The sequence below is a fragment of the Streptomyces ficellus genome (assembly GCF_030406405.1).
Taxonomy (GTDB): domain Bacteria; phylum Actinomycetota; class Actinomycetes; order Streptomycetales; family Streptomycetaceae; genus Streptomyces; species Streptomyces ficellus_B.
Genome location: NZ_JAUEPL010000018.1, coordinates 1 through 107,282 on the forward strand (window position 1 = coordinate 1; position 107,282 = coordinate 107,282).

The window sequence follows — 107,282 nt, forward strand, 5'->3', positions numbered from 1 at the left end:
GGGCGGTGCCGGGCAGGTTGGTGACCGGTATCGGCGGGGCGATGGATCTGGTGCATGGTGCCCGGCGGGTGATCGTGACGATGACCCATACCGCGAAGGACGGCAGTGCGAAGATCGTGGAGGAGTGCGGTCTGCCGCTGACCGGCCGGGCCTGTGTCCACCGGATCATCACCGACCTCGGGGTCCTGGACGTCACCGACGACGGCCTGCTCCTGGTGGAAACCGCCCCCGGCGTCACCGCCGAGGAGATCCAGCACAAAACCGCCGCCAAGGTCCGTACCACCGTGACCGCCGTGACCGCCGAAGGGAGCCTCCGATGACCCGGCAGCTGCGCGAGGTCTACATCGTCGACGCCGTCCGCACCCCTGTCGGCAAGTACGGCGGCGCGCTGTCCGGCGTACGCCCCGACGACCTCGCCGCCCATGTCCTGCGGGCCCTGCTCGACCGTACGCCCGACCTCGACCCCGCCCGCGTCGGCGACGTCTTCTTCGGCAACGCCAACGGCGCCGGCGAGGAGAACCGCAACGTCGGCCGCATGGCCGCCCTGCTCGCGGGGCTCCCCGTCACGGTCCCCGGGGTCACGGTCAACCGCCTCTGCGCATCCGGCCTGGAGGCGGTCGTTCAGGCCGCCAGGGCCATCGCGCTCGGGGACATCTCCATCGCCCTGGCGGGCGGCGTGGAGTCGATGAGCCGCGCCCCTTGGGTCCTGCCCAAGCCGGAGCGGCCCTTCCCGGCCGGGCATCAGGAGCTGTACTCCACCACGCTCGGCTGGCGCATGACCAATCCGGGGCTGCCGTCCCAGTGGACCGTCCCGCTGGGCGAGAGCGCCGAACTGATCGCCGAGAAGCACGGCATCACGCGCGAACAGCAGGACGCCTTCGCGCTGGCCAGCCACGAGAAGGCCTCCCGCGCCTGGAAGGACGGGCTGTACGACGCGGAGGTCGTCCCGGTCGAGGTCCCGCGGCGCAAGGGTGAGCCGGAGCTGGTCGCACGCGACGAGTGCGTCCGTGGCAACGCCTCCCCGCAGGCGATGGCACAGCTGAAGCCCTCGTTCCGCAAGCAGGACGGCACGGTCACTCCGGGGAACGCCTCCCCGCTCAACGACGGGGCAGCCGCCCTGCTCCTCGTGGACGAGGAGGGCCTGAAGGCCATCGGCCGTGAGCCGCTGGCCCGTGTCCGGGCATCGGCCGTCACGGCGGTCGAGCCGCACTACTTCGGTCTGGGCCCGGTCGAGGCCGTGAACCGGGCGCTCGCCACGGCGGGCAGGACCTTCGCCGACCTCACCACCCTCGAACTCAACGAGGCCTTTGCCGCACAGGTCCTCGGCTGCGTCGCCGAGTGGCCCGCGTTCGACCCCGCCATCCTCAACCCGCGCGGGGGAGCCATCGCCATCGGCCACCCACTCGGCGCATCCGGGGCACGCCTCGCCGGCGCCGTGGCGCACCAGCTCAAGGCCGCCGGTTCGGGCGTCGGCGTGGCCACCCTCTGCATCGGTGTCGGTCAGGGCCTCGCACTCGTCCTCGAACGCTGACGGCGCCCCCGCTGCCCCTTGCGCCCAGCCTCGTATCCTCACCGCCATAGGAGCCACCGTGCTGCCCGCCCGATTGCCGCACCACCACGTCTCAGGCCCGCCGGACGCGCCGCTGCTCGTCCTCGGCCCCTCCCTGGGCACGTCGATGACCGTGTGGGACGCACAACTCCCCGCTCTGGCCCCGGCTTTCCGTGTCCTGCGCTTCGACCTGCCGGGCCACGGCGGCACCCCGACCGGTGTGCTTCGCGATCCGGAGCCGGGCGGCACCACGGTGGAGGACCTCGCGGCACTGGTGCTCGCCCTTGCCGATCATTACGGAACCCACCGGTTCCACTACGCGGGCATCTCCCTCGGCGGAGCCATCGGCGCCCACCTCGCGGCCCACCACCGCGAACGCGTCGCCTCACTGGCCCTGATCTGCTCCTCCGCCCATTTCGGGCCGGCGGACCCGTGGCGGGAGCGCGCCGCCCTCGTACGGCTCAAGGGCACCGCGCCGCTGCTCGCCACCAGCCCCGCCCGATGGTTCGCCGACCCCAGCACCGCCCTCACCCCCCATGGCCGAGCCCTGGTGCGGAACCTCGCCGATACGGCACCCGCCGGTTACGCGGCCTGCTGCGACGCCCTCGCGGCCTACGACCTCCTCCCGGACCTGACCCGGATCACCGCCCCCACCCTGGTCATCGGCGGTTCCCACGATGTCGCCACCCCCCTGCACCACGCCCGGCAACTCGCGCACGGCATCCCGCACGCCACCTTGCGGGTCGTGGACGCAGGGCACCTCGCCGTGGAGCAGCCCGAGGCCCTGGAAACCGCCCTGATCGCCCACCTCCGCGCACACGTCTGACCCCTCTCGGGGCCCGGAGCCGTCGCAGCGATTTCCCGGTCCGCGTACGACCTGATGTCTCCGCTCAGTGGGCGTCGTCGCCCAGGTGGCCTTCCGGGGTATGGGCGAGCGCGCAGCTGGCGCAGGCGCGCCTGGGGCCCGTTGCCGGAGAAGGCGGCCGCGCACCGGTGGCGGGAGCGGCGGCCAGGAAGGGGCCGAGGTGGACCACCCGCCTCGGCCCGGCTGTCCCCTCGGCCTCACTCCGACGGCGGCCGGGTGATCCGCTTCTCGAACCAGTGGTGGGCGTACGGCTCGTCGTTGAAGGCGGCGACCTCCTGGAAGCCGTAGGAGTGGTACAGCGCGATCGCGGCGGTGAGCGCCTTGTTGGTGTCCAGGCGCAGTACGTCGCGGCCGTGCTCGGCGGCCCGCGCCTCCAGCTCGGCCAGGAGCCGGCGGGCCACGCCGAGACCCCGGGCGTGCGGAGCCACCCACATGCGTTTGATCTCGGGCGGGGCGCCGGCCGGCAGTTTCAGCCCGGCGCACCCGATGGGCTCGCCGTGGAGCCGGGCGACCAGGAACAGGCCGTGCGGCGGCCGGAGGTCGCCCGCGTTGGGCAGCAGGCTCCGCGCGGGATCGAAGCCGGTCTCGAAGCGCTCCTGCAACTCGGTGAAGTAGGCCCGTAGGCAGTGCTGGGCGTCGGGATGGCCGGGATCGACGGCGTCCAGCGTGACCGTCGCGGCGGTCAGCAGCCGGTCGACCTCCGCCATGGCGGCGACCAGCCGGGCGCGCTGGACGGTGTTGAGCGGCGCCAGCAGCGAGCCGGCCAGCTCGTCGCTGCGACGGTCGAGCGTGGCGCGTTCCGCGCGGCCCGCCTCGGTGAGCTTGACGGTGCGCACCCGCCGGTCCTGGGGCCGCGGCTCCACCGTCACCAGGCCGTCGCGCTCCAGGGAGCGCAGCAGTCGGCTGACGTACCCCGAGTCGAGCCCGAGCCGCTCGCGCAACCGCCGTACGTCCTGCCCCCGCTCGCCGATCTCCCAGAGCAGCCGCGCCTCTCCGACAGGCCGTTCGCGGCCCAGGTAGTGCTCATGGAGCACACCCACGCGTTCGGTGACGGTGCGGGTGAACCGTCGTACGTGATCGATCTGCGTCGCATCCATTCTCTGACTCTAGTCAGATAATCTGGTGCGGGGCCAGAGGGCAGGCCACTGCATGGACCCGGGCTCCGCTGCCGGGCTACATGCCCCCGGCCACCCGCAGCACTGCTCCCGTCGCGTAGGAGGCGTCGTCGGACAGCAGCCACGACACCGCCCCCGCGATCTCGGCCGGCTGCCCGGCCACGGCCAGGGCCCGGCGTCCGGTGTCCCGCACCGCCGCGGCCACGCCCTGCGCCGCCTCCCGGTCGGAGCGGTAGCCGATCACCACGTCATGTCCGTCAGCCGCCAGCCTGAGACAGATCGCGGCGCCGATGCCGCGGCTCCCCCCGGTGACGACCGTGACTTTGTGCTGCTTCTCCATGGCCGACACCCTAGGTGCGCGGCGACAACCGGTGGTGGCCGCGGGTCGCGAAGGCCCCGGCCGGTCGAACCGGCCGGGGCCTTCGCAAGCGGATGGGGTGTCAGTCCGTGGACAGCGCCTGCAGGAGATCGCCGGTCTTGGGGGCCGGCAGCGCGCGGGCGACGTCGGCCTGGGCGACCATGCCGACGAGCTTGTGTCCGTCGATGACCGGCAGGCGGCGCACCTTGTGCTCGACCATCGTGCGCAGGATTTCCTCCGCCTCGTCGTCGGCGCCGATCGTGACGGCTTCGCCCTGCGCCAGCTCCCCGGCCTTGCACGTGGACGGATCCTTGCCGGCGCCGAGGACCTTCACCACGATGTCGCGGTCGGTGAGCATGCCCTTGAGCTTGTCGTCCGTTCCGCAGATCGGCAGTGCGCCGACGCCGAGCCGCGTCATCTTCTTCGCGGCGTCCAGCACGCTCTCCTCGGCTCCGACGCACTCCGCGCCGCTGGTCATGATCTGTCGTGCCGTCGTCATCGTGTGACGTGTCCCTCCTGTGAGCTCTGGGCCCGGTGGTGACCTGGGGTCATGTCACTCCGGGCGTTGACGCGTTACGGGTTCCCGCAGCCCAGCTCCACTAACGTGCCTCACCGCGGTCATCGGTCCGTGCTGTCCCCCGCGCGGCCGCGAGCCAGGTGATGGCGCGGTTGATGTCGGAGTGCGAGACGATGCCGAGCAGGCGGCCGCCCGCCGGGTCCAGGACCAGGACACGGCGTTCACCGGCCGCTTCCAGGCGCGGCAGGACGTCGCTGACGGGCTCGTCGGGGGATGCGGTGGCGGCCTCGCCGATGGGGCACATCACCTCGCCGAGCGTGGTCGTCGCCCGCTGCGGCGAAGGGGTCCGGTCGATTCTGGCGGCCGTCACCAGACCCACCGGCGTCCCGTCGGGTCCGACCACGGGGAACGCCGTGTGGCGGTAGTGGCCGAACGGGGCGGCGGCGAGGAACTGCTCGACGGTCGTCGCGGCGGGCACGGTCACCGGGTCGGGCGTCATGACCTGGCGCACCGTGATCCCGGCGAGCGTGCCGCGCAGCTGCGCCTGCTGGCCCTCCGCGGTGGCCGCCGCGATCATGAACCCGCCGATCAGGGCCGTCCACAGCCCCGAGAAGTCGCCCGTGACCAGCATGGAGGCGAAGCCGTAGATCACCAGCAGCCACCCGAAGCCGCGCCCGGCGGCCGCCGCGATCACGGCCGCCCGCAGGGGGTTGCCGGTGAACTTCCACAGCGCCGCGCGCAGCAGCCTGCCCCCGTCGAGGGGAGCGGCGGGGATGCTGTTGAACAGCGCCAGCAGGATGTTGATCCCCGCCAGCCACGCCACGGCCTCCACCACCGGTCCGGGTACCGCCAGCACCCCCAGCCAGCCGGCGAGCAGGCCGAAGAGGATCCCGAGCAGGACACTGGTCAGCGGGCCCACCCCGGCGATGCGGAGCTCCGCGCCCGGGGTGCGGGCCTCACTCTTCAGCCGGGCGACGCCGCCGAGCATCCACAGCGTCATGTCCTCGACCTCGATGCCGTTGCGCCGGGCGACGACCGCGTGCGCCAGCTCATGCGCCAGGATCGACGCGACGAACACCACGGCCACCGCGAACCCGAGCCCCCAGTAGGTCGCCGTGGAGTAACCGGGGTAGGCATGGGCGAGCCGTCCCTCAGCGAGACTGACGGTCACGAGCCAGAAGATGACGACGACGCTCCAGTTGACCGCCACCCGTACCCCGGCGATCCGACCCAGCGTGAACGTTGCCTTCACGTGTGCCTCCGCTGCTTGCCTACGGTGACCGGGCGGAACCTGCCCCCCTCGGGCGGGAGCCGGACTCCTGGGATACGCCTACCCCGGCCTCAGCCCACGGCAACAAACCGGCCTACGACGACCTCGGCGAGGGCGCCGATCACCGCGAACGCCGCCGGGCCCTCACCCGGTGAGCAGCCGCAGCAAGTCCGCGCAGGCCTCCGCCTCGTCGGATCGGTGCGTGACCGCTTCCCATACCCCGCGTTCGTACGCTCCCGCCTCCCACACGCCGGGAGCGTGCGGCGCGCGGCGTACGTACAGGAAGTCCGGCGGAAGGGGCCGGGGCTCGTGGACCCCTTCGATGAAGTAATGGCCGTCCGCCACGCCCCGGGCGCGCAGCGCGGCATGCAGGGCGCGGCGGTTCACAGCCGGGACTACCGCGACGACCGCGTCGCCGGGGCGAGATAGCCCTCGGCCAGCAGCCACTTGACGTTCAGGCGCTCGCCCTGCCCCGGGTTCAGCAGCGCGGCGTCCAGCTTGATCTGCCGGCCGCCGCCGGGCTGCGCGAACCAGGGGGCGATGCCGCCCTCCCACACCGGGAACGGCCGCTTGACGGTGTACCGGCGGTAGTCGCAGGGGAACGCCGGCTCGCGCGTGTTGAGGTTCTGCGGCGGCAGCGCCCGCTTGGCGTACGCGTCCCCGGCCGGGGCGAGGTAGGAACCGTACTCGGAACCGAACCGGTCGAGAACCTCGCCCGGTTGGAGGATCTCCACGTGCTTGTCGACCCTGCCGTTGACCTCGGCGAACCCGTCGTTGGGCGGGTACTTCCAGCCGGCCGGACCGCCGGGCCCCTCCTCCTTCCAGTACGTGGCCAGAAATGCCTTCGGCGACAGGCCGCCGGTGCGCTTGTACCCCTTGAGCAGCGGCCCCACCGGATGCTCCGACGGGCGCGGCAGGTACTTCGGGCCCAGCCGGGCATCGCCCTGGAACTCACCGCTGCACACGGCGGGACGCTGCCGCCGGGTGTCGTCGGCGGGAGCGGCGACGGCTGGGGTGGGCGCTGACAGTGCGGCGACGGTCAGGGCCAGTGCGGACAGGACGGCGCGAAGACGGTTCACGTCGCGTTGCTCCTCGGATGCCGAGCCAATAGTGTTGACGCAGCGTAGTGAACCGTGTACGCCTCTGCGGCCCGATCAGGGAGCGGTTTCCGGCCGACCTGCCCGCCCGGGCCGTCCGGTCACAGGCGCGCCCCGATCGACGTGCCGGCACGCGGGACGAGGAAGGACGGAGCGGACGGCAGGGAGCCGTCCGGGCGGCGGGGACTCGTGATCGTGCTCGTGTCCGTGCTCAGCACGGAGGACTCGCCCCACGTACCGCCCAGGTTCCAGGAGTTGCCGCTGGAGACGGTGGACGAGCCGAGGGCGACGGCCCGCCCGTCCACCACCGACAGGTTCCCGGTGAGCACGGCACGCGATCCCGGGCCATCGGCGTCGAACCCCGTGCGGGCATTGCGGAAGGTGGTGTTCCGGGTCAGGGCGAGGGCACCCGGGTTGCCGTTGTCGGTGATGCCGTGTGCCGCGTTCTTGAACGCGACGCTGTTGCGTACGGTGTGCGCCACGGCCGGGGCGGGGCTGCCGCCGCCGAGCTTGAAGCCGTTGCCGTCGCCCGCGAAGTCGGGGAAGTCCCAGCGGTTGACGCCATTGCCGTACACGACGGTGTTCTCGATCAGGACCGGTGAGGCGAACTTCCAGGCGTCGAAGCCGTCGTCGACGTTGTTCCACAGCCGGGCGCCCCTGACCACGTTGCCCGTCCCGCTGCCCTCCTTGATGGCCAGGCCGTCCGCGCTCTCACCGTTCTTGCGCGGGTCGCGGTTGCCGTAGCTGTCGAGGTCGAGGATCAGGTTGCGGCTGGAAGCGCCCTGGAGCTGGAAACCCGACTCGTAGTTGTCGTGCGTGACGAGCCGCGCGAAGACGTTGTCGTCGCAGCCGTCGCAGTAGTAGCCGTACGGGCCGTTGACGATCTCCAGGTCGGACACCCGCCAGTGCGAGGCCTCCTGGTGGACGGCCCCGCGCTCGGCGCGCGGAATGCTGCCGCCGACCGGGGTGTGGCTGGCGGGCAGCCTCTCGCCGTCGATGACCACCCGCTCACCCGGGTAGGCGCCCAGCGAGATCGGCTGGGACGCGGTGCCGGACGTGGTGATGGTGATGTTGTCCGCGAGGGCGTACCGGCCGCCCCGTACCGCGATGACGTCACCCGGCCTCGCCCGGTCCACGGCCGCCTGAATGGTCCGCAGCGGACGCGCGAGCGTCCCGGGCGCCGCGTCGTCGCCGGTCACCGCCACCACGAGGGTCGGCGTGGCGGCCACCGCCCCGTCCGGCACGGCCACCACGACCGCCGCCGCCGTCACGACGGTGCCCAGCACCGCTCCCGCCCACACGCCTGACCGGCGCATACGCCCTCCCGCTGTCCGTTCCGTTCCACCATGGCCGTCACCGGTAAGTGACCGCCCGGACGGGGAAGGTTGCCGCCCGCGCGCCGTGCGTAAAGGGGGGACTCCACCCGGGCCGCACCCGGGCCGCACCCGGGTGGGTCCGGGCAGGCCCCCCCGCACCACGCTCAGCGGTGGCCGCCCAGCCAGTTCGCCGCCGGGAGAAGCCGGTCGCCGTAGTCGAACAGGGCCTGGTTCTCCCAGCCGTTGCCGGAGGAGGGATCAGTCGGGTCCCAGCCGTTGCCCGTGACGGCCGTCCAGGTGGGGTCCCAGTAGATGACGCCCAGGCCGCGGCGGTTCGGTACGGCTTCGACGACGGTCATCACATCGCGCAGCCACGCCGCCTGCCCGGCCGGGCTCGCCGGATAGCCGGGGACGAGCTCACCGGGAAGGTCGATGATGTTCTCGTGGCTGTCCTCGCTGTCCAGCCGGAAGGGGTACGCCGTCTCCGCGACCACGACCGGCTTGCCGTAACGGGCCGAGATGTCGTCCAGGTTGGTCTGGAGGTCGGACAGCGCGCCGTGCCAGTACCCGTAGAAGGACAGGGCGATGACGTCGAAGGTCACGCCCTGCGCGGTGGCGTTGTCGAACCACCAGCGGTAGAGGCCGTTGTCACCGCCGTGCGCGAGGTGCAGGGCGATCCGCGTGGAGGAGGAGACGGCCTTGGCCGCGGAGATACCGGACTTCAGGAGCCCGGCGGTCTGCTGCCAGTTGTCGGTCGAGCCCTCGGGCCACAGCAGGCCGGTGTTGATCTCGTTGCCGATCTGCACCATGTCGGCGGTGGTGCCCTGGGCCTTGAGGGCGTTCAGCACGTCGTACGTGTGGTCGTACACATCCGTACGGAGCTGGCTGTAGGAGTGGGACGCCCAGGCGGCGGGCTTGGTCTGGGCGCCCGGGTCCGCCCAGATGTCGGAGTAGTGGAAGTCGACCAGCAGCTTCATGCCCTGGCTTTTGATGCGCTGCGCCATCTGCAGGACGCGCGGCTTGTCGCTGTAGCCGTCGGCCGGGTCCACCCAGACCTTGAGCCGTCCGTAGTTGGTCCCCGCGGACTTCAGGATCGCCAGTGCGTCACCGGCGGTGCCCGCGCTGGTGCGGTAGACCCCGCCGAGGTCCTCGCTCTTCTTCAGCATCGAGACGTCGGCGCCCCTGACGCTGAGCCCGGTCGAACCGGGGGAGAAGGTCAGATCGTCGACGTTGATCCAGTTCCCGGCCCTGGCGTCCGAGTTGATGCTGACGGTGCACTGACCGCCGGTCACCGTGACGGAGGTGACCACGCGTATCCACTTCCCGTTGGGGGTCGGGGGCAGATCGGTGCGCTGTTCGGCCGAGCCGCAGTTGCGCAGGGCCAGGTACGCGGCGTTCTGGCCGCCGCTGGAGCGGACCCAGGCGCTGAGCGTGTAGCTGCCGTTGGCCAGCCCCGACAGGTACTGGTACGTCTCCACCTTGTACGCGGTGGACGACCAGTGGGCGAGGCGGCTCGCGCCGCTGTGTCCGCCCGCCTCGACGTACGAGGCGGCGTTCTGGCCGGCGGCGGAGTAGGTCGACCAGCCGGACGTACCCGACTCGAAACCGCTGTTGGTGAGGGTGGCGGCGGCGGTGGCCTGCCGGGCGGGCAGCGCGGTGATCAGCAAGGCGGCGAGCGCGGGCAGGCAGGCGGCTCGCAGGAGGCCGCGCAGGCGGTGGTGACGGGGTGGTGCGTGCATCGTCGATGTCCCTTCGACGGGGGCGGGCGGGGGAGGGCGGTGCGGTGCGCCCGGGGACGGCCGGCGGTGCGGCCGCCCCCGGAAGCGATGAGGGGGTCGGGCATCAAGCGGGGGCCAGGCATCTGAGAGCCGGGGTCGGGCCGGATCACACACTCAGAGAGGCGTCAGGCATCAAGCCGTACGACCCTGACGCCGCCCGCCGGGACGGTGAGGTGTCCGGCGGCGTGTTCACCGGCGAGCAGCTCGGTTCCCGGCCCGGGCAGCGGCACCTTGGCGTCGTCCGTGGTGTGGTTGATGGCGAAGAGGTACTCGCCGCCGTCGCCGCAGCGGCGTACCACCTCGACATCCGTGGGCAGTTCGGTACGGGGCTCGATGCCGGCGTCCTCGCAGGCGGTGTCGATCACCGTGTCCAGCGCCTTGGCACCCAGGCGGGTCGAGACGTACCAGGCGGTGCCCCGGCCCAGGCGGTGACGGGTGACGGCGGGGCCACCGGCGGCAGGCCCGTTGGCGTACGTCCACACGGTCTGCGCCCCGCGCGGCACCACGAACTCGGTCCACACGTCCGCCTCCAGCGAAGCGCCGCCCGGGCCGGTGATCCGGACGGCCTCGCCCTCGCCCAGCGGCGACCACTCCTCGACGGTCAGGCCGAGCACGTCGCGCAGCGCGCCCGGGTAGGCGCCGGGGTGCACGGCGTCGTGTTCGTCGACGATGCCGGAGAAGCAGGAGACGACCAGGGTGCCGCCACCCTCGACGTATCGGCGCAGATTGCGTCCCGCCTCTTCGGTGGCGAGGTACAGCGCCGGCACGACGACCAGCGGGTAGCCCGACAGATCGGCCTCGGGGTGCGCGAAGTCGACGGTCAGGTGCCGGTCGTAGAGCGTCTCGTAGAAGCTGTCCGCGCGCTCACGGGCGTCGAGGTCCCGGCTGGGACGCCACTCCAGGCTCTGCGCCCACCACGAGTGCCAGTCCCACACCATGGCCACGTCGGCGACGGTACGCGTCCCCCGCAGCGCGGCCAGTGAGCCGATGTCGGCACCCAGCCGCACCACCTCGCGCCAGACGCGGGAATCGGTGCCCGCGTGCGGCAGCATCGAGGAGTGGAACTTCTCGGCGCCGCGCCGGGACTGGCGCCACTGGAAGAACATGGCCCCCTCCGAGCCGCGGGCCACGTGGGCGAGGGAGTTGCGGGCCATCTCGCCCGGGCGCTTGGCGGGGTTGTGCGGCTGCCAGTTGACGCCGCTGGTGGAGTGCTCCAGGAGGAGCCAGGGCGCGCCGCCCGCGACGGAGCGGGTGAGGTCGGCGGCCATGGCCAGGTTGACGTGCGTACGGCGGCCGTCGGTGATCAGGTAGTGGTCGTTGGTGACCAGGTCGACCTCGCGGCCCCAGGCCCAGTAGTCCACCGAGTCGCACTGGCTGAGCGCGGTCATGAAGTTGGTGGTGACGGGCACGCCGGGGGCGAGCCGGTGCAGGATGTCGCGCTCCATGCGGAAGTTCTCGCGCATGGTGGCGTCCGCGAAGCGGCGGTAGTCCAGCTGGTGCGCCGGGTTGCCGGCGGTCGGGGTCAGCCGGGGCGGGTCGATCTGGTCGTACGAGGTGTAGTGCTGGCCCCAGAACGCCGTTCCCCACGCCTCGTTGAGCGCGTCCACGGAGCCGTAGCGGTCCGCCAGCCAGCGGCGGAAGTGCGCGGCGCAGTGGTCGCAGTAGCAGGCGCTGACGGGCACCCCGTACTCGTTGTGGACGTGCCACAGGGCGAGTGCCGGGTGCCGGGCGTAGCGCCGGGCGAGCGCGGTGGTGACGGCGGCCGCGGCCTCGCGGTAGGCGGGGTTGCTGTGACAGATGGCCGCGCGTGAGCCGAAGGCGTACCGCACCCCCTCGCGGTTGACGGGCAGCGCGTCGGGGTGGGCCCGGTAGAACCAGGCGGGCGGCGCCACCGTGGGCGTACCGAGGTCGACGCGGACGCCGTGCTTGTGCAACAGGTCCAGGACCCTGTCCAGCCACCCGAAGTCGTAGGCGCCGGGCTCCGGTTCGAGGAGCGCCCAGGAGAAGATGCCGACGCTCACCATCGTGACGCCGGCCTCGCGCATCAGCCGGACGTCCTCCTGCCAGACGGACTCGGGCCACTGCTCGGGGTTGTAGTCCCCGCCGAAGGCGAGCCGGGGCTTGCCCGGCGAAGTGGTCTCCGGGGTATCCGGCATGAATCTCTCCTGAAGCGTCTCAGTGGGGCGTTGTGGGAACGTGCACACACCCAGATCGATGCGGCAACGCAACATAACCGCACACGAACAAGCATTGACAAGTGTCTGGAACGTTTCTCTACTGTGAACGCTCACAGATGCATGGCTGGCCTCCGCGTCGGAACGGAAGGCCCCTTCGGTCAGGGAGAAGCACCCATGTCCCACCTGCTCCACCGCCGCCTCGCGGCCACCGCGACCGCTGTCGCCCTCGGCGCCTCGGCGCTCACCGCCTGCGGCTCGTCCGGCGGCGACCGTGCGGCGGATTCCGGCCCCGTCTCCCTGACCTACTGGGCCTGGGCGCCCGGCATGGACAAGGTGGCCGACCTCTGGAACAAGAAGAACCCGGACATCAAGGTCACCGTCCGCAAGCAGGCGTCAGGCGACGACCTCGTCACCAAGATCATCACTGCGGCCAAGGCGCACCAGGCCCCCGACCTCGTACAGGCCGAGTACCAGGCGCTGCCCACACTGGTGACCAATGACGTCCTCGCCGATATATCGGGCGAAGTCGGCGACGCCAAGGGCAAGTTCGCCCCCGGCGTCTGGCAGCAGACCACGCTGGGGACCGACGCCGTCTACGCGGTGCCCCAGGACTCCGGACCGATGATGTTCTACTACCGCGCCGACCTGTTCACGCAGTACGGACTGACCGTCCCCACCACCTGGGACGAGTTCGCCCGGACCGCCCGCGCGCTGAAGAAGAAGGCGCCCGACAAGGCGCTGACCACGTTCTCCTCCAATGACGCCGGCCTGTTCGCCGGTCTCGCCCAGCAGGCCGGTGCCAGGTGGTGGGCCATCGACGGCGAGAAGTGGAAGGTCGCCATCGACGACCCCGCCACCCGCAAGGTCGCCGACTTCTGGGGCGGCCTGGTCGCGGAAGGCGCCGTCGACAACCAGCCGATGTACACCCCCGCGTGGAACAAGGCCCTGAACACCGGCAAGCAGATCGCGTGGGTGAGCGCCGTCTGGGCGCCGGGCACGCTGACCACCGCCGCACCCGACACCAAGGGCAAGTGGGCCATGGCCCCGCTCCCGCAGTGGACCAAGGGGCAGAACGCCACCGGCAGCTGGGGCGGCTCCAGCACCGCCGTCACCAACGACTCCGACCACAAGGCCGCCGCGGCCACGTTCGCCACCTGGCTGAACACCGACCCCGAGGCCCTGAACGCCCTCGTGAGGGAAGGAGGCATCTACCCCGCCGCCACCACCGCCCAGACCGGTGACGCGCTCGCCAAGGCCCCCGACTTCTTCGCCAACCAGCCGGACTTCTACACCCGTGCGGCCGAGATCGCCAAGACGACCGCCCCCTCCTCCTGGGGCCCCAACGTCAATGTCGCCTACGCCGCCTTCAAGGACCGGTTCGGCGCGGCCGCCAAGGCCAGGTCCGGCTTCGGCGCGGCCCTCACCGGGATGCAGGACGCCACCGTGGCGGACCTGAAGAAGCAGGGCTTCGAGGTCGCTCCGTGACCACGAACCACCGCGCGGCGCGCAGGCGCGGCACGGCGTACGGGGTCAAAGCCGCCCCGTACGGCTTCCTCGCCCCGGCCGTCGTCCTCTTCGCCCTCTTCTTCGCCCTCCCCATCGGGTACGCGCTCTGGCTCAGCCTCCGCAAGATCGAGATCAGCGGCCTGGGCCTCGGCAAGGGAGCCCGCCAGGAGGTGTGGGCGGGCCTGGAGAACTACACCGCCACCCTCACGGACGCCGAACTCGGCCACGGAGCCCTGCGCGTCCTTGGCTACGGCGCCATCGTGGTGCCCGTCATGCTCGGCCTCGCGCTGCTGTTCGCCCTGCTCCTGGACAGCGAACGGGTCCGCGCCCGCTCCTTCTCCAGGCTCGCGATCTTCCTTCCGTACGCGATCCCCGGAGTCATCGCCGCCCTGTTGTGGGGCTTCCTCTACCTGCCCGACGTCAGCCCCTTCCACTACGCCCTCGACCGGCTGGGGCTGCCCGGGCCCGACCTCCTCGACGGCGGCCCGCTCTTCCTGTCCCTCGCCAACATCGCTGTCTGGGGCGGCACCGGCTTCAACATGATCGTCATCTACACCTCGCTGCGGTCCATCCCGGCCGAGGTGTACGAGGCGGCGAAACTGGACGGCGCCTCACCGCTGCAGATCGCCCTGCGCGTCAAGATCCCGATGGTGGCGCCCTCACTGGTGCTGACCTTCTTCTTCTCGGTCATCGCCACCCTCCAGGTCTTCAGCGAACCCACCACGCTCAAGCCCCTCACCAACGGCGTCTCCACCACCTGGAGCCCGCTGATGAAGGTCTACAACGACGCCTTCGTCAACGGGAACATCCACGCGGCCTCCGCCACCGCGGTGGTCCTGGCCGCCGCCACCTTCGTCCTCTCCTTCGGCCTGCTGAGGCTCGCCAACTCCCGTACCGCACAAGGAGAAACCCGATGACCACGCTCGCCGCGCCCCCGTCGGCGCGCAAGCGGCCACCGGCCGCCGGCACCACACCGGGCACCGCCCAGGGGCCGCCGCGCCCCCGCCGCACCGCTCTGCTGCCGACCGCGGTCCTCGCCCTCGGCGCGCTGTACTGCCTGCTGCCGGTCGCCTGGGTCCTCGTGGCGTCCACCAAGTCCGGTACGGAGCTGTTCTCCACCTTCAGCTTCCTGCCCGGCACCGGATTCACCGGCAACGTCACGGACCTGAGCGCCCACCGCGACGGCGTCTACTGGCAGTGGATGGCCAACTCCCTGCTGTACGCCGGCCTGGGCGCCGTCCTGTCCACGGCCGTCTCGGCGTGCGCGGGCTACGCCCTGGCCATGTACCGCTTCAGGGGCCGCGAGACCGTCTTCCACGTGATCCTCGCGGGCGTGCTCGTGCCGCCCGTCATCCTCGCCATCCCGCAGTACCTGCTGATGGCGGAGGCGGGCATGGCGGACACCCGTCTGTCCGTGCTGTTGCCGCTGATCCTCTCCCCGTACGGCGTCTACCTCGGCCGGATCTACGCGCGGGCCGCCATCCCCGCGGAGCTCATCGAGGCGGGCCGGATGGACGGCGCCGGCGAAGGACGGATCTTCCTGCGGATCGCCGTCCCGATGATGGCTCCCGGCCTGGTGACCATCTTCCTGTTCCAGTTCGTGGCGATCTGGAACAACTTCCTCCTGCCGTACATCATGCTCGGCGACGACACCAAGTTCCCGATGACGGTCGGCCTGTTCACCCTGCTTGCCCAGGGCTCCAACACACCCGCCCTCTACACACTGGTGATCACCGGCGCCCTGCTGGCGATCGCGCCGCTCATCGCCCTCTTCCTCGTCATCCAACGGTTCTGGAGCCTCGACCTGCTCTCCGGGGCCGTAAAGTCCTGACGGCAGGGGAAGAGGAGACAGACAGTCATGAACCGCGGTACGGACGGCAAACGGCGCTCGGTGACCATCCACGACGTGGCGCGCGAGGCGGGCGTCTCACGCGGCACCGTCTCACGGGTGCTGAACGGCGGGCACTACGTCAGCCCTTCGGCACAGGCCGCCGTCAACGCCGCGATCCGCAGGACCGGTTACGTCGTCAACCGGCACGCCCGCTCCCTGATCACCGGCAAGTCCGACTCGGTCGCCTTCCTGCTGACCGAGCCGCAGGAGCGGTTCTTCGAGGACCCCAACTTCAATGTGCTGCTGCGCGCCTGCACCCAGGCGCTGGCCGCCCAGGACATTCCGCTGCTGCTCATGATCGCGGGCACCGAGGCCGAACGGCGGCGCAACCTCCGCTACATCCGCGCCGGGCACGTCGACGGCGTCCTGCTCGTCTCCAGCCACTCCGGCGACCCGGTCGGCAGCGAGCTGGACGCGGCCGGGGTCCCCGTCGTCGCCTGCGGCAAGCCGCTCGGGCAGAAGGCGAAGGTCGGCTATGTCGCGGCGGACGACCGGGACGGGGCACGGTCGATGGTGCGCCACCTGTACGAGTCCGGGCGCCGCCGCATCGCCACGGTGACCGGCCCGCCGGACACCCCCGGCGGGATCGACCGCCTCGCCGGGTACCGCGATGTGCTGGCCGAGTGCGGGCTGCCCGTCGACGAGTCGCTCATCGTGGCGGGCGACTACAGCCGGGCCAGCGGCGAGACGGCGGCCGATCTGCTGCTGGAGCGGGCACCCGACGTCGACGCGGTGTTCGTGGCGTCCGACCTCATGGCCCACGGCGTCCTCAACGCCCTGACCCGCGCGGGGCGGCGGGTGCCGGACGACGTGGCCGTCGGCGGGTTCGACGACTCGCCGGCGGCGCTGTCCACCCGGCCCGCGCTCACCACGGTCCGCCAGCCGTGGGAGCGGATCAGCAGCGAGATGGTCCGGATGCTGCTCGGCCGCATCAAGGGGGACGACCCGGCCGCCGTCATCCTCCCCACCGAACTGGTGCGCAGGGAATCCGCCTGACCGGCCGGCCGGACGAAGTACTGTGCACCGAGCGCTTGTTGAGCGAGCGGCGATGACGGCGAGGGAATGGGGACGACACATGGCAGGCGGCGGCGAGCGCACCGGTACCCGGCTGGAGCGATGGCTCCGGCTCGGCACTCTGCCCGTCACCGCGACGGTGCTGACGGGCACCGTCGCGCTCTACATGACCCTGGTGGCGTTCGGCAACGTGACGGACTTCGGCACCAACCAGCAGTTCGTCCAGCACGTCCTGGCGATGGACACCACCTTCAAGGACCCGGACCTGATGTGGCGGGCGATCGAGTCGACCGCCGTGCAGAACGCCGTCTACCTCGCCATCATCCTCTGGGAGATCCTGACCGCCGGTGTCCTCCTGCTCGCCACATGGCTCTGGGTGGCGGGGCTGCGCCGTGGGACCCATGTCCGTGCCCGCCGGGCGAGCACGATCGGGCTGGTGATGGTGCTGCTGCTGTTCGGGCTGGGGTTCATCGCCATCGGCGGGGAGTGGTTCGCCATGTGGCAGTCCTCGGACTGGAACGGTCTGGACGCCGCCGCCCGCAACGTCATGCTGGCCGCGTTCACGCTCGTGGTGGTGCACCTTCCGTCCCGCTCCCGGCCCGAGGGCGACGCCGACGGGTGACGGCTGACGGGCCTGGTGGGCGGAGCGCTCCGCCCGCCAGGCCCGTCACCAGGGCCGCGGCGAGCCTGATACGCGGCGGCTCACGCGGACTCCCCCCGCGAGGGCGCGGGACGCGCAGCCGGGCGGCCTCGCGGTGCGAACGCAGCGGAAGCCACCAGTTCCACTGCCCAGCGAGGGTCATCGCCGAGGGCACCAGCAGGCACCGGACGACGGTGGCGTCGACGAGGACGCCGATCACCAGCAGTGGCGCCGCTCGCCGTCCCGCCGAGCCAGGCGGCCAGGTGCCCGTCCTGGAAGAGGAACACCATCGCGCCGAAACCCGCTGTCAGACACAGCAGGTCGGTCACCAGCGCTTTGACGGGGATGAACAGACTCCGGGTGAACCAGGCCGGCAGCGCCGCTCGACTTCGGCGTCGGAGCCACGCAGGCGTACGAGTACCAGCGTGGCGCGGCCATCCGCGACACCAGCCGCTGATCCCCGGTCGCCACCAGGACTGGGCGTACACCAGCCAGGGCCACCAACGGCCACGGCGGCCCAACGGGCGGGCGGCAGCGGGGGTTTCGCGCTGGCGGTCGTCACGGCACCGGGACGCTGCACATGTGGAGTCTGTTGCTCAAAGTGACATATCGTATGCATATAGTGTTTGGCGTTTCGGTGCCATTGGGTCATTCTTCTCCGGTGACCGTTCTGCTCACCGGCGCGACCGGGTTCCTGGGTTCACGCCTCCTCCTCAGTCTCCTGACCACCCGCGAACGGGTGGTCGTCGTGCTGGGCCGGGGCGCCGACTTACGCGCGCGGGTGCTTGCGGCCCTGGAAGCGGCGGCGGGGCGCGGCATCGACGCACCGGCGCGAAGCCGGCTGCGCTGTGTGCGCGGTGACATCACGCAGCCCTGGCTGGGGCTCGCCCCGTCCGTCTACGGGCGGCTGGCGGAGGAGACCGGCGCCGTATGGCACTGCGCGGGGGACATCGCCCTCACCGGCGAGCGGGAACGTCTCTTCCGCGCGAATGTGCGGGGCACCGCGAACATCCTGGAACTGGCCGCGCTCACACCCCCGTACACCCCCCTCGTCCACATGAGCACCGTCGCGGTCGCGGGCGGACGCAGGACCGGGGTGGTCGCGGAGGACGACCTGAGCGACGCCCACGGCTTCGAGACCCACTACGACGCCTCCAAGTACCAGGCGGAGCTGCTGGTCAGGGACTGGGCGCGCCGGTTCGGCCGCACGGCCCTCGTCCTGCGGCCCAGCATCGTGGCCACCGGCGAGCCTCTCCCCGAGGGCGCGCCGGGGCATCCGCTCAAGGTACTGGGGGACATGATCGACGCCGTGGCCCACGGCGGGGCGCCGGGCATCCCCGCCGAGCGCCGGGCCGGTGACACGCTGCGGCTGCGCCTGCCGGTGCCGCCCGGCGCGACGTTCAACATCGTGCAGGACACCTACGCGACCCAGGCCATGCTGTGCGTCGCCCACGACAGCCGGTACGACCACGACAGCGGCGTACACACCTTCCACATCGTGCACCCCGTGAACACCACCATGAGCACGATCACCCGGGCGATCGAGGCCCGCTACCCCGGACTGCGCCTCGCATGCGTCGAGCGGTTGCCCGACCCCACCCCGGCCGAGCGGTTCATCGAGGCCCACCTCCCCGGCTTCCTGAGCTACTGCCACCACACCCGTGGCTACGACCGCTCCGCGACCCTCGCCCTCACCCGGCACCTCGCACCCCCGCCGCCCATCGACGGCGACTACCTCCGCGGCGCCCTGGGCTTTCGTGCCGCCGCCGGCCCCGTACCGGCGACCGGGATAGTGAGCGGCTGATCCGACGGCGCGCGTCCCTGCGCTTCCCTGCCCGACCGAGCACACACCATCGCGGAGAAACACCTTGTCGGCATCCCCCACCTCCCCGTCCTGCGAGCCCATCGCCGTCGTCGGAGCCGCCTGCCGCCTGCCCGGTGGCATCCACGGGCCGGAGGACCTGTGGGCGGTACTGCTCGTCGGTCGTGACGTGGTCACCGAGGTCCCGGCGGACCGGTTCCACACGGCCGACCTGGTCGACGGACGCAGGCCGCGGCCCGGTACGAGCTACACGGCGGCCGGCGGCTTCCTCGACGACATCACCGGATTCGACACCTCCTACTTCAGCGGCATCTCGCCGCGCGAAGCCTCCCGGATGGACCCCCAGCAACGGCTCCTGCTGGAGCTGGCGGCCGAGACCCTCGACGACGCGGGCATCGACCACGGCCTGGTCCGCGGCTCCGACACCGCCGTGTTCATCGGCTGCTCCAGCCGCGACTACGGCGAACTCCAGGCGTGTGCACCCCAGACCGGAAACGCCTACACGGTCACCGGCATGGCGGGCGCCATCGCGGCGAACCGTATCTCCCACTTCTTCGACTGGCACGGACAGAGCGTCACCGTGGACACCGCCTGCTCCTCGGCGCTCACCGCCGTGCACCAGGCGTGCGAGCACCTGCGGTCGGGGGCGTCGCGGGCCGCGCTCGCCGGCGGCGTCAACATCCTGATCAACCCGCAGGGCTACGCCGGGTTCTCCAGCGCCTCCATGCTGTCGCCCACCGGCCGGTGCCGCGCCTTCTCCGCGGACGCGGACGGCTTCGTCCGCGCCGAGGGAGGCGGCCTCGTCCTGCTCAAACGCCTGGCCGACGCCCGCGCCGACGGCGACCCCGTCCACGGGGTGATCCTCGCGAGCGGCACCAACAACGACGGCCGTACGCCCGGGCTGGCCCTGCCCAGCACCACGGCCCAGTACCGGCTGCTGCGGGAGGTGTACGCCCGCGCCGGGCTGACCCCCGACGACCTGGCGTACCTGGAGGCCCACGGGACCGGCACCCGCGCCGGTGACCCCGTCGAGTGCGAGGCCATCGGCCGGGCACTGGGCACCGGCCGTACCACCGGGGCGCTGCCCATCGGCTCCGTCAAGAGCAACATCGGGCACCTCGAAGCCGCCTCCGGAATCGCCGGACTGCTCAAGGCCCTGCTGGTGCTGCGGCACCGCAGGATCCCGGCCACCCTGCACGCCCAACCCCTCAACCCGGACATCGACTTCACCGGCTGGGGCATCAGGCCCGTGCTGCGTACGGAGGCGCTGGCGGGGACCGGCCGGCCGCTCGCCGGGGTGAACTCCTTCGGTTTCGGCGGTGCCAACGCCCACATCGTTCTCGCCGGTCCCCCCGACGACACCCCGAGCCGCCCCCCGCGCACCGGACCACTGCCGGTCGTGGTCTCCGCCCGCACGCCCGAAGCCCTCCGCGAGGCCGCCGGCCGCATGGCGCAGCGTCTCGAATTCGCCGACCCCCAGGAGTTCTACGACCTGTCCTGGACCGCCACCGTACGCAGGCGACGGCACGAGCACCGCGCCGCGGTCCTCGCTGACAGCCCCTCCGACGCCGCCGACGCCCTGCACGCCGTCGCCGGCGGCACGGAGCCGGACTCGGGCGTCGCGGCCGTCACCGGCCATCCGGGCAAGGTGGCGTTCGTGTTCTCCGGCAACGGCTCCCCATGGCCCGGCATGGGCGCCGACCTGCTGCGCGAGGAACCCGTCTTCCGGGCGGCCGTGGAGGAGGCCGACGCCGAACTGCGCCCCCGGCTCGGCTGGTCGGTCGTCGGGGAACTCACCGCCGACCAGCCGCGCCTGGCCCTCACCGAGGTCGCCCAGCCCCTGCTGTTCGCCGTCCAGGCGGGGCTGGTCCGGCTGCTCGCGGCGTACGGAGTCGAACCGGACGCGACGGTCGGTCACAGCGTCGGGGAGATCGCCGCCGCGTACGTCAGCGGCGCGCTCGACCTGCGGACGGCCTGTCATGTGGTGGCCGAACGCAGCCGCGCCCAGGCCCTCACCGCGGGCCGAGGCCGGATGGCGGCCGTGGGCCTGTCCCGCCGGGAGGCCGAGAAGGAACTCGCCGCCCACCAGGGCCGCCTGGAACTGGCCGGCGTCAACAGCGACACCGACGTCACCATCGCCGGACACCCGGCCGCCCTGGCGGACCTGGGACGCCGGCTCTTCCTGCGGGACGTCTTCTTCCGCGAGCTGGACCTCGACTACGCCTTCCACAGCACCGCGATGGACGGCATCGAACAGGACCTGCGCGCCGCGCTCACCCGTCTCGCGCCGCGCCCCCACCGCCGTACCTTCGCCTCCACCGTCACCGGCGGGCTCCTCGACGCGGAGCGGCTCGACGCCGACCACTGGTGGCGCAACGTACGCCAACCGGTCCTCTTCGCCGACGCCGTACGCGCCCTGGCCGACGAAGGGTGCACCCTCTTCGTCGAGATCGGCCCGCACGCCGTCCTCACCCCCTACCTGCGCCGCCTCCTGCCGGCCGGAGCCGTGGTGCCCACCTGCCGGCGCGGCCGCAGCGGCCCGCAGTCCGTACGCCGCGCGGTCGCGCACCTCGTGGCGGCCGGAACCGACGCGGTCACCGGCCGCTTCCCACGGCCCGGCCGGGTCGTGCCGCTGCCCGCGTACCCCTGGCAGCGGGAGCGGCACTGGAACGGCTCCCCCGACTGGTGGGCCCACCTGCCGCAGGACAAGACCCCCGTCCACCCCACCCTCGGCCGCCGGGCCCCCGTCGCCGGACCCGCCTGGCACCAGAGCGTCACCACCGGGCGCTTCCCCTGGCTGTACGACCACCAGGTCGACGGAGCGGTCGTCCTGCCCGGCACCGCCTACGCGGAAGCCGCCCTGGCCGCGGGCCGCCACACCTTCGCCGCACCCGCCGAAGTCACCGACCTCGACATCGTCCGCCCCCTCGTCCTGCCCCGCGACGACGAGACCGAGGAGGTGGTCCTGCAGACCTCCCTCTCGCCGGAGGACGGGATCGTGCACATCGCCTCCCGCACGGGCGACACCGCCCCATGGCGGACACACGCCCGCGGCCGGGCCCGCCGGCTGTTCGCCCCGGTGCCCGAGCCCCTCGACGTCGCCGCCGTCCGCTCCCGGCTGACCGGGCCGCGGATCGCGGCCGAACGCCACTACCAGCAGGCCGCCGAGGCCGGTCTCGGCTACGGCCCCCGCTTCCAGGTCCTCACCGAGCTGTACGTCGGCGAGGGGGAGGTGCTGGCGTCCTACACCGCCCCCGCCCCGCCCGGGGAAGGGCCCTACGAAGCGCACCCGGCCCTCCTCGACGGCGCCGTGCAGGCCGCGTCCCCCCTGCTGGCGGCCGCCTCCCGCGCCGGCCGCGTCTACCTGCCGACCGCGCTCGGCTCCGTACGCGTATGGGGACAGCCCGCCGAGAACGGGCTCGTCCATGTGCGCCTGCTCGACCTCGACGAGCGGCACGCCATCCTCGACATCACCCTCACCGACGACGACGGCACCGTCCGCGCCCGCATCGGCGGCTGCCGGCTGCGGGGCGTCGTCACCCGGCGGCAGCGCACGCCCCAGCAGCTGACCCCGGTCCTGCGCGCCGCGCCACGAACCGGCCGCCCGGCGGCGGACCCCGCGCCGCTGCCCGCTCCCGGCGCGCTCGCCGCCGCGACCGCCACCGCGCGGGCCGCCCTCGAAGAGGACCACGGCACCCGCTACGCCTCCTTCGCCCCCCGGCTCAAGCTCACCGTCGGCCACTGGGCCGCCCAGTCGTTCGCCGACCTGCTCCCGCACGCCGAGTCCTTCACCACCGAGGACCTCATCACGGCGGGCGTGCGGCGCAAGCACACCGCGTACCTGCGGCTGCTCGCCCACCTCGCCGAGGACGCGGGCCTGCTCCGGCGCGCGACCGCCACCGGGCACGAGCCGCCCGAGCGGTGGGTCCGCACCGGCACCCCGCGCCCGCTGGAGCTGACCCGCGCGTGCGTGGCACGGTTCCCCGAATGGATCTCCGCCATCGCCGTCTACAACCGGTGCGGCCTGCACCTGACGCAGGTCCTGCGCGGCGAGACGGACCCGACCGAGCTGCTGTTCTCCGAGGCCGACCGCCACCACGTCGAAGCCTTCTACACGGACACCCCCCAGGCACGGCTCCAAGGCCGGTACGCCCGCTGCCTCCTGGCGGCGGCGATCGAGTCGTGGCCCGCCGACCGGCCGCTGCGCGTGCTGGAAGTCGGCGCCGGCACCGGGGGCGTCACCGGCGCCCTGCTGCCCGTCCTCCCGGCAGCCGTCACCCGGTACGTCTACACCGACGTCTCCCCGGCGTTCTTCCCCCGCGCCCAGGCCCGCTTCGCGGCGCACGACTTCATCGAGTACCGCACACTCGACCTGGAGCGCGACCCGGCCGAACAGGGCCTGGACCACGGCGGCTTCGATGTCGTCGTGGCGGCCAACGTCCTGCACGCCACCAGCGACCTGCGGGCCACCCTGCGCCGCGTCGGAGCGCTCCTGGCCGACGGCGGACACCTCCTCGCGGTCGAGAGCCACGACGTGGAGATCCTCGGCCCGTGCTTCGGGCTCCTCGACGGCTTCTGGGCCTTCCGCGACACCGACCTGCGCAGCAGTCCGCTGCTGCCCCGGGAACGGTGGACGCCCCTGCTCAAGGAGTGCGGCTTCGACGACGTCGCCGACGTGAGCAGCTCCGTGGCGGAGTACCGGGACGACTACTCGGTCCTCGTCGCGCGCCGCCCCGCACCCGCACCCGCGCCCGCCCCCCTATCGGGCCGCCCGGCGCCCACCCTGCCCGGCGGCAGGTGGCACATCGTCACCGAGCGCCCCGGCAGCGCGCTCGGACAGGCGCTGGCATCCGCGCTGACCGGGGCGGGCGCCACCGAGGCCGTCACCACCAGCGCCGACGACGGTGCACCCCGCGGTCCACAGCCGGACGGTGTGGTCGTCCTCTGCGAAAGCGCCGACGCGGCCGGACCGCAGGAACTGACCGCCCGGGCCGTACGCCGGGCCGCGACCGTCAAGGCCGCGGCCGGCGCCTGCAAGGCAGCCGAGGGCGAGCCGGCACGACCCCTGTGGCTGGTCACCGGACCGACCGGCCTGTTCCCGGCGCCGGAGCGCACCGGCGCGCCGGAGGACGCCGCCGTGTGGGGCATCGGCCGCGTCCTGGCCAACGAACACCCGAGCCTACCCGTACGCCGCGTGTCCCTGCACCGGTCGGCGGACCCCGGGCGTGACGCCGCGCGGCTGGTGGCGGAACTGCTCGACCCGACCGGGGAGGACGAGATCGTCCTGACGGGCCGGGGCCGCTTCGTGCCCCGCCTGGCCGACTGCCCGCCCCGCACGGCGCGGGCCACCACCGACCGTCCGTACGCCCTGGAACTGCGCGACCCCGGGCTCGCGCCCCGCCCGGTGTGGGTCGCGGCCGAGCCGCCGACCCCGCGGCCCGGCGAGGTCGTCGTCGCCGTACGCGCGGCCGCGCTGAACTACCGTGACGTGATGCTGGCCGCCGGGCTGCTGCCGCCGGACGCCGAGCCCCCGGTGCCGGGCGGCCCCGCGCTGGGCCTGGAGTGCGCGGGCGACGTCGTCGCGGTGGGCCCGGGCGTGACCGGCCTCGCGGCCGGAGACCGGGTCTTCGCCTTCGGACACGGCACCCTCGCCTCCCACGTACGCGTACGCACCGAGCAGACCGGGCGCATGCCCGACGGCATGCGCTACAGCGAGGCGGCCACCCTGCCCGCGGTCCATCTGACGGTGCAGCACAGCCTGGAGACGCTGGCCCGCCTGGCACCCGGCGAGACCCTGCTGGTGCACGGCGGAGCCGGCGGGATCGGCCTGGCCGCCCTGCGCTGCGCCGAACGGCTCGGCGCCCATGTCATCGCCACGGCCGGCACCCCCGCCAAACGCGACCTGCTGCGCATGCTCGGCGCCCGGCACGTACTCGACTCACGCGGCCTGTCCTTCGCCGACCAGGTGAAGGAGCTGACGAACGGCCGCGGCGTCGATGTCGTCCTCAACTCCCTCGCCGGAGAGGCCATCGCGCGCGGCCTCGAATGCCTGCGCCCCGGCGGCCGTTTCGTGGAGCTCGGGAAGCGCGACATCTACGCCAACCAGCCGCTGCTGCTGCGCCCGTTCCGCAACAACCTCGCCTACTTCGGGGTGGACATCACCCGGCTGGTGACCGAGGCACCGCAGGAGGCGGCAGCAGCGTTCCAGCAGGTCTCCGAGCGGGTGGCCGCGGGCGTCCACCGCCCGCTGCCCCACCAGACCTACCCGGCCTCCCGCATCGAGGAAGCCCTCGCGAGCCTGCGGCACTCCCGGCACCTCGGGAAGGTCGTCGTCACCATGGACGGCACCGAGCCGGTACGGATCGAAGAGCCGGACGCCCCCCTGCGTCTCGATCCCCGGGCGACCTACCTCGTCACCGGCGGCCTCAGTGGCCTCGGCGCCGCCACCGCCCGCCACCTGGCCCGGCGCGGAGCGCGGTCCCTCGCCCTCCTCGGCCGCCGTGGCGCGGCGTCCCCCGAGGCCCCCGCACTGATCGCCGAACTCGGCCGGCAGGGCGTACACGCCGTGCCGCACGCCGTCGACGTGACCGACGCGGACGCGGTCCGGGCCGTCTTCGAGCGGGCGGAGGCCGAGGGGCGGCCCGTACGGGGAGTGGTGCACGCCGCCATGCACCTGGACGACACCCCGCTGGAGGAGCTGACGGCACAGCGGTTCGAGGCCGTCCACGCCGCCAAGGCCACCGGGGCGGCGGTGCTGGACGAGCTGACCCGCGACCGGCCGCTGGACTTCTTCGTCGTCCACTCCTCCCTCGCCGCCCACGTCGGCAACCTGCACCAGGCTCCGTACGCGGCCGCCAACCTCGTCCTGGAGTCGCTCGTACGGGCCCGCCGCGCGGCCGGCCTGCCCGGGCTCGCGCTCGCCTGGGGCGGCATCGGCCAGACCGGTTACGTGGCGCGGAGCTTCCTGTCGGACACCATCGAGCGGTCGGGCCTCGGCCTGATCAGCCCCGACGCCGCGTGCGCGGCGCTGGACCGCTTCCTGGGCCGCTCGGCGGAGTCGGCCGTCGTCGGCCTCGTGGACTGGCGGCGCCTGGCCCAGGTGCTGCCCAGCCTGCGAAGCCCCCGCTTCGAGCGGCAACGTGACGACACGGACGGCTCGACGGGGCCGGGCGGCGACGCGGAGGACTTCCGGCGGCGGCTGGCGGAGGCGGGCGGCGACGCCGAACGCCACGCCCTGATCGGCGACGCTCTCGCCGAACTCGCGGCGGCCGTCCTCCAGACCACGCCCGACCGCGTCGACCGAAAGGCCAACCTGGCGGACCTCGGGCTGGACTCCCTGATGGGTACGCAGCTGAAGGCGTCCCTGCACCGCGCCTTCGGCTGCGAGCTGCCCGTGATGGAACTGATGGCCGCGGGCAGCGTCAACGGCCTGACCGACCGCGTCGACCGCGCCCTGAGCCGCGCCACGAACCCCTGCGACAGCCCCGGGAAACAGGACGACCGATGACCCCGGACGCCGCCACCGCCGCCTGGACCTGAAGGTCCCCGCCGTCCCGGTGGCCCGCGCGGTACCCCACGGGACGCCGCACGCCTTCCGCGACCGCTTGCGGACGAGCGTGCGGTGCCTGTAGGAGAGGTGAGACCCGGCAGGCCGTGGTGCGGGCGGTGGTCAGGGGGCGGGCGGCGGAGGCGTCATGGCCCACCGGATCGTCCTGGTCATCGCGTGCCCGGTCAGCCGTACGAGGGTGTCCTCCACACCCGGCACGTGCGGCAGCCCCAGGGGTTCGCGCGCCCAGCCCGGGAGCGTGGACACCGCGTTCGCGGCGAGCACGGCGTACGGGGCGCGGGCGACCAGCGGCAGGGGCGGCCGCAGCAGGATGAAGCGCGCGGCCTCCCGGGCCTCGCGCGTGGCCCGCAGTTCCGGCCGGTACGCGGCCAGCCGCTCGGCCAGCTCGGCCTGGTCGCGCGGCGGTTCCGGCACGCCGAGCGCGGCCGCCACGCGCGCGGTGTCGGCGACGTAGGCGTCGTAACCCTCGTCGTCCAGGGGGCGCGCGCCGAAGAGCCGGTGGGCGCACAGGAAACTGTCGACCTCGGCGACATGCACCCAGCCGAGCAGGTGCGGATCGGCGGCGTGGTAGCTCTCTCCCTCGGCCGTGGTGCCCCGCACGCGGTCGTGCACCGCGCGCACGTGGTCGACCGCCCGCTGCGCGTCGTCGGCCATGCCGTAGGTCGTCACCGCGAGGAAGGTGCTGGTGCGCTGGAGCCGCCCCCAGGGGTCGCCGCGGTAGCCGGAATGAGCCGCCACGGCCGCCATGGCCAGCGGGTGCAGGGACTGGAGCAACAGCGCCCTCAGCCCGCCGATGAACATGGACGCGTCGCCGTGGACGGTACGGATGGGGCGGCCGGGAGGGAACCAGCGAGGCCCCGGTGTGCCGTGGATGCGGGCGCGGTTGACCGGGCCGGCGGGACCCGCCACGCGGGTGAACAGGCTGTGGCCGAGTCGCTCCCGCAACCGGGGGAGCCCTGGCGCGAGGTCCATGCGACCAGTATCCGCCGTCCGCGCCGCGTTCCTCCGGGTGTGGTCATTGCAGCGCGCGCACGGCCGCCGTGAAGACCAGCGGCATGCGGGCGGCCGCCGGAACGACCAGGCGGGCCGTCTCGCGACGGCAACCGACCCGGACCAGTGCCTCCGTCAGCAGCCGGTGCCGGCGCGACAGCCGCCGCCAGGCACGCTCGTACGCCTCCGGCCGCCCCGCCCGCAGGCACCCCACCGCCGCCTCGGCCGACGCCAGCGCGAGCGCGATGCCCTCGCCGGTGAGCGCGTCGACGTAACCCGCCGCGTCACCGACGAGCAGCACCCGGCCGGCCACCCGGCCGCGCACCCGCTGCCGCATGGGCCCGGCGCCGCGTACGGCGTTCACGGCCGTACCGTCACGGAGGCGGCCGGCCAGCTCGGGGAAGTGGTCCAGGCACGTGTCGTAGGCGCGTCGGGCGGTGCTCAGCACGGCCACCCCGACCAGGCCGTCGCCGACCGGGGTCACATACGCCTCGCCACCGCGCGACCAGTGCACTTCGACGAAGTCCGACCACGGCGCGATGCGGTAGTGCCGCCGCAGGCCGTAGCGCCGCGGCCGCGGACCGGGCAGGTCCAGGCCGAGCGCGCGGCGGACGGGGGAGTGCAGGCCGTCCGCGGCGACGAGCCACCGGGCCCGCAGCCCCGCCGCGCTCACCGCGTCCGGCCCCTGCGACACTTCACCGACCCGGCCGGGCAGCACCTGAACGCCGAGTTCCGCGGCGCGCCGGGCCAGTGCCGCGCTCAGTTCCGTGCGGCGTACGCCCAGGCCGGTGGCGTCACGGAAGTCGGCCTGCGCGCGGTGCCGGCCGTCCACGTACCGGATGCCGCGCAGCCGGTGGCCGGGCGGGTCCACGCCCAGCGCGCGCAGGGACCGCACGCCGCCCGGCATGACCCCCTCGCCGCACGCCTTGTCCACCGGGCCGGGGCGCGGCTCGATCACCACCGCTTCCATCCCGGCCAGCGCGGCGTGGATCGCCGTGGCCAGGCCGGCGGGCCCGCCGCCCGCCACGAGCAGGTCGATCACCCCGCCCCGCCCCCGGCCGCCGCCCGCACCGGAGCGGCCGCACCACCCGCCCCCAGCGCCGCGTCCTCGCAGCGGACGCGTACGGTGAGCAGCGCGGCGTTGAACACCGTGAAGAGCGTGGCGGTCAGCCAGGCCCCGTGGACCAGGGGCAGCGCGACGCCCTCCGCCACCACCGCCACGTAATTCGGGTGGCGCAGCCACCGGTACGGCCCGGCCGACACCAGCGGCAGTCCCGGCACCACGAGGACGCGGGTGTTCCAGCGCGGCCCCAGCGTCCGTACGCACCACCACCGCAGGCCCTGCGCCGCGACGACGACCGCCAGCATGGTCCAGCCGAGACCGGGGTGGAACGGCCGTCGCGCCGCCCACACCTCGGCCAGACAGCCGACGAGGAGCGCCGTGTGCAGGGTCACCATCGCGGGGTAGTGCCGCCGGCCGAACTCGACGGCACCACGAGCCAGGCTCCAGCGCGCGTGGCGACGGGCGACCACGAGTTCGGCGACGCGCTCCGCGCCGACCGCCAGCACCAGCACCGTGTACCAGATCACCAGGCTCAGCTCCCTACCAGCGCACCAGGACGAGTTCGGTGCAGAAACCCGGCCCCATGGCGAGCAGCAGACCGGGGGTGCCCGAAGGCGGCTTGCGCCCCGCCGTCAGCGTGTCGCGCAGGACGTGCAGGACGGACGCCGACGACAGGTTGCCCGTCTCGGCGAGCGAGCGCCGGCTGACGTCGAGGGCGTCGTCCGGCAGGTCGAGCGCCTCCTCGACCGCGTCGAGGACTTTGGGCCCGCCGGCGTGGCTCACCCAGGCCGTCACATCGCGCCGGTCGAGTCCGTGGTCGGACAGGAAGCCGTCGACGTCGGCGGCGAGGTTCTTGCGCACCACGTCCGGGACCGCGGGATCGAGGACGACGCGGAAGCCGGAAGCGGTGATGTCCCAGCCCAGCAACCGCTCGGTGTCCGGATACAGATGGCTGCGGCTCGCCACCACGGTCGGTCCGGTGGCGCCCGCCGCCGTATGCCTGCGGGCGCCGCAGGCGACGACGGCGGCGGCTCCGTCGCCGAAGAGGGCCGTCGCGATCAGGTTGGCCGCGGAGGTGTCGGCCCGCTGGAAGGTCAGGGAGCACAGTTCGACGGAGAGCAGCACGGCCACGTGGTCCGGCCGCCCCAGCAGGTAGTCGTGCAGACGGGCGATCCCGGCCGCCCCGGCGACGCACCCCAGCCCGAAGACCGGCAGGCGTCTGACGTCCGGCCGCAGACCCAGCCGCCCGGCGAGCCGGGCGTCCACGGAGGGTGCGGCGATGCCGGTCACGGAGGTGAACATCAGCAGGTCCACGTCGCGCGCGGAGAGCCCCGCCGCACACAGCGCGCCGGTGATCGCCTCGGCACCGAGGTCCACGGCTGTGGCGATGAAGACGTCGTTGACCGCGCCGAAGTCGTCCAGGCCGCCGTACCGGTCCAGCGGCAGCGCCGTATGGCGTGAGCGCACCGCCGCGCTGTGGTGCAGGCGGTCGAGGACGCGCCGGTCGGCGCCGGCGGGCAGGCAGTCGCGGGCCACCATGTCGGTGATCTCGCGCTGGGCGTGCCGGTGCGGCGCCAGGACTCCGTGGACGGCTGCGATCCGGGTCATCAGGGCTCCATGTCTGGGGCATCGTGCCCCCATGTGTGCCCTCCCGCCGCGCGGTCGTACCGGTTGTCCGCCCGTTGATCGCCCGTTGAGCGCCTACGATCGGCGCGTGGACGGGACGCGCGATGGGGTACGCCTCCGGGGGCTGCCGGCAGGGCTGGTGATGGCCTGTCACCCCGGCCCGGCGGTGGCCGTCACGCTGCTGATGACGGCGCTGGCGGCGTCGGCCGGGCAGGACGGGCGCGGCTGTCTGCTGGTCGGCGCGGCGGTGCTGTCGGGTCAGCTGTCGGTGGGCTGGTGCAATGACGCCGTCGACGCCCGGCGCGACCGGGCGGCCGACCGGTACGGCAAACCGGTGGTGTCCGGCGCGGTCGGCGCCACGACCGTATGGGCGGCGAGCCTCGTGGCGCTGGTGCTCAGCGTGCCGCTGTCCCTGGCCTGCGGCGCACTCGCCGGAGGCGTGCATCTCCTCGGGATCGGCGCCGCGTGGGCGTACAACCTGGGGCTGAAGGCCACGGCACTGTCCTGGCTTCCGTACGCGGTGGGGTTCGCGGCCCTGCCCGCGTTCGTCGCGCTCGGCCTGCCGGGCAGCCCGTGGCCGGCCTGGTGGGTCGTGGTGTCCGGCGCGCTGCTGGGCGTGGGCGCGCATCTGGGCAACGTCCTGCCGGACATCCGGTCCGACCTGGTCACGGGCGTGCGCGGCTGGCCGCAGCGGCTCGGCCCGGCACGGACGCGGCTGCTGATGCCGCTCCCGCTGGTCGCGGCGTCCGCGCTCCTGGTCCTCGGCGGGCCCGGCCACCGCGGCCCCGTCGGCTGGGCCGCGCTGTCGGTGGCCGCGCTGACGGCCGTGGCCGGCGCGGCCCTCGGCCGCCACCGCACGGAGGCCCCGTTCGCCGCCTCGGTGGCCGTGGCCGGCATCGACGTGGCTCTCCTGGTCTGGCGCGGCGCCGCGCTGACGTAACCGCGAAACGGCTCGGCCCCGCCCGGCGTCTCAGCCGACGAAGGACTTGACCTGGCTGTAGACGGTGGCGTCGGTGCGCAGGTCGCTGTGGCTCAGGCAGGCCGTCCGGGTGTTGGTGGCGCCGGACAGGGCCACGCTGCTGTCGGGGTTGATGACGCTGTCGCAGGGCGACCACCATGTGGCGTACCTCGATACGCCGGGGGTCTCGTCGCCGGAGTTGAGGGCGGTCAGGAAGCTGGAGCCGGGGCGCATCTCCGTACAGGACGCGCCGCCGCAGAAGTACGCGGTGTCGGTGCCGTGGTTGGGCCCGCCGAGGGACACCCAGGCGTCCACCTTGCTGTCACCGCCGAGGTTCTTCGTGTAGTAGCGCGAGGAGAGGCCGCCCATGGAGTGGGTGACGACGTCCACCTTGGTCGCGCCGGTGGCCGCGAGGACGCGGTTGATCTCCTGGGCGAGCTGGGAGGCGGTGGTGGCGTTGGACTGGCCGGTGTTGTACGTCCATGTGTCGAGGTGACTGGCGGGCCAGCCATCGGCGGCGAACCGGGCGGCCATGGTGTCCCAGGCGGATCCGCTGGAGTTCCAGCCGTGGACGAACACGATCGGGTGGGGGGCGGCCGCGGCCGGCTGGGCGCCGGCCACCGGCGCCTGGACCGTGAGGGTGGCGAGAGCTCCGGCGGCGAGGGTGCCGACGGTGCGGTATGGAATGCGCATGACAAGTCTCCAGATCGTGGGGGATGCCGGGACGGCTCGTCGGCACGGACAGCGGACACGCCCCGTCGACGGGAGGCCGGGTGCGGCCTTCGGGGCGTGGAGGAGTGGCGCGTCGGAAGGGGAAACGCGTACGGATGCTGGTTGCGGCTGGTCTGAGAATTCGATGCCCGCGCGCAGCAGTTGGAAAACGCTTTCGCGGAAGCCGGGCAAGCGTCGGCGCCAACCAGCGGGCCACAAGCCACGGTTGGGGCCAAGTCGTCCGGAGCGACGCCGCACCCGCCTGTGCGCGGCCGTCAACAGGCCTGCCGCCGGGCCTGTTTTGAGACGTCAGCGAGGTGCCTGCCCTGGTCCGCCGCACGAGCCCACCGGCGCGCATGCCGCCCTCGCCCGGGAGGGGCGCGGTGCCCGCGCGCACGCCCGTTCGCCCCGCGGGCGACCCGCGTGGCGGCCCCCAGGTGTGCCCGGCCGGCGTTTCCGGCGCACCCTGGAGGTATGGCCCGAGCAAACGAGGAGGTCGAAGCGCTGCTCCAGGAGTACGCCGACCTCATCGCGATCACCGGGGGCGACGCCTTCAAGGCGCGCGCCTACGAGAAGGCCGCCCGTGCCATCGGCGGCTACCACGCCGACATCTCCACGCTCGACGCCAAGGGCCTCAGGGAGATCCCCAACGTCGGCAAGTCGATCGCCGACAAGGTCATCGAGTACCTGCGCTCCGGCCGGGTCTCCACGGTCGAGGAGACCCGGGCGACGATCCCCGCCGGGGTCCGCGAGCTGATCACCATCCCCACCCTCGGGCCCAAGAAGGCCATGGTCCTCCATGAGGAGCTGGGCATCACCTCCGTGGACCAGTTGCTCGACGCCATCCACCAGCAGCAGCTCCGCGACCTCAAGGGCTTCGGCGAGAAGACCGAGGCGAACATCCTCCACGGCATCGCGCTCATGCAGAAGGCGGGCGGCGGCCGGATCCTCATCAACGCCGCCATGGACGTCGCCGAGCAGATCGTCGCCGAGCTGTCCCGGATCCCGGGCTGCGAGCGGTGCGCCTACGCCGGGTCGCTGCGCCGTATGCGGGAGACCATCGGGGACATCGACGTCCTGGTGGCCGCCGAGCGGTCGGCGCCGTTCATGGAGGCGCTCGGCGGCCTTCCGGCCACGGCCGAGGTCATCGCGGGGGGCGAGAAGAAGATGTCCATCCGTACCACCAAGGGCCTCCAGGTGGACCTACGGGTCCTTCCGCCGTCCTCCTGGGGTGCGGGGCTGCAGTACTTCACCGGATCCAAGGCGCACAACATCCGCACCCGCGAGATCGCCGTGCGGCACAAGCTCAAACTCTCCGAGTACGGACTGTTCGACGCCGAGAGCGGCGACGTGATCACCTCGGAGACCGAGGAGGAGATCTACGCCCGGCTCGGCCTGCCCTGGATCCCGCCACCGCTGCGCGAGGACCGGGGCGAGATCGCGGCCGGACTGCGGGACGAACTCCCCGACCTCGTCACCGACGGCGACATCAAGGGCGACCTGCACACCCACACCGACCTCACCGACGGCCTCGCCCCACTGGAGGACATGGTCGCCGCCGCGGCCGCCCGTGGCTACGCGTACTACGCCATCACCGACCACGCGCCCAACCTCTTCATGCAGCGCATGACCGAGGAGAAGATCCTGGCGCAGCGCGAGCGCGTACGCGGACTCGACCGCAGGCATCACGGGATGAGACTGCTGCACGGCACGGAACTCAACATCGGCCCGGACGGGGACGTCGACTGGCCCGAGGAGTTCCTCAACGGGTTCGACCTGTGCGTGGCATCCGTCCATTCGTACTTCAACCAGAGCCGGCAGGACCTGACCCGCCGGCTCGTCCGTGCCTGTGAGCACCCGAACGTCACGGTGATCGGGCATCCGACCACCCGCCTGATCGGCAAACGGCCGGGCGTGGAGGCCGACTTCGACGCGGTCTTCGAGGCCTGCGCGAGAACGGGCACCGCACTGGAGGTCAACTCCCATCCGGAGCGGCTCGACCTGCGCGACGAGGACATCCTGCGCGCGAAACGGTACGGCGTGAAGTTCGCGGTCAACTCCGATGCGCACGCCATCACTCATCTGCCGTATATGCGGTACGGAGTCGGAACGGCCCAGCGCGGCTGGCTGACGAAGGACGACGTCATCAACACCTGGCCGCTGGCGAAGCTGCGCCGCTTCCTGCGCAAGGGCAGGCCCTGAGCAACGGTCCGGCCGCTGCGGGCGGGTTCGGGGGTCTACGCCACGACTCCGTCGATCTGGAACGTCTGCACGGACGCCGCCGCGAAGGGCACGCTCAGCCGCTTGCCGTTCAGACGCGTGTCCGTGTGCTCCGCGTACAGGTCTCCGCCGCCGGAAGTGTGCGTGTTCCAGCGCCGTACGAGCCCGCCGGTGCCGCCGCTCACCTGGGTGAACCGGGACAGGTCGAAGGTCAGGGTCTGTGCGGCCCCGGTGTTGACCGCCACGAGGACCAGCCGCTTCCCCGCCGCGTCGTAGGCCGCGGTCGCGTATCCCACGCCGGTGTCCAGGATGGTCATCCCCGGGCGGATGTGCCGGCTGAACTGGGCCATCACGTAGAACTTGGTCTGCACGGCGCCCGGCTTCAGGGTGGCGGCGTCGTAGTGGATCAGCGCCCAGCCCGCGGAGGGGTCCATCACCTGCCAGTAGCACCAGGCGGTGGGATGCAGCCAGCGCAGGTCCAGGCAGAGGTTGGACGCCATGGTCAGGCCGGTGCCGTCCCTGTCGCCGTACTCCGAGTTCCACAGCCGCTTGCGCGCCGTGGTGACGACGTCCGTATGGAGCAGGTCGCGCCGCCCGCCGGAGCCCTGGTAGCCGTGCACGTTCACCTGGTCCACCAGTGCCTTGGTCGACGTGCCGAAGGAGTTCCACGTGGTGCGGGCGAGGTCGTAGCTGGTTTCGTCGGACGCGGAGACCAGGGTGCCGGTCAGGCCGCGCTTGTCGAGTTCGGTGCGCAGGTGCGGCAGTACGGCGGCCTGGACGGAGGCGTCCATGTGACAGCCCTCCTGTGTGCCGGTCGCCGTCCACCAGCTGGACGCCGGTTCGTTGAAGGGCTCCACGGAGGCGAAGTTCACACCCCACCTGTTCTTCGCGTGCAGCGCCACCGTGGCCAGGTGGGCGGCGTGCCGCTGGTGGTTCCAGGGCTGGAGGTTGTTGCCGCCGTCGCCCGCGCCGGACGGATTGTGGTTGAGGCACATCCACCACATCGGCGAGTTCGCGAACAGCTCGGTGACCGCGCCCCGCTGGACCGCCTTGACCAGCGCGGCGCGCTGTGCGGCGTCCGCCGACCAGTTCCAGGCGGAGGAGGCGGGGTCCTCGTTGCGCCAGTCCTGCCAGAAGCCCTCGATCTGCTTGAAGCGGGGGATGTTGGGGGAGGCGACCATGCGCGCCCCGTCCACGCTGTTCCAGCCGCACGCGCCGAGGTTGTACCGGGCGATGTTCAGGCCGAGGCCGGGCAGCGTCCTGCCGTTGTAGGCGACCGGCTTGGTGGTGAAGAAGGCGTCGGCGAAGTCGTCGCGGTCCCCGAACACAGTGGCCCACCAGGCGAGCGAGGTGCCCCAGCCCTCCCATCGTCCGTAGGTGGCGCGCGGGTCGACCGCGATGGTCGCATCGGCCCGGGCGGAACCCGCCGTCAGCGCGCTGCCCAGTAGCGTGCCGCCGGCGGCGGTCAGTAAGGTCCTGCGCCTCATGGGAAACTCCTGTCGCGTCCATGCCATGTCGCCCCATTGCCCATGAAGGATGGGGTCGGGCCCGGGGGCTTGTCGAGAGGTGTGACAGCGCTTTCTACCGGCCGGGTGGCACGGCATTGGCAATCGTCCACATGTTCCGTTTAGGCTTCCGCGGTCAGCGCCGCACCTGTCGGCCGGGAACGAAAGGTGGAGGGCCGATGCCCCAGCAGGTCTCGGTACCCGACGAGGAAGCGGGGCCGGAGTACAAAGGGTCACCGCGAGTGGTGCCCGATCCGGATGTGGAGGCCGCACGGATAGCGGCCGTGCGTCGCTACGACATCCTCGACACCCCACCCGACGGCGCGTTCGACCGCGTCGCCTCGCTGGCCGCTCGTCTCTTCGACGTTCCCGTGGCGACCGTGACCATCGTCGACACCGACCGGATCTGGTTCAAGGCCGCCCACGGGCTCCACGACATGGCCGAACTCGGCCGCGATCCGGGCCTGTGCGGCTCGGCGGTCCTGCGCGACGAGGCGCTGGTGATCCCCGACACCCTGCTGGACGACGTGGCGCAGAGCAACCCGCTCGTCACGGGTCCGATGGGGGTGCGCTTCTACGCCGCCGCTCCCATCGTCACCACGGATGGGCACCGTCTGGGCACGGTGAACATCCTCGACACCAAGCCGCGCTCCATCACCGAGGACGACGCCGCCACCCTCGCCGACCTGGCGGCGATCGTGATGGACGAGATGGAGCTGCGCCTGGCGGCGCTGGCCATGGTGCGCCATGAGCAGGAGCGCCGGGCGGCGGAGTCCTGGCACGCCGAGATCGAGCACGAGCGCGCCGAGGCCGAGCGCAGGGCGCGCGAGCAGGCGGAGAAGGACAAGGCCGCCATCGCCGCGTTCGCCTCGACCCTTCAGCGCACCCTGCTGCCGCCGGCCCTGCCGGTGGTGCCCGGCCTCGAGCTGGCCTGCCACTACCGCACCGCGTCCGTCCATGACGTCGGCGGCGACTTCTACGACGTCTTCCCGCTGGACGGCGGCCGGTGGGCCTTCTTCCTCGGTGACGTGTGCGGCAAGGGCGCCGAAGCCGCCGCCGTCACCTCACTGACCCGCTACACCCTGCGCGCCGCCGCGCAGATCGACCCCGACCCGAGGACCGTCCTGGGCGCACTGAACAACGCCCTGCTGGCCGATGTGTCGGCCGGCAGCCGCTTCTGCACGGCGATCTTCGGCCTGCTCACCCCCGACGACACGGGCGGCTTCCATGTGGCGGTGGCCACCGGAGGCCATCCCCCGGCCTACCACCTGCGCCCCGACGAGACGGGGCAGGTCGAGGTGGTGGCGGTACGGCCCAAGGGCGGCATGCTCATCGGCGCCCTCCCCGAAGCGCAGTTCGCCCAGGTCACCTTCCACATGGCGCCCGGGGAGGGGCTGCTGCTGTACACCGACGGGCTGACCGAGGCCCGTACCAGTGACGGCGCCATGCTCGGCGAGGAGGGCCTGACCGCCTTCCTCCGCCGGCGGACCGCACCCGTCAGCGCCACGACGCTGGTGGACGACACCGTCGTCCTGCTCGAATCCCTGCCGGACGGGGCCGGAGACGACGTCGCCCTGCTGGCACTGTCCGTCCCGAGATGCGAGACCGTCCCGGACCAGGCCGTGAGCGCCACCGCCCACACCTCTGCCGCACCCGAGCCGACCGGTCAGGAGCGATAACCGACGTGACCGACGCACTGCACCTCACCCTTCAACACACCGACGGCCCCTACGCCGTCGCCACCGTCACCGGCGACGTGGACCTGCACACCGCGCCCACGCTGCGCAGCGGTGCCCTGGACCTGATCCAGCAGGGACACCGTCACTTGATCCTGGACATGCGGGGCGTGCAGTTCTGTGACTCCGCCGGTCTGAGCGCCCTCATCCGGATCTGGCACGGGGCGAAGGACGCCGGTGGAAGCCTGGCCCTCGCCGCGGTCTCGGGCCGCCTGATGCGCATGCTCAACCTGACCGGGATGGACTCCCTGCTGCCGGTCCATCCCACCGCCGACGACGCGCTGAGCGGCTCCCGGCCCACCGCGGACGCCTGACGGCGCGGGACGACGCCTGGCATCGGCGTACGGGCAGGGGGCTCGGCGTACGGACGCGGGAGGGCGAGGTCAGACCCGGGCCGCGGCCTTCCGGTAGGCGTGCGGGGCGAGCCCGGTGACCTTGCGGAAGACGCGGCTGAAGTACGCGCGGTCGTGGAAGCCGACAGCACGGGCCACCGACTGCACGCTCTCGTCGCTCCGCCGCAGCCGCTCCTTGGCCCGCTGGACCCGCAGCCGGGTCAGGTAGTCCCACAGGGGCAGGCCGAGCCGGCGGTGGAAGAGCCGGCTGAGATGGTCCTCGCTCACGCCGGCCGCCTCGGCGACCTGCCGGCGGGTGATCCGGTGCCGGTAGTGCTGTTCGAGATAGACCAGCGCCGCGTGGACCGGGGCGTCGGAGTGCGGTGAGCCCTGCCCCGTGCCGCGTGTCATGGCGCGGAGCAGCCGCGCCGTCTCCTCGTCGCCGAGGATGTCGCGGCCCAGCAGGACCAGCCCCGGGTACGGCTCGGCGCGCCGCGCATCGGCCGGGGTGAAGGCCCGGTCGCCGAGCACCAGGGCCGGGACCCTGTCGTGCCCCTTGGTCCGCATCCGCTCCACCACGTCGAAACCGCCCATGTCCGGCAGCGTGTGGGCCACGATGAGGAGGCAGGGCGCCGACTCGGCCAGCACGGCCAGCGCCGTCGTACCGTCAGCGGCCGTACGGACCGCGCGGCCCGGCATGCCATCGGCCACGATCCGCCGCAGGCGTTCCCGAAACCGGGCGGACCGGTCCACGATCAGTACCGGCTCGGTCGGCCCCGAGGGGCGCAACGCCCGTACCGCCTGCGCCAGATCGTCACCGGCGACCTGCCCGTACAGCACGAACGGCGTGCGGCGCAGCGCCGGATGGTCGTGCAGCCGCTGGAGCACCGTCCAGTCCTGCGGCCCGGCGGCGGCCGCGTCCCAGCCGACAGCCAGTGGCGGGTCTTGTGCGGCCAGGGCGGTGAGGTCATCGTCGGGACTCAGCCGGCGCACCCGCAGGGCATGCCCCCGCACCATGCGGGCCATCTCGCGCGGCGGGGGCCCCGCCCCGGCCAGGAGCAGCGTCCGGGACGTCGCCGCGCGAGGGTGCGGGGGCTCGGCCGGGGTCGGCAGGGGCAGGTCCAGGCGGAAGCCCCGGTGGCCCTGGCCGTGGTCGACGCCGACCGACCCGCCGTGCAGGGCGGCGAGCCGCCGGGCGATGGCCGGGCCCAGCCGCGTGCCGGGCTCGCCGGCGGCGAAGGGCTCCAGGAGCCGCTCGGCGTCCACGGCGTGCACGGGAGGGACGCCCTGGACGGGGCCGCGGACGCGGATCCGCAACAGCGTCGGATGCGGCTCGACCGTGAGGTGCACCCGGCCCGGTGTACCCGGGGGCGGGGCAGCGGCGGTGAGCAGGTTGTGCACGATCTGCCGCAGCCGCTCGCCGTCCGCGTACACGGCGGGCAGCCGCCGCGGCAGGCGCAGCCCCCGGGCGTCCGAGCCGCCGCCCGCGCCCGCCGCGTCATGGAACGCCCGCACCAGCACGGGACGTGGGTCGAGCAGCCGCGGCGACAGGGCGAGGCCGTCGGACTCGGCGCGGGAGAGGTCCAGCAGATCGTCGATGAGCCGCAGCAGCCGGGCCGCCTCGCCGTGGGCCCGGCGCAGGGCGGCACCGGCACGGGGGTCGGCATCGCCGGCGGCACCGGCATCGGCATCGGCACGGGCATCGGCATCGGCACGGGGATCGGCATCGGCACGGGGATCGGCATCGGCACCGCCAGCATCGCCGGCGGCACCGGCGGCACCGGCGGCACCGGCGGCACCGGCGGCACCGGTGGCGTCCGGTCGCGGCGGCGCGGTGAGCTTCAGGAGCGTCTCCACCGGACTGCGCAACTCGTCGGTCGCGTTGTCCAGCAGCCGCGTCTTGAAGCGGCTGGCCAGCTCGGCGGCATCCCGGGCCCGGCGTACCTCGTCGAACAGGCGGATGCCTTTCAGTGCCGCGCTGATCTGGTCGCCCAGCGCCGCGTACACGGCGCCCCGCCGTGCGGCGTCCGGCAGGGCGCCTGCGTCGAAGACGGCGAAGCCGAGGTGCGCCTCGCCGACGTGGAGCGGTTCGAGGACGAGCGTGAAACGCCGCCCGTGCGGCAGCAGTTCGCCGGGCAGCAGCAGCCGTACGGGATAGGGCGTGCCGAGCGCGCCCGCGTCACGGGCCGCGCCCGCGCGCTCCTCGCGGGAGAGCACCGGCCGGGCGGTGCCCGCGCCCCCGGCCGGGCCACGCTCGTCGTCCTCGTACAGCACCAGCCGGTGGCCCGGCACCCCGGCGGGCAGGCCGCGCGCGAGGGCGTCCGTGAGCGCGTCGAGGTCCGTGACGGTCGTCAGCGTCGTACCGAGTTCCCGCAGCCGTACGGAGTCCCGTTCCGCCTGCCAGCGCTCGTACTCCAGCAGCCGGTGCGACTTGTCGGCCACCATGAGGCGCGCCTGGCCCACGAGCCGTTCCGCTGCGGCGCGGGCACCGGCGGGCAGGCGCGGGAGCAGCAGTGTGCGGGCCCGCAGCAGGGCGCGGTCCCAGGGCGCCGCGTCGTCGCAGGAGCGCACCTGTGTGCCGATGAGGTCTTCGAGCAGTTCCAGGAAGCCGGAACGTTCCTCCGCCCCCGCTTCCCCCGTCCCCACCCCGTCGCCCAGCTCGCCCGCCTCGCCCAGCTCGCCCCCCTCGCCCAACTCGGCGAGCAAGGCCGCCCGCAGCGCGTCACCGCCCGCCGGCAGGGTCGCGAAGACCTCCTCCGGCGCCCCCGCCCCCACCCCGGTCGCCGCGCCCGCCGCCGCCCTGCCGTCACCGGCCGGCGGTTCGTCGGGCTCCCCCTGGACGACCAGTGGTGAAGGACAGCCGCAGGAGCGGCGTACGACAAGCGCCCCCGGCACCGCCGTGCGCGCGGGCGGACGGGTGCCGCGGAGCCGGGCGACCAGCGTGTCGACGGCCAGTTCCCCCAGTTCCGCGAAGGGCAGCGCGACGGACGTCAGAGGCGGGTCCGACAGCCGGGCCTCCGGCGAGTCGTTGAAGCTGACCACCGCGACGTCCTCCGGCACCCGGACACCCCTCCCGCCCAGGAACCGCAGGACATCGGCGGCCAGCACGTCGCTGCACGCCACCACCGCGTCGAAGTCGTGGCCGGGCCGCAGCCCACGGGCGTCCAGCAGGACACGCATCGCGGCCGCGCCCGCACCGTCGCCGAAGCCCGTGGCACCGCCGACCAGACCGTGGTCGTACGGGAGGCGGTGCCGGGCCAGGGCTTCGGTGTAGGCGCGGAAGCGGCTCTCGGAGACGGGGTTGGCGAGCGGTCCGCGGATGCAGGCCAGGCGCCGCCGGCCGTGCCGGGTGACGAGGTGGCCCACGGCCTCCCGCATGCCCGCGTCGGAGTCCAGGGACAGCACCTCGTGCCCGGCCAGCGCGCGGTTGAGGCTCACGACCGGGAGCGTCGCGAGCCGTCCGAGCAGCCTCTCGGCCCGCTCGCCCCGGGCCGGCAGGCCCAGCGTCGAGGTCCAGCAGATGACGCCGTGCAGCCGGTCCGGGCCGACCAGGTCGTACAGCCCGCCGCGGGGTGCTTCACCCGGCCACAGGGCGCCGCCGGGGAAGCACACCACGTTCACGTCGTTGCGTTCGGCCGCTCGCAGCACGCCCGACCACAGCGTGGCGCCCACTCCCAGATGGACGTTCGCCGTCAGCAGTCCCAGCGTGAGCCGATCAGCCATGCGCGACGTGAGCCCGGCTCAGATCTTGCCCACTCCGGCCCCGGCGGTCACGGCCGCCTTGACGGTGGACGCGGCGGCGGGTGAGTAGCTGTAGGGGATGGCCGCCACGCTGCCGCCGCTCTGGCCGGGGCCGGAGTTGACGAAGTGGTTGTTCCTGGCCACGAGGGAACCGGGGTCGGACGAACCCTCGCCGAGGTGGAACGGGTCCTCGGTGTTCTCGAAGTAGTTGCCCTCCACCAGCACTCCGGCCTTCTCGGTGGAGGCGACGCCGTAATCGCCGACGTTGCTGAAGTAGTTGTTCAGGACGTGGACCGGATTGCCGAAGCGGACCCGCGGATTGCGCTGTGTGGTGCCGTCGAACCAGTTGTGGTCGTAGGTGACCTTCAACTTGCCCGTGTCCTCGCTCGCGTTGTCGTCGGAGTGCCCGAGCAGCATGTTCTTGTTCTGGTGGTGGGACCGGTTCCAGGACACGGTGATGCCGGTGGAGGCCCGCTTGATGTCGACGCCGCCGTCATAGGCGCCGGAGATGTCGTTGTGGTCGATCCAGACCTTGGTGGCGTACTCGACGTTGATCGCGTCGTCGTTCGAGCCGGTGAACGTGAGGTTCTGGATGATGACGTTGTTCACCTTGCTGATGTTGAGCCCGCTGCCGGTGATCCGGCCCGAAGTGCCCACACCGATGACCGACTTGTTCGACGCCACCTTGGTCATGCTGCTCAGCGCGATGGTGCCGTTGACGCGCACCACCAGCGGCTCGGTGCGCTGCACGGCCTGGATGAACTGGGAGGCGCTGGAGACGGTGACCGTGCCGCCTCCCGCGCCGCCCGTGGTGCCGGCACCGAACCCGACGGGCCCGGCGGCTGCCACCGCGCTGTCGTCGGCGGCGGGTGCGGCGGGAGCGGCGGCGCTGCTGCCGGCCGGCCCGACGAGGGCCATCGCGGCGGCGGTGGCCGCGGCGGTGGTGAGGAGGGTGATGCGTGCGCTCGTCCTGCGCATGGCGTTCTCCGTCCGTGGGGGTCTGGAGATCTGAGGTATGTGGCATGTCCCTGCCACATAGCGGCTACGTCCTCGAGGCTAGGGCGGGAGCTGTGGCCGATGGCGGGCTCCGTGTGGACTTTGGCGCGCTGCCGCCCGGGAAGAGGGCGGGTTGATTCCGGTCCATCGGTGCCGCATGCGGATGCCTTCCTGCCGGGGCTTCCTGCCGGGGACTTCCCGACGCGGGCCCTACCGCGCCGGGCCCAATCGCGCCGGCCCTACCGCGCCGGGCCCAATCGCGCCGGAGCCTTCCCGCCGGGGCCTTCCTTCCGGCGCTGCCTCCTTGTCGCCGCCGCACCCGGGAAGGTTGCCGGCCCGCCGCCCGCCCGCGGGCGGGCCGGCTTCAGCGGCGCCGTGACAGGGAGGACTCGCGCACCACCAGTTCGGGCTGGAGGACGATCCGCTGGTGCTGGTGCCCCTCCGCGCCGTCACCCGTCTCCTCGATGAGGAGGTCGGCGGCCATCCGCCCCATCTGGAAGGCGGGCTGGCGTACGGAGGTCAGCGGCACCGTGGCCGCCGAGGCGAACTCGATGTCGTCGTAGCCGACCAGGGCGACGTCACCGGGCACGCCGACCCCCGCCCCGTACAGCGCCTGGAGCACCCCCAGCGCCAGCAGGTCATTGGCGCAGAACACCGCGGTCGGGCGCGACGGCATGCCCAGCAGCCGCGCACCGGAGTCACGCCCCGCCGCCACATCCAGCCGCTCCGCCTCGATCACCCGCAGCCGCTCGCCCGGCAGCCCCGCCTCGGCCAGCGCCTGGAGCGCTCCGGCCCGCCGGTCCTGGCACTGCGCGAGGCGCAGCGGCCCCGTGACGTACGCGATCTCCGTATGGCCCTGGGCGATGAGGTGCCGCACGGCCAGCGCCCCGCCCGTGACGTCGTCCACGGACACCGAGCAGCCCTCGGTGCCGGCCGCCACCCGGTCGACCAGCACGTACGGGATGCCCTGCCGCTCGAAGGCGCGGAGATTGCCGCCCGTGGGGTCGACCGGGGTGATCAGGACGCCACGCACCCGCTGCTCCGCGAACAGCCCCAGGTACTCGGCCTCCTCGTCGGCGCTCTGCGCGCTGTTGCACAGCATCACGCCCAGTCCCGCCTCACGGGCGGCGCGTTCCGCGCCCGAGGCGACGTCCACGAAGAACGGGTTCGCCATGTCCAGCACCAGCAGCGACAGGATCCTGCTGCGGCCCGCCCGCAGCTGGCGGGCGGACTCGCTGCGTACGTAGCCGAGCCGTTCGATGGTGGACAGCACACGCGCCCGGGTCTCCTCCGCCACCGCGTCGGGCCGGTTGATGACGTTCGACACCGTGCCGACGGACACGCCGGCGACCCGCGCGACATCCTTGATACCCACCGACCGTGCCATCAGGCGGAGACCTCCACGAGCTCCAGGCCACTCCCGTCCGCCGGCGCACGCGGATCGGGCAGCGGGCCGACGGCCACCTTACCTTCAGCGGGGGTGCGGGGCCGGATCACGGCAGGGTCTCCGGTCACCGGGGCAGGCGGAAGTCGGCGACGCGGATGGGGGAGGGGGTCGTACCACTGGACTTCTGCTGGTACATGAAGGACAGCACGTTGTCCTGCCTCAGCCGGGTGTCGTCCACGACGACCTCACCGAACGCGTGGAGGCCGCTGCCGTCGAACAGCGTCTTCCAGTCCGTGTAGCCGGAGGCCCTGGAGGCGGCGACGATCCTGCCGTACGGCAAGACGGCGTAGGCGTTGTCGTACCTGTCGAAGGCGAGATGGGTGCGCTGGCTGGAGTTCAGCGGCACCGGTATCTCGGTCTTCTTCCAGGCGCCGGTCGCCGCGTCGCTGCGGACGTGGAAGGCGCGCCCGTTGGCGGTGCGGTCGGCCACGTAGTCGGTGGTGCACTGGCCGAAGCGGCCCGGGACGTAGCTGATGACCGCGTGCGGGCGGCTCGCCGAGTCGGTGGCCTGGCTCTCCTGGTTCATCAGCGAGTGGTCCGGGTCCAGCGGGTCGGCGATGAGCCCGGGGTCGGTGACGGCGACCCGGTCGCCGCCGCCCGTGGTGCCGACGACCGTGCCGGCCGCGTTGCGCCAGGTGCGGCCCCGGTCGGTGGAGTGGACGTAGCCCGTGTCGTGGTTGGTGATGCCGCCGCTGTGGCACATCACCGCGCCGTTCTGCTCGCGCCAGGTGAAGAAGGCGTGCAGCCGGCCGTCGGCGCTGTAGTCGATGCCGTGCAGGTACATGTTGCGGGCGGTGCTGGAGCCGTGCGCGCTGGTGTACGTGCCGGTGGAGCTGGTCCACTCGCCGAGCGCCGTCCACCTCGTGCCGTCGTACTCGGCGAGCGCGTTGCGGCCGTTGCCGGAGACGGCCACGCGGTAGCTGAGCTGGAGCCGGCCCTCCGGCGTGGCGATGAACTGCGGGTAGGTGAACTGCGAGGTGAGGCCGAGCCCGTCGAGGGTGGTCTGCACGCCGCCGAACTGGGCTGCCGTCCAGGCGCGTCCGGCCGGGTCGTCCAGCAGCCCGGCGGACGACTTGACGTAGAAGAACCCGTCGCTGTGCGAGTCCATGTTCAGGTGCAGCCGCCCGTCGATCCTCGACACGCCCATGGAGATCACGTTGTGCGAGTCGTCGTAGCGCAGCTTGTGGGGGAGCGTGACGGACTGCCAGCTGGTCGAGGTGAGCGCCCGGCGGGCGACGACCGCGCTGCGGTCGGCGGTGTACCAGGTGGCGTACTGGTAGCCCTTGTAGGTGAGCAGGCCGTTCTTCTGGAACGCGTTGTTGTTGACCAGGCCGTTGTACGACACGAAGTACAGCGCCCGGGCGTCGAGCCGGGTGTCGGCGACCTTGCTGACCGCCGGGGCGGGATCGGCGGCCCGCGCCGCCGTACCGGGCAGGGACACGGCGGTGAGCACGGCGGCGCCGAGCACCGCGAGGGCCGGGGAACGTCTCATCATGGTCTCCAGGGGAGGTCGGGGCGAAGGTGTGGGGCCCGGGGGCGCGCGGGGGTGTCAGGCGAGGTGGAACACCTCGGTGAGCGGTTTCATCGCCTCGTCCGGCCGGCCGCCGTCCAGGGCCTCGAAGAACTCGCCCATCTCGGCCTGCCAGCGGGCGTTGACCTCGGTGGCGGCCATGGCGGCCTGCGCCTCGGCGAAGTCCTCCGTCTCCAGGTAACCCACCAGTAGTCCGTCGTCGCGGAGGAAGAGCGAGTAGTTGTGCCAGCCGGTGGCGGAGAGGGCGTCGAGCATCTCGGGCCAGACCGCGGCGTGCCGCTCGCGGTATTCGTCGACGCGGTCCTGGCGGACCTTCAGCAGGAAGCAGACGCGCTGCATGGTGTCGTACCGCCCCGTCCCGCTCAGAAGTCGAACTCGTCGATGTTCTTCTTGTCGAAGACGGCCGGCGGACCGAGGATGACCTCGCCGTCCTTGCCGATGGTGTACTGGCCGAGCTTGCCTGCCGTGAACGTCTCGCCCTCGGCGCCGGTGATCTGCCCGGAGGCCAGGGCGGCCGCCGCGTACGCCCCCAGGTAGCCCAGGTCCTTGGGGTTCCACAGCGCGAACTGCTCGACCGTGCCGTCCTTCACGTACCTGCGCATCTGGTTGGGCGTGCCCAGACCGTTGACGACGACCTTGCCCTTGTACGAGGAGGAGGAGACGTAGCGGGCGGCCGCGGCGATGCCGACGGTGGTGGGCGAGATGATGCCCTTGAGGTTCGGGTACGCCTTGAGCAGGCCCTGCGTCTCCTGGAAGGACTTCTGGTCGTCGTCGTCGCCGTAGGCGACCTTCACCAGCTTCATGTGCTGGTACGCGGGCTTCTTCAGCTCGTCCTTCATGAACTCGATCCAGGCGTTCTGGTTCGTGGCGTTCTGCGTGGCCGACAGGATCGCGATCTCGCCCTGGTGGCCGAGCTGTTCGGCGATGCTTCGGACCTGACTGCGGCCGATCTCCTCGGAGCTCGCCTGGTTGATGAAGAGCTGGCGGCAGTCCTTGGCGGTGTCGGAGTCGTAGGCGACGACCTTGATGTCCTGCTTCATCGCGTTCTTCAGCGGAGTGCAGACCGCGTTGGGGTCATTGGCCGCGATGAGGATGGCGTCCTGCCGCTGCTGGATCAGGGTGTTGATGTACGACACCTGCGAGGAGGCGCTGGCGTCGGAGGGGCCGACCTCCTTGCCGGTGGAGCCGAACTCCTTGGCGGCCGCGATCCCCGCGTCGTCGACGATCTTCTCGTACGGGTTGTTGATCTGCTTGGGCAGGAAGGCCAGCTTCAGGCCCTTCCGCAGCTCCGCGTCGGGGTCGGCCGTCGCCCTGCCGGCGGCGGCGTTCCCGGTGCCGTTCCCGGTGTCGTTCCTGGCCGAGTCCTTGGTGGTGCCCGCGCAGCCGGCCAGGGCGAGCGAGAGGGCACAGACGGTGGAGGCGGCGGCGAGGGAGCCGCGGCGCGTGCGCGAGGGCAGGTGCATGAGGGGCAGCCTTTCGGGGCGTACGACGGAGGGATCAGGGGCCGGGGGAGGCGGGGGCGGCCGTCGCGGCGCGCCGGTGCCGGCGCTCGGAGACCACGGAGACGATCCGGGGGGTCAGGACGGAGGCGATGAGCAGCAGCCCCGTCACCACGGACTGGATCTCGCTGGAGACGTCGTTGAGGGTGAGCAGATTGCGCAGCAGCCCGACGAGCAGCACCCCCGCGACCGCGCCGCCGAGCGTGCCCTTGCCGCCGTCGAAGTCGATGCCGCCGAGGAGTACGGAGGCGATGACCACCAGCTCCAGCCCCAGGCCGTTGTCGGCGCGGGCGCTGCCGTAGCGCAGGGTGTAGACGATCCCGGCGAAGGAGGCCACCACACCGGAGACCACGAACAGCGCCAGCTTGATCCGCTTGACCCGGATGCCGGCGAAGTACGCCGCGTCCTCCTGCGCCCCGATCGCGAACAGCGACCGCCCGAAGCCGGTGCAGTGCAAGGCGAGTGCCGCCACCACGGCGAGCACCACGAACAGCGCCACCGGGTAGGGGACGAACGTGCCGGGCACGGTCTCGGTGTACGTCGCCCACCGCGCGTACACCTCGGGGAAGCCGGCGACCGCCTTGGTGCCGAGGACCACGGAGGCCAGGCCCCGGAAGAGGGCGAGCGTGCCGATGGTGACGGCCAGGGACGGCAGCCCCACCCGGGTGACGAGCCAGCCGTTGAGCAGCCCGCCGAGCGCGCCCACCAGCAGACAGACCGGCACGATCACCTCGAAGGCCCAGCCCGCGTCCCACAGCGAGCCCGCCAGGGCGCTGGACAGCCCCAGCATCGAGGCGACGGACAGGTCCACCTGCCCGGCGACGACCAGCAGGACCATCGGCAGCGCGATCAGCGCGACCTCGGCGATGTCGTTGAGCGCGGCGGACAGGTTCGCGGTGTCCGCGAAGCCCTCGGTGGTGCCGCTGCCCGCGAGGAACACCGCGACCAGCAGGACGCCGACGACACTGTCCCAGCGCAGGAACGTGGTGAGCGCGGTCATCGCCTGCTCCTCTTCCTCAGGGCGTCGGTGGTGCGCCGCCGCACGATCCGGTCGGCGCAGATGGCGAGGATCAGCAGGGCGCCGGTGATGGCCTGCTCCCAGAACGGGTCGACCTTCAGGACGACCAGCGCGCCGGAGATGGTGGTGAGCAGCAGCGCGCCGAGCGCCGCGCCCCACACCGAGCCGGTGCCGCCGGTGATCGCCACCCCGCCGACGACCACCGCGCTCACCACCGTCAGCTCCCAGCCGCTCGCCGCGTTGGCGACGACCGTGCCGAAGCGGGCCAGCCACAGGGCGCCCGCCAGGCCCGCCACGGCGCCGGAGAACACATACGCCACCAGGACGCGGCGGCGAATCGGGATACCGGCCAGCCGGGCGGCCTCGGGGCTGGAGCCGATGGCGTACAGCTCACGGCCACCGCGGTAGGTCCGCAGGAACCAGGCCGTGGCGGCGAGCACCGCCAGCGAGATCAGCGGCAGGTACGGGATGCCGAGGACGCTGCCGCTGCCGAGCGAGAGCACCGGGTCCGGCAGGTTCACGGCGTTGATCTGGCCGCCGTGCGCCAGGGCGTAGTCGATGCCCTGGATGACGTACAGCATGCCGAGGGTCACGACCAGCGCCGGGACCCTGCCGACGCTGACGAGCGCGCCGCTCGCCAGGCCGCACAGGGCGCCGATGGCGATGCCGAGGAGCATCACGCTCAGCGGTCCGTGATCCGTGCCGGAGACGAAGTCGCCGCAGGTGAAGGCGGTGATACCGACGACCGAGCCGACCGAGAGATCGATGTTGCGGGTGATCACGACGACGGACTGGCCGACCGCGAGCAGGACCAGGATCGAGGAGTTGAGCAGGAGATCCTTGACGCCCTGGCCGTCGAGGAAGGACGGATTGGCGATCCAGGTGCCCGCGATCAGCAAGGCCAGTGCCCCGCCGATGCTGAGCTCGCGGGCCCGGAAGACCGCGTCCACCAGGGAGCGGGCGTCGCCGCGGGCCGGAGCGGACGCGGCGGGGGGCTTGTCGAGCGCTGTCGTCATGCCGCCTGCTCCTTCCCGTGCCGTCCGGTGGCCGCGGCCATCACGGACTCCTCGGTGGCCTCGGCGCGCGGTATGCCGGCGACGAGCCGGCCCTCGTGCATGACGAGGACCCGGTCGGCCATGCCGAGCACCTCGGGCAGGTCGGAGGAGACCATCAGCACGGCGAGCCCCTCGGCGGCCAGGGACGACAGCAGCCGGTGCACCTCGGCCTTGGTGCCGATGTCGATGCCGCGCGTGGGCTCGTCGACGATCAGCACGGCCGGTTCGGTGGCCAGCCACTTGGCGAGGACGACCTTCTGCTGGTTGCCGCCGGAGAGCAGGCCCACGCCGTCGGAGAGCTTGTGGTACTTGAGCTGGAGCCGCACCGCCCAGTCGGCGGCCCGGCCCCGCTCCAGGGCGCGGCGGACGAGACCGCCCCGGCCGAGTGTGTGGAGCCCGGTGAGGGCGATGTTGCGCTCGATGGACATCTCCATGACCAGGCCGCGCTGCCGCCGGTCCTCCGGCACCAGGGCGATCCCGGCGTCCATGGCGGCGGTAGGTGAACCGAGGGGCAGCTTCCGGCCGTTCACCTCCACCTCGCCGGCGTCCGCCCGGTCCACACCGAAGACCGCCTGGACGACCTCGCTGCGCCCGGCGCCGACGAGCCCGGCGAGGGCCACGATCTCGCCCCGGCGCACCTCGAAGGAGACGTCATGGAAGACGCCCTCGCGGGTGAGGCGGTGTACGGACAGGGCGGTGGCGCCGATGTCGGTGGCCTGCTTGGGGTACAGCTCGCCGAGGTCGCGGCCGACCATGCGGCGCACCAGGTCGTCCTCGGTGAGCCCCTCCAGTGGCTCGCAGGCCACCCGGCGCCCGTCGCGCAGGGTGGTGACCCTCTGGCACAGCCGGAAGATCTCCTCCAGGCGGTGGGAAATGAACAGGACGGCCACGCCCTCGGCGCGCAGCGCCTCCACCACGGAGAAGAGCCGGGCGGTCTCGCCGCCGGTGAGAGCGGCCGTCGGCTCGTCCATGATGAGGACGCGGGCCTCGAAGGAGAGCGCCTTGGCGATCTCCACGATCTGCTGGTCCGCGATGGACAGGCCCCGCGCCGGCCGCCTGGGGTCGAGGTCGACACCGAGCCGGCCCATCAGGGCCGTGGTCGCGGCGTGTACGGCTCTGTGGTCGATGCGGCCGAGCGCCCGGCGGGGCTGGCGGCCCATGAAGATGTTTTCGGCTATCGACAGGTCCGGGAAGAGCGTCGGCTCCTGGTAGATCACGGCGATGCCGGCGTCACGGGCGTCGGCGGGGCCGTGGAAGTCCACGGGGCCGCCGTCGAGGAGCACATGGCCGGTGTCGGGCCGGTGGACTCCCGCGAGCGTCTTGATGAGGGTGGACTTGCCCGCGCCGTTCTCGCCGGCCAGTGCGTGCGCCTCGCCGGGGAAGAGTTCGAGGGACACCCCCCGCAGGGCCCGCACGGCGCCGAATGACTTGGAGACGTCCTTCAGGGCCAGGACAGGGGCGGGGGCCGTGGCGGAGTGCCGGGGGCCCGGGGGGTGTCCCCTGGTCGAAAGGTGCATGGGGGCTCCTCAGCGCCGGAGGTCACCGCCCCGACACCGTGAAAGGTTTCAATGAGGTTGCACGGAAGCTAGACGCGGGGGAGCGGCTCGGTCAATGGGTGCGCGGCCGAAATCTTTCGCAGATCGCCGCTGTGACCTTCCCGGGAGGTGCCCACCACTGGCTTCCCCTTGACGCCCTGAGTGGCCGGGCCTAGTTTCACGGCGGTGAAACGTTTCATAGACGCCTGCTCGGCACCCCACCGCTGGGCACACGACAGGAGCGCTGACGATGACGAGCCGACCCGACGTCTCTGCCGTGAAGGCGGCCCTCAGGACGCAGGCCATCGAGACGCCGTCATGGGCCTACGGGAACTCGGGCACCCGCTTCAAGGTCTTCGCCCAGCCCGGGGTGCCCCGCACCCCGCAGGAGAAGCTGGACGACGCCGCCCGTGTCCATGAGCACACCGGGGTGGCCCCGACCGTCGCCCTCCACATCCCCTGGGACCGGGTCGAGGACTACCCGGCGCTCGCCCAGCACGCCAAGGAGCGCGGACTGCGGCTGGGTGCGATCAACTCCAACGTCTTCCAGGACGACGACTACAAGCTCGGCAGCGTCTGCCACCCCGACGCCGGCGTGCGCCGCAAAGCCCTTCGCCACCTGCTCGAATGCGTCGACATCATGGACGCCACCGGCTCCCGGGACCTGAAGCTGTGGTTCTCCGACGGCACCAACTACCCCGGCCAGGACGACATCCGGGCCCGCCAGGGCCGGCTCGCCGAGGCGCTCGCGGCCGTGTACGAACGCCTCGGCGACGACCAGCGGATGCTGCTGGAGTACAAGTTCTTCGAGCCGGCCTTCTACACCACCGACGTACCGGACTGGGGCACGGCGTACGCGCACTGCCTGCGGCTCGGTGAGAAGGCGCGGGTGGTGGTGGACACCGGGCACCACGCGCCCGGCACCAACATCGAGTTCATCGTGGCCCTGCTGCTGCGGGAGGAGAAGCTCGGCGGCTTCGACTTCAACTCCCGCTTCTACGCGGACGACGACCTGATGGTGGGGGCCGCGGACCCGTTCCAGCTGTTCCGCATCATGTACGAGGTGGTGCGCGGCGGCGGGTTCACCTCCGACGTGGCGTTCATGCTCGACCAGTGCCACAACATCGAGGCGAAGATCCCGGCGATCATTCGGTCCGTGATGAACGTCCAGGAAGCCACCGCCAAGGCACTGCTGGTGGACCGCGAGGCGCTGTCCGCCGCCCAGGCGTCCGGCGACGTCCTCGCCGCCAACGCGGTCCTGATGGACGCGTACAACACCGATGTCCGCCCGCTCCTCGCCGAGTTGCGCGAGGACCTGGGCATCGACCCCGACCCGGTCGCGGCGTACCACCGCTCGGGCTGGGCCCAGAAGATCACCGACGAGCGCGTGGGCGGGACCCAGGCCGGATGGGGAGCGTGAACGGCATGACACGGCACGAAGAAACTGAGGCCCGGGACGCGGCGGGGACGCGGGGGGCGGGGGAGACGTCGGGCACGGTGGAGGCGTCGGGCACGGTGGAGGCGTCGGGCGCGGCCGGGGTGCCGGACGCCGTCCGGGCGTTGCTTGGGCGGTCCCACCGGCTGGGGGCCGACCCGCGCAACACCAACTACGCGGGCGGCAACACCTCCGCCAAGGGCACCGCCACCGACCCGGTGACCGGCGACGGCATCGACCTGATGTGGGTCAAGGGCTCCGGGGGCGATCTCGGGACCCTCAAGGCGGACGGGCTCGCGGCGCTGCGCCTCGACCGGCTGCGGGCACTGACGGGGGTGTACCCGGGCGTCGAGCGCGAGGACGAGATGGTCGCCGCCTTCGACCACTGCCTGTACGGCAAGGGCGGCGCCGCGCCCTCCATCGACACCGCCATGCACGCACTGGTGGACGCCGCCCACGTGGACCACCTCCACCCCGACTCGGGCATCGCGCTCGCCTGCGCGGCCGATGGCGAGAAGCTCACCGCCGAGTGCTTCGGCGACCAGGTCGTATGGGTGCCCTGGCGGCGGCCCGGGTTCCAGCTCGGCCTGGACATCGCCGCCATCAAGGAGGCCAATCCGCAGGCCATCGGCTGTGTCCTCGGCGGTCACGGCATCACCGCGTGGGGCGCGACCTCCGAGGAGTGCGAGGCCAACTCGCTGCACATCATCCGCACCGCCGAGGCCTTCCTCGCCGAGCGCGGACGGCCCGAGCCCTTCGGCCCCGTACGACAGGGGTACGCACCCCTCGCCGAGGCCGAGCGCCGGGAGCGGGCCGCCGCGCTCGCCCCCCACATCCGGGCCCTCGCCTCCACCGACCGCCCCCAGGTCGGCCACTTCAACGACTGCGACGCCGTCCTCGACTTCATCTCCCGCGCCGACCACCCGCGGCTCGCCGCGCTGGGCACCTCCTGCCCGGACCACTTCCTGCGGACGAAGGTCAGGCCGCTGGTCCTCGACCTGCCCCCGTCCGCGCCCCTGGACGAGGCGGTCACCCGGCTGCGCGAACTCCACGCCGCCTACCGCGAGGAGTACCGCGCGTACTACCAACGGCACGCGGACGCCGGCTCGCCCGCGATGCGCGGCGCGGACCCGGCGATCGTCCTCGTGCCCGGCGTCGGCATGTTCTCGTACGGCAAGGACAAGCAGACCGCGCGCGTCGCCGGCGAGTTCTACGTCAACGCCATCAACGTGATGCGCGGCGCGGAGGCGGTCTCCTCCTACGCGCCGATCGAGGAGCGCGAGAAGTTCCGCATCGAGTACTGGGAGCTGGAAGAGGCCAAGCTGCGGCGCATGCCCGGGCCCAAGCCGCTGGCGACCCGCGTGGCGCTGGTCACGGGCGCCGGTTCCGGCATCGGCAAGGCCATCGCGCACCGGCTGGCCGCCGAGGGCGCCTGCGTGGTCGTCGCCGACCTCAACGCGCGGGCAGCCGCCGCGGTCGCGGAGGAACTGGGCGGCTCCGACAAGGCCGTCGCCGTCACCGTCGACGTGACGAGCGAGGAGCAGATCGCGGCCGCCTTCCGCGAGGCGCTGCTCGCCTTCGGCGGGGTGGACCTGGTCGTCAACAACGCCGGGATCTCCGTCTCCAAGCCCCTGCTGGAGACCACCGCGAAGGACTGGGACCTCCAGCACGACATCATGGCCCGCGGCTCCTTCCTCGTCTCGCGGGAGGCCGCCCGCGTGATGATCGCGCAGGGACTGGGCGGCGACATCGTCTACATCGCGTCCAAGAACGCCGTCTTCGCCGGCCCCAACAACATCGCCTACTCCGCGACCAAGGCCGACCAGGCCCACCAGGTGCGGCTGCTCGCGGCCGAGCTGGGCGAGCACGGCATCCGTGTCAACGGCGTGAACCCCGACGGTGTGGTGCGCGGGTCCGGCATCTTCGCGGCGGGCTGGGGCGCGCAGCGGGCGGCGGTGTACGGGGTGGAGGAGGACGAGCTCGGCGAGTTCTACGCCCAGCGCACCCTGCTCAAGCGCGAGGTGCTGCCCGAGCACGTCGCCAACGCCGTGTTCGCGCTGACCGGCGGCGACCTCACGCACACCACGGGCCTGCACGTCCCGGTCGACGCGGGCGTCGCCGCCGCGTTCCTGCGGTGACACCGGGCGGGCCCGCCCGCCCGGCCGTCCGCCGCCTCCGCCACCGCCCCCGGCCCCCGAAGCGGGGGCGGGGGACGGCCCCAGCCACCCCACCACGAGCGCACCGCATGCCATCCGAGGACCCATGTCACTCACCCCCGCCCCCGCCCCCGCCCCTGCCCCCGGAGTCTTCGCCGCCGTCGACCTCGGCGCGTCCAGCGGACGTGTGATGGTCGCCAGGGTCGGGCCCGCGTCCCTGCGCCTGGAAGAGGTGCACCGCTTCCCGAACCGGCCCGTGCGCGTCGGCGGCACCCTGCACTGGGACGTCCTCGCGCTGTACCGGGGCGTGCTGGACGGACTGCGGGCCGCCGGGGCGGCGGCGGGCGGACGGCTCGCGGGCGTCGGTGTCGACGGCTGGGCGGTGGACTACGGGCTGCTCGACGCGGCCGGGGCGCTCCTGGGCAACCCCGTGCACTACCGGGACGCGCGCACGGACGGGGCGGCCGAGAAGGTCGCCGCCGTGCTCCCGCCCGCGGAGCTGTACGCCGCGACCGGGCTTCAGCGCCTGCCGTTCAACACCGTCTACCAGTTGGTCGCCGCCCACGGCACACCGCAACTCGCGGCGGCGCGGCGCCTGTTGATGATCCCCGACCTGATCTCGTACTGGCTCACCGGCCAGCAGGGCACCGAGATCACCAACGCCTCCACCACCCAGCTCGTCGACCCGCGCACCCGCGACTGGTCACCGCTCGTCGCCGCCCGCCTCGGTATCGACCTCGGCCTCTTCGCGCCCCTGCGCGGCCCCGGTGACCCGGCCGGGCTGCTGCGCCCCGAGGTGCTGACCGAGGCGGGCCTCGAAGGCCCCGTCCCCGTGACCGCGGTCGGTTCGCACGACACGGCCTCCGCGGTGGTGGGCGTACCGGCGGCGGGGGAGGACTTCGCGTACATCGCCACCGGCACCTGGTCCCTCGCCGGTCTCGAACTCGACCGCCCCGTGCTCACCGAGGAGTCCAGGGCGGCGAACTTCACCAATGAGCTCGGCGTGGACGGCACCGTCCGCTACCTCCGCAACATCATGGGCCTCTGGCTCCTCCAGGAGTGCCTGCGCACCTGGGACGCCCAGGGGGAACCGCAGGACCTCGCCGCCCTGCTCGCCGCAGCCGGGCGGGCCATGCCCCTGCGCTCGGTCGTGGACGCGGGCGACCCCGCCTTCCTCGCCCCCGGCGACATGCCCCGCCGGATCGCCGAGGCCTGCGCACGCACCGGGCAGCCGCGGCCGCGGACCCCCGCCGAGACCGCCCGCTGTGTACTGGACTCGCTGGCCCTCGCCCACCGCCGGGCCGTCGAGGAGGCCCAGGCGCTGTCCGGCCGGAGGGTGAGCACGGTGCACATCGTCGGCGGGGGCGCGCGCAACACGCTCCTGTGCCGGCTGACGGCCGACGCGACCGGCCTGCCGGTCGTCGCGGGCCCGGCCGAGGCCGCAGCGCTCGGAAACGTCCTGGTCCAGGCCCGCGCGGCCGGGGTGATCAGCGGCGGCCTGGCCGGGATGCGGGCGCTGCTGCGCACCACCCAGCCCTTGCGGTACTACGATCCGGCGGGTGATCGTGCGGCCTGGGACGAGGCCGCGGACCGGATCGCCCGGGGCCGAGGGAAGGAGACCGGGACGTGCGCGTAGCCCTCTTCGTCACGTGCGTCAACGACACGCTCTATCCGCGCACCGGGCGGGCCGTGGTGTCCCTCCTGGAACGGCTGGGCGTGGAGGTCGCCTTCCCCCAGGCCCAGAGCTGCTGCGGGCAGCCGCACTTCAACACCGGTTACCGGCACGAGACGGAGCCGCTGGTGCGCCGCTTCGACGCCGCCTTCCGGGAGTACGAGTACGTCGTCACCCCGTCCGGTTCGTGCGCCGCGATGGTCCGCGACAACTACCCGCGCATCGGGGCCAAGGCCGCCGCCGAGGGGCGCGGCCGGGCGCTGGCGGAGGCGGCGGCACGGTCGGTGCCCAAGACGTACGAACTGACCGAGTTCCTGGTCGACGTGCTGGGCGTGACCGATGTCGGGGCGTACTTCCCGCACACCGTGACCTACCACCCCACCTGCCACGGCCTGCGCGTGCTGGGCCTGCGCGACCGGCCCCGCCGGCTGCTGGAGCACGTCAAGGGGCTCGAACTGCGCGAGCTGCCGGGCGCCGAGGAGTGCTGCGGTTTCGGCGGCACGTTCGCCGTGAAGAACGCGGCCGTGTCGGCGGCGATGGGCGCCGACAAGGCGGGCCACATCGAGGGCACCGGCGCCGAGGCGGTGTGCACGGTCGACAACTCCTGCCTGATGCACATCGGTGGCACGCTCGCCAGGCGGGGGTCCGGCATCCGGCCCGTGCACCTCGCGGAGATCCTCGCCGCGACCGAGGAGGAGCCGTACGCATGAGCGGTACGTATCTGGGGATGCCCGCGTTCCCGAAGGCGGCGCGGGAGGCCGTACACGATCAGACGCTGCGCGGCAATCTGCGCCACGCCACCCGCACCATCCGCGACAAGCGGGCCAGGGCCGTGGCCGAGCTGGAGGACTGGCCGGCGCTGCGGGCGGCGGGCAGGGCCGTCAAGGATCGCACGCTGCGTCACCTCGACCGCTACCTGGTCCAGTTGGAGGAGGCGGTGACCGCGGCGGGCGGGATCGTGCACTGGGCAGCCGACGCCGACGAGGCCAACCGCATCGTCACCCATCTGGTGAAGGCGACCGGCGAGAGCGAGGTCGTCAAGGTCAAGTCGATGGCCACGCAGGAGATCGGGCTGAACGAGGCGCTGGAGGCCGAGGGCATCCGGGCGTACGAGACCGACCTCGCCGAGCTGATCGTGCAGCTCGGCGAGGACCGCCCCTCGCACATCCTGGTACCGGCCATCCACCGCAACCGGGGCGAGATCCGCGACATCTTCGCGCGCACCATGGGGGAGTGGGGCAGGCCCGCACCCGACGGCCTGACCGACAGCCCCGCCGAGCTGGCGGAGGCGGCCCGGCTGCACCTCCGGGAGAAGTTCCTGCGCGCCAAGGTCGGCATCTCCGGCGCCAACTTCATGGTGGCCGAGACGGGCACGCTCGTCGTGGTCGAGTCCGAGGGCAACGGACGGATGTGCCTGACGCTCCCCGAGACGCTGATCTCGGTCGTCGGCATCGAGAAAGTCGTACCCACCTGGCAGGACCTGGAAGTGTTCCTGCAACTCCTCCCGCGCTCCTCGACGGCCGAGCGGATGAACCCGTACACCAGCACCTGGACCGGCACGACGGACGGCGACGGGCCGCAGACGTTCCATCTGGTGCTGCTGGACAACGGCCGCACCGACACCCTGGCCGACGAGGTGGGCCGCCAGGCGCTGCGCTGCATCCGCTGCTCGGCCTGCCTGAACGTGTGCCCGGTGTACGAGCGGGCCGGCGGGCACGCGTACGGCTCCGTCTACCCCGGCCCGATTGGCGCGATCCTCAGCCCGCAGCTGCGCGGTACGCAGACGGAGATCGACGCCTCGCTGCCGTACGCGTCCTCGCTCTGCGGGGCCTGCTACGAGGTGTGCCCGGTCGCCATCGACATCCCGGAGGTGCTGGTCCATCTGCGGGAGCGGGTGGTGGAGGGCGGCGAGGTGACCCGGCGGGGCGTCAGGGTCACCCTCAAGCCCGCGAAGGGCCACGCGGCCGAGCGGGCGGCGATGCGGGCGGCCCGGTGGACCCTGGACCACCCGGGCGCACTGCGCGCGGGACAGCGGCTGGCGGCCCGTACGCGCCGCGTCCATCCCCAGCGGCTGCCGGGTCCGGGGCGGGCGTGGAGCGACACGCGGGCGTTGCCCGAGGTGCCCGAGGAGTCGTTCAGACACTGGTGGCAGCGCACGCGTGGAGGTGCCCGGTGAACAGCAGGGAGCGCGTCCTGGCGCGGGTGCGCCGGGCGCTGGCGGACGTCCCGCGCGAGGAGCGGCCGCGGGACTTCCCGGTACCGCGCGACTATCTGCGGCGGCACGGCGACGGCGAGCGGAGCGCGGCGCGGACGGCCGCGCTGCTGGCCGGGAACCTCGCCGATTACCGGGCCGTCGTGCACCGGACGTCCACCGCCGGGCTGCCGGGCCTGCTGGCGCGGCTGCTGGCGGAGCACGGCTCGCGGTCGGTGGTCCTGCCGCCGGGGCTGCCGCCCGAGTGGCTGGCCGCCGCCGATGTGACCGTGGTGCGCGACCGGGAGACGGTCACCCCGGCGGAGCTGGACGCCGTGGACACCGTGGTCACCGGGTGCGCGGTGGCGATCGCGGAGACCGGCACCCTTGTCCTGGACGGCGGCCCCGACCAGGGCCGGCGGCGGATCACCCTGGTCCCGGACCATCACCTCTGCGTCGTACGGGTCCCCGGCCAGGTGGTCGACTCGGTGCCGCAAGCTCTGGAGCGACTGGACCCGGCCCGCCCGCTGACCTGGATCTCGGGCCCTTCGGCGACCAGTGACATCGAGCTGGACCGGGTGGAGGGCGTACACGGCCCGCGCACCCTGGAGGTCATCCTGGTCGAGGACTGACCCCGCCCCTGTGGTCTCTCCCAGGACCGGGCCACCCGCGCGCGTGGCGGCGGGCGGCCCGGGATGGTGGGTTCAGCCGGAGTGGTTCAGCAGGAGTGGTTCACAGGAGTTGGTGCACCGGGAGTGGTTCACCAGTAGTGGCGCCGTCCGCCGATCGCGTGGCCCATGGCGCCCAAGACCCAGAGGACCGCTCCGATCACGATCAGGATGAGTCCGATGGTCCACAGGATGCTGATGCCTGCGACGGCACCGACGATGAGCAGGACAAGCCCGAGGATGATCATGTCGCCTCCGATCACGGAGTGTCCCTCTCTTCAAGGAATCCCCGGTCTCAACCAGAGCAAACAGGGCAAAAACCCCAATCCCGCGTTTGAGGCATCCGGACTGCTACCTTTCGTGTTCTATTAATCGCACGGTGTCACCAACGGGAGGGTGCGTGAAGGTCGCGTGCGTCGGCGGCGGGCCCGCCGGGCTCTATTTCTCGATCCTCATGAAGCGGCAGGACCCGTCCCACGACATCACCGTCCACGAGCGCGACCCCGCCGGGTCGACATACGGCTGGGGCGTGACCTACTGGCCGGGTCTGCTCGACAAGCTCCACGCCGCCGATCCCGCTTCCGCCCGCGCCATCCGCGAGCACTCGGTCCGGTGGAGCGGCGGAGTGGCGCACATCGGCGACCGCGTGACGGAGCACCACGGTGACGAGGGCTTCGGCATCGCCCGTCGTACCCTGCTCGACCTCCTCGCCGAGCGGGCCGCATCCCTCGGGGTGCGGCTGACGTTCGAGCATGCCGTCAGCGACGAGAGCGAGGCGCCGGACGCCGACCTGGTGGTCGCCTGCGACGGGGTCAACAGCGCCCTGCGGGGGCGCCACACCGGCCACTTCGGCACCGAGGTGGCCGCCGGCCGGAACATGTACGTCTGGCTCGGCACCACCAAGGTCTTCGACTCCTTCACCTTCGCCTTCGTGGAGACGCCGCACGGCTGGATCTGGTGTTACGCCTACCGGTACGAGGAGGGCCGCAGCACCTGTGTCGTCGAGTGCTCCCCGGCCACCTGGACCGGTCTCGGGCTCCACCGAGCCGGCCGGGCCGAGGGCCTCGCCCTGCTGGAGCGGCTCTTCGCCAAGCCGCTGGACGGGCACCCGCTGACCGGCCGCGCACGCGCGGACGGCAGCGCGCAGTGGCGCAGTTTCCGCACCGTGACCAACCGGACCTGGTACCGCGACAACCTCGTCCTGGTGGGGGACGCCGCCCACACGACGCACTACTCCATCGGCGCGGGCACCACGCTCGCACTGGAGGACGCCATCGCCCTGGCCGGCGCCCTGCGCGGAAGCCCCCGCCTCCAGCCGGCCCTCGCCCGCTACGAGCGGCAGCGGAAGGCCGCGATCCTGTCCGCCCAGAGCGCGGCCCGCTACAGCGCCCAGTGGTACGAGGACCTGCCGCGCTACATCCAGCTGGCGCCGCCGCAGATGTTCGCGCTGCTCGGCCAGCGGCACTCCCCCCTGCTGCCGCACGTCCCGCCCCAGCTGTACTACCGGATCGACCGCGCCGCCGAGCAGCTTCAGGCGCTGCGCAGACTCAAGCGCTGGCTCGGCCCCAGGGTCGCGCGCACCCTGCACGCCCACTCAGGCGCCGCCCGGCGCTGACGCGCCGCCGACGCCCCGACGCCCACGCCTGGCGGGCGACCGGAGGAGCCGGAAGAGCGGAAGCAGCCGGAAGAGCGGAACCAGCCGGAAGAGTCAGAGTCCGCCGGTCTGGACCAGGCGGTTGGGGGAGCCCTCGCTCACCATCAGTACGCCCTTGACCGACTGGTCGGCCAGCCATCCGGCGATGTCCCCGGGCGCGGCGCTCGGGTGCCTGCCCTTGAACAGGACGGCGACGCCCGCGACATGCGGACTGGCCATCGACGTACCGTTCAACGCCACGCTGCCGCCGCCGAGTCTGGCCGAGACGATCGCCGCGCCCGGCGCGTAGATCCACAGGCAGGGGCCGAAGTTGGAGAAGTCGGTCTCCTGGTCCCGCATGTTGGTCGCCCCGACCGTCACCACCCGGTCGGCGCTCGCCGGGGAGACGCCGCAGGCGTCGGCACCGTCGTTGCCGGCGGCGACCACGGGGAGGACGCCGCTGTCGGACAGGGCGGTGGCCGCGTAGTTCACGGCGAAGCTCCTCGGCCCGCCCAGTGAGGCGTTGAGGATCGCCGGTTGCCTCGCGTTGCGGGCCACCCAGTCCAGCCCGGCGATGACCCCCGCGTTCGAGCCCCTGCCCTGGCAGTCGAGGACACGGACGCTCACCAGCGTCGCGGCCCGGGCGACGCCGTGGTTGGCGCCGCCGACCGTACCCGCGACATGGGTTCCGTGGCCATGGCAGTCCTGGCCGTTGCGTCCGTCCCTGATCGCGTCGAAGCCGGGCACCGCGCGGCCGCCGAACTCCGAGTGCCGGTAGTCGATACCGCTGTCGAGGATGAAGGCCGTGACGCCCGATCCCGTGCTGTTGACGTTGAACTGGTTGTCGAGCGGCAGATGGGGCTGGTCGATCCGGTCCAGGCCCCAACTGCTCGCGGGCACCCGAGGTGACGGCTCGCCGGCGGGGAGGGGCGCGACGCTCACCACGGCGTCCTGCTCGACGGCCTGGACCTCGGGGAGGTCGCGTACCGTCGCCAGCTGGGAGGCGTCGAGTCTGGCGGCGAAGCCACGCAGGGCTTTCTCGTAGGAGAAGAGGGGGGTGACCCCGACCCGCTGGGTCACCTGGGCCGACACGCTGTCCGGACTGAGGGTGACGATGTACTGGTCGGGGACGGGCGCCGTCGTGGTGTGCAGCGGCGCGGGGGCGGATCGACGGGGCTCCGGACTGGGTTCGGCCGCGAAGGCGGGTGCGGCGAGGGGGATCAGCAGCAGGAACGCCGCGGCGCTGCAGCGTCGGGACAGCCTCATTCGATACTCCGTTCGGGAGTGTGACGCGGCGTCACCCAGTGCGCCACGACAGGGGCATTTGTAGAAAAGCAGGTGAAGGGCACACCCGGCCATCACCCACTGGAGCGATGCCGTTACTCCCGGTGGGCGGAGGTGTGCGCGCCCCGGCGCTCGGAGGGGTGGTGTGCCGATGCGACGGGTTCGCGCCCCCGCCCGGCCCAACGACCGCATCTGAGCCGGTGCTTGTCAACTTTGTGGGTGTCAGGCTATATAACAAGCCGTAGGGCATCGCACGCAGAATCAAGCAAAGGAGTGACTTGTGATGCTCATGCGTACTGACGCTGTCCGTGAACTCGACCGGATCGCTCAGCAGATGCTGGGCAGCGCAGTGCGCCCGGCGGCTATGCCGATGGACGCCTACCGCAACGAAGACGAGTTCGTCGTACACGTCGACCTGCCGGGCATCGACCCGGAGACCATCGACCTCGACATCGAGCAGAACGTGCTGACCATCACGGCCGAACGCCGCTCACCGGCCCCGAGCGGCACGCCGATGATCGCCTCCGAGCGCCCCACGGGCACCCACACCCGTCAGCTGCTGCTCGCCGACACCCTGGACACCGAACGGATCGACGCCTCGTACGACGCCGGAGTCCTCACCCTGCGGCTGCCGCTGTCGGAGAAGGCGAAGCCCCGGAAGATCAGGATCAGCTCCGGCGGATCCCCGCGCCGGCTCACGGCCTGACGGTTCCCTCTCCCCTTCGAGGCTCCTTCGGCGGCCGACGGCTCTCCTTCGACGGCGCTTCTTCGACGGCGCTTCTTCGACGGCTCTCCTTCGACGGAAAAGGTCTCTCCCGGACGATGCTCACCACTCTCCCCGCCGCGCGTCCCGCCGCGGCCACGACGTACCACCAGCTCATCGACCAGGTGCAGCGCAACGGCCTCTACTCCACCCAGGCGCAGGCGGAAGCGGTCACCCGCAGCGTGCTGGCGGCGCTCGGCCGCCAGGTCACCGGAGAAGAACGGGTCGAACTCGCCCAGCGCCTCCCCAAGGAGGTGGCCCGCGAGTTCGCCTCGCAGGTCCCCGCCACCGAGCCGCTGAGCGGATTCGGGTTCGTGCAGGACGTGGCCGCCCGGACCGGGACCGGGGCGGGGGCAGCCCGCTGGGACGTCGGCTCCGTCCTGCGGGCCGTCGCCCAGCTCGCCGGGCCCGGCCTCGTCGACCGCATCCTGGCCCAACTCCCCAACGGCTACGCCCTCCTGTTCGGCCAGGTGCGGCTGCCGCGGCCACAGGCTTCCTGACACCACGGCACTTCCCCGGCCCTTCCCCGCATCCGGTGGCGCCCGCCCTCCGCGGCGGGCGCCACCGCCGTGCCGGGCACCGGAGATCGTCTTCGAGGCACACTTGACCCCGTGAGCGAGGGAAGAAGCGATCAGCAGCCCCATGGGGACGGCCACGACCACATACGTGAGGACGACGACCGGCCCCGCAGGGGGCCGGTCGTGTGCATGGCGTTGCTCGTCCCCGCCGTGGGCGCGGCCGGTGGGGCGGCGGGGCCGCTGTTCCGGGGCGCGACGTCCCTCGGCGGACCCCTGCTTTTCGTGTCGGCCGCCGTGGCGTTCCTCGTCTGCTTCGCCGCCCTGTCCCTGGGCGCCGTGTGGACCCTCGACAAGCTCTCGCGCGCCGTCGCGCACATGCGCCGGGGGCGGCACGGCGACGAGCGGCACGGCGACGCCCCCGGTCACCGCCGCGCCACCCGTGCCGCGCCCCAAGAGCCCCCATCCGAGGACCCCTGGGGCGGGGGCGCGGCGTCAGGCCTGTAGGGCCGCCGATACGACGGCCTGGGCCTCCTCCTGCACACGGCTCAGGTGGTCGGGGCCCCGGAAGGACTCCGCGTACACCTTGTAGACGTCCTCGGTGCCCGAAGGGCGTGCGGCGAACCAGGCGCCGGCGGTGGACACCTTGATGCCCCCGATGGGCGCCCCGTTGCCCGGGGCCTTCGTGAGCACCGAGGTGATCGGCTCGCCCGCGAGGGTGTCGGCGGTCACCTGGGCGGGGGAGAGGCGGCTGAGCGCGGCCTTCTCCTCCCGCGTGGCGGGCGCGTCGACACGCGCGTACGCGGGCTCGCCGAACCGGGCGGTGAGTTCCGCGTAACGCTCGCTCGGCGTGCGCCCCGTCACCGCCAGCATCTCGGACGCCAGCAGCGCCAGGACGATGCCGTCCTTGTCGGTCGTCCACACCGAGCCGTCACGGCGCAGGAAGGAGGCCCCGGCGGACTCCTCGCCGCCGAACCCGAGCGTGCCGCCGGCCAGCCCCTCCACGAACCACTTGAACCCGACCGGGACCTCGACGAGTTCACGGCCGAGGTCGGCGGCCACCCGGTCGATCATGCCGGAGGACACCAGCGTCTTGCCGACACCCGCGCCGGCCGGCCAGTTCTCGCGGTGCCGGTAGAGGTAGTCGATCGCGGTGGCGAGGTAGTGATTGGGGTTCATCAGCCCGCCGTCCGGGGTCACGATGCCGTGCCGGTCGGCGTCCGCGTCATTGCCGGTGGCGATCCGGAACCGGTCGCGGTTGTCGATCAGCGACGCCATCGCGTACGGCGACGAGCAGTCCATCCGGATCTTGCCGTCCCAGTCGAGCGTCATGAACCGCCAGGTCGGGTCGGTGTACGGGTTGACCACCGTGAGGTCGAGGCGGTGTTCCTCGGCGATGCGGCCCCAGTACGCCACCGACGCCCCGCCCAGCGGATCGGCGCCGATGCGCAGCCCCGCGGCCCGCACGGCGTCCAGGTCCAGTACGGACGGCAGGTCCCGGACGTACGTGCCGAGGAAGTCGTACCGCCCGGTCGTCGGGGCCGCCAGCGCGCGGGCGTAGGGCAGCCGCCGCACGTCCTTCAGGCCACCCGTGATGAGCTCGTTGGCGCGCTCCTGGATCCAGCCGGTCGTCTCCGAGCCCGCGGGCCCGCCGTTGGGCGGGTTGTACTTGAACCCGCCGTCCGCGGGCGGATTGTGCGAGGGGGTGACGACCACACCGTCCGCGAGCCCGGAGGCGCGGCCGCGGTTGTGGGCGAGGATGGCGTGCGAGACGGCCGGGGTCGGGGTGTACCCGTCGGCGGAGTCGATGAGCACGGTCACGCCGTTGGCGGCGAAGACCTCCACGGCGGTCACCCGGGCGGGCTCGGACAGCGCGTGGGTGTCCGCGCCGAGGAACAGCGGCCCGTCGATGCCCTGCCGGGCCCGGTAGTCGCAGATCGCCTGGCTCGTGGCGGCGATGTGGTCCTCGTTGAACGCCACGGCGAGGGAGGACCCGCGGTGCCCCGAGGTGCCGAACGCGACCCGCTGGTCCGGTTCGGCCGGGTCGGGGTGCAAGGTGTAGTACGCGGTGACCAGTCGGGCCACATCGATGAGATCCTCCGGCCGCGTCGGCTGTCCCGCGCGCTCGTTCGGCATCTGTTCCACTCCTCCGCATCGGTCGTGTGTGACCAGTACACGAGCCATGATCGCCCGTCGTGCCGTGTTCCGTCCCGCCGCCCCTCCGTGCCGGCGTCCCCGGCGGGCATGCCCAGCGTGCGGCGGGGCACCCGTACCGCATGGCGATTTTCCGGAAGTTGGCCCGTCCGCTGCTGGCGTCCACGTTCGTCACCGGCGGACTGCACGTACTGCGCGACCCCAAACCCGTTGTCCCCCTGGCCGAACCGGTGGCTCGGCCCGTCGCCGCCAGGATCCCGGGGCTGCCCGACGATCCCGAGCGGCTGGTGCGCGTCAACGCCGCCGTCCAGGCAGGCGCCGGGGCGCTGTTCGCCCTCGGGCGCTTTCCCCGGCTGTCCGCCCTCGCTCTGGCCACCACGCTCATCCCGACGACGCTCGCCGGACACGCGTACTGGAACGTGGAGGACCCCGAGGAACGCGCACGGCAGCGCGTCCACTTCTACAAGAACGTCGCCCTGCTGGGCGGCCTGCTGATCGCGGTCGCCGACACGCACGGCAAGCCGTCCCTCGCCTACCGCTCCCGCCGCGCGGCCACCACCGGCCGGCGCGCCGCCCGGACCCGGTCGCGCTCGGCCCGCCGCGCGGTCGAGGCGGCCACGGCCCACACGGCGGCCCGGGCCAGGACCACGGCGCACACCATCGGCGCCCGGGTGCCGACGCCGTAGCGGGAGGGCGCGGGGCAGGGGAGGGCCGCATGGGCGAGATCTCGGTCGGTACGTGTGCGTGGACGGACCCGGCACTGGTCCGCAGCGGGTGGTACCCGCCCGGACGGCGCGACGCGGCGGGACGGTTGCGGTACTACGCCGAACGGTTCCCCGTGGTGGAGGTCGACTCCACCTACTACGGGCTGCCCTCGGTCCGCAACAGCCTCCTGTGGGCCGAACGCACGCCACCGGGATTCCGCTTCGACGTCAAGGCGTTCTCCCTGCTCACCGGCCACCCGACGCGGCCGGCCGCGCTGCCCGCCGACTTACGCCCCGCCCTCGCCCGGCACGGCCGGACGACGGGGTACGGCGACGGCGATCCCGGGCTGCTCGACGAGGTGTGGCAGCGCTTCAGCGCCGCGCTGCACCCGCTGCGCGAAGCACGCCGCCTGGGAACCGTACTGTTCCAGTTCCCTCCGTGGTTCGCGCCCGGCGCACGGGCGGAGGCGGTCCTCGACCGGGTCAGGAAACGCGCGGCCGACTGGCCCATGGCGGTGGAGTTCCGACACCCGGACTGGTGGCGGGAGGACCGGCGGGCCGGCACGGTGGCGCTGCTTCGGGACCTGGACGCCGCCGCCGTGGCCGTGGACATGGTGCAGGGCCTGCCCACCTCGATACCTCCCGTCACGCCGGTCACCACCGACGAGCTCGCGGTCGTCCGCTTCCACGGCCGCAGTACCGCGTGGGGAACCGGCACCAAGGAGGACCGGTTCCGTCACACGTACACGGCCGAGGAGCTGGAGGAGTGGGTGCCGCGCCTGCGCGCCATGGCCGGGCAGGTCGAACAGCTGCACGTGCTGTTCAACACCTGCTGCGGCGACGCGGCGGTACGGGCCGCCGAGTCCATGAAGCAGCTGCTCGACATCGGCGACCCGAAATGGTGACGGCGGGGACCTCGGCGTGGAACAGGGCACGCATTGAGGGCACGTCACCGGGTAGGCGCACATTACGGAACTCCAGGAGGTGCCATGTCCGGACTGATGACGCGGATCAAGCAGTTCACTCGTAGCCCGCAGGGCCGGCGGACGGTCCAGTCCGCGCGGCGGGCCGCGGCCGACCCGCGCAAGCGCTCCCAGGCGCGCCAGCTGCTCGGCCGGCTGCGCGGGCGCCGCTGATCGCGGCTCCGGCCGGCCCGGGACGGTCGGTGGCGGCGGCTGACGCGCCGCCGCCGACTCCGTAGGCGCCGCCCCCCTCCCGAGGCGCCCGCGAAGCCGTCCCGGGCCGGCCGAGGCGTGCCCGGGGATCGCGCCCGAGGAGCCGTGCCCGGACGAGGCCGCCGGATCACCCGTCTGCCCCGGAGCGGTGGCCCGTGCGCTGACATCGGCAGCAAGCTGGCGTTTCCGCGTACGGAGCGGCAGCAGCCCCTGCTGGGTCGCCGGGTGTCGGGAGAGTCGAGTGCGTGTTGCCATCGTCGGGCAGGGTTATGTCGGAGTGACGGGGGCCGTGGCCCTTGCCCGGCAGGGCCATCAGGTGACAGGCATCGAACGGGAGCCGGCCAGGCTGGCCGCGCTGGAGGCGGGCCGGACACCGGTGTCCGAGCCGGGCCTCCAGGAGGAGCTGTCGCTGGCCATGCAGACCGGCCGGCTCAACTTCGCCGCCGACCTGAAGCACACGCACGTCAGAGAACCCTTCGAGGCCGTCCTGATCACGGTGGGATCGCCGCCCGACGAGACCGGGGCCGCCGACCTCTCCCAGGTGACGTCGGCCCTCCTCGACGTGGCGGCACTCCTGCCGGCACCGGCCGTGGTGCTGAAGTCCACGGTTCCTCCCGGCACCAGCACCCGGCTCCTCCAGGCCCACCCGCAGCTGCGCGACCGCTACGCCTACAACCCCGAGTTCCTCAACCAGGGCAGCGCGCTGGACGACTGGACGACGCCGTCGCGGACCGTGGTCGGCCTGTGGTCGCAGAGCGTCCTGCCGGTGCTGCACCGGCTGTACGGGGAGCTGGCCTGCCCCTGGGTGGTGACCAGTCCCGACACCGCCGAGATGATCAAGTACGCCAGCAACAGCTTCCTCGCCATGAAGATCAGCTTCGCCAACGAGATGGCCAGGCTGTGCGCCACGCCGGACCTGAACATCGACAAGGTGATGCAGGGCGCCGGACTCGATCCGCGCATCGGCCACGCCTTCCTCCAGCCGGGCCTGGGCTTCGGTGACTCCTGCCTGCCCAAGGACACCGCGGCACTGGCCCATTGGGCCGCCGCACGGGGCGTACCGACACCCCTGCTGGACGCGGCCATCGCCGTCAACCGCGCACAGCCCGGACTCGTGGGCGACATGCTCCGCCAGGAACTCGGCGACGACCTCGCCGGCAGCGAGATCGCGGTCCTCGGCGCGCGCTACGAGCCGTGGAGCGACGACATGCGGGCGGCGCCCAGCCGGGCCCTTGTTCCGCGCCTGGTCGCCGAGGCGGCGGCCGTCCGCGTCTGGGACCCGGCCACCGACGCCGAGCACCTGCGGCGGCTGTTCCCCGGCGCCCAGCCGTGCCTGGAGCTGGCCACCGCCGTGCAGGGCGCCCGCGCGGTCGTCATCCTCACCGAGTGGCCCGAGACGATCGAGGCGGACTGGTCGCTGCTGGCCGCCCGGATGGCACCGCCCGCGGTGATCGTGGACGGCAAGAACTGCCTGCTGCCCGACCGGCTGACCGGGCTGCCCCTGACGTACCGGAGTGTCGGCAACCGCCTCCCCGACCTCGTCGCCGCGCCCGCCGGCACACCACGCCCCGCGACCAACGCCTGACCGGCCCCCGCCGCCGCACGGGCGAACGGCGACGCGCCCCACCCCGGCCGCCGGGGCGGGGCGCTCCGCGGTGATCAGGCGGCGGCCGGCAACTCCCGGCGTACGGTGATGGCGTTGAGGCGGATCGTGTACTGCGCGACGTCCTCCACGGTCAGCGCCCGGACGGCCTCGGGACTCAGAGCGACCGTCACATTGACGCAGAACGCGACGGCGTACAGGAACCCCTCGGTCTCCTCGTCCTGGAGGGCGAACAGCAGGTTGTAGTAGTAGCTGGTGCCGTCCGGCTCCTCGCGGTAGAAGGAGAGGTGGGTGCCCTCCTGCCGGTCCAGGTCCACAAAGGCGTGCGTGAGCGCACGCTCGGCCTTGTCCCAGAAGGCGGGGTTGGCGAACGGCTGCGGAAGGGCCTGGCGCACGGCCTCCTTGAGGGACAGCACCATGACGCTGACAGGGGCGGTCTCCTGGAGCCCCCAGCCACGGATGATCTTCACGGTCGAGCTGTCGGGGATGCCGCTCGCCGCCCTGCTGATCTCACCGAAGTCGAAGTCCACCGTCGCCGGGGCGATCGCGTGCTGGAACCTGGCCTCGACGGCCCGTGCCTGCTCCATGAAGGACGACCCCACCTCGAAGACCGTTGTGAAGGTCGTCTTCTCGGCGGCGATCCGGTCAACCATGGCTGCTCCTCGCGGGTAGGAAGTGATCGCGCCCGGTCGGTCAGTATGCCGCCCCCCCGCACGACCCCCGCACCGGCGTCCGTACCGTGCCGCTCACACCTCCGGCGCCGTGCGCGCCTGCCTGTCCTTACCGTGGCGTTCTCACCTCCGGCGCCGTGCGCGCCGGCCCGTCCATACCGTGGCCTGACGCCCCGCGCCGTACACGTCCGGACAGCGGCGCTCACACCCCCGTGTCGTACACGTCGAGCCTGCCGCACATCCCGAACCTGCCGTACGCGGACGGGACTTCCGCGCGCGTCTGCGCGGCGGACAGGTAGCCGGTCTCGCCGGCCTCCAGCAGGTCGAGCTGGCGGCCGGTGGCGTCGGACGCGGCGGCGGCGCCCTCCCGCCAGCGCGCCCGCCACTCACCCGCCCGCTCCCGCACCAGCCGGGCCGCCGCCCGGTGGAACGCGGCGAGCGGGCCGGGATCGCCCACCGCGGCAGCGGCCCGCAGCGCGGCGAAGCCCTCCAGCGCCACGTCGCGGCGGTGCCGGGCCGCCCGCTCGACCTCCGCCTCCGGACGGTCCGCCGGCAGGGCGACCGCCTCACGGTAGGTGTCCGGGTCGGCGAGCAGCCGGGGCGGGAGGGTCAGGACCGCGTCCCCGGCCTCCGGCAGCCCCCGGTTCTGCATCAGTACGGAGATCTCCAGGCCCCCCTCGTTGACCAGCCGGTGGATCGTCCCCGGGGTGAACCACACCAGGACGCCGGGCGCGAGCGGCGTCTCCTGGAACCCGGACGCCGTGAGCGTCTGCACGCGCCCCCTGCCACCCGTCACCACATAGCCCTCGGTGCACGTCAGATGCAGGTGCGGGGTGCCGCCGCGCAGGCCGTCGGCGGCGGGCCAGTCGTACACCCGCAGCCGCGACACGCCGATCCCGCCCGGCAGTCCGCCGTATACCGCGGGGCTCACCACGGCAGCTCCTTCAGCCGGGCGGCGATCCGCTCCCGGTCCCAGGCGGCGTCCGCGATCAGGATCCGGTAGCGGCGGGAGAGGGTGCCGCCGGGCGGCAGGACCAGCTCGTCATGGAAGGCGAAGGACGGCGCGACCGCCGCGATGGGGTCGTTGCGGACGAACCAGTGCGCCGGGTGGGAACCGGCCGCGCCGCTGTGGTCGTTCTCCGGCGCGTGCGCGAAGACGAGCGTGGCGTGGCCGTCGGCCCCGTCGTGCTCGCCGCTGTAGGCCAGCCACTCGGACTGGCTGCCCATCAGGCCGGGGCCCTCGCCGCCGGGGCCCAGGACGCCACCGTCGCGGAAGGCACGCGGACCGCGCCAGAACAGGCCCGTGTAGCCCGCCATCCGACGCCCCTCCGTGGTCGGGCTGCCGAACCGCAGCGGCTCCTCGCGCCGGTTGGTGACGGCCGACGACCAGGTCAGCGCCCAGGAGCCGGAGGCGGGGTGGACGTCGTGCACCTCGATGCGGCGCAGCTCCTCGGCCCACAGCTCCCCGCTGTACGGATGCCACGTCAGCCGCTCGGTGAGGGTGACCCGGCCGTCCCGCCCCGACAGCTCGTCGAAGCACCGGTGGGCCATGGAGCCGACCCGCTCGGGCAGCGCCCGGTACCCCTCGCCCCGGACGTAGGTGTTGCCGCCCCACAGGTTCTGCCCGGACAGGTGGGAGGCCGTCATCTGCAGGCCCTTGTGCCAGCGGTGGTCGTTCGGGCGGTAGTCCGTGACCGTGTGGCCGGCCAGGGTGCGCAGCGGGTGGATGTACGGCTTGGGCGCCTCCCACGCCGCCTCGGGACGGTAGACGTAACGCAGCAGCTCGACCGCGCCCACCGACACCGAGACGTGGTCGCCGTGCGCGTGGACGATGCGCGGCTGCGTGCGTGCGGGGTCCGGAGTCATCCGGCCACCACCTCGCGCGGCTCGGGTGACTCGGGGGCCCAGCCGGGCGCGTCGCCGTGCAGGGCGGTGTAGTACGGGTCGCCCGGGGCGATCTCCCCGGCCCGCACGGTGGCGCCGGTGAACGCCGACTTGTACAGCGCGGCGATCAGTTCCAGGCTCCTGCGCCCATCGGCACCGCTGCTGCGGGGGCGGCGCCCGGCGCGCAGGTCGGCGAGCAGGCCACGCAGCTGGGCCAGATGGGAACTGGGCTCGTCCGCCCCGAAGTCCCGCCAGCGGGACGCTTCCTCGGCGTTGACACCGGGGGCGGGCGTGATGTGCCAGTCCGCGTTGCGGTAGCCGTACAGATGGGTCAGTTCGACGGTCGCACGCTCGCAGTCGATGCGGATACGGCTCACCTCGTCGGGGCTGAGCACACTGTTGACCACCGTGGCGAGAGCCCCGCTCCCGAAACGGATCAGCGCTGTCGACACGTCCTCCGTCTCGATGTCGTGCACGAGCCGTCCGGCCATGGCGCTGATCTGCGACCACGGGCCGAGCAGGTCGAGCAGCAGGTCCATCTGGTGGATGCCGTGCCCCATGGCGGGCCCGCCGCCCTCGCTGTGCCAACGTCCCCGCCAGGGCGCGGAGTAGTAGTCGGTGCCCCGGTACCAGGTGGTCTGACAGTGCGCCACCAGCGGCCGCCCCAGGGTCTGCTCCGCCAGCAGACCGCGCACATGCCGTGCCCCGGAGCCGAAGCGGTGCTGGAAGACGATCGACGCGTACGGCCCGCCCTCGGCCTCGGCCGCCTCGATCGCGTCGAAGTCGGCGAGTGAGGGGCACGGCGGCTTCTCGCACCACACCCACGCCCCGGCGCGCAGCGCGGCCACGGTCTGGTCGCGGTGGAACCGGGGCGGGGTGCAGATGGTCACCAGGTCGGGCCGCTGCTCGTCGAGCATCCGCTCAAGGTCGGTGTACGGGTGGGGGACAGCGCCGTCCGCGCAGAAGGCGGCGGCCGCGTCGGCGTCGACGTCCACCGCCGCCACCACCCGTAGCGGCTGCTCGGCCGCCAGCGCCGCCAGGGCGGGCAGATGACTGCCCCGGGCGATGGCTCCGGTGCCGACGACGGCGACCCGGACGGTTTCATCGCGCGATCCACGCCTGGACGTGACACACACCCCCTCGGGAGCGGGGGCGCGAGCCCGGATAGCAAGCGCTTTCCCCCGTTGCCGGGAGAACCTAGGTGCACACCGGCTCACGGTCAATAGCGCTTGCTCCGCACCCCGCGCCCGAGTCCCCGGCTCGGGGGCGTCAATCCCCGTGTCCCCGCGCCCCGTTCGCCCCCGTGCGGCTGGCGGCAGTCGTCAGGAAGCGGTCAACTTCCCGGGCAGCCAGCGCAGTTGCCGGTCCTGCTGGAAGGCCTCGCCGCCCTCGTGGTCGTTGAAGTCGTAGACCTCGATCGCCTTCTCCTCGTGCGCGTACGCGTTGAACGCCGCGAACACCGTCGACGGCGGGCAGGTCAGGTCCTCCAGCGCGGTGGAGAACAGCGCGGGCGCCGAACCGCGCGCCGCGAAGTGGACGCCGTCGAAGTACGCCAGCGTCCGCGCGACCTGCTCCGACCGGCCGCGGTGGGTCTTCAGGTAACCGGCCACCTCCCGGTACGGGGCGCGGTCGGTGAGCGTGGTCGCCCGGGGGAAGTCGCACAGGAACGGTACGTCCGGCGCTATCGCCGCCAGGTCCGCCACCAGTCCGCCCACGGCCAGCGCGATCCCGCCGCCCTGGCTGGCGCCGACGGCCGCCGTGCGGGAGGCGTCGGCCATCGGGTGCGAGCGGGCCGCCTCCACCGCCCGTACGGCATCGGTGAACACGCGCCGGTAGTAGTACGTGGAGGGGTCCTCGATGCCCCGGGTCATGAAGCCCGGGTAGGCCGGCCCGCTGCCCACCGGGTCGGGGGTGTCACCGCCGGCCCAGCCGCTGCCCTGACCCCGGGTGTCCATCACGAAGTGCGCGCATCCGGCCGACGCCCACAGCAGATGCGTGTGCGGCAGCCCGCGCCCGCCTCCGTAGCCGACGAACTGGACCACCACCGGCAGTGGCTGCGTCGTGCCGGCCGGCAGGACGAACCAGCCCTTGACGGGGTGCCCGCCGAAACCGGCGAAGGTCACGTCGTACACCTCGACCGTCGCGAGGTGGGCGTCGACCCGCTCGAAACGCGCGTCGAGGTCGTGCGACCGGGCCTCGTCCAGGGTCTTGGCCCAGAAGGCGTCGAAGTCCTCCGGCTCCGGGGAAGCGCTGCGGTACGTGCGGAGCTGTTCGAGGGGCAGGTCGAAACGCGCCATGCGGCACCACCTTGATCGTGGGGAACGGTCACCACACGGTAGCCCGGTCGTTCGTCGAACGCCGGGCCTGTGGATATCCGTTCGCCCCGCCGGTCAGCGGAGCCCGCGCGGACCTTGTCATGCGCCTTGCAGGCGTGGGCCGGCGACTGCTATCCCTTCGTCAGGAAAGTTTCCTTCCAGTCTCAACTCCCCTGAACACAACGGAGAACCCCCCATGAGACCGGCACGGACCCGGACACGTTCCCTCGGCGGCGCCGCCACGCTCGCCGCCGCCCTTCTCCTCACCCTCACCACGGCCACCACCATCGCCACCGCCACCGCGGGCGCCCCCACCGGCGGGACCGCCGGGCGGCCGGCCACGGTGAACGGCTCATCCGCCGCCGGCCCGGCCGCCGCGACACCGTCCGCCGCGACACCGGTCGCCGTCAACGGCCGGCTCAAGGTCTGCGGCACCAAGCTGTGCAACCAGTACGGCAAGCCCATCCAGCTGCGCGGCATGTCCACGCACGGCCTCCAGTGGTACCGCCAGTGCGTCACCAGCGGCTCCCTGAACGCGCTGGCCACCGACTGGAACGCCGACGTCCTGCGCATCTCCATGTACATCCAGGAGGGCGGCTACGAGACCGACCCGCGCAGGTACACCGACCTCGTGCACTCCATCATCGAGCAGGCCACCGCACGCGGCATGTACGCCCTCGTCGACTGGCACATGCTCAGCCCGGGCGACCCGCACCACAACCTGAGCCGCGCCAAGACCTTCTTCGCCGAGATCGCCCAGCGCCACAGCGCCAAGACCAACCTGCTGTACGAGATCGCCAACGAACCCAACGGCGTGAGCTGGTCCCGTATCAGGAGCTACGCCGAGGAACTCATCCCCGTCATCCGCGCCGAGGACCCGCACACACCGATCCTCGTCGGCACGCGCGCGTGGTCGTCGTTCGGCGTCTCGGAGGGCTCCGACGAGCGGGAGGTCGTGGCCAGTCCCGTGCGGGCCGGCAACATCATGTACACCTTCCACTTCTACGCGTACTCGCACCGGGACGAGTACCTGAACACCCTCTCCAGGGCCGCGGACAAACTGCCCGTCTTCGTCACGGAGTTCGGCACCCAGAACTACGCGGGCGAAGGCGCCGACGACTTCGCCATGTCGCAGCGCTATCTCGACCTGATGGCGAGCAAGAAGATCAGCTGGGTCAACTGGAACTTCTCCGACGACCACCGCTCCGGCGCCGTCCTCAAGAGCGGCACCTGCGCGAACAACGGCCCCTGGACCGGTACCGGTCCGCTCAAGCCCGCCGGCGTGTGGGTACGCGACCGGATCAGGACTGCCGACGATTTCCCCACCGGCTGACCGACTCATCTTGCCCGCCCCTGCCCGCCCTGCCGGCACTGACGCCCCGGCCCGTCCCCCGCCCGTCCCCGTCCGTCCCCCGCCCGTCCCCGTCCGCACAGGGCACGCATCCACTGTGCGGGCGGGGACGCGGCCGTATCCTGCGGCCATGACCGATCATGTGAACGGGCCGCTGCGGCCGATGCCCGAGGACTGGCAGCGTGCGCTCGCCGTCGTCGCCCACCCCGACGACCTGGAGTACGGCTGCTCGGCGGCCGTCGCGGCCTGGACGGACGGTGGCCGCGAGGTGGCCTATGTCCTCGCGACCCGCGGCGAGGCGGGCATCGACGCCGTCGACCCGGCCGCCTGCGGCCCGCTGCGCGAGCGGGAGCAGCGGGCCAGCGCGGCGGTGGTCGGCGTGTCGACGGTGGAGTTCCTCGACCACAAGGACGGCGTCATCGAGTACGGCCTCGCCCTGCGCCGTGATATCGCCGCCGCGATCCGGCGGCACCGGCCCGAACTCGTCATCACCCTCAACCACCGCGACACATGGGGTGGGGTCGCCTGGAACACGCCCGACCATGTCGCCGTGGGCCGTGCCACCCTCGACGCGGCGGGCGACGCGGGCAACCGCTGGATCTTCCCCGAGCTGACCGAGCAGGGCCTCGAACCCTGGGACGGCGTGCGGTGGGTGGCCGTCGCGGGCTCCTCCGCGCCGACGCACGCGGTGGACGCGGCACCGGGCATGGAGCGGGCCGTACAGTCGCTGCTGGAGCACCGGGCGTACATCGAGGCGCTGACCGATCAGGACCCGGAGGCGTACTGCCGCTCCTTCCTCACCGCCAACGCCGAGGCCGCGGCCGAACGGTTCGGCGGCCGCCCGGCCGTGACCTTCGAGGTGTTCAGCCGCTGACGAGCCGGTCGACGGCCGGGGCGGTGCGCGGCCGTCCCGCGTCGACCACCAGCGTCCGCCGCCGGGTACGCCCCGGGACCACCGCGGCGCTGAGCCCGGCCGCGCGGCCACTGACGACCACGACGTCGTATGCGTGCTCTATGCCATCCGGTTTCCGTCCATGCCGTGACGACGGCGGGAAGGACGCTCGATTGACAAACTCTCTTGCTGTTTCTGCAATAGGGTGATGGATGACGAAGCGCGGCTCGACGCCGTACTGAACGAAGTGGGTCCCCGGCTCCGCAGGATCCGCCGGGAGCGCGGGGCGACGCTGGGCGCGCTGTCGGCGGCCACGGGCATCTCCGTCAGCACCCTGTCCCGGCTGGAGTCGGGACAGCGCCGCCCGAGCCTTGAGCTGCTCCTGCCCATCGCCCGCGCCCACCAAGTGCCGCTGGATGAGCTGGTGGGCGCGCCGCCGGTCGGTGACCCCCGCGTCCGCGCCAAGCCGATCGTCCGCAACGGCCGCACCATGCTGCCGCTCACCCGCCGGCCGGGCGGCCTCCAGGCGTACAAGGTGGTCCAGCAGCCGGGCGGCGAGCAGCCCGAGCCGCGCACGCACGAGGGGTACGAGTGGCTGTACGTGCTCTCCGGACGGCTGCGGCTGGTGCTCGGCGAGCACGACCTGGTGCTGGGGGCGGGCGAGGCGGCGGAGTTCGACACGCGGGTGCCGCACTGGTTCGGGGCGGCGGGGGAGAGGCCGGTGGAGTTCCTGAGCCTGTTCGGGCCCCAGGGCGAGCGCATGCATGTGCGCGCCAAGCCGAAGAGCGCGAGGAGCCGGAAGGGCCCGCACGACCCGAACAGCCCGGAGGGCCCGAACAGCCCGGACGACCCGAAGAGTCAGAACAGGTCGAAGAGTCAGAACAGGCCGAACAGTCGGAACAGGCCGAACAACCCGCGGAACTCCTGAGAAGGGGCCTTGAGGCGGTTCCCCGATCGGCAAGCGACCGCTTAGTATGCGGGCAGCTGCGGACCAGTGCCGTACTGCCCGACTCTTTGTGGAGGCCCTCAATGCAGGCATGGCGAGTGCACCGGAACGGCGAGCCGAGCGAGGTGATGCGGCGCGAAGAGGGGGACCGGCCCACGCCCGGCGACGGGCAACTCCTGCTGAGGGTCCGGGCCGCCAACATCAACTTCCCCGACGCGCTGCTGTGCCGTGGCCACTACCAGGTACGCCCGCCCCTGCCCTTCACACCCGGCGTGGAGATCTGCGGCGAGACCGAGGACGGCCGGCGCGTGATCGCCACACCCGCGCTGCCGTACGGCGGCCTCGCCGAGTACGCCGTCGCCGACGAGTCGGCGGTCCTGCCCGCGCCCGACGCGCTCGACGACGCCGAGGCGGCCGCCCTGCACATCGGCTACCAGACCGGCTGGTTCGGGCTGCACCGCCGGGCGGGCCTCCGGGACGGCGAGACGCTCCTCGTCCACGCCGCCGCCGGCGGCGTCGGCAGCGCGGCCGTCCAGCTCGGCAAGGCGGCCGGCGCGAGGGTCATCGGGGTCGTCGGCGGCGCCGAGAAGGCCGCCGTCGCACGGCAGCTGGGCTGCGACGTCGTCATCGACCGGCGCGGCGAGGACATCGTCGCGGCCGTCAAGGACGCCACCGGCGGCCGGGGCGCCGACGTCGTGTACGACCCGGTCGGCGGCGACGCGTACGCCAAGTCCGCCAAGTGCGTGGCCTTCGAGGGCCGCATCGTCATCGTCGGCTTCGCCAGTGGCGACATCCCGGCGCCCGCACTCAACCACGCCCTGGTGAAGAACTACTCGATCGTGGGCCTGCACTGGGGCCTCTATCACCAGAAGGACCCCCAGGCGGTCCGCCGCTGTCACGAGACCCTGACCGAGTACGCGGCCAAGGGCCTGATCAAGCCGCTGATCAGCGACCGGGTCGCCTTCGAGGACGCGGCGGCCGCCGTGCAGCGCGTCGCCGACGGCACCACCACCGGTCGGCTGGTCGTCCTCCCGGCCGTCACGGAAGGAGCCGCATGATGACCGACGCCGCCGAACTGCGCCGCCGTACGCGCGAGTTGCTGGCCGCGCATCCGCCCGCCACCACCGGCCGTACCGACTTCCTCAAGGCCCGCTTCGACGCCGGCCTCGCCTGGGTCCACTACCCGGTGGGACTCGGCGGCCTCGACGCCCCCCGCTCCCTCCAGGCCGTCGTCGACGCCGAACTCGAAGCCGCCGGGGCCCCCGACAACGACCCGCGCCGCATCGGCATCGGCCTCGGCATGGCGGCGCCGACCATCCTGGCGTACGGCACCGAGGAGCAGAAGCGGCGCTTCCTGCGCCCCCTGTGGGTCGGTGAGGAGGTCTGGTGCCAGCTGTTCAGCGAGCCCGGCGCCGGCTCCGACCTGGCGGCCCTTGGCACCCGCGCCGTACGTCAGGGCGACGAATGGGTGGTCAACGGGCAGAAGGTGTGGACCTCCAGCGCCCACATCGCCCGCTGGGCCATCCTCATCGCGCGCACCGACCCGGACCTGCCCAAGCACCGCGGCATCACCTACTTCCTGTGCGACATGACCGACCCCGGCGTCGAGGTGCGGCCACTGCGCCAGATCACCGGCGAGGCGGAGTTCAACGAGGTCTTCCTCACGGACGTCCGCATCCCCGACGCCCACCGCCTCGGCGCGGTCGGCGACGGCTGGAAGGTCGCCCGGACCACCCTGATGAACGAGCGCGTCTCCATCGGCGGCATGCGCGTCCCGCGCGAGGGCGGCATGATCGGGCCCGTCTCACGGACCTGGCGCCAGCGCCCCTGCTTGCGCACCCATGACCTCCACCAGCGCCTGCTGGACCTGTGGGTGGAGGCCGAGGTCGCGCGGCTGACCGGCGAACGGCTGCGCCAGCAGCTCGCCGCAGGGCAGCCGGGCCCCGAGGGCAGCGGCATGAAGCTCGCCTTCGCCCGCCTCAACCAGGAGATCAGCGGCCTGGAGGTGGAACTCCTCGGCGAGGAGGGCCTGTTGTACGGGGACTGGACCATGCGCCGCCCCGAGCTGGTCGACTTCGCCGGCCGCGACGCCGGCTACCGCTACCTCCGCTCCAAGGGCAACTCCATCGAGGGCGGCACGAGCGAGGTACTGCTGAACATCGTCGCGGAACGCGTCCTCGGGCTGCCCGCCGAGCCGCGCAACGACAAGGACGTCGCATGGAAGGACCTGGCGCGATGACGGACCACACGCCCGCCCGCAACGACCACACCCGGGCCGGTGACGACCGTACGCCCGCCGAGACGGACCTGCTGTACTCGCAGGCCGAGAGCGATCTGCGCGCCGCCGTACGATCCCTCCTCGCCGACCGCGCCGACCCGGCGGCCCTGCCCGGCCGCGTCGAGGCCGACAGCCCCTGCGACCCCGCCCTGTGGCAGGCCCTCGCCGCCGGCATGGGGACGGCCGGACTCCTCGTCCCCGAGAAGCTCGGCGGCCAGGGCGCGACCCACCGCGAGGCCGCCGTCGTCCTGGAGGAGCTCGGCCGCGCGGTGACCCCGGTCCCGTACCTCACCAGCTCGGTGATCGCGACCGAGACCCTGCTCGCCGCCGGCGCCACCGACCTGCTCACCCGTCTCGCCACCGGCCGCGAGGTCGCCGTGCTCGCCGTCCCGCTCTCCGCCGGGCCGGACCACGAGCCGGCGACCACCGGGACCGTCACGGGCGTCGCCGACGCCGCCCGCGCCGACGTCCTGCTCGTGCCGCGCCCGGACGGGCTGTACGCGGTCGACGCCGCCGAGGCCGGCATCGCGCCGCAGACTCCACTGGACCTCACCCGCCCCCTCGCCGCCGTGACCGTCCCTGACGGCGCGGGCACCCGGCTCGCCGACGCGGACGCCACCCGCGCGGCGGTCCGCCGCGGGCTGCTCGCGGGGGCCGGACTCCTCGCCTCCGAGCAGCTCGGCGTGGCCGAGTGGTGCTTGGAGGAGACGGTCCGGCACACCCGCGAGCGCCACCAGTTCAACCGGCCCGTGGGCTCCTTCCAGGCGCTCAAGCACCGCATGGCGCAGCTGTGGCTGGAGGTCGCGGGCGCCAGGGCCGCCGCGCGCAACGCCGCCGACGCGCTCGCCACCGGCAGCCCCGAGGCGCCGCTCGCCGTGGCCGTCGCCCAGGTGTACTGCTCGCGCGTCGCCGTGCACGCCGCCGAGGAGTGCGTCCAGCTGCACGGCGGCATCGGCATGACCTGGGAGCACCCGGCCCACCTCTACCTGAAGCGGGCCAAGGCCGACGCGATCGCGCTCGGCTCGGCGGGCCGGCACAAGGAAACCCTCGCCGGCCTGGTGAACCTTCCCGCGCCCGGATGACCGGGCACGCAGCCCGGTAAGGCACGCCGCAGGACACCGGGCAGGACACCCGGCAGGACACCTGGTAAGGGCGCCTGGTAAGGGCGCCCGGTAAGGACCGCGAGAGGACCGCACCCCTCTACATGCTGTTTAATTGCGAGCTGTTCGCAATAACAGCCGATCTTCATGAGGGGTGTGGAACCATGACCGCCCGATCACTACGCGGCATGGCCGCCGCCACGCTGGCCGGAGCCCTGGCCATCACCGCGGCGGCCTGCTCCAACCCGGGCGCCACCGGAGCCGGCTCCGCTGCCCAGGACAGCGCGGTCGTCGGCATCGCGTACGAGCCCGAGACGCTCAGCCCCCTCCTCGGCTACGGCAAGGACGGCAACTCCAAGATCTTCGACGGGCTGCTCGCCTTCGACGACGACCTGAGGCTGAAGCCCGCGCTGGCTGTCGCGCTGCCCGAGGTGAGCGCGGACGGGCTGACGTACACGTACACGCTCCGCAAGGGCGTCACCTTCAGCGACGGCAAGCCGTTCACGGCCAAGGACGTCGTCTTCACGTACCGCACCATCCTCGACAAGAAGACCAACAACGCCTCCAAGACCGAGCTCGACGCCCTGGAGGACGTCAAGGCGGTCGGCGACGACACCGTCGTCTTCACCCTCAAGTACCCCTACGCGCCCTTCGCCCAGCGCACCGTCCTCGCCATCGCCCCCGAGCACATCGCGGCCGGGCAGGACGTCAACTCCGGCCCGTTCACCACCAGGCCCATAGGCACCGGCCCCTACGTCCTCACCGACTGGTCCAAGGGCGAGAAGATCAGCTTCAAGGCCAACCCGCACTACTGGGGCGGCGCGCCGCAGGTGAAGAAGTTCACCATGGCGATCATCAAGGACGACGACGTCCGCGCCACCCGGCTGCGCTCCGGCGACCTCGACGGCGCGATCCTGCCCCCGAACCTCGCCAAGGGCTTCACGAACGACAAGGCGAAGAAGACGTACGCGGCGAAGACGTACGACTACCGCCTGGTGACCCTGCCGACGCACAACAGGGTCGCTGGTGACACCGCCGTCCGCCGGGCCCTCGACATCGCCGTCGACCGCCAGGCCATGGTCGACAAGATCCTCGAAGGCGCCGGAAAGCCCGCCTACGGTCCGGTCCCGACCGGCAGCGAGTGGTTCACCAAGGGCACCGAGCGCCCCCACGACCTCGCCAAGGCCAAGAAGATCCTCGACGACGCGGGCTGGAAGCCCGGCCCCGACGGCATCCGCGTCAAGGACGGCGTCCGCGCCGCGTTCCCGCTGTGGTACCTCTCCGGCGACAAGCTCCGCCAGGACCACGCCCTCGCGTACGCCTCCGACGCCAAGAAGGCCGGCATCGAGATCAAGACCCAGGCCGGCACCTGGGAGGTCATCGAGCCGCGCATGAAGCACGACGCGGTCCTCGCGGGCGGCGGCTCACCCGGCGACCCCGACTTCGACCAGTACCTGCTGCTCAAGTCCTCCCTCGGCGGCGACGGCTTCAACAACATGGCCTGGTACGACAACCCGGCCGTCGACAAGGCCCTCGACGACGGGCGCACGACCGACGACAAGACCGCCCGCAAGGCCGCGTACGACACGGTCCAGCGCGAGCTGGTGAAGAACCCCGGCTACACCTTCCTCACCCACATCGACCACCTCTACGTCGTCAGCGACAAGTGGAGCGGGCTGTCCACGCAGGTCGAGCCGCACGACCACGGTCTCGCCTCCGGCCCCTGGTGGAACGTCGAGGACTGGATCCCCAAGGACGCGAAGAAGTGACCCGTCGCGTCCCCTGGGCGGCGATGGCCCGGATGGCGGGACGGCGGGCCCTGTTCGCCGTCCCCGTCCTCCTCGCGGTGACGTTCGGTGTCTTCGCCGTCGCCGCGGCCTCCCCCTTCGACCCGGTCAAGGCGTACGCGGGCACGGCGGGCCTGACCGCCTCGCAGGACAACCTCGACCAGCTGCGCGCCAACCTCGGCGTCGACCAGCCGCTCGTCTCGCGCTGGTGGCACTGGCTGGGCTCGGCCGTCACCGGCGACCTCGGCGACTCCAGCGTCATGCGCCAGCCCGTCGCCGATGTGATCGCCGAGCGGATCGGCTGGTCCGCCCTGCTCGCCGGGGCCGCCTTCGCCGTCGCCATCGTGCTCGGTACGGCGCTGGGCGTGCTCGCCGCGCGCCGGCAGGGCGGCTGGCTTGACCGGTCCGTCACCTCCGCCGCGTACACACTGGAAGCCGCCCCCGCCTTCTGGCTCGGACTGCTCGCCATCTGGTTCTTCGCGTTGAAGCTGGGTGTCCTGCCGGCCGGCGGACTCACCGACACCGCGAGCGACACCGTCACCTTCGGACAGGTCGCCTCGCACCTGGTGCTGCCCGCGCTCGTCCTGGGCGTCTCCCAACTGCCGTGGTTCTTCCTGTACGTCAGACAGGGCGTCGCCGACGCGCTGGACGAGGACCCGGTGCGGGGGGCACGCGCGCGTGGCCTGAACGAACGCACCGTGCTGCTCGGGCACGCGCTCCGGTCCGGCATGCTGCCGATGCTCACGCTCATCGGCTCGCGCGTGCCCGAGCTCATCACAGGCGCTCTGCTTGTTGAGTCCGTTTTCAGCTGGCCCGGCATCGCGGCCGCCACCGTCCAGGCCGCCACGTCCGTCGACTTCCCGCTCCTCGCCGCGCTCACCGTCCTCGCCACGGCGGCGGTCCTGCTCGGCAACCTGCTGTCGGATCTGCTGTACGGGCTCGCCGACCCGAGGGTGGGCTTCGATGGCTGACGTCGTGTGGAGGTCCCACGGGCGCGCCCGCCGCTCCACCCGCACCGTCCGGGTCTCGGTGTCCGCCGCGATCGTGACCGCCGTGGTGCTGGCCGTGCTCGTCGTACCGCCGCTGGTCCAGCTCGACCAGCAGGCCGTCGATCTGTCGCTGAAGCTCCGGCCGCCGTCGCCCGCCCACCCGTTCGGCACCGACGACGTCGGCCGTGATCTGCTGCTGCGCTGCGTCTACGGGCTGCGCGTCTCGCTGCTCGTCGGCCTCGTCGCGGCGCTGGTCGCCACCGTCATCGGTACGGCGGTCGGTGCGGCGGCCGCGGCCTTCGGCGGCTGGACCGACCGGCTCGTCATGCGGCTCGTCGACACCTTCTCGTCCGTACCGCACCTGCTGCTCGGCATCTTCATCGTGGCGATGTTCCGGCCCGGCGTATGGCCGGTCATCGTCTCCGTCGCGCTGACGCACTGGCTGTCCACGGCCCGGATCGTCCGCTCCGAGGTGCTGTCGCTGCGCTCGCGCCCGTACATCGACGCGGCGATCTCCGGCGGCGCGTCCCGATGGCGGGTGACGGTCCGCCACCTGGTGCCGGCTGTGGTGCCGCAAGCCGGTCTCGCGGCCGTGCTCATGGTGCCGCACGCCATGTGGCACGAGTCGGCTCTCTCCTTCCTGGGCCTCGGCCTCCCCGCCCACCAGGCGAGCCTCGGCAACCTGGTGCAGACGGCACGCGGTTCACTGCTCGCCGGGGACTGGTGGCCGACCCTCTTCCCCGGGCTGTTCCTGATCATCCCCACGCTCGCCATCGCGGGCCTCGCCGGCGCCTGGCGGGAACGGATCAGCCCCCGCCGCCGATCGGAGCTGATGCTGTGACGCCCGTCCTCTCCGTAAGGGACCTGTCCGTACGCTTCCGGATGCGCGGCGGCCGTCACATCGCCGCCGTCAGCGCCGTGAGCTTCGACCTGGCGGCGGGGGAGTGCCTGGCCCTGGTCGGCGAGAGCGGCTGTGGCAAGTCCGTCCTCGCGTCCGCCCTGCTCGGACTCCTGCCGGGCAACGCCCAGACCGCGGGTACGGCCGTGCTCGACGGCATCGACCTGCTCGCCGCCGACGAGCGCACGCTCACCCGTACGGTACGAGGACGGCGCATCGGACTCGTCCCGCAGTCCCCGGCCGCGCACCTGACGCCCGTGCGCACCGTGCGCGCACAACTGGAGGAGACGGTGCGCGAGCTGACGGCCACGCCGCGGGCGGACATACGGAAGGCCGCCGTGGCGGCCGCTGAACGGGCCTCGTTCCCCCGCGCCCTCCTGGACCACTACCCGCACCAACTCTCCGGCGGCCAGGCCCAGCGCGCCGCCACCGCCCTCGCGCTCATCGGCGACGCCCCGCTGCTGCTCGCCGACGAGCCGACGACGGGGCTCGACCGCGACCTGGTCGACCGGACGGCCGACGAACTGCGCCGGCACGCCGACGACGGCCGCGCGCTGCTGATGATCACCCACGACCTGGCGGCCGCCGAGCGGATCGCCGACCGGGTGGCGGTGATGTACGCGGGCCGGATCGTGGAACTCACCGGCGCCGCCCGCTTCTTCGGCGCGCCCGGCCCCCGCCACCCCTACGCCCGCGGCCTCCTCGCCGCGCTCCCGGAACGCGACTTCACCCCCATCCCGGGCTTGCCCCCGGAACTGGGCGCCCTCCCGCCCGGCTGCGCCTTCGCGCCCCGCTGCGACCGGGTTTCCGGGGCATGCGGTTCCGTGCCCCGGCTGGTGGACGGCGTCGCGTGCCACCACGTGGGCGGGGGCGGCGGCGCGGGCGCGGGTGGTGTCGACGCGGTTGGCGACGGCCGCGTCGACAGCCCTTCCCGCGCCCGTTCGCGCGCCCGTTCCGGCGCCGGTGCCGGCGCACAGACCACCGAGGAGGGCGCTCGTGCTTGAACTCGACGCCATCACCGCCGGATACGAACCCCGCACACCCGTCTTCCGTGGCGCCTCGCTGAGCGTCGCGCCCGGCGAGGCGGTCGGCCTGCTCGGCCCGAGCGGCTGCGGCAAGTCCACCCTCGCCCGGGTCGCCGCGCTGCTGCACCGCCCGGACGCGGGGCGGGTCGTCGTGGACGGCGAGGAGGTACGCGGCTGGCGGCACCGCGCCCCGCGGCACCTGCGCACCGCGATCGGCGTCGTCTTCCAGCAGCCCCGCATGTCCGCCGACCCCCGGCTGCGGCTGCGTGACCTGATCGCCGAGCCGCTGCGCGCGACGGGCCGCCGCGACGAGGCGACGGACCGGGTCGCCGAGCTGGCCCGCACGGTAGGCCTCACCGACGACCTGCTCGGGCGGCGCCCCCACGAGGTCAGCGACGGCCAGTTGCAGCGTGCCTGCCTGGCCCGCGCTCTGGTGCTGCGCCCGCGCTGGCTGGTGTGTGACGAGATGACCGCGATGCTCGACGCCTCGACGACCGCCGCCCTGGTCGCCGCGGTCGAGACGTACCGCGACGACCATGGCGCCGGGCTTCTCGCCGTAGGCCACGACCGCGTCCTGCTGGAGCGCTGGTGCGACCGTACGGCGCAGTGGGCGGACTGCGTGGAGCAGCAGCCTGGCGCGTGACCGTCACGCCCGAACTGCGTGGCCGTTACGCCCGGGGTGCGTGGTCTCACGCCCGGGCTGCGTGGCCGTCACGCCCGGGCCCGGGGAAACGGACGTCGAAGAGTCGGCCAACTCGGCGCCGCCCGGCCCTGCTTGGCGGTCACCGGACGCATACTCGGGTCAGTCCGCACCACCCAGCGCCCCTGGAGGCCCCCCCATGGCACCGCTGACCCGCCGTTCAGCCGTCGTCGCGTTCGCCGCCACCACCGCAGCGGCCGCCACCGCCGCCGTACCCGCCGCCGCCGTACCCGCCCGGGCGGCGACGCGGGCGGGTACGGCGGCGGCGGCCGTGACGCCCGTGCGCCGCGCACACGCGCACAACGACTACCTGCACCGCAGGCCCCTCCATGACGCGCTGGCACACGGCTTCACCAGCGTGGAGGCCGACGTCTTCCTCGTGGGCGGGGAACTCCTCGTCGCCCACGAGCCCGCCCAGCTCGACCCTGCCCGCACCCTGCGCGCTCTCTACCTCGACCCGCTGATGGCCCGGGTGAGGGCCAACCACGGCTCGGTGTACGCCGGTCACCACCGGCCCGTGCAGTTGCTCATCGACCTCAAGGCGGACGGCGTCGCCGCGTACCGGGAACTCCACCGCCAACTCGCCACCTACCCGCGGATGCTGAGCAGCTGCGTGAACGGCCGGGTGCGGCTCGGCGCGGTCACCGCCGTGGTCTCCGGGGACCGCGCGGCCCGCGCCCCCATGGCGGCCCAGCGCGTCCGGTACGCGTTCTACGACGGCCGCCTCGACGACCTCACCGCGCCCGCCCCCGCGTCGCTCATTCCGCTGATCAGCGGCAACTGGAACCACAGCTTCACCTGGCAGGGCACCGGCCCCTTCCCCGAGGCCGAGCGGTCACGGCTGCACGCGATCGTCGCCTCCGCCCACCGCTCCGGCCGGCGCGTCCGGTTCTGGGCCACGCCCGACCAGCCGGGGCCGGCCCGCGACGCCGTCTGGTCGGAGCTGCTCTCCGCCCGCGTCGACCACCTCAACACCGACGACCTCGCCGGTCTCGCGCGCTTCCTGCGCGCCCACGGCGAGTAACGGGTCGCCGCCGAGCAATACCCGTTCGGCCGACACGCCGTACGTCCGGACGGCGCCTCCGCTCCGCCAGACTGGCCGCCGAATGCCGCACACGGGGTGCGGCGACGGGCCGAGGAGGGCGACACATGGCCGTATCCATTTCCGTGGTGCTGCTTCTGCTGATCCTGGCGGTGATCTTCCTGCGCAACGGCGGACTCAAGGTCTCCCACGCGCTCGTGTGCGGCCTGCTCGGATTCTTCCTGGCCAGCACCAGCCTGGCGCCCACCATCTACAACGGGGTCCACGCCACCGCCGACGTCGTCAGCAGCCTCCACCCGTAGAACGCTGCCCGGGAAGGCGCCTGAGGGCCCGTCCCGTCCTCCGTATCGTGCCGGGTTCGCCCCGGAAGGCGCCCTAGGGGGCGTCCGGCCGGACGAAGACGCCGATGCCGTTCGGCACGGCCCGCTGGGTCCCGCCCGCGGGATGGTTGAGCACGCTCGCCTTCGCCGCCCCCTCCTTCCGGGCCACCAGCGTGGAAGACCCCCCGCCGTCCAGGTTGACGGCGTCCGCGGCGCCCAGGTCCCGCATCGCCTCCGCCAGTTCGACGACGGTCAGCCCGTTGCGGTACACCGGCGAACCGTCCAGCGCCAGCAGCAGCAGCCGCTGCCCCCCGTTCCCGACCCCCGCCGCCGTGCGTACCGCGGGAGTCACCGCGTCCATCCCCGCCAGCGGCTCCCCACCGCGAAGCACCGGATAGCCGCCCACCGCGAAGCGGTACGCCGCATCCTGGTCGGCGGCGACAAGCCCGTACCGGACGCTCACCTGGTCCCCGACCGCCATCTTCCGCAGCTCCCGCGCCCCCGCCTCGCGCCCCACCAGTACCTCCGTGCCCGGGGCGATCTCTCCCCGGCCCGGCGTCTCGGCAACCGCGACGACCTTGCCGCCGCGCACCGTCACCTCATGGGTCTCCTGGCTGCACGGTGCACTGCGCTGTGTGTCCGTGCCACATGTGGCCCGCGCACGTGATGCGGCGCCCCAGTCCTTGGTGAACACCCCCACCGCATCCACCGGCAGCGCGTACTGGTTGAGCCCGCCCAACGGCAGCTCACCTTGCGGCGCCGAAACCGTTCCCTCCAGCACCAGTTCGCCGATCCGGGCCAGACCGTCCTCGCCCACGCCCACCACCTGACGGGCGTTCGTCCCCGGCGGAAGGGCCGGCCCGAAGCGCTGTCCGTCCGGCACGGCGGCCTTCAGCGCCCGGCCGTCCGCGACGGCGGGCCCGACCGGCGCGCCCGTCGCCGCCACGCCCGGATGCTGCGTCTCCGACAGATGGAAGAAGTCACCGTTGACGCCACCCACCGCGCCCGCGCCGTCGGCCAGCGTGGACAGCGGGGAGCGCGCGGCGACAACCCCCGGATACAGCAGCCCCGTCGACACCCGCGCGTCGCTCAGGTCCACCGACAGCAGATGGGCCCGCGCCGTGCCGCGCGCCGACGGGATGTCGTACCAGCGGTACTCCACCCCCGCCGCGACACGTTTCCACACGGGCGCGGGCGCGGCCGGTGGAGCGCCCACGAGCGCGGTGCTCAGCAGGGACGCCAGAACGAGCAGCAGAATCGCACGGCGGCGCATCACGGTCACAGTCCCCCAGGCGTAAGGGCAACTCCCACAGGTCTCGAAAGAGTTGCCCAGCCGGGCCGGGCTACGAACCGGCCGCTCGGGAACGAGCCGGGAAACGTACGCCATTCGGCGGCCTGAGTCAGCCTGACGCACGCGGCCCCTGACCCCTCGTCACCCCCCACGGGGGGAACACCCGGCGTGGCGTCACCGGTTCCGCTCGAACCATCCCCGCGCGAAGTCCACCGCCTGCGCGAGGTCCAGCAGTCGGCACCGCGCCGATCCCACCACGCCCGTCCGTACGGAAGCGGCGCCGTCCCGCTCCAGGTCGGCCCCGAGCGCGTCGAAGTCGCCGTCGTCGAGGGCCACGTCCTCGTACTGCCACCACCGCCGCACACCGCCGTCCAGGACCACACAGCGGTACGTACGGCGCGGCGGCCACGCCACCCGGTACTCGCCCAGGTGGAAGGCGGTGCACCCGGCGAATGCCGTCCCCAGCAGCAGGATCCGCGCCCCCAGGTCGTACAGCCGGGCGAGCGGCGACTCCTCACCGAGGTGGCAGTCCGGCCGGTGCCCCGACACCACCCTCTCGGCGTGCGGCCCGAGCGCCGCGAACGACGTCTGCGGATGCGCGCTGCGCACCGCGCCCGGCCGGGTGCGCACGATCTCCGGCAGGATCCCGACCCCGTCGGACGGCATGGTGTCCGGGTCGTACGGCGGCATCGCCGCCCGCACCGCCGCCCGTTCCGCCTCACCCAGTCCGCACACCCGCTCGCGGTAGGCGGACGAGGTGTCCGAATTGCCCGCCGTGAACGTCGGCACCACGACCGTGCCGCCCGGCCCGAGCGCACCGCGTACCGCGCGAAGCACCGCCTGCGCGCCGCCCGCCACAGGCCCCACCGCCCGCAAGGACGAGTGCACCAGCAGCAACCCACCAGGCTCGACACCCAGCCGGGCGAGCTGCGCGGTGAGCTGACGCTCCGTATGGACTCCGGTCCCGGCCACGGCTCGCTCCCCGCTCGCTCGGCTCCCCGCCCCGCTTCGACGCGGGCCATCGTAGGGGCTGCGCACCCCCGCACCGGATACCGGAAGAAGCCGAGCCGCGGAAGGTGAGGCCGAGCCGCGCCGATGGCGGCGCCGCCATCGGCGGTGCCGCCCGAGCCCTGTGCAATACTCAGCGCGCTTGTTGCCCGCCCCGTAGCCCCTAGGGAACATCGTTGAAGCCCCAGCACCCCGTCCTCGGCACCGGACCCGCCGGAGGCGCCGACCCCATCGGGGCGGCTGTGCCGGGAGAGCGCCCCGCCGTAGCACGGCCGGCACCACGTGACATCCGCCGGAGCAGCGGCACGTGAGCGGAATAGCACTCACCACCCCCTATCTGGACACGGACGCCGACCAGCTCTCCTTCACCCTGGGACAGCCGGCGCGCGAGGCACTCGCCGTCCGCGACCTGACGGTCGGCGGGCTGGGCGTCCAGCTCAGGCTTCTCGGCGCGTCCCACCAGGTCTTCACCGGCCCTGTCCGGGAAACCGTGGCCTGCCTGCCCGGCGTGGCGGGAGGCCTGCCGGAGTCGGCGGGGCAGGAGTTCGACGACTGGAGCTATAGCTTCAGCGCCCGCGTCCAGCGCTTCTCCGCGACGGCCTTCAGCGCGCAGGTGGCCTGGATCCGCGGCCGGTCCGAGGGCGACTCCTGGGCGCTGTACGGGATCTTCCCCGGCTCCCAGGAGGCCGTCACCGCCCTGTCCGTCGAGCGGCACGGCACCGGCCTGGTCTGGCGCACCTGGCACACGTACCCGCAGAGCCGCCGGATCGTGGCGACGCACACCCGGCTGGAGGCCCGATGAAGACCGCCCGACTCATCAGCGTGACGATGCTCGCGACCGTCGCCCTGACCGCCTGCTCCAGTGAGCCGGACGATGACGACGGCGGCAACGGCGTGCCGTTGTCCTGGATCCGGCAGGAGTACGGCCGCAGCGGAGCGGGCTACATCGACAGCAGAGACCGCACGTCGAAGGTCGCCGACGAGATCCACGGTCACACCTCCGCCCGCGACCGCACCAGCGACGGCGACATGGTCTTCCTCCGCTACCGCGACGACATCGTCGCCATCAGCCCCTACAAGCGCGGCAGCCGGATCGAGGTCGACGACTACCGCTCCGGCTACAAGCGGTGGCGGTCCCGCATCGGAAACGTTTGGCCGGATCCGGACACCAGCGCGTTCCGCGGCGGCGGACCCGGCTCCGGCAAGTAACCGCCTCCGGCCGCCCGACCCCGGCCGCCCCCCCGAACTCCCGAACTCCCGAACTCCCGAACTCCGGAGCTCCCTGAACTCCGGACGACGACGTTCCCGAAAGGCACCTTCGTGGCAGAGATTCTCGAGTCGGCAGGCACCGCCCTGCTCTACGGCTTGACCGGCTTCATCGTGATGGCGGTCGGCTTCATCGCACTGGACCTCGTGACCCCCGGCAAGCTCGTCCATGTCGTGTGGACCGAGCGCAACCGCGGCGCCGCGGTCCTCCTCGCCGGCCAGACGATCGCCATCGGCCTGGTCATCGAGCAGTCCATCCGGGCGAGCGAGTCCGAACAGGGCCTTGCCCTTGGGCTGTTCAGCACGCTGCTGTACGGCCTTGCCGGAGTGGCCGTGATGACCCTCGTGGCGTGCGTCGTCGGCCTGCTGACCCCCGGCCGCCTGGGTGCCGCCCTGCTGGACGACAACGGTGACCGCCCCCATCCCGCCGCCTGGGTCCAGGCCGCGATGTACATCGGCACGGCCTTCATGGTCGGTGCCGCCGTCTCGTAGCCACGCCATGAGCACCACCCCGCTGGACCGCACGCCCATCCCCGCCCCTGCTCCCACGCCGTCTGTCCCGGTGGTGACCGCCCGCCCGCACGCGGTCCACTCGCGGGGGGCGCGTTTCCTGCTGCTGCTCGCCGTGTTCCTCTGCGCGGCCTGCGGTCTGGTGTACGAGCTGGCCCTGACGGCGCTGGGCAGCTACCTCATCGGCAACTCGGTGATGCAGACGTCCGTGGTCATCTCCGTCATGGTCTTCGCCATGGGCGTCGGTTCGCTGGCGGCCAAGCCGCTGCAACGGCGCGCGGTGGGCGCCTTCGCCCTCGTGGAGGGAGTGCTCGCGCTCGTCGGCGGCCTGTCGGTGCTCGTCCTGTACGTGTCCTTCGCCTGGCTGCGGGTGTACATGCCGTCCATGGTGGTGGTCACGTTCGTCGTCGGGCTCCTCATCGGCGCCGAGATCCCGCTGCTGATGACGCTGCTTCAGCGGATCAGGCGCCAGGAGGCGGGCAGCGCGGTCGCCGACATGTTCGCGGTCGACTACATCGGAGCACTGGTCGGCGGCCTGTGCTTCCCTCTCCTGCTCCTGCCCGCGTTCGGCCAGCTCAAGGGCGCGCTGGTGGTGGGTGCGGTCAATGCCGTGGCCGGAGTCATGGTGGTCCTGTGGATCTTCCGGCACCAGACGCGCCGTGTCGTGCGGATCGGGCTGCTGACGGGGATGGCGGCAGTCCTGGCCGTACTGGGCACGGTGTACGCCCTGGCGGACGACATCGAGGTCACGGCGCGGCAGCAGCTCTACCGCGACCCGATCGTCCACGCGCAGACCACGCCGTACCAGGACATCGTCGTCACCCGGTCCACGGCCTTCACCGGGGAGCCCGACGTGCGGCTGTTCCTCAACGGCGACCTCCAGTTCTCCTCCGTCGACGAGTACCGCTACCACGAGGCCCTGGTCCACCCCGCCATGTCGGGCAGGCACTCGTCCGTGCTCATCCTCGGCGGCGGTGACGGGCTGGCCCTGCGGGAGGTGCTGCGGTACGACGACGTCGAAGACGTCACGCTGGTCGATCTCGATCCGGCGGTGACCAGGCTCGCCCGCACCTTCGAGCCGCTGCGCGAGCTCAACGGCGACGCGCTCGCCGACCCCCGGGTCACCGCCGTCAACGCCGACGCCTTCAACTGGCTCAGGGACGCCACCCAGCGCTTCGACACGGTCCTCGTCGACTTTCCCGACCCGGACACCGCCGCGCTGGCCAAGCTCTACTCCGTCGAGTTCTACCACCTGCTCCAGCGCGTACTGACGCCGGAAAGCCGGGTCATGGTGCAGGGCGGCTCCCCGTTCTTCGCCCCCAAGTCGTACTGGTCCATCGCCGCGACGATCGGCGCGGCCGGTTACGGCACCACCGAGTACCAGGTGGACGTGCCCAGCTTCGGCAACTGGGGCTTCATCCTGGCCACCCCGGGCCGGAACCGTCCCCAGCCGCCCCTGCGCCTGGCCGAGGACGCCCCGCCACTGCGGTTCCTGGACGAGGCTGTCCTCAAGGCCGCCACCGTCTTCCCCCTGGACCGCCGCCCGCAGAATGTACGGGCCAGCACGCTGATGGACCCGGTGGTCCTGGAGTACACCCGCCACGAGTGGCAGAACTACTGATCCGCCGCCTTACGGAGGCGGGCGGACGGCGTTTCGGCCGCCCGTACGGAGCGGGTTTACTGACGGCCGCCCATACGGGGCGGGTTTACTGACCGCGGCCGCCCATCCCATACGGGACCGATCCGCCGCCGTACGGGGCGGACCGCTGATCCGTCACCCGTTCGGGGCCGGGGGTGCCGCACCCGGCGGCCGTATCGATCGCGAGCCGCACCGGCCAGGCGTCACACGTCGCCGTCCAGCAGGGCCGCCAGGGCCGCGGCCGGGCACGGGTCGGGCGGGCCCGCCGGGGTCCAGCGGCCGGACTCCTTCCGGTACGGCCACCAGCGGCCGTCGCGGCCGAGCCGCACCTGGGCGTCTGTGCCGGGCACGCCCCAGCGCCCCGGCCCGGTCGCCCTCAGCGCGGGCCGCTCACCGTCGTCCCAGGCTTCGGCGAGCCGCGCCCTCGCGGTCGCCAGGAGCTCGGGGCCGGGCGTCCACTCGTCGTCGCCCAGTACGGCGAGTGCCTCCGCGCCGCCCAGCCGCCACGCGCGCGTGGCGAGGTCCAGGTCCGCACGGCGCCGTCCGGTCCCGGCGGCGAGCCGGTCCATGACCACCGGGCCCGGCCCGGCCGTCGCGGCGAGCCGCACCGCGTCCTGAGACGGTGTCAGCTCATGCTCCACTGGCTGCTGTTCGTGACCGGGCGCCAGGGCGTCCACCAGCATCCGGTGCGCCCGCGCCGCCGCGTCCGCCGCCAGCAGCTCCAGCGCCCCCGGGTCGACACCGGGCTCCGGAGCCGTCTCGGTGTCGAGCGACGGCGGCTTCCCGGGCGCCTCGGGCAGCGCCGGCGGCGCGGGCAGCGGCGGCAGGATGTCCCGCGCGGCGAACGTCTCGTCCGCCCGTACCCCCTCGGGCCCATCGGGCGCGGATGCCCCGCCGGACACCTCGTCGTCGCCCCGAGCCGCCCGCGCCACACTGCGTACCTGCAACTCATCCAGCAGCCACCGCTCCCCGCGCCCCCGCATCAGCAGCAGGACGAAAGGATCCTGGTCCAGCAGCCGCGCCACCTGGTAGCACAGCGCCGCCGTGTGCGGACAGTGGTCCCAGGCGTCACAGGTGCACGAGGGCTCCAGGTCGCCGATGCCGGGCAGCAGTTCGACCCCGGCGGCCGCCGCGTCCTCCACCAGGTGTGGCGGTATGTCCCGGTCCAATAGGGCCGCGATATGGCCGGCCCGGTCCACCGCCATGTCCAGGAACCGGTCCCACTCCTCCTCGGACAGCTCTTGGAGCAGCACATCGCTGCGCCGCGCGGTGCCGTCCCGGTCCTTCACGACCGCGGTGATCCGCCCTGCCCGTACCGACACGGCGCCCACCGAGCCGTCCCGGGCCTGCTTGCGGCCCTTCCTCAGCTGCGCGGCGTCGAGCGCCGTGTCCTCCAGTGCCTTCAGCCAGGCCCGGCCCCACCAGGTCTGCGCGAAACCCAGGCCGTGCGCGGGCGGCAGCGCCGCGAACGTACGTGCGTTGTCGTCACCATGGCTCATCGCGCGCTCCCTCGCAGTTCCACCAGTTCCGCCAGCTCGGCGTCGGTCAGTTCGGTCAGCGCGCTCTCGCCCGAGCCGAGCACCGCGTCCGCGAGCTCCTTCTTGCGCGCCAGCATCGCGGCGATCCGGTCCTCGACCGTGCCCTCCGCGATCAGCCGGTGCACCTGTACGGGCTGGGTCTGCCCGATCCGGTACGCACGGTCGGTGGCCTGCGCCTCGACGGCCGGGTTCCACCAGCGGTCGTAGTGCACGACATGGCCCGCCCGGGTGAGGTTGAGCCCGGTACCGGCGGCCTTCAACGACAGCAGGAAGACGGGGATCCCACCGTCCTGGAAGCGGGTGACCATCGCCTCCCGCCGGGCCACCGGAGTGCCCCCGTGCAGGAACTGGGTGCGCACGCCCCGCGCCGCCAGGTGCCGCTCCAGCAGCCGCGCCATCCGCACGTACTGCGTGAACACCAGCACACTCGCGCCCTCGGCGAGGATCGTGTCGAGCAGTTCGTCCAGCAGCTCCAGCTTCCCGGACCGGTCCGCGATTTTCGGCCGGTCCTCCTTCAGGTACTGCGCCGGATGGTTGCAGATCTGCTTGAGCGCGGTCAGCAACTTCACCACGAGCCCTCGGCGTTCCATGCCGTCCGCCTCCGCGATCGCCGCCATGGTCTCGCGTACGACCGCCTCGTACAGCCCCGCCTGCTCCGCGGTCAGCGACACCGCCCGGTCGGTCTCCGTCTTCGGCGGCAGCTCCGGCGCGATCCCCGGGTCGGACTTCCGGCGGCGCAGCAGGAACGGCCGGACCAGCGCGGCGAGCCGCTCGGCGGCGGCCGGGTCGGCGCCGCCCTCCGCCGCCCGCGCGTACCGGCTGCGGAACGTGCCCAGACGTCCCAGCAGACCCGGCGTCGTCCAGTCCAGGATGGCCCACAGCTCGGAGAGGTTGTTCTCCACCGGCGTGCCGGTCAGCGCGACCCGTGCCTTGGCGCCGATGGTGCGCAGCTGCTTCGCGGTCGCCGAGTACGGGTTCTTGACGTGCTGCGCCTCGTCCGCGACGACCAGGCCCCAGCCCACCCGCGCGAGCCGTGCCGCGTCGAGCCGCATCGTGCCGTACGTGGTGAGCACGAACTCCCCGTCCGCCAGGCCCTCCAGGTCCCGTCCCGAGCCGTGGAAGCGGCGTACCGGCGTACCCGGTGCGAACCGCTCCACCTCCCGCTGCCAGTTGCCCATCAGGGACGTCGGGCAGATGACCAGGGTGGGGCCCGCCGCCGAGGGGTCGGTCTGCCGGTGCAGGTGCAGCGAGATGAGCGTGATGGTCTTGCCCAGCCCCATGTCGTCGGCGAGACAGCCGCCGAGCCCGAGCGACGTCATCCGGTGCAGCCAGTTCAAGCCGCGCAGCTGATAGTCGCGCAGGGTCGCGGCGAGCGCCGCGGGCTGCCCGATCTCCTGCCGTCCGCCCTCCGGGTCGGCGAGCCGGTCGCGCAGCGCCTGAAGCCACCCCGAAGGCTGTACGGCGACGGGGCGGCCGTCCACCTCCGTGGTGCCCGTCAGCACCGCGCCGAGCGCGTCGATGGGCGTGACCTTGCGGTCCTGCTGGTCCCGGGCGCGCCGCGCCTCCTCCGGGTCGATCAGCACCCACTGGTCGCGCAGCCGCACCACGGGCCGGCCGGCCTCGGCGAGCCGGTCCAGTTCCGCGCGGGTGAGTTCCTGGTCGCCCACGGCGAACCGCCAGTCGAAGGCGAGCAGGGCGTCGGCCGACAGGAACGCCGGCAGGCCCGAGGCCTCCGCCGCGTGCGGGCCGCCGTTTCCGGGCCCCTCCTCCGTGCCGTGCCGCCCGTCGTCCGGGGGGCCGATCACGGCACGCGCGGTCAGTGAGCGTGCCAACTGCCGGGGCCAGTGCACCTGTACACCGGTGGCGGCCAGCGCCCGCGCCGCCTCGCCCAGGAGCTCGGTGACCTCCTCGTCGGCCAGGTCGATCGCGTCCGGTACGGCGGCCGACAGCAGCGGGGCCAGCGCAGGCCAGGCGCGGGCGGCCCGCCGTAGCGCGAGGAGCGCGTCCATCCGCGAGCGGGGCCCGAACCGGTCACCGGTCGCGCCCGCCCAGACCTCGGCGGCGTCCGCGACGAGCGCCGGGTCGCTGACGCTGTGCATCTGCAGGACGGCGCGGAAGGTGGGGCTGGTGGCGATCTCCTCGGTCGTGTCCTCGGCCGTGTCCAGTCCCGGGACCTCGATGCGCAGCGAGAGCCGTACGCCCGCGTCATGGCCCGCCGCTACGTCCGCCGCCCACGCCCGCTGCGCGGGCAGGTGCCGCGGCTCCTGGGCCGCGAACGCCGGGCCGCCCGCCGCGAGCGGCGCCGCCGGTGTGCGGGGCAGTGTGTCGGCCACCGCGTCGAGGAACGAGCGCAGCAGCCGCTCCGGTTCGGGCAGCAGGACCATGCCGTCGGCCGCCGTCCCGACCGGCACGGCGTGCGCGGCCGGCGGCATCGAGGCGGCGAGCCTACGCGTCCGCTCCAGGTCCTCCGGGCTCAGCGGCCCGGCCCGCCACGCGTCGTGGTCGGTGGCGCTGAGGCCCGGCAGGAGCAGCCCGCGCGCGGCCAGTTGGAGCGCCAGCAGGGCCGCGGCGCCCCAGAAGGCGGTCGCGGGGGAGGCGTGCGCGGACCACCGCGCCCGGGTGAGCACGGGCAGCGCGTCCCGTACGGACATCACCAGCGCGCGCACGGCACACGTCTGCGCGTCGGGACCGACGACGGTCAGCTCCTCGACGCGGCCGGGACCCGGCGGTGGCTCGCCGTCTCCTAACCGCCAGAAGGCGACACGTCCGGTGCGCGCCGGGTCGCCCTGCAGGAATACCGTGGAGCAGCGGGCGAATTGGGGGATAACGGGGATCTCGTATGGCGTTGCTTGGGGAGGTCTGTGCACAGCGCTGCCGCATTCCTCAAATTTGACTAGTGGGGATCCGAAGCGCCGAGGGTACCTGATCGGTCCCCCGCGCAGGAGCAAAGGCGCCGTGACATAGTCCACTTCGTGGCCGGGGTGCAGGTACCACCACCCCAGTACCCTGGAAAGCCCCCACCCGGTTCCGGGTGGTGATCCCATGGCTCTGGGCTATCGCTCATCCGTACGTTCACCAGGCCGGCGCGCATGTCCGCGCACGGGCCTACACATCCGGAGAAGCCATGCCACAGGCCACCTCTGCCCTCGTCCTCCCCGCACCCATGGCACCTCCCGGTGCGCAGAAGGGCAAGCGCGGTTCCGGCAGCGAGTTCGCGCCCCTGCTCCGCACGATCAAGGAGCAGGCGTTGCTGGAGCGGCGTACCGGCTGGTACACCCTCGGTATCACGGTCAATCTGCTCGGCCTGACGGCCGTCGCCGCCGGCCTTGTGCTGTTCGGGCACTCCTGGTGGTCGCTGCTGCTGGCCGTCCCGCTGGCCGTCCTGTCCGCGAGGGCCGCCTTCTTCGGTCATGACGCCGGGCACGCGCAGATCAGCGCCGACAGGGGCAGGAACCGGCTCATACAGCTGGTGCACGCCAATCTCCTGCTCGGCATGAGCCAGGAGTGGTGGAACGACAAGCACAATCGGCACCACGCCAACCCCAACCACGAGGAGAAGGACCCGGACGTCGCCCCGGACGTCCTCGTCTTCGCCAAGCACCAGGCGGTCGGACACACCGGCCTCCGCGGCTGGCTGATCCGCCACCAGGCCTGGCTGTTCTTCCCGCTCACCACCCTCGAAGGGCTCGCCCTGAAGGTGTACGGCTTCCAGGCCCTGTTCTCCAAGGACGGACCACGCCAGACGCCGCGCGAGCGTGCGATCGAGGGCGGCCTGCTCTTCGCCCACGTCGCCGGATACCTGGCCCTGCTGCTGGCCACCATGCCCCTGGGCCAGGCCATCGTCTTCGGGCTGATCCACCAGATGCTGCTCGGCCTCCACCTGGGCATGGCCTTCGCGCCCAACCACAAGGGCATGGAAGTGCCCGACCCGGACGGCGAGCCCTGGGGTCATCTGCGCCGCCAGGTCCTGACCTCCCGCAACATCCGTGGCAGCGTCCTGACCGACTGGTTCCTGGGCGGCTTGAACTACCAGGTCGAGCACCACCTCTTCCCCAGCATGGCCCGGCCCCACCTGCGGCTCGCCCAGCCCGTGGTGCGCGCCCACTGCCGCGCGCTGGGTATTCGTTACACGGAGACGGGTTTCATCGACTCGTACCGCCAGGCGCTGGGGCATCTGTACGAGGTCGGTGCGCCTCTCCGTATGGCCTGAGCGGCGAACGTGGAACCGTGCCGCTCGATCGCACGTTCATAGGGCAGGAAGCGGCCGCGGCCGTGAAGGAGGCGTCGGACATGTCGACAAGGACGAAGATCGTCATCGGGGGAGTGGCTGTGGGCCTTCTCCTGTGGCCGCTGATCGGGTTCTGGCTGTCCCTGCTGGTGGTGCTCGGCGTCCCGGCCGTCGCCTACCTGGCACTGGACCCGGGCCAGCGGCGCAGGCTGCGCCGCGTGAGCCGCAAGGAACTCGGCCGCTGACGGGCCACGCATGACCAGTACGGCAGAGGCCGGCACGGCAGAGGGTCGGTACGACAGAGGCCGGTACGACAGAGGCCGGTACGGCAGAAGCCGGTAAAACGGAGGCCGCACAACAGAGGGGGGTCCGCTCGATGGGCGGGAGAGTCACGGCGGTCAGCAGTAACGGGCAGTACACGTTCACCAAGCCCAACCGGCCGGTCATCAGGCTGCTGGCGGGACTCGGTGTCGAGGGGGACGTGCACGCGGGGGCCACGGTCAAGCACCGCTCGCGCATGGCGCAGGACCCGACGCAGCCGAACCTCCGGCAGGTGCACCTCATCCATGAGGAACTCTTCGACGAACTGGCCGAGGCGGGCTTCACCGTCGCCCCGGGCGACCTCGGCGAGAACATCACCACCCGGGGAGTGGACCTGCTCGGCCTGCCCACCGGCACCCTGCTGCGCATAGGCGCACAAGCCGTCGTCGAGGTCACCGGCCTGCGCAATCCCTGCTTGCAGATCGACAATTTCCAGGACGGGCTGCTCAAGCAGGTCGTCGGCCGTGACGAGGCAGGCGCCATCGTCCGCAAGGCCGGGATCATGGGCATCGTGAAAGCCGCGGGATCCGTACGGCCGGGGGACCCGGTCGAGGTGGAGCTTCCGGCCGCCCCGCACCGCCCCCTGGAGCGGGTCTGAGCCCGGCACCTTGTGGGTACCCGCCCGGCCGGAACACCGGAGGGAGAGACCATGGACGACAAGCGGCTCCAAGGCGAGGGTCACGAGGGTGCGGGCATACCGAGGGACCTGCCGGACGAGCAGGCCGGCAACCGCCCCGACCACTGGGACCCCGACCTGTCGGAGGCGGCGGAGGGGGATCTGCCGGACGGGACGCCCGCCGAGGACACGCCCGAGGACGGTGACGCCGCCGAACCCAGCGGGTGAGGGGGCGGACGGGCGGCGGACGATCAGGGCCGCCCGCGTGGTCGGCGTCAGGCCGGACGTACCGCCATCGCGTCGAGAGCGGCCAGCAGAGCCGGCAGGTTCGGGCCACGGCCGACCGGCAGCACCTCGCGGGGCATCTCGTCCAGCAGGACGAAGGCCATGTCGTCCGTCCGGGCCACCAGTGACCAGCCGGGCCCGTCCGCCCGGAGCGTGCGAGCGCCGCCGGGCGCGAAACCGGAGCGCACGCGACCGGGCGGGGGCGGCTCCTCCAGGTAGCCGCGCAGCTCTGCCAGTACGCGCCTGAGGCGGCCGTGCCGGTCGTCGCCGCGCCGGTTGCCGGCCCGTTCCTCCTCGGCGGCTGCCGGAGCGCCGCCGCCCATGGAGCCGTCCCCGTGCCCGGAGCCGTCCTCGCGCATGGGCCCGTTCCCGCGCCCGTCACCGTTCCCGCGCATGGGCCCCTCACCGCGCCCGGGGCCGTCGCCGTCCCGCTCCGGTGGTTTGGCGAAGTCGCTCTCGCCGAGCTGCTCCCGCCAGGCCATCCACCGTAGGGCGACCTCGTCCGCGCCCAGCCGGCGCTGGGCCGGGCCCCACTGCCCGGGGTCGGGCGGCCTCAGCGGTCCCGGTTCGCCTGCGGCCGTTTCAGGGTCATGGGGCGCGGGCACCTGGGGCGCGGCGACCGCCAGGGCCAGCGGCCAGCCCGGAAGGGCGACGACGACGCTCCCCTCGTCGGGGGACAGGTCGTAGTCCATCCCGCAGTCCCACGAGGCGATCGCCACCGCGACCAGCGACACGTCGTCGACCACGACCGTCCACCGCGCGCCCTCGCCGTCCTGGCCGAGCACCAGCCCGTACCCCTCGGCGTACGGTTCGAGCCCCAGGGCCGCGCACGCCTCCGGATAGTCGTCACCGAGCACGCTCGGGAACTGCGCGGGGGTCAGCAGCACGGCCGTCAGGACGTACAGCGTGTCGTCCTGCGCGGTGCCCACGGCGTCACGGGCGTCAACCGGTTCCGGTCCGGCCATGGCGGCCTCCCCTCCCAAGCTCGTCGGCGCACCATAACCAGCGAGTAACCCAGGCGTCGAGGGTCCGGCCGCTCCCGGTGACGCCGCCGGACCGACGACGTCGGCAGGACGGCAGGACTGCAGGATGGGCAGGACGGCATCAGGCAGCCGGCAGGCCGAGAAGGCTACGAGCCACGGTCTGCGGGGACTCGTTCCGCTCGCGGGCGAGCGCGATGACCGCGCGGCAGGCCAGTTCGCCCACCCCGAAGGACAGGGCCTCGGGCGACACCCAGCTCTCGGCCTCGTCGATCCGCTCCTGGTCGTCCTCCGCACACGCGGCCACATAGGCCGCGGCGGCCTCGAAGATGTTGTGCTGGCGGTGGTCGTGCCGACCCTGCCCGGAGCCGTTCTTCCGTTCCGACGCGGGCAACCTCATCAACGTACGGAGTCTGCTGAACACCGGGCCCACCTTCCCGCTGCGCGGCGGCGATCACCGCCGGTCTTGCGACGACTCTGAACCTCCAACGTAGAGTCGGACCTACGACGACAGAAGGGGGAGGGCAGGGGAGGGGGCGGCGGGGCCGGATGCCGGGCACCCCGTTGCGTCAGTCCTGACGTACCGCGAGGGCGAGGAAACGGTTGTCCTCGTCCACGTACGAGACCATGCGCCAGCCCGAACCAGCGAGCAGGGGGCCCAGATTCGGCTCGGCGCGCAGGTCGTCGTCGGTGATGTGCCGCCCGTGGCGCGCTGCCAGCGCGGCGCGGCCGACGGGGTGGAAGAGCGCCAGCCGGCCGCCCGGCCGTACGACACGGGCCAACTCCCGCAGATCGTCGGCCGGGCGCGGCAGATGCGAGATGAGCCCCGCCCCGAATACCGCGTCGAGCGCCGCCTCCCGCAACGGCAGTCGCCCCACGTCGGCGAGCAGCAGCGTCCCGCAGCCGTCCCGTCCCGCCCGTACCGCCTCCTCCAGCATGGCGGGCGTCAGGTCGACGCCGATGACCGTCCCGTGGGGGCCGACCGCATCACGGAGGGGCGGCAGTGCGCGCCCGGTGCCGCAGCCCGCGTCCAGCACGGCGTCACCGGGCCGTAGCCCGACCTCCGCGACGGCCGCTGCGTACGCCGGCCCGTCGTCGGGGAACCGCGCGTCCCAGTCGGCGGCCCGTGCCGTGAAGAAGTCCTGCACATGTGCGTGGTCGTCGGCCATACGGACATGATCCCTCACCCATCACCGACCGTACGGTGCGGTACGGCGGGTAAGGCGGTACGGCGGGTACGGCGGGTACGGCGGGTACGGCACCGTACCGGCGCACACGTTCGAGCGCGGCACGATCGTTCAGGGTCAGCCCGTTGTCATATTCCGTCAGCTTTCGAATGCGCCCCCCGCGTGCGCCCCCGGCCGGGTCTAGCGTCCCTGAGTCATGGGACACCTTGACCACGCCACTTTCGGCTGGCTGACCCCCGTGACCGACGACAGCGGCACCGCCCCGCACGTGGCCGGGAGCCACTGGTACGACACCGACGCCGGGCCCCTCGTGCGTCCTTATGCCATGACCGGGGGCCGCGCCAAACCCGGCCAGAGCAACGTACGGTTCGACCTCATCGCGCTTGCCGTCGTCGACGACGATCGGCCCCGCGCAGCCGAGGAAACCCTCCTCAGTCCGGAACACCGGGCCCTTCTGTTCCTGTGCCGCGCCCAAACCCAATCCGTGGCCGATTTGGCCGTCGACACCGACCTGCCTGTCGGAGTGGTCCGCGTCCTCCTCGGCGACCTCCTGGAAGCCGGTTACGTACGGGTCAGCCGACCCGTACCGCCCGCGCAGCTGCCCGACGAACGGATCCTTGAGGAGGTGATCCATGGCCTGAGGGGTTTGTAGCCGGTGAAGGAGCCGAGGGAGGAGCCGTCCAACGAGCCAGTCCAGCGGCCAATCCAGCGGCCTGTCCGGCCCGTCCGGCGCGTCCGGCCCGTCCGGCGCGTCCGGCGCGTCCACGGGCCACCCGTACCGGCCTCAGGGCCCGCTCTCGTCGCTCATGCGCAGGAACCAGCCCCGTGCCGCGTCCGCGACCTGTTCCAGCGCCCCGGGTTCCTCGAAGAGATGGGTGGCTCCCGGAATCACACGCACTGTGCACGGAGCGGTCAGTCGCCGGGCGGCCTCTTGGTTCAGCCTCAGCACCTCGTGGTCGGCACCGCCGACCACGAGCAGTACGGGAGCGCGTACGCCGGCGAGCGCGGCCCCCGCGAGGTCCGGGCGGCCACCGCGCGACACCACGGCTCGTACCCGGTCCGGTCGGTCGGCAGCGGCCACGAGTGCGGCCGCGGCACCCGTGCTCGCCCCGAACAGCCCCACCGGAAGGCCGCCGGTGCCCCGCCGCTCGCCCAGCCAGTCGACCGCCGCCGTCATCCGCCGCCCCAGCAGCGGAATGTCGAACCGCAGCTCGGCGGTGATCATGTCGACACGCTCCTCGCCCGGGCTGAGGAGGTCCATGAGCAACGTGCCCAGGCCCGCCCGCTGCAAGGAGTCGGCCACGGCGCGGTTGCGCGGGCTGTGCCGGGAGCTGCCGCTTCCATGGGCGAAGGCCACCACACCCCGCGCCGCCTCGGGCAGGGCCAGGTCTCCCGCGAGCGTCACCTCACCCACATCGATGGCGACCGCCTCTGATGTCGTCGGCATGGCCGGAACCTCCTGTGAACGCTCCCGCCCCGTCCGGCCCCGGCGGGACGACTGCCGGCGTGCTCATACGTCATGGACGGGCTGGTCTGGGCCATCGCAGCCTTCCTTCCTTTTCCGCCCGTCACGGGCACCGCACCGAGTACCCACCACCTCGCGGCGGATACCCCGCGCGGGCGCACACTGACAGCATGAGGAGGTGGGACAGCGGATGTCGCAGGACGGGACGGCACTGGACATGGCCGTCATGGTCGGGTTGCAGGCTTCGGGCAAGTCCACCTTCTACCGGCAGCATCTCTCCGGCGGTCACGTCCTGGTGAGCAAGGACCTGTTCCCGAGGGGTGCCCGCAACAAGCAGCGCCGGCAGATGCGCCTGGTGGATGCGGCGCTGGCGGCCGGCAGGCCGGTAGCGGTCGACAACACCAATCCGTCGCCGGAGGAGTGGGCACCGCTGATCGCCCTGGGACATGCCCATGGCGCGACCGTGACGGCGTACTGGTTCCCTCCCGACGTCGGGGGTTCTCTGGGACGCAACGCCGCCCGCGAGGGCCGGGAGCGCATTCCGGACATCGGCATCCACGCCACGCACAAGCGGCTGCGCAAGCCAACCGTGGCGGACGGGTTCGACGCCGTGCTGGAGGTGCGATTCGACGGCCACGGCGGCTTCGAAGTGCGACCGGCCGCCAGCGTCCGGTGAGAAGTAGCTGTTGGCGTCACTCCTGAGAGAAGTGATCGATGGCCTCCGAGACTCGTCGAGTACGCGGCGAGCGTGCACACCGCCCCGCTGCTCGACCCGGTCTCCTGAGGCACACATGCTTGCCCTGCTCACGTCAGTACGCAAGGCTTACGGGGCAGCGGGGAACGTACGAAACGGGGAGGACCGGACATGGCACTGGACAAAGGACTCGACTGGCTCCTGGACGACCTGACGAAGCGGGTCAAACACATATGGCACGCCCTGGTGCTGTCCAACGACGGCCTGGTGACGGGCGCCAGCACGCAGCTCGCGCGGGAGGACGCGGAGCACCTCGCCGCGGTCTCGTCGGGCCTGCACAGCCTCGCCCGAGGATCCGGCAAGCACTTCAGGGCGGGCAGGGCGCGCCAGACGATGGTGGAGTTCGACGACGCGATGCTCTTCGTCACCGCGGCCGGTGAGGGCAGCTGCCTGTGTGTGCTCAGCGCGGCGGAGGCCGATGTCGGGCAGGTCGCGTACGAGATGACGCTGCTCGTCAACCGGGTCGGCGAGCATCTCGCGGTCGCCGCCCGGCAGCCCGGCGGGGTGGCCCTGACCGACCGCTGACCAGCGGCGCGTCCGCGTCCGGTCGCGGTTTTCCACAGGCCGGACGCGTGGGGCTCCACCCGCGCTACCTTCGTGACGCGACGTAATCGCATCGGACGCCTCACGGGGGAGGGCCGCCATGACGGTCAAGGAAGCCACCACAGCGCACACCGTTGCCTTCGGGCGCGCCGCGCAGCAATTGCGCATGAAGCGGCACGAGTTCGAGCTCGCGGTCCAACTGGGGCATGTGCGGACCGTGCCCGGCGCCGACGGCGGGCGGCGCCGGGTGGCGCAGGAAGAGATCGGCCGGCTGCGCGCCGCGCCGGACTTCCCCGACGGTCTGCGCGACCGCGTCCGCACGGTCCGTACGGCGGAGGCCGCCGGCCTCCTTTCGATCACGGGCGACCGCTTCACCAAGCTGGCCAGGACCGGCCATTTCAGCCCGGCCAGGTTCTACCTCAACCGCTACCGCGCGGTCGTGTGGCTCTATGTGGCGGGCGAGGTAGCCGAGTTCGGCGAACGACATCCCGCCCTGCTCAACGGCAGACTGCCGGCTCCGGTGCGCGCAAGGCTGGAGGCGGGAGAGGACGCCCGCCCGCGCAACTGGCGCTCTCGACGCCTCGGGCTGCTGCTGCGCCAGGCCGAGGATCCCTGGGCGGCCGCGGCCGCCATCGCGTCCCTCCTCGACCCCGACGAGGTCGCCGAAGCGGTGAAGGACCCGCACGAGCGGGCTCACCTCGACCGGCTCCGCCCCCAACCGCCCCAGCCGCGGCCGGAGTCCCTCACCGCCCGGGACATCACCGACCAGCTGCTCCTGGCGGACGACCCGGACGAGATTCTCTGGCACCGCATGAGTCTGTCCCTGGCCCTGGACGAGGCCCGCGCGGTCACACCCGCCCCTCGACCCAACCCCGGCGGTCACCGCCCCCCACCCACGAGACGCGGCCCCGGCCGCGCCGGGCTGCTCACCCGGCTGCGACTGGGCCGGCGAAGGGCGGTGCGCGCCGGATGATGCGCCGCGGAGGACGAGTTATGACCTACATGCCCCCTACGGTGACGCCATGACGACATCGCCGGAGAGCCACTCCCTCTCCCTCCCCGGCGAATGCGGTGAGCTGTTGCGCGCCCTCGTCGAGCAGCGGGAACAGGCCGTGGCAGTGTCGCCGGACCTGGAGAGGAGCGTTCCCCTGCCGAGGACCCCGTGGTCCCCACCGGAGACCGTCCCCTGGTCCGCGCGCCGGACCCTCCTGCACCTGATACGGGAGAGAGCCCAGCACGCCGGCCATGCGGACATCATCCGCGAGACGCTGCACGGTGCGGGCACCACCGCCCAGCGGTAACCGGTCGGCAGCGCCCTGAGGGCTCGCGTCGCGGAAGGTCACTCCTGATACAGGCCCTGGGCGCCGCCTCGGGGGAGCACGGCGGACAGCACGGCGGGCAGCGGGTACCAGTCGGCCGATACGACGCTGGCATGCCGCCCGGCCAGCAGGCCGACCCTTTCCCGCGCCTGCGCTTCGGTCGGACGGGTGCCGTCGATGGCGGGCGCCACGTTGTGCGCGTCCGTCATCACCACCAGGTAGTGCCGCTGGTCGTACCAGGCGGTGTCGATGGAGCCACCCGCGTAGGCGGAGGCGTCACCGTCGAAGACGACGAACCAGGGGCGTATGCCGGCGTCCGCGTACCGGGTGCGGGGATCGCCCGACGCGGCACCGTGCACCGCGGGGAAGGCGGCCGCATCCCGCAGCCGGCCCGCCGCCGCCAGGTCCCGTAGGTGCGTGGCGTACTCGCGGTCGGTCCACAGGGTGTCCATCGGGTTGTCCTCTTCGACGGTGCCGGGGATGAGTTCGACCACGAACTTCCCGGCCATCGCCGAGCGCGCGGGCCAGCCGTCCGCACGTACGGCGGTGTCGAGATCCGCCCGGCCCCTGGCCAGGTCGGCGGGCCGGAACAGCGCGTCGCCCAGGCGTGCGGTGAGCAGCGCGTCCAGGGCGGCGGGACCCCGGCCGCTCTTGCTCTGGAAGCCATCCTTCAACTCGATCTTCAGCAGGATCGGCCGGTGCCCCGGGTGTGCGTCGTGCCACGCCCGGATGTCGGCGAGACACCCGCCGAGGTCCTGGTTTCTTGGCTTCGTGCGCAACTCGCCCGCGTGCGCCGCGTTCTCGCAGTTGTTGTCGTTCCCGAGGGGGTTGCTGTGTGAGACCCGCCATGATCTGCCGAACGCGTTGGTCCACACGTCGATCTCCAGCATCCCTGCGCCCGAGTCCAACGCGTCGGCGAAGTAAGGGTACTTGGCCTTTTCGTACGCGTTGTGGACACCGACGCCGGTCGAGCCCGAGTAGGCCAACTGCCCGGGATCGGCGGATCGGGCCTCACCGGCCATGACCCCCAGACCCAGTGCCCCGGCCAGCACAGCCGCCCCTGCGGTACGCGACAACTTCCTCATGAACCCCTGCCTCGGTCGATGTGCGTCAAGTCGGCCGAACACTAGGGGAGTTGAGTGAATGAAGGGAGGCCTGCGGCTGACCGCTCCACCAACCCGCCCACTACCCACCCCCCCGGCCTGCGACCGCGCACCGCACGGCGCCATCGGGTCACCACGCACCACGCCCCGCGAGCTCGGGCAGGCGATTGCGGGACCCCGTGCCGTGGATGCCCACGTGCCGTCAGGCGGCGGCGGATCCGCGCGCCTGTCCCGCCGGGCTGTCCCCACCGGGCGGCGTCCCGGCTGCCGGGCCCGGCCGGGTCGCCGGCCTGCCCCGCCGCTCGCCGTTCCGTCTGCCTGGCGCCGCCCGCCACTCCCTGACCCGGCGGGACCCGCCGGGCCGGACCCGCCCCACCCGGGCCCCCCCCCCCCCCCCCGCGGGGCCCGCCCCCCCCCGCCCCAAGGGGAGAGGGGGGGGGGGGGGGCGGGGGTGTGGGGGTGTGGGTGTGCGGGGGTGGGGGGGGCGGGGGAGAAATCGTGTATGCTGGGGGGGGGGGGGGGGGGGGGGGGGGGGGGGGGGGGGGGGGGGGGGGGGGGGGGGGGGGGGGGGGGGGGGGGGGGGGGGGGGGGGGGGGGGGGGGGGGGGGGGGGGGGGGGGGGGGGGGGGGGGGG

The 107,282-nt window shown here is 72.8% G+C and carries 94 protein-coding genes and 2 pseudogenes; 54 read left to right on the top strand and 42 right to left on the bottom strand.

Features of this window, described 5'->3' with window-relative positions; genetic code table 11:
• The 3 genes from QWM81_RS14075 to QWM81_RS14085 all read left to right on the top strand — a co-directional run.
• Nucleotides 1–320: CoA-transferase (locus QWM81_RS14075; protein ID WP_290112235.1), on the top strand; the 320-nt coding region annotated here is incomplete at its 5' end.
• Nucleotides 321–328: 8 nt separating this feature from the next.
• A complete protein-coding gene (locus QWM81_RS14080; protein WP_290112334.1) occupies nt 329–1,531 on the top strand; it encodes a thiolase family protein in 1,203 nt (400 codons plus the stop codon).
• Nucleotides 1,532–1,589: 58 nt separating this feature from the next.
• Nucleotides 1,590–2,375, top strand: coding sequence for an alpha/beta fold hydrolase (locus QWM81_RS14085; RefSeq protein ID WP_290112236.1), 786 nt, complete (start codon nt 1,590–1,592; stop codon nt 2,373–2,375).
• 236 nt (nt 2,376–2,611) lie between these two features.
• On the opposite strand, the gene QWM81_RS14090 is transcribed toward QWM81_RS14085, so the two are convergent.
• The 9 genes and pseudogenes from QWM81_RS14090 to QWM81_RS14130 form a co-directional block, all read right to left on the bottom strand.
• Nucleotides 2,612–3,511 (bottom strand): bifunctional helix-turn-helix transcriptional regulator/GNAT family N-acetyltransferase, encoded by a 900-nt coding sequence (locus QWM81_RS14090; RefSeq protein WP_290112237.1) that lies wholly within the window; start codon nt 3,509–3,511, stop codon nt 2,612–2,614.
• 178 nt (nt 3,512–3,689) lie between these two features.
• Nucleotides 3,690–3,869 (bottom strand): annotated as a pseudogene (locus QWM81_RS14095) (SDR family NAD(P)-dependent oxidoreductase); the annotation flags it as partial.
• A gap of 100 nt (nt 3,870–3,969) precedes the next feature.
• Nucleotides 3,970–4,386 carry a CBS domain-containing protein gene (locus QWM81_RS14100; RefSeq protein ID WP_290112238.1) on the bottom strand — a complete coding sequence of 139 codons (417 nt, stop codon included), beginning with the start codon at nt 4,384–4,386 and terminating at the stop codon, nt 3,970–3,972.
• A gap of 100 nt (nt 4,387–4,486) precedes the next feature.
• Nucleotides 4,487–5,656 (bottom strand): site-2 protease family protein, encoded by a 1,170-nt coding sequence (locus tag QWM81_RS14105; protein WP_290112239.1) that lies wholly within the window; start codon nt 5,654–5,656, stop codon nt 4,487–4,489.
• Between the two features lie 162 nt (nt 5,657–5,818).
• Complete coding sequence (locus QWM81_RS14110; RefSeq protein WP_290112240.1) at nt 5,819–6,061, bottom strand: hypothetical protein; 243 nt, start codon at nt 6,059–6,061, stop codon at nt 5,819–5,821.
• An 8-nt stretch (nt 6,062–6,069) separates the two neighbouring features.
• The gene (locus QWM81_RS14115; protein WP_290112241.1) at nt 6,070–6,753 is read right to left on the bottom strand and encodes a TNT domain-containing protein; all 684 of its coding nucleotides are present in this window, start codon (nt 6,751–6,753) and stop codon (nt 6,070–6,072) included.
• A 119-nt stretch (nt 6,754–6,872) separates the two neighbouring features.
• Nucleotides 6,873–8,087, bottom strand: coding sequence for a right-handed parallel beta-helix repeat-containing protein (locus QWM81_RS14120; protein WP_290112242.1), 1,215 nt, complete (start codon nt 8,085–8,087; stop codon nt 6,873–6,875).
• Between the two features lie 164 nt (nt 8,088–8,251).
• Complete coding sequence (locus QWM81_RS14125) at nt 8,252–9,826, bottom strand: glycosyl hydrolase 53 family protein (protein WP_290112243.1); 1,575 nt, start codon at nt 9,824–9,826, stop codon at nt 8,252–8,254.
• 164 nt (nt 9,827–9,990) lie between these two features.
• Nucleotides 9,991–12,021, bottom strand: coding sequence for a beta-galactosidase (locus QWM81_RS14130; RefSeq protein WP_290112244.1), 2,031 nt, complete (start codon nt 12,019–12,021; stop codon nt 9,991–9,993).
• A 195-nt stretch (nt 12,022–12,216) separates the two neighbouring features.
• Here QWM81_RS14130 and QWM81_RS14135 point away from each other — a divergent pair, with 195 nt between their 5' ends.
• From QWM81_RS14135 to QWM81_RS14165, 7 genes are all read left to right on the top strand, one after another.
• Nucleotides 12,217–13,527, top strand: a complete 1,311-nt coding sequence (locus tag QWM81_RS14135) for an ABC transporter substrate-binding protein (protein ID WP_290112245.1) — start codon at nt 12,217–12,219, stop codon at nt 13,525–13,527.
• The gene (locus tag QWM81_RS14140) at nt 13,524–14,465 is read left to right on the top strand and encodes a carbohydrate ABC transporter permease (RefSeq protein WP_290112246.1); all 942 of its coding nucleotides are present in this window, start codon (nt 13,524–13,526) and stop codon (nt 14,463–14,465) included. The genes QWM81_RS14135 and QWM81_RS14140 overlap by 4 nt, the downstream gene beginning before the upstream one ends.
• Nucleotides 14,462–15,379: a carbohydrate ABC transporter permease gene (locus QWM81_RS14145; protein WP_290112247.1), complete on the top strand. Its 918-nt coding sequence runs from the start codon at nt 14,462–14,464 to the stop codon at nt 15,377–15,379. Before QWM81_RS14140 ends, QWM81_RS14145 begins: the two co-directional genes overlap by 4 nt.
• 27 nt (nt 15,380–15,406) lie before the next feature.
• On the top strand, nt 15,407–16,435 hold the full coding sequence (locus tag QWM81_RS14150; protein ID WP_290112248.1) for a LacI family DNA-binding transcriptional regulator: 1,029 nt from the start codon (nt 15,407–15,409) through the stop codon (nt 16,433–16,435).
• A 79-nt stretch (nt 16,436–16,514) separates the two neighbouring features.
• Complete coding sequence (locus tag QWM81_RS14155) at nt 16,515–17,075, top strand: DUF2165 domain-containing protein (RefSeq protein ID WP_290112249.1); 561 nt, start codon at nt 16,515–16,517, stop codon at nt 17,073–17,075.
• A 679-nt stretch (nt 17,076–17,754) separates the two neighbouring features.
• Entirely contained in the window at nt 17,755–18,897 is a 1,143-nt protein-coding gene (locus QWM81_RS14160; protein WP_290112250.1) for an SDR family oxidoreductase, read from the top strand.
• A 64-nt stretch (nt 18,898–18,961) separates the two neighbouring features.
• Nucleotides 18,962–26,422: a type I polyketide synthase gene (locus QWM81_RS14165; protein ID WP_290112252.1), complete on the top strand. Its 7,461-nt coding sequence runs from the start codon at nt 18,962–18,964 to the stop codon at nt 26,420–26,422.
• A 162-nt stretch (nt 26,423–26,584) separates the two neighbouring features.
• Here the strand turns inward: QWM81_RS14165 and QWM81_RS14170 are convergent, their stop codons facing one another.
• Genes QWM81_RS14170 through QWM81_RS14185 form a run of 4 tightly spaced genes read right to left on the bottom strand, consistent with a single transcriptional unit; the run spans nt 26,585 to nt 30,143 of the window.
• Entirely contained in the window at nt 26,585–27,454 is an 870-nt protein-coding gene (locus QWM81_RS14170; protein WP_290112253.1) for an oxygenase MpaB family protein, read from the bottom strand.
• Nucleotides 27,455–27,497: 43 nt separating this feature from the next.
• Nucleotides 27,498–28,514, bottom strand: coding sequence for an NAD(P)/FAD-dependent oxidoreductase (locus QWM81_RS14175; protein ID WP_290112254.1), 1,017 nt, complete (start codon nt 28,512–28,514; stop codon nt 27,498–27,500).
• Nucleotides 28,511–29,062, bottom strand: coding sequence for an isoprenylcysteine carboxyl methyltransferase family protein (locus QWM81_RS14180; RefSeq protein ID WP_290112255.1), 552 nt, complete (start codon nt 29,060–29,062; stop codon nt 28,511–28,513). The genes QWM81_RS14175 and QWM81_RS14180 overlap by 4 nt, the downstream gene beginning before the upstream one ends.
• A 13-nt stretch (nt 29,063–29,075) precedes the next feature.
• Nucleotides 29,076–30,143 carry a type III polyketide synthase gene (locus tag QWM81_RS14185; RefSeq protein WP_290112256.1) on the bottom strand — a complete coding sequence of 356 codons (1,068 nt, stop codon included), beginning with the start codon at nt 30,141–30,143 and terminating at the stop codon, nt 29,076–29,078.
• Nucleotides 30,144–30,249: 106 nt separating this feature from the next.
• Between QWM81_RS14185 and QWM81_RS14190 the strand changes: the two genes are divergently transcribed.
• The gene (locus QWM81_RS14190; RefSeq protein WP_435372366.1) at nt 30,250–31,101 is read left to right on the top strand and encodes a UbiA family prenyltransferase; all 852 of its coding nucleotides are present in this window, start codon (nt 30,250–30,252) and stop codon (nt 31,099–31,101) included.
• A 30-nt stretch (nt 31,102–31,131) separates the two neighbouring features.
• Here the strand turns inward: QWM81_RS14190 and QWM81_RS14195 are convergent, their stop codons facing one another.
• On the bottom strand, nt 31,132–31,812 hold the full coding sequence (locus QWM81_RS14195; RefSeq protein WP_290112257.1) for an esterase/lipase family protein: 681 nt from the start codon (nt 31,810–31,812) through the stop codon (nt 31,132–31,134).
• A 492-nt stretch (nt 31,813–32,304) separates the two neighbouring features.
• Here QWM81_RS14195 and polX point away from each other — a divergent pair, with 492 nt between their 5' ends.
• A complete protein-coding gene (polX, locus tag QWM81_RS14200; protein ID WP_290112259.1) occupies nt 32,305–34,032 on the top strand; it encodes a DNA polymerase/3'-5' exonuclease PolX in 1,728 nt (575 codons plus the stop codon).
• A 35-nt stretch (nt 34,033–34,067) separates the two neighbouring features.
• Here polX and QWM81_RS14205 read toward each other — a convergent pair whose 3' ends face one another.
• Nucleotides 34,068–35,537 (bottom strand): glycoside hydrolase, encoded by a 1,470-nt coding sequence (locus QWM81_RS14205; protein ID WP_290112261.1) that lies wholly within the window; start codon nt 35,535–35,537, stop codon nt 34,068–34,070.
• A 197-nt stretch (nt 35,538–35,734) separates the two neighbouring features.
• Here QWM81_RS14205 and QWM81_RS14210 point away from each other — a divergent pair, with 197 nt between their 5' ends.
• On the top strand, nt 35,735–37,234 hold the full coding sequence (locus QWM81_RS14210) for a PP2C family protein-serine/threonine phosphatase (protein ID WP_290112263.1): 1,500 nt from the start codon (nt 35,735–35,737) through the stop codon (nt 37,232–37,234).
• Between the two features lie 5 nt (nt 37,235–37,239).
• Nucleotides 37,240–37,605, top strand: coding sequence for an STAS domain-containing protein (locus QWM81_RS14215; protein WP_290112265.1), 366 nt, complete (start codon nt 37,240–37,242; stop codon nt 37,603–37,605).
• Between the two features lie 69 nt (nt 37,606–37,674).
• On the opposite strand, the gene QWM81_RS14220 is transcribed toward QWM81_RS14215, so the two are convergent.
• The 9 genes from QWM81_RS14220 to QWM81_RS14260 form a co-directional block, all read right to left on the bottom strand.
• The gene (locus QWM81_RS14220) at nt 37,675–41,346 is read right to left on the bottom strand and encodes a substrate-binding domain-containing protein (protein WP_290112267.1); all 3,672 of its coding nucleotides are present in this window, start codon (nt 41,344–41,346) and stop codon (nt 37,675–37,677) included.
• An 18-nt stretch (nt 41,347–41,364) separates the two neighbouring features.
• Nucleotides 41,365–42,342 carry a pectate lyase family protein gene (locus tag QWM81_RS14225; RefSeq protein ID WP_290112268.1) on the bottom strand — a complete coding sequence of 326 codons (978 nt, stop codon included), beginning with the start codon at nt 42,340–42,342 and terminating at the stop codon, nt 41,365–41,367.
• A 382-nt stretch (nt 42,343–42,724) separates the two neighbouring features.
• On the bottom strand, nt 42,725–43,747 hold the full coding sequence (locus tag QWM81_RS14230) for a LacI family DNA-binding transcriptional regulator (protein ID WP_290112269.1): 1,023 nt from the start codon (nt 43,745–43,747) through the stop codon (nt 42,725–42,727).
• Nucleotides 43,748–43,871: 124 nt separating this feature from the next.
• On the bottom strand, nt 43,872–45,299 hold the full coding sequence (locus QWM81_RS14235; protein WP_435372368.1) for a BNR repeat-containing protein: 1,428 nt from the start codon (nt 45,297–45,299) through the stop codon (nt 43,872–43,874).
• A gap of 57 nt (nt 45,300–45,356) precedes the next feature.
• Complete coding sequence (locus QWM81_RS14240) at nt 45,357–45,677, bottom strand: L-rhamnose mutarotase (RefSeq protein WP_290112272.1); 321 nt, start codon at nt 45,675–45,677, stop codon at nt 45,357–45,359.
• 23 nt (nt 45,678–45,700) lie between these two features.
• Nucleotides 45,701–46,801 carry a rhamnose ABC transporter substrate-binding protein gene (gene rhaS, locus QWM81_RS14245; RefSeq protein WP_290112273.1) on the bottom strand — a complete coding sequence of 367 codons (1,101 nt, stop codon included), beginning with the start codon at nt 46,799–46,801 and terminating at the stop codon, nt 45,701–45,703.
• Between the two features lie 34 nt (nt 46,802–46,835).
• Nucleotides 46,836–47,837, bottom strand: coding sequence for an ABC transporter permease (locus tag QWM81_RS14250; RefSeq protein WP_290112274.1), 1,002 nt, complete (start codon nt 47,835–47,837; stop codon nt 46,836–46,838).
• Complete coding sequence (locus QWM81_RS14255; protein WP_290112275.1) at nt 47,834–48,871, bottom strand: ABC transporter permease; 1,038 nt, start codon at nt 48,869–48,871, stop codon at nt 47,834–47,836. The genes QWM81_RS14250 and QWM81_RS14255 overlap by 4 nt, the downstream gene beginning before the upstream one ends.
• Nucleotides 48,868–50,427, bottom strand: coding sequence for a sugar ABC transporter ATP-binding protein (locus tag QWM81_RS14260; protein ID WP_290112277.1), 1,560 nt, complete (start codon nt 50,425–50,427; stop codon nt 48,868–48,870). The genes QWM81_RS14255 and QWM81_RS14260 overlap by 4 nt, the downstream gene beginning before the upstream one ends.
• A gap of 268 nt (nt 50,428–50,695) precedes the next feature.
• Between QWM81_RS14260 and rhaI the strand changes: the two genes are divergently transcribed.
• The 6 genes from rhaI (at nt 50,696) to QWM81_RS14290 (ending at nt 58,531) form a co-directional block, all read left to right on the top strand.
• The gene (gene rhaI, locus QWM81_RS14265; protein WP_290112278.1) at nt 50,696–51,865 is read left to right on the top strand and encodes an L-rhamnose isomerase; all 1,170 of its coding nucleotides are present in this window, start codon (nt 50,696–50,698) and stop codon (nt 51,863–51,865) included.
• 5 nt (nt 51,866–51,870) lie between these two features.
• The gene (locus QWM81_RS14270) at nt 51,871–54,018 is read left to right on the top strand and encodes a bifunctional aldolase/short-chain dehydrogenase (protein ID WP_290112279.1); all 2,148 of its coding nucleotides are present in this window, start codon (nt 51,871–51,873) and stop codon (nt 54,016–54,018) included.
• A gap of 124 nt (nt 54,019–54,142) precedes the next feature.
• Nucleotides 54,143–55,672 carry a rhamnulokinase gene (locus QWM81_RS14275; protein WP_290112280.1) on the top strand — a complete coding sequence of 510 codons (1,530 nt, stop codon included), beginning with the start codon at nt 54,143–54,145 and terminating at the stop codon, nt 55,670–55,672.
• Entirely contained in the window at nt 55,663–56,418 is a 756-nt protein-coding gene (locus QWM81_RS14280; RefSeq protein WP_290112281.1) for a (Fe-S)-binding protein, read from the top strand. The genes QWM81_RS14275 and QWM81_RS14280 overlap by 10 nt, the downstream gene beginning before the upstream one ends.
• Nucleotides 56,415–57,884: a lactate utilization protein B gene (locus QWM81_RS14285; protein ID WP_290112282.1), complete on the top strand. Its 1,470-nt coding sequence runs from the start codon at nt 56,415–56,417 to the stop codon at nt 57,882–57,884. The genes QWM81_RS14280 and QWM81_RS14285 overlap by 4 nt, the downstream gene beginning before the upstream one ends.
• A complete protein-coding gene (locus QWM81_RS14290; protein WP_290112283.1) occupies nt 57,881–58,531 on the top strand; it encodes a LutC/YkgG family protein in 651 nt (216 codons plus the stop codon). Before QWM81_RS14285 ends, QWM81_RS14290 begins: the two co-directional genes overlap by 4 nt.
• 128 nt (nt 58,532–58,659) lie before the next feature.
• Here QWM81_RS14290 and QWM81_RS14295 read toward each other — a convergent pair whose 3' ends face one another.
• Nucleotides 58,660–58,830, bottom strand: a complete 171-nt coding sequence (locus tag QWM81_RS14295) for a DUF6131 family protein (protein WP_353938297.1) — start codon at nt 58,828–58,830, stop codon at nt 58,660–58,662.
• Nucleotides 58,831–58,967: 137 nt separating this feature from the next.
• On the opposite strand from QWM81_RS14295, the gene QWM81_RS14300 reads away from it, so the two are divergent.
• A complete protein-coding gene (locus tag QWM81_RS14300) occupies nt 58,968–60,182 on the top strand; it encodes an FAD-dependent monooxygenase (protein ID WP_290112284.1) in 1,215 nt (404 codons plus the stop codon).
• Nucleotides 60,183–60,275: 93 nt separating this feature from the next.
• On the opposite strand, the gene QWM81_RS14305 is transcribed toward QWM81_RS14300, so the two are convergent.
• Nucleotides 60,276–61,466 carry a S8 family peptidase gene (locus tag QWM81_RS14305; RefSeq protein WP_290112285.1) on the bottom strand — a complete coding sequence of 397 codons (1,191 nt, stop codon included), beginning with the start codon at nt 61,464–61,466 and terminating at the stop codon, nt 60,276–60,278.
• 301 nt (nt 61,467–61,767) lie between these two features.
• Between QWM81_RS14305 and QWM81_RS14310 the strand changes: the two genes are divergently transcribed.
• From QWM81_RS14310 to QWM81_RS14320, 3 genes are all read left to right on the top strand, one after another.
• Nucleotides 61,768–62,190 carry an Hsp20/alpha crystallin family protein gene (locus QWM81_RS14310; protein WP_290112286.1) on the top strand — a complete coding sequence of 141 codons (423 nt, stop codon included), beginning with the start codon at nt 61,768–61,770 and terminating at the stop codon, nt 62,188–62,190.
• Nucleotides 62,191–62,306: 116 nt separating this feature from the next.
• Nucleotides 62,307–62,747 (top strand): DUF2267 domain-containing protein, encoded by a 441-nt coding sequence (locus QWM81_RS14315; RefSeq protein WP_290112287.1) that lies wholly within the window; start codon nt 62,307–62,309, stop codon nt 62,745–62,747.
• 111 nt (nt 62,748–62,858) lie between these two features.
• Nucleotides 62,859–63,269 (top strand): hypothetical protein, encoded by a 411-nt coding sequence (locus QWM81_RS14320; RefSeq protein ID WP_290112289.1) that lies wholly within the window; start codon nt 62,859–62,861, stop codon nt 63,267–63,269.
• Here the strand turns inward: QWM81_RS14320 and pgm are convergent.
• Nucleotides 63,258–64,898 carry a phosphoglucomutase (alpha-D-glucose-1,6-bisphosphate-dependent) gene (pgm, locus tag QWM81_RS14325; protein WP_290112290.1) on the bottom strand — a complete coding sequence of 547 codons (1,641 nt, stop codon included), beginning with the start codon at nt 64,896–64,898 and terminating at the stop codon, nt 63,258–63,260. The genes QWM81_RS14320 and pgm overlap by 12 nt on opposite strands.
• A 140-nt stretch (nt 64,899–65,038) precedes the next feature.
• Between pgm and QWM81_RS14330 the strand changes: the two genes are divergently transcribed.
• The 4 genes from QWM81_RS14330 (at nt 65,039) to QWM81_RS14345 (ending at nt 68,380) form a co-directional block, all read left to right on the top strand.
• Entirely contained in the window at nt 65,039–65,602 is a 564-nt protein-coding gene (locus QWM81_RS14330) for a DoxX family protein (RefSeq protein ID WP_290112291.1), read from the top strand.
• A gap of 29 nt (nt 65,603–65,631) precedes the next feature.
• Nucleotides 65,632–66,525 carry a DUF72 domain-containing protein gene (locus QWM81_RS14335; RefSeq protein WP_290112292.1) on the top strand — a complete coding sequence of 298 codons (894 nt, stop codon included), beginning with the start codon at nt 65,632–65,634 and terminating at the stop codon, nt 66,523–66,525.
• A gap of 84 nt (nt 66,526–66,609) precedes the next feature.
• Nucleotides 66,610–66,756, top strand: coding sequence for a hypothetical protein (locus tag QWM81_RS14340; RefSeq protein WP_290112293.1), 147 nt, complete (start codon nt 66,610–66,612; stop codon nt 66,754–66,756).
• 280 nt (nt 66,757–67,036) lie between these two features.
• The gene (locus tag QWM81_RS14345) at nt 67,037–68,380 is read left to right on the top strand and encodes a UDP-glucose dehydrogenase family protein (RefSeq protein ID WP_290112294.1); all 1,344 of its coding nucleotides are present in this window, start codon (nt 67,037–67,039) and stop codon (nt 68,378–68,380) included.
• A 74-nt stretch (nt 68,381–68,454) separates the two neighbouring features.
• On the opposite strand, the gene QWM81_RS14350 is transcribed toward QWM81_RS14345, so the two are convergent.
• The 5 genes from QWM81_RS14350 to QWM81_RS14370 all read right to left on the bottom strand — a co-directional run bounded on the left by QWM81_RS14350 (nt 68,455) and on the right by QWM81_RS14370 (nt 73,250).
• Nucleotides 68,455–69,051 carry a Type-2Aa cytolytic delta-endotoxin gene (locus QWM81_RS14350; protein ID WP_290112295.1) on the bottom strand — a complete coding sequence of 199 codons (597 nt, stop codon included), beginning with the start codon at nt 69,049–69,051 and terminating at the stop codon, nt 68,455–68,457.
• 220 nt (nt 69,052–69,271) lie between these two features.
• Entirely contained in the window at nt 69,272–70,003 is a 732-nt protein-coding gene (locus tag QWM81_RS14355) for a cupin domain-containing protein (protein WP_290112296.1), read from the bottom strand.
• A complete protein-coding gene (locus QWM81_RS14360; RefSeq protein ID WP_290112298.1) occupies nt 69,997–70,935 on the bottom strand; it encodes a DUF6807 domain-containing protein in 939 nt (312 codons plus the stop codon). The genes QWM81_RS14355 and QWM81_RS14360 overlap by 7 nt, the downstream gene beginning before the upstream one ends.
• Nucleotides 70,932–72,089: a Gfo/Idh/MocA family protein gene (locus tag QWM81_RS14365; protein ID WP_290112299.1), complete on the bottom strand. Its 1,158-nt coding sequence runs from the start codon at nt 72,087–72,089 to the stop codon at nt 70,932–70,934. The genes QWM81_RS14360 and QWM81_RS14365 overlap by 4 nt, the downstream gene beginning before the upstream one ends.
• Before the next feature lie 186 nt (nt 72,090–72,275).
• Complete coding sequence (locus QWM81_RS14370; protein WP_290112300.1) at nt 72,276–73,250, bottom strand: acetylxylan esterase; 975 nt, start codon at nt 73,248–73,250, stop codon at nt 72,276–72,278.
• Between the two features lie 214 nt (nt 73,251–73,464).
• On the opposite strand from QWM81_RS14370, the gene QWM81_RS14375 reads away from it, so the two are divergent.
• Nucleotides 73,465–74,601, top strand: a complete 1,137-nt coding sequence (locus QWM81_RS14375; RefSeq protein WP_290112301.1) for a glycoside hydrolase family 5 protein — start codon at nt 73,465–73,467, stop codon at nt 74,599–74,601.
• Nucleotides 74,602–74,749: 148 nt separating this feature from the next.
• On the top strand, nt 74,750–75,493 hold the full coding sequence (locus QWM81_RS14380) for a PIG-L deacetylase family protein (protein WP_290112302.1): 744 nt from the start codon (nt 74,750–74,752) through the stop codon (nt 75,491–75,493).
• Here QWM81_RS14380 and QWM81_RS14385 read toward each other — a convergent pair.
• A complete protein-coding gene (locus QWM81_RS14385) occupies nt 75,483–75,614 on the bottom strand; it encodes a hypothetical protein (protein ID WP_290112303.1) in 132 nt (43 codons plus the stop codon). The genes QWM81_RS14380 and QWM81_RS14385 overlap by 11 nt on opposite strands.
• A 105-nt stretch (nt 75,615–75,719) precedes the next feature.
• Here QWM81_RS14385 and QWM81_RS14390 point away from each other — a divergent pair.
• The 11 genes and pseudogenes from QWM81_RS14390 to QWM81_RS14440 all read left to right on the top strand — a co-directional run.
• A pseudogene (locus tag QWM81_RS14390) lies at nt 75,720–76,295 on the top strand (helix-turn-helix domain-containing protein); the annotation flags it as partial.
• Nucleotides 76,296–76,540: 245 nt separating this feature from the next.
• On the top strand, nt 76,541–77,515 hold the full coding sequence (locus tag QWM81_RS14395; protein WP_290112304.1) for an NADPH:quinone oxidoreductase family protein: 975 nt from the start codon (nt 76,541–76,543) through the stop codon (nt 77,513–77,515).
• Entirely contained in the window at nt 77,515–78,696 is a 1,182-nt protein-coding gene (locus QWM81_RS14400) for an acyl-CoA dehydrogenase family protein (RefSeq protein ID WP_290112338.1), read from the top strand. The genes QWM81_RS14395 and QWM81_RS14400 overlap by 1 nt, the downstream gene beginning before the upstream one ends.
• Complete coding sequence (locus tag QWM81_RS14405; RefSeq protein ID WP_290112305.1) at nt 78,693–79,817, top strand: acyl-CoA dehydrogenase family protein; 1,125 nt, start codon at nt 78,693–78,695, stop codon at nt 79,815–79,817. Before QWM81_RS14400 ends, QWM81_RS14405 begins: the two co-directional genes overlap by 4 nt.
• A gap of 182 nt (nt 79,818–79,999) precedes the next feature.
• Complete coding sequence (locus QWM81_RS14410) at nt 80,000–81,604, top strand: ABC transporter substrate-binding protein (protein WP_290112306.1); 1,605 nt, start codon at nt 80,000–80,002, stop codon at nt 81,602–81,604.
• Between the two features lie 23 nt (nt 81,605–81,627).
• Nucleotides 81,628–82,593, top strand: a complete 966-nt coding sequence (locus tag QWM81_RS14415; RefSeq protein ID WP_290112339.1) for an ABC transporter permease — start codon at nt 81,628–81,630, stop codon at nt 82,591–82,593.
• Nucleotides 82,586–83,452 carry an ABC transporter permease gene (locus tag QWM81_RS14420; RefSeq protein ID WP_290112307.1) on the top strand — a complete coding sequence of 289 codons (867 nt, stop codon included), beginning with the start codon at nt 82,586–82,588 and terminating at the stop codon, nt 83,450–83,452. Before QWM81_RS14415 ends, QWM81_RS14420 begins: the two co-directional genes overlap by 8 nt.
• A 41-nt stretch (nt 83,453–83,493) precedes the next feature.
• Nucleotides 83,494–84,513 carry an ABC transporter ATP-binding protein gene (locus QWM81_RS14425; RefSeq protein WP_290112340.1) on the top strand — a complete coding sequence of 340 codons (1,020 nt, stop codon included), beginning with the start codon at nt 83,494–83,496 and terminating at the stop codon, nt 84,511–84,513.
• Nucleotides 84,506–85,177, top strand: a complete 672-nt coding sequence (locus QWM81_RS14430; RefSeq protein WP_290112308.1) for an ABC transporter ATP-binding protein — start codon at nt 84,506–84,508, stop codon at nt 85,175–85,177. Before QWM81_RS14425 ends, QWM81_RS14430 begins: the two co-directional genes overlap by 8 nt.
• Before the next feature lie 196 nt (nt 85,178–85,373).
• Nucleotides 85,374–86,258 (top strand): phosphatidylinositol-specific phospholipase C/glycerophosphodiester phosphodiesterase family protein, encoded by an 885-nt coding sequence (locus QWM81_RS14435; protein WP_290112309.1) that lies wholly within the window; start codon nt 85,374–85,376, stop codon nt 86,256–86,258.
• Nucleotides 86,259–86,383: 125 nt separating this feature from the next.
• Complete coding sequence (locus QWM81_RS14440; RefSeq protein WP_290112310.1) at nt 86,384–86,578, top strand: hypothetical protein; 195 nt, start codon at nt 86,384–86,386, stop codon at nt 86,576–86,578.
• Between the two features lie 73 nt (nt 86,579–86,651).
• On the opposite strand, the gene QWM81_RS14445 is transcribed toward QWM81_RS14440, so the two are convergent.
• Complete coding sequence (locus QWM81_RS14445) at nt 86,652–87,869, bottom strand: phosphodiester glycosidase family protein (protein ID WP_290112311.1); 1,218 nt, start codon at nt 87,867–87,869, stop codon at nt 86,652–86,654.
• A gap of 192 nt (nt 87,870–88,061) precedes the next feature.
• Nucleotides 88,062–88,859: an AAC(3) family N-acetyltransferase gene (locus QWM81_RS14450; RefSeq protein WP_290112312.1), complete on the bottom strand. Its 798-nt coding sequence runs from the start codon at nt 88,857–88,859 to the stop codon at nt 88,062–88,064.
• 343 nt (nt 88,860–89,202) lie between these two features.
• On the opposite strand from QWM81_RS14450, the gene QWM81_RS14455 reads away from it, so the two are divergent.
• The 4 genes from QWM81_RS14455 to QWM81_RS14470 all read left to right on the top strand — a co-directional run bounded on the left by QWM81_RS14455 (nt 89,203) and on the right by QWM81_RS14470 (nt 92,292).
• On the top strand, nt 89,203–89,697 hold the full coding sequence (locus QWM81_RS14455; RefSeq protein WP_290112313.1) for a DUF2617 family protein: 495 nt from the start codon (nt 89,203–89,205) through the stop codon (nt 89,695–89,697).
• Nucleotides 89,694–90,104 carry a DUF4247 domain-containing protein gene (locus QWM81_RS14460; RefSeq protein ID WP_290112314.1) on the top strand — a complete coding sequence of 137 codons (411 nt, stop codon included), beginning with the start codon at nt 89,694–89,696 and terminating at the stop codon, nt 90,102–90,104. The genes QWM81_RS14455 and QWM81_RS14460 overlap by 4 nt, the downstream gene beginning before the upstream one ends.
• Before the next feature lie 111 nt (nt 90,105–90,215).
• The gene (locus QWM81_RS14465) at nt 90,216–90,653 is read left to right on the top strand and encodes a DUF350 domain-containing protein (protein ID WP_290112315.1); all 438 of its coding nucleotides are present in this window, start codon (nt 90,216–90,218) and stop codon (nt 90,651–90,653) included.
• 7 nt (nt 90,654–90,660) lie between these two features.
• Nucleotides 90,661–92,292, top strand: a complete 1,632-nt coding sequence (locus QWM81_RS14470; protein WP_290112316.1) for a polyamine aminopropyltransferase — start codon at nt 90,661–90,663, stop codon at nt 92,290–92,292.
• A 221-nt stretch (nt 92,293–92,513) separates the two neighbouring features.
• On the opposite strand, the gene QWM81_RS14475 is transcribed toward QWM81_RS14470, so the two are convergent.
• Both QWM81_RS14475 and QWM81_RS14480 read right to left on the bottom strand, forming a co-directional pair.
• Nucleotides 92,514–93,809 carry an SWIM zinc finger family protein gene (locus tag QWM81_RS14475; protein WP_290112317.1) on the bottom strand — a complete coding sequence of 432 codons (1,296 nt, stop codon included), beginning with the start codon at nt 93,807–93,809 and terminating at the stop codon, nt 92,514–92,516.
• Nucleotides 93,806–96,715 (bottom strand): SCO1167/SCO6262 family helicase, encoded by a 2,910-nt coding sequence (locus QWM81_RS14480; protein WP_290112318.1) that lies wholly within the window; start codon nt 96,713–96,715, stop codon nt 93,806–93,808. The genes QWM81_RS14475 and QWM81_RS14480 overlap by 4 nt, the downstream gene beginning before the upstream one ends.
• Before the next feature lie 257 nt (nt 96,716–96,972).
• On the opposite strand from QWM81_RS14480, the gene QWM81_RS14485 reads away from it, so the two are divergent.
• The 4 genes from QWM81_RS14485 (at nt 96,973) to QWM81_RS14500 (ending at nt 99,241) form a co-directional block, all read left to right on the top strand.
• Nucleotides 96,973–98,058 (top strand): fatty acid desaturase family protein, encoded by a 1,086-nt coding sequence (locus QWM81_RS14485; RefSeq protein WP_435372367.1) that lies wholly within the window; start codon nt 96,973–96,975, stop codon nt 98,056–98,058.
• A gap of 80 nt (nt 98,059–98,138) precedes the next feature.
• Nucleotides 98,139–98,321 (top strand): tail-anchor membrane protein, encoded by a 183-nt coding sequence (locus QWM81_RS14490; protein ID WP_290112320.1) that lies wholly within the window; start codon nt 98,139–98,141, stop codon nt 98,319–98,321.
• A gap of 131 nt (nt 98,322–98,452) precedes the next feature.
• The gene (locus QWM81_RS14495; RefSeq protein WP_290112321.1) at nt 98,453–98,995 is read left to right on the top strand and encodes an MOSC domain-containing protein; all 543 of its coding nucleotides are present in this window, start codon (nt 98,453–98,455) and stop codon (nt 98,993–98,995) included.
• A gap of 51 nt (nt 98,996–99,046) precedes the next feature.
• The gene (locus tag QWM81_RS14500) at nt 99,047–99,241 is read left to right on the top strand and encodes a hypothetical protein (RefSeq protein ID WP_290112322.1); all 195 of its coding nucleotides are present in this window, start codon (nt 99,047–99,049) and stop codon (nt 99,239–99,241) included.
• Between the two features lie 47 nt (nt 99,242–99,288).
• Here the strand turns inward: QWM81_RS14500 and QWM81_RS14505 are convergent, their stop codons facing one another.
• The 3 genes from QWM81_RS14505 to QWM81_RS14515 all read right to left on the bottom strand — a co-directional run bounded on the left by QWM81_RS14505 (nt 99,289) and on the right by QWM81_RS14515 (nt 101,447).
• Nucleotides 99,289–100,263, bottom strand: coding sequence for a hypothetical protein (locus QWM81_RS14505; RefSeq protein ID WP_290112323.1), 975 nt, complete (start codon nt 100,261–100,263; stop codon nt 99,289–99,291).
• A gap of 139 nt (nt 100,264–100,402) precedes the next feature.
• Nucleotides 100,403–100,678, bottom strand: coding sequence for a hypothetical protein (locus QWM81_RS14510; RefSeq protein ID WP_435372369.1), 276 nt, complete (start codon nt 100,676–100,678; stop codon nt 100,403–100,405).
• Nucleotides 100,679–100,847: 169 nt separating this feature from the next.
• Entirely contained in the window at nt 100,848–101,447 is a 600-nt protein-coding gene (locus QWM81_RS14515) for a class I SAM-dependent methyltransferase (RefSeq protein WP_290112325.1), read from the bottom strand.
• A 256-nt stretch (nt 101,448–101,703) separates the two neighbouring features.
• Here QWM81_RS14515 and QWM81_RS14520 point away from each other — a divergent pair, with 256 nt between their 5' ends.
• Complete coding sequence (locus QWM81_RS14520) at nt 101,704–102,117, top strand: DUF742 domain-containing protein (protein ID WP_290112326.1); 414 nt, start codon at nt 101,704–101,706, stop codon at nt 102,115–102,117.
• A 132-nt stretch (nt 102,118–102,249) separates the two neighbouring features.
• Here the strand turns inward: QWM81_RS14520 and QWM81_RS14525 are convergent, their stop codons facing one another.
• Nucleotides 102,250–102,912: a dienelactone hydrolase family protein gene (locus tag QWM81_RS14525; protein ID WP_290112327.1), complete on the bottom strand. Its 663-nt coding sequence runs from the start codon at nt 102,910–102,912 to the stop codon at nt 102,250–102,252.
• A 208-nt stretch (nt 102,913–103,120) separates the two neighbouring features.
• Between QWM81_RS14525 and QWM81_RS14530 the strand changes: the two genes are divergently transcribed.
• The 4 genes from QWM81_RS14530 (at nt 103,121) to QWM81_RS14545 (ending at nt 105,528) form a co-directional block, all read left to right on the top strand.
• Entirely contained in the window at nt 103,121–103,606 is a 486-nt protein-coding gene (locus tag QWM81_RS14530; protein ID WP_290112329.1) for an ATP-binding protein, read from the top strand.
• A 189-nt stretch (nt 103,607–103,795) separates the two neighbouring features.
• Nucleotides 103,796–104,209, top strand: a complete 414-nt coding sequence (locus QWM81_RS14535) for a roadblock/LC7 domain-containing protein (RefSeq protein WP_290112330.1) — start codon at nt 103,796–103,798, stop codon at nt 104,207–104,209.
• A gap of 118 nt (nt 104,210–104,327) precedes the next feature.
• Nucleotides 104,328–105,200, top strand: coding sequence for a DUF6397 family protein (locus QWM81_RS14540; protein ID WP_290112331.1), 873 nt, complete (start codon nt 104,328–104,330; stop codon nt 105,198–105,200).
• Between the two features lie 49 nt (nt 105,201–105,249).
• The gene (locus QWM81_RS14545; RefSeq protein WP_290112332.1) at nt 105,250–105,528 is read left to right on the top strand and encodes a mycothiol transferase; all 279 of its coding nucleotides are present in this window, start codon (nt 105,250–105,252) and stop codon (nt 105,526–105,528) included.
• Between the two features lie 38 nt (nt 105,529–105,566).
• On the opposite strand, the gene QWM81_RS14550 is transcribed toward QWM81_RS14545, so the two are convergent.
• A complete protein-coding gene (locus QWM81_RS14550) occupies nt 105,567–106,631 on the bottom strand; it encodes a phosphatidylinositol-specific phospholipase C domain-containing protein (RefSeq protein ID WP_290112333.1) in 1,065 nt (354 codons plus the stop codon).
• Between the last annotated feature and the right edge of the window lie 651 nt (nt 106,632–107,282).

Excerpts from the sequence above, each read along its gene's own strand:
- QWM81_RS14090 (WP_290112237.1), bottom strand. The coding sequence starts at position 3,511 with ATGGATGCGACGCAGATCGATCACGTACGACGGTTCACCCGCACCGTC.
- QWM81_RS14100 (WP_290112238.1), bottom strand. The coding sequence starts at position 4,386 with ATGACGACGGCACGACAGATCATGACCAGCGGCGCGGAGTGCGTCGGA.
- QWM81_RS14120 (WP_290112242.1), bottom strand. The coding sequence starts at position 8,087 with ATGCGCCGGTCAGGCGTGTGGGCGGGAGCGGTGCTGGGCACCGTCGTG.
- QWM81_RS14125 (WP_290112243.1), bottom strand. The coding sequence starts at position 9,826 with ATGCACGCACCACCCCGTCACCACCGCCTGCGCGGCCTCCTGCGAGCC.
- QWM81_RS14130 (WP_290112244.1), bottom strand. The coding sequence starts at position 12,021 with ATGCCGGATACCCCGGAGACCACTTCGCCGGGCAAGCCCCGGCTCGCC.
- QWM81_RS14135 (WP_290112245.1), top strand. The coding sequence starts at position 12,217 with ATGTCCCACCTGCTCCACCGCCGCCTCGCGGCCACCGCGACCGCTGTC.
- QWM81_RS14145 (WP_290112247.1), top strand. The coding sequence starts at position 14,462 with ATGACCACGCTCGCCGCGCCCCCGTCGGCGCGCAAGCGGCCACCGGCC.
- QWM81_RS14150 (WP_290112248.1), top strand. The coding sequence starts at position 15,407 with ATGAACCGCGGTACGGACGGCAAACGGCGCTCGGTGACCATCCACGAC.
- QWM81_RS14155 (WP_290112249.1), top strand. The coding sequence starts at position 16,515 with ATGGCAGGCGGCGGCGAGCGCACCGGTACCCGGCTGGAGCGATGGCTC.
- QWM81_RS14170 (WP_290112253.1), bottom strand. The coding sequence starts at position 27,454 with ATGGACCTCGCGCCAGGGCTCCCCCGGTTGCGGGAGCGACTCGGCCAC.
- QWM81_RS14185 (WP_290112256.1), bottom strand. The coding sequence starts at position 30,143 with ATGACCCGGATCGCAGCCGTCCACGGAGTCCTGGCGCCGCACCGGCAC.
- QWM81_RS14195 (WP_290112257.1), bottom strand. The coding sequence starts at position 31,812 with ATGCGCATTCCATACCGCACCGTCGGCACCCTCGCCGCCGGAGCTCTC.
- polX (WP_290112259.1), top strand. The coding sequence starts at position 32,305 with ATGGCCCGAGCAAACGAGGAGGTCGAAGCGCTGCTCCAGGAGTACGCC.
- QWM81_RS14205 (WP_290112261.1), bottom strand. The coding sequence starts at position 35,537 with ATGAGGCGCAGGACCTTACTGACCGCCGCCGGCGGCACGCTACTGGGC.
- QWM81_RS14210 (WP_290112263.1), top strand. The coding sequence starts at position 35,735 with ATGCCCCAGCAGGTCTCGGTACCCGACGAGGAAGCGGGGCCGGAGTAC.
- QWM81_RS14220 (WP_290112267.1), bottom strand. The coding sequence starts at position 41,346 with ATGGCTGATCGGCTCACGCTGGGACTGCTGACGGCGAACGTCCATCTG.
- QWM81_RS14225 (WP_290112268.1), bottom strand. The coding sequence starts at position 42,342 with ATGCGCAGGACGAGCGCACGCATCACCCTCCTCACCACCGCCGCGGCC.
- QWM81_RS14230 (WP_290112269.1), bottom strand. The coding sequence starts at position 43,747 with ATGGCACGGTCGGTGGGTATCAAGGATGTCGCGCGGGTCGCCGGCGTG.
- QWM81_RS14235 (WP_435372368.1), bottom strand. The coding sequence starts at position 45,299 with ATGAGACGTTCCCCGGCCCTCGCGGTGCTCGGCGCCGCCGTGCTCACC.
- QWM81_RS14240 (WP_290112272.1), bottom strand. The coding sequence starts at position 45,677 with ATGCAGCGCGTCTGCTTCCTGCTGAAGGTCCGCCAGGACCGCGTCGAC.
- rhaS (WP_290112273.1), bottom strand. The coding sequence starts at position 46,801 with ATGCACCTGCCCTCGCGCACGCGCCGCGGCTCCCTCGCCGCCGCCTCC.
- QWM81_RS14250 (WP_290112274.1), bottom strand. The coding sequence starts at position 47,837 with ATGACCGCGCTCACCACGTTCCTGCGCTGGGACAGTGTCGTCGGCGTC.
- QWM81_RS14255 (WP_290112275.1), bottom strand. The coding sequence starts at position 48,871 with ATGACGACAGCGCTCGACAAGCCCCCCGCCGCGTCCGCTCCGGCCCGC.
- QWM81_RS14260 (WP_290112277.1), bottom strand. The coding sequence starts at position 50,427 with ATGCACCTTTCGACCAGGGGACACCCCCCGGGCCCCCGGCACTCCGCC.
- rhaI (WP_290112278.1), top strand. The coding sequence starts at position 50,696 with ATGACGAGCCGACCCGACGTCTCTGCCGTGAAGGCGGCCCTCAGGACG.
- QWM81_RS14270 (WP_290112279.1), top strand. The coding sequence starts at position 51,871 with ATGACACGGCACGAAGAAACTGAGGCCCGGGACGCGGCGGGGACGCGG.
- QWM81_RS14275 (WP_290112280.1), top strand. The coding sequence starts at position 54,143 with ATGTCACTCACCCCCGCCCCCGCCCCCGCCCCTGCCCCCGGAGTCTTC.
- QWM81_RS14285 (WP_290112282.1), top strand. The coding sequence starts at position 56,415 with ATGAGCGGTACGTATCTGGGGATGCCCGCGTTCCCGAAGGCGGCGCGG.
- QWM81_RS14305 (WP_290112285.1), bottom strand. The coding sequence starts at position 61,466 with ATGAGGCTGTCCCGACGCTGCAGCGCCGCGGCGTTCCTGCTGCTGATC.
- QWM81_RS14310 (WP_290112286.1), top strand. The coding sequence starts at position 61,768 with ATGCTCATGCGTACTGACGCTGTCCGTGAACTCGACCGGATCGCTCAG.
- QWM81_RS14315 (WP_290112287.1), top strand. The coding sequence starts at position 62,307 with ATGCTCACCACTCTCCCCGCCGCGCGTCCCGCCGCGGCCACGACGTAC.
- pgm (WP_290112290.1), bottom strand. The coding sequence starts at position 64,898 with ATGCCGAACGAGCGCGCGGGACAGCCGACGCGGCCGGAGGATCTCATC.
- QWM81_RS14330 (WP_290112291.1), top strand. The coding sequence starts at position 65,039 with ATGGCGATTTTCCGGAAGTTGGCCCGTCCGCTGCTGGCGTCCACGTTC.
- QWM81_RS14335 (WP_290112292.1), top strand. The coding sequence starts at position 65,632 with ATGGGCGAGATCTCGGTCGGTACGTGTGCGTGGACGGACCCGGCACTG.
- QWM81_RS14340 (WP_290112293.1), top strand. The coding sequence starts at position 66,610 with ATGTCCGGACTGATGACGCGGATCAAGCAGTTCACTCGTAGCCCGCAG.
- QWM81_RS14350 (WP_290112295.1), bottom strand. The coding sequence starts at position 69,051 with ATGGTTGACCGGATCGCCGCCGAGAAGACGACCTTCACAACGGTCTTC.
- QWM81_RS14360 (WP_290112298.1), bottom strand. The coding sequence starts at position 70,935 with ATGACTCCGGACCCCGCACGCACGCAGCCGCGCATCGTCCACGCGCAC.
- QWM81_RS14370 (WP_290112300.1), bottom strand. The coding sequence starts at position 73,250 with ATGGCGCGTTTCGACCTGCCCCTCGAACAGCTCCGCACGTACCGCAGC.
- QWM81_RS14375 (WP_290112301.1), top strand. The coding sequence starts at position 73,465 with ATGAGACCGGCACGGACCCGGACACGTTCCCTCGGCGGCGCCGCCACG.
- QWM81_RS14380 (WP_290112302.1), top strand. The coding sequence starts at position 74,750 with ATGACCGATCATGTGAACGGGCCGCTGCGGCCGATGCCCGAGGACTGG.
- QWM81_RS14395 (WP_290112304.1), top strand. The coding sequence starts at position 76,541 with ATGCAGGCATGGCGAGTGCACCGGAACGGCGAGCCGAGCGAGGTGATG.
- QWM81_RS14400 (WP_290112338.1), top strand. The coding sequence starts at position 77,515 with ATGACCGACGCCGCCGAACTGCGCCGCCGTACGCGCGAGTTGCTGGCC.
- QWM81_RS14405 (WP_290112305.1), top strand. The coding sequence starts at position 78,693 with ATGACGGACCACACGCCCGCCCGCAACGACCACACCCGGGCCGGTGAC.
- QWM81_RS14410 (WP_290112306.1), top strand. The coding sequence starts at position 80,000 with ATGACCGCCCGATCACTACGCGGCATGGCCGCCGCCACGCTGGCCGGA.
- QWM81_RS14415 (WP_290112339.1), top strand. The coding sequence starts at position 81,628 with ATGGCCCGGATGGCGGGACGGCGGGCCCTGTTCGCCGTCCCCGTCCTC.
- QWM81_RS14420 (WP_290112307.1), top strand. The coding sequence starts at position 82,586 with ATGGCTGACGTCGTGTGGAGGTCCCACGGGCGCGCCCGCCGCTCCACC.
- QWM81_RS14425 (WP_290112340.1), top strand. The coding sequence starts at position 83,494 with ATGCGCGGCGGCCGTCACATCGCCGCCGTCAGCGCCGTGAGCTTCGAC.
- QWM81_RS14435 (WP_290112309.1), top strand. The coding sequence starts at position 85,374 with ATGGCACCGCTGACCCGCCGTTCAGCCGTCGTCGCGTTCGCCGCCACC.
- QWM81_RS14440 (WP_290112310.1), top strand. The coding sequence starts at position 86,384 with ATGGCCGTATCCATTTCCGTGGTGCTGCTTCTGCTGATCCTGGCGGTG.
- QWM81_RS14445 (WP_290112311.1), bottom strand. The coding sequence starts at position 87,869 with ATGCGCCGCCGTGCGATTCTGCTGCTCGTTCTGGCGTCCCTGCTGAGC.
- QWM81_RS14460 (WP_290112314.1), top strand. The coding sequence starts at position 89,694 with ATGAAGACCGCCCGACTCATCAGCGTGACGATGCTCGCGACCGTCGCC.
- QWM81_RS14470 (WP_290112316.1), top strand. The coding sequence starts at position 90,661 with ATGAGCACCACCCCGCTGGACCGCACGCCCATCCCCGCCCCTGCTCCC.
- QWM81_RS14475 (WP_290112317.1), bottom strand. The coding sequence starts at position 93,809 with ATGAGCCATGGTGACGACAACGCACGTACGTTCGCGGCGCTGCCGCCC.
- QWM81_RS14485 (WP_435372367.1), top strand. The coding sequence starts at position 96,973 with ATGCCACAGGCCACCTCTGCCCTCGTCCTCCCCGCACCCATGGCACCT.
- QWM81_RS14490 (WP_290112320.1), top strand. The coding sequence starts at position 98,139 with ATGTCGACAAGGACGAAGATCGTCATCGGGGGAGTGGCTGTGGGCCTT.
- QWM81_RS14495 (WP_290112321.1), top strand. The coding sequence starts at position 98,453 with ATGGGCGGGAGAGTCACGGCGGTCAGCAGTAACGGGCAGTACACGTTC.
- QWM81_RS14500 (WP_290112322.1), top strand. The coding sequence starts at position 99,047 with ATGGACGACAAGCGGCTCCAAGGCGAGGGTCACGAGGGTGCGGGCATA.
- QWM81_RS14505 (WP_290112323.1), bottom strand. The coding sequence starts at position 100,263 with ATGGCCGGACCGGAACCGGTTGACGCCCGTGACGCCGTGGGCACCGCG.
- QWM81_RS14510 (WP_435372369.1), bottom strand. The coding sequence starts at position 100,678 with ATGAGGTTGCCCGCGTCGGAACGGAAGAACGGCTCCGGGCAGGGTCGG.
- QWM81_RS14515 (WP_290112325.1), bottom strand. The coding sequence starts at position 101,447 with ATGGCCGACGACCACGCACATGTGCAGGACTTCTTCACGGCACGGGCC.
- QWM81_RS14525 (WP_290112327.1), bottom strand. The coding sequence starts at position 102,912 with ATGCCGACGACATCAGAGGCGGTCGCCATCGATGTGGGTGAGGTGACG.
- QWM81_RS14530 (WP_290112329.1), top strand. The coding sequence starts at position 103,121 with ATGTCGCAGGACGGGACGGCACTGGACATGGCCGTCATGGTCGGGTTG.
- QWM81_RS14535 (WP_290112330.1), top strand. The coding sequence starts at position 103,796 with ATGGCACTGGACAAAGGACTCGACTGGCTCCTGGACGACCTGACGAAG.
- QWM81_RS14540 (WP_290112331.1), top strand. The coding sequence starts at position 104,328 with ATGACGGTCAAGGAAGCCACCACAGCGCACACCGTTGCCTTCGGGCGC.
- QWM81_RS14545 (WP_290112332.1), top strand. The coding sequence starts at position 105,250 with ATGACGACATCGCCGGAGAGCCACTCCCTCTCCCTCCCCGGCGAATGC.
- QWM81_RS14550 (WP_290112333.1), bottom strand. The coding sequence starts at position 106,631 with ATGAGGAAGTTGTCGCGTACCGCAGGGGCGGCTGTGCTGGCCGGGGCA.